A 111,675-nucleotide genomic window follows, 5' to 3' on the forward strand; every position below is an offset into this window, starting at 1 on the left:
GCTAGCGGCCGTCCCGCGGGGGATCGTCCCATCCGATCGGCTCCCGGGGCACCCTTCCCTGTCACCTGTCACCGTCTTTTTCCAACGCCTCGATCGTCCAACCGACGCCACCGATCGCAGCCTCCGGATGGTCGCGGTGAATCCGCCCCTCGATCTCCGGCACCCGCTCCATCGGCTGGTCCACCATCAGTACGATCTCGCCGTGGGCGATGGCGCCGCTCATCTGGCCGATGCGCGCGGTGGGCAGCCTGATGTCGAGCAAGCCGAGCACGAAGGTGGTGATCATCACCGCCACCATCGCGATCATCCAGCCGGCCGAGCCGTAGTAGGCGGCGAACAGCGCTGCGGTGAAGGCGCCCCAGAAGAGCACTTGGTTGGCGTTCCACGCCCACCGCTCCAGGCGGCGGACCCGGTCGCTCGCCTGGGCCGCGGTGGCGCGGGGCAGTTGGCCGAGGTCGATGTCCGGTCGTGCCACGGCGTGGATCCGTCGATGCTCCACGCCCGCCTGCTCCAGCTCCTGGACGGCCGTCTCGGCGTGGTGGTGGTCGGGGAAGAGAAAGAACATGCGTCGTATCATGGCCCTCACCTCTGGATAAAAGTTTACTGAAACGATAGGGTATTCAGACTCTAGTACAGACCGCCTGGAGGGCAAGCGGGAGAGAGGTGGGGAGGGGGAGCAAGGGGGAGGGAAAACGAAAAACGCGGGCCGGGGCCCGCGTTTTTCGTTTCGAGAATATGGCGTCCCGTAGGGGAATCGAACCCCTGTCAACGGCGTGAGAGGCCGCTATCCTGACCGCTAGACGAACGGGACGCTGATTGACGTTTCGGACCATGGCCCGCCGCGTCAGCGGGGTGTATTATACGCAGATGTTTGGATTGCTCAAGTCATTTACTCGCCGTCTGACCGCCGTCAGGGAAGATGCCCCCTCCGCCGTTTCCAGTCCCCCCGTGGAGGGCCCGTTGATCATTCCCCGCGCCGACCACTGCATCTCCCGGGCGAACATCAGCGAGAACGCCCTGAAGGTGCTCTACCGTCTGAGTCAGGCCGGTTTCGAGGCCTATCTGGTGGGCGGCGGGGTGCGCGACCTGCTGCTCGGGCGTGAACCGAAGGATTTCGACGTGGTGACCAACGCGCGGCCCGACGAGATCCGCGGCGTCTTCCGCAACTGCCGGCTGATCGGCCGCCGTTTCCGTCTCGCCCACATCCACTTCGGTCGCGAGATCATCGAGACCGCCACCTTCCGCCGCCTTCACGAGGAGGAGGAGGGGGAGGGCGATCGGGTGGTGGAGAACGGCCAGATCCTGCGCGACAACGTCTACGGCGACAGCCTGGAAGAGGATGCGCTGCGCCGCGACTTCACCATCAACGCGCTCTATTACGACATCCGCGACTTCTCGGTGGTGGACTTCGCCGGCGGCATGGCCGATATCGAGGCGGGCCACCTGCGCCTGATGGGCGATCCGGAACACCGCTACAAGGAGGACCCGGTGCGCATGCTGCGGGCGGTGCGCTTTGCGGTGAAGCTCGGTTTCCGCATCGAAGAGCAGACCGAGCGGCCGCTGTTCGAGCTGGGCCACCTGCTGGAGGGGATCCCCTCCGCGCGACTCTACGAGGAGGTGCTGAAGCTGCTCCATGGCGGCCTGGCCCTGGAGAGCTTCGAGATGCTGCGCCACTACGGGCTGTTCGGTCACCTCTTTCCGGAGGTGGAGGCGGTGCTCGCCGAGGAGGACGAAGGGTTTCCCCATACCTTTATAATGAAGGCGCTGGAGAACACCGATCGGCGGGTCGCCGAGGACCGGCCGGTGGCCCCCTTCTTCCTCTTCGCCGCGCTGCTGTGGGAGCCGGTGCGGCGGCTTACCGAGGAGAACGTGGCCGCCGGCATGCCGGACATCCCGGCGCTCCACGCCGCCTCCTCCGAGGTGCTCGACAACCAGCGCGCGGTGGTGGCGATCCCCAAGCGGATGAAGCTGCCGATCCTCGATATCTGGTTCATGCAGCCGCGTTTCCGCCAGCGGGGCGGCGGTCGCCCTTACAAACTGCTGGAGCACCCGAAGTTCCGCGCCGGCTATGACTTCCTGCTGCTGCGCGGCGAGTCGGGGGAAGAGGTGGACGACCTCCCCGAGTGGTGGACCCGCTTCCAGGAGGTGGAAGGAGGTGAGCGTCGCGAGATGACCGCGGCGGCCGTCGGCGGCGAGAAGCGTCCCCGTTCCCGCCGCCGCCGCCGTCGCGCGAAAAAGCCCGCGACGGAGGGGTGAGTGAGCTTGCTCCATCTGGTGCGATGGACGCTGTACTGACCTTCATCGGCATGGGTGGCAATCTGGGCGACGTTCCCGCCCGCTTCGAGCGGGCCTTTCAGGCCCTAGACGCCTTGCCCGGCAGCCGTCTGGCCGGCCGCTCCGCCCTCTATCGCAATGCGCCCCTCGGTCCTCCCGGCCAGCCCGACTACATCAACGCGGTGGCCGCCCTCGAGACCCTCCTCGAACCTCACGCACTGCTCCTCGAACTTCAGCGGATCGAAGCGGTCGAGGGGCGGGTGCGGGAGACCCGCTGGGGGCCCCGCACCCTCGACCTGGACCTGCTGCTCTACGGTGACCGGCGGATCGACGACCCGCAGCTCACCGTCCCCCACCGCGGGCTGCCTGAACGGGCGTTTGTCCTGTATCCGCTGCGGGATGTCGCCCCGGAGCTGGTGATCCCCGGCCTGGGCGCGCTGCAACGACTGATCGAGCGCTGTCCATCATGGCGGATCGAGCGGCTGGAGGGGGGTGGCAATGGATGATCACGAGTTTCGCGACATCGTGGTGGAAGGCCCTGTCGGCGTGGGCAAGACCTCCCGGCCGAGCGGGGGATCGAGAGCGTCTTCCTGAGCCGACGTTTCCGTGACGAGAACGGCGGTGCGCACTTCCCTTTCTCCTTTCACCTTTTGCCTTTAACCTTCCCCCCTTTATCCATCTCTGGAGACGTTGCGTGAAAACCGTCCACACGGTCGACGAACTGCGGGAGCAGGTGGGCGCATGGAGACGCGAAGGCGCGCGGGTGGCGCTGGTGCCGACCATGGGCAACCTGCACGCCGGCCATATCGCGCTGGTGACGCGGGCCCGCGAGCTGGCCGACCGGGTGGTGGCGAGCATCTTCGTCAATCCGACCCAATTCGGTGAAGGGGAGGACTTCGAGGCCTATCCGCGCACCCTGGCGACCGACCGGACGAAGCTGACCGAGGCCGGTCTCGACCTGCTGTTCGCCCCGTCGGAAAGCGAGGTCTACCCCGACGGACGGGCTGCGCTCGCCACGGTATCCGTGCCGGGGATCTCCGAGATCCTTTGTGGTGCCTCGCGCCCCGGACACTTCACCGGGGTTGCCACGGTAGTCGCCAAACTCTTCAACATGGTGCTGCCGGACGTGGCGCTGTTCGGTGAGAAGGACTTTCAGCAACTGATGGTGCTGCGGCGCATGGCGCGGGACCTCGACTTTCCGGTGGAGATCGTCGGCCACCCCATCGTGCGCGAGGCCGACGGCCTCGCCATGAGCTCGCGCAACGGCTACCTCAGCGCCGGGGAGCGGGTTATCGCTCCCGAGCTGCAACGCACCTTGCGCGCTGCCGCCGAGCGCCTGTTGGCAGGGGAGGAGACATACGCCGCCATCGCCACCGAAGCGGAGCGGCGGCTGGTCGTCGCCGGTTTCCGCCCCGATTATTTCGAGGTCCGCCGCGCCGCGGACCTGGGCCGGCCGGCCGCCGACGAGCGCGAACTGGTGATCCTCGCCGCCGCCCACCTCGGCCGCGCCCGCCTCATCGACAACGTGGTAGTGCGGCGCCCGTGAGGTGCTCGCTGCGGCGCCGAACCCATAGCGATTGGTTGGCGTTGCGGCGTTCTCGCCGGTAGGAGCGGCCCTTAGGCCGCGATGATTCGGAGTCCTGGTTTTCCGTAGTTCGCGGAGGTTGGTGGATAGGGCGCCATCGTGGCCTAAGGGCCGCTCCTACAAGGAGAGGTGCGGCGCCGATGATGTTTATCCAGGTATCGCCTGGAAATTCCTGTTTCCGATTAAGTAGTTATACTTAGTGGTATGTTGAAGTACGGCGAGAAATCGTCGATAATCCCCACCCTTGCGGATCCGGAAGCGGCCCGATCGGCCGAGGAGAGATGTTCGTCATGCAGGTAACCATGCTCAAGTGCAAGCTCCATCGTGGGCGGGTCACCCACTCCGAGCTGGATTACGAGGGCTCCTGCGCCATCGACGCCGAGTTGATGGAGCTGGCGGGTATCCACGAGTACGAGCAGATCCAGATCTACAACGTCACCAACGGCGAGCGCTTCACCACCTACGCGATCCGCGCCGAGGCCGGCTCACGCGTCATTTCGGTCAACGGCGCCGCCGCCCACAAGGCCGACCCCGGCGACATCGTCATCATCGCCGCCTACGCCGTGATCAATCAGCAGGAACTCGCCTCCTTCAAGCCCTCGCTGGTCTACCTCGACGAAGAGAATCGGGTCACCCATACCAGCCACTCCATCCCCGTCCAGGCCGCCTGAGCCGTATCGAAACTTTCCGCTCTCGCAGATTTGCAAAATCCGTAAAAACGCGCTTTTGTTTTTCACGAATTGCGTGCTAGGCTTCCTTCACATCGGCCGTCCTGCTTTCTATTTTCGAATGGGGCACGCGGTGCTTCATCGAAGTTCTGAGCGGGGCGGCTTTGCTGTTTTGGGGGTGTGATGCGGATCTGGGTTGACGCCGACGCCTGTCCCGGCGCGGTCAAGGAGATCCTCTTCCGGGCGGCCCAGCGGGTGGGAGTCGAACTCATCCTGGTGGCCAATCAACCGCTGCGCACCCCGCCGTCGAAGCTGATCAAGGCGGTCCAGGTGGCCCCCGGCTTCGACGTGGCGGACAACCACATCGTCAAACATGTGGCGGCGGGTGATCTGGTGGTCACCGCCGATATCCCGCTGGCTGCCGAGGTGATCGACCAGGGCGGCGACGCGCTCAACCCGCGGGGTGAGCGCTATACCAGGGAGAACATCCGCCAACGTCTGACCATGCGGGATTTCATGGATCAGATGCGCGCCTCCGGCGTGATGACCGGCGGACCCCCACCTTTGGGGCCGAGGGATCGAAAGGCCTTCGCCGACGAGCTGGACCGGCTCCTGGCGAAGGCGATGAATTAGCCGCATGTCCGGCTTTTCGTCGGCGAGTAATTTGTAGGTTGGTTACTCGCCGGTGCTATTACGAACAACCTGCGGCATCACTAGAGAAGCGACTATGAATATTTATGTTGGGAATCTGCCTTACAGCGTGACCGAGGATGACCTGCGTAACGCCTTCGAAGCCTATGGCTCCGTCTCCAGCGCCGCCGTCATCAGCGACAAGTTCTCCGGGCAGTCCAAGGGATTCGGGTTCGTCGAAATGCCCGACAAGGGCGAGGCTGAGGCCGCCATCGAGGCGCTCAACGGCGCCGATATGAAGGGTCGTGGCTTACGCGTCAACGAGGCCCGTCCCCGCGAGCCGAGACCTCCGCGCGGTCCGCGCTACTAAGCGCAAACCTGACGAGAGAGAACGGCCGCCGATCCCTTAGGGGATCGGCGGCCGTTTTTTATTTTGTGATGGTGGACTGGTGTGGGCCGAAGGCTTCTTTTTGGCGGTGTTGTTGACTAGCTGTCCTGGTGGCTCCCGCGTTTGTTATTGCCGTTATCGTTGGAAGGTTTTCTGATTTTTGAAATGCCGTCGAAAATAACCTGAATTAATTCAACTACCAACTTTCCTAAAGGGTATGGGTTTCTGCCTGAAAATACGCCGGCGGCCAGCATTGCCAAAGGTAGAATCCACATCATTCCGGCGACTATAGGTCCATTGCCTTCGAGTGACGCCATCGAGTTGTCGTAGATGCCAAAAAGAACGATACACAATAGTACAAAGACTCCCCAAAGAAGGGTTTTTGAGCTGGGAGGCCAATCAGATTCATGCCCAGATATTTTCGTATTGTTTGGTTGGGAGCGTTCGCTTGTTTTAGGCGAATGTTCTTGTTTCTCGGTTTCGCCGTTTTTTTCAATAGTGTTGTCGTATTTTTTCTGGATAATGTTTGTGTCCGGGGTGCTTTCGGTGGATTGTTCGTTGGCTTGAGCTTCGATTCGATCTGCGTTCTCATTTTCTAATTCGCCATATTTTTCTCGGAATATCATCTCTTCGCGTTTGCCTGTAACGACTCGCTGAAGGGCGTACATACGGTCCCGCTTGGCGCGAATTTGAGCTCTTAATTTTTCTAAATCCTTTGGGTCATTTATTTCAAGTGTTGAGATAAAATCAATTCGTCCGCTCGTCGGCTGGCTCTCTGGATGTCTTTTTTGATCGGATATTCTATCTGCGATTCTAGCTAGTTCACGTGCTAAATTCTCATGGACTCGCTGAATATTGACGTATTCCGTTTGGAGGCGATCAAACTCCGTTTCAGCCGCCTCTGCTTCCATAGAGGTGGCCGCCACTCCCGCTGATTTGTCACCCCCGTCTCGGTACATCGGAGTAAGCTCCAGGGTTTGTTCCAACTAGGTTTTTCTAGCTGAAAAATTATTTTCATGACAATGAGTTGTGTTTGTTTGTGTATCTATAGCTGGATTTCTTTGGCTCGCAGCCGAAACCCATGAATGCATCGCCCGGTGATTAGGGGGACTATTACAGCGCTCGCGAAAGGCTCCTCATGATTGCCATTCTTTTTGGGATACGGATATACGACTTGGGTTATTCGGTTGAATCGTAAGTAACGTATGTTTGCGCTATTGCTATTCCATTTGACCAAATACCAGCCGTCGATGATGTCCGTTCCATTCTTCTGGTTTTCTGGATATCCGATCTCAAATATGAGAACCGTTCCTCTTTTAAATCCCGCCAAGTTCTCCGAGGCCAACGCTATAAGAGATGATCGGTCTGCGCCAACGGAATCACATAACTTGTCAATTTCTAGATGTTGATCGTATGTGTTGATGTCAACATATGATGCACCCAATACCTGGTAGGAAAGTGATATGGCATGGGATGCATCGTCGTCATGAGATTTGTGTTGGCCTTGAGGGCTTGGGGGTGTCTCCGGCACTGGTGGTGCTTCGGTGATGGAGGTCCTCCCGATATTTCTTTCCGGAGCCGCTTCTCCCGTAATCAAATAGTGCAGGTCCGACTGGGGAAATCGGCTGTGCAGCGCAGCCAGCCGCTTTACGTCCATGGCTGCAGATGCCGAACTTTCCCAACGAACTACCGAGCTTCTCGATGTGCCGATTACTGAGCCAAACTCCTCTTGGTCGAGTTCGGCTCGTTCTCGGATAGCTCTCAGTCGGGCCCCCCAATCCGATAGTGGATCTCGTGCGTCTATAGACACGTGGATGCCCTACTGCTGAATAAAAAGACATTATTGGTACTTGGCGGTGTCGCAATTTTGAGTCAGTCCGGCCATTTTCAATTCATCGTTATCCATTTTTAACACACGCTTTGTCAGTCAAGCAACTATCGTGATGCGGATAATCCTGATGAATGGTCCGTAAATAGGCCGAAAAACATGTATTAATAATCACTATTGTCGCCTAATTGACTAAATTTACGGAACAAATATCGGGCTGTCGGTGTGTCAATTTTGATTCATTATGGGCTGGTTTATTTTGACGATTGTTGAATGTCCTAGGTGGCGGATTTTTTTGATGCGTTTTCGACGATCGTCAGAAGCTATTGATATGATCTGATTAATTCATTTTACGCAATGTCTCTGCGGGCCTAAGGTTCTCTCCAAGGGGGACTCCGTTCCCCAGCGCAGTGGAGGAACGTCCCATGAGCACGGCCATTCTCTCGGTTCGTCGCAGATTCGACCGGATCGGTATGCCGTTCGATCCCGCCCGTGCCGGGCAGGCGTTGGCGGTGGTCGCGCTGGCCTCGGTGGTGGCGTTCGACCCCGAGGTGGGGCAGATCGCGGTCCGCGCGGTGAGCGACGCCTATCTCCAGGTGAGCGTCTTCGTTGCCGCCACCCTTGCCCTCTTTTACGCCGCCGAGCGCTGGTTCCAGGTCGATACCGCCGCCTGGATGGAGGCGCACCGCCGCTGGCAGGTGCCGGCGGCGGCGCTGCTCGGGGCGTTGCCCGGCTGCGGCGGGGCGGTGGTGGTGACCACTCAGTACGTGCGCGGGCAGGTGGGTTTCGGCGCCATGGTGGCGGTGCTTACCGCCACCATGGGCGACGCCGCCTTCCTGCTGATCGCCCGTGAGCCGCTCACCGCGGTGGGGGTGATCTCCCTCGGCCTGGTGATCGGCATCGTCAGCGGCTACGTGGTGGAGGCGTTGCACGGGCCCGGTTTCATGCGTCAACCCCTCTCCGCTGAGTCCGGGGCGAACTGCGCGGTGGCCTCCAGGCCGGCCAGCCGACTCCTCGGGCCGTGGGTGGCGTTGATGGTCCCCGGTGCGGTGCTCGGGATGGCGTTGGCCTTCCAGGTGGACGTGGACGGCTGGATCGATCGCCGGTTCTCCTTCGCTGCCGGCTTGCAGCCGACCCTCTGGTTCGGCTTTCTCGGCGGCCTGCTCTCGTTGGCGATGTGGGCGCGCCAGCCGGCGGGGGGCGAAGGGTGTGCCGTTGCCGACGATCCGGCGATCGCATCGAAGGTGGCGGCGGACACCAACTTCGTCACCGTCTGGGTGGTGGCGGCCTACCTCCTTTTCGAATTGAGCGTCCACTTCAGCGGGGTGGACTTCGGCCAGCTGTTCAAGGTGTGGGCGCCGGCGATGCCGTTGATGGGCGTGGTGGCCGGCCTGATCCCCGGCTGCGGGCCGCAGATCGTGGTCACCTCCCTCTACCTCGCGGGCGCCGTGCCGCTCTCGACCCAGTTGGGCAACGCCATCAGCAACGACGGCGACGCGCTCTTCCCGGCGCTGGCCATCGCCCCGCGGGCGGCGATGATGGCGACCCTCTACAGCTCCATTCCCGCCCTGATGGTGGGGTACGGGTGGTACTGGATCTTCGAGTGATGGAGGGACGGCGATGCCCGGGATGGTGAATCTACACCGGGCGGGCCCCGCCGATCTGGAGGCGATCAACCGGGTGGTGGAGGGGGCGGTGATGAGCTGGCAGCTGCCGGAGCGGGTAAAGCGGCTGTCGCTGCCCAGTTAGCGCTACCACGTCTATGACTCCGTGACTATCCGCACCGCTTCTGGTTGCCCACTCTACCTTCGCAGGCCGGCGGAAATGCGTGAGAGCACGGTGCAGAGGGCGGCGAAGGCGGCGAGGATCAGGGCCATGGGTAGCGCGCTGTCGGCGTCGCTGGCGCCCATGGCGGCGGAGGCGATGGCGCCCAGGGCGAACTGGAGGGCGCCGATCAGGGCCGCGGCGGAGCCGGCGTTGGCGGCGTAGGGGGCCATGGTCAGGGCCATGTTGTTGGGCAGTACGAAACCCACCGCCGCGACGTAGAAAAAGAGCGGGACGATCAGCCCGGCAAGGCTGCTGCTTCCCGATGCGGCGAAGGCGGCGACCATCAGGCCGAAGGCCAGCTGGAAGTGGGCGCCCCAGCGCAACAGCCGTTCCATGCCGAAGCGGCCGATCAGCCGACGATTGACCTGGGCGGCGATCACCATGCCCAGGGCACAGCTGCCGAAAATCAGGCCGTAGGTCTGGGGCGAGACCCCCATCAGTTCGATCAGCACGAACGGCGAGCCGGAGATGTAGGCGAACAGCCCGGCCATGCCGGCGCCGCCGGTGAGTGCCGGAACGAGGAAGTACGGATCGCCGAGCAGCCGCCGGTAGGTGGCCAGGGCGCCCAGCGGGGTGATCGTGCCCCGGGGCTTGCGCACCCCGGTCTCGGGGAGGCGAAACAAGGTGGCCAGGGCGACCGCCGCGCCGCAGCCGCCCAGCGTCCAGAAGATCGAGGCCCACCCCAGATGGATCAGCAGCTGCCCGCCGGCCAACGGCGCCAGCATCGGGGCGAGGCCGGTGACCAGCATCAGCGCCGAGAACATCCGCGCCGCGTCGTCGGCCTCGAACAGGTCGCGGACGATGGCCCGCGCCACCACCACTCCGGCGCAGGCCCCCAGTCCCTGGACGAAGCGGGCGGTGGCCAGCAGCCCCACCGTGGGGGCCACCGCGCAGGCCACGGAGGCGAGGACGAACAGCACCAGACCGCCGTAGAGCGGCGGCTTGCGCCCGAGGGAGTCGGCCAGCGGACCGTACAGCAGCTGGCCGAGGGCGAAGGCGACGAAGAACGCCGAGAGGGTCCACTGCACACCGGCGGCGTCGGCCCCGAGGGCCTCGCCGATGGCCGGGAAGGCGGGCAGGTACATGTCGATCGAGAGCGGCGCGAAGGCGGTCAAGGTACCGAGGATGACCGTCAGTTCGAGCCGCCGGGCGGGCGAGGCGGAGTGGTACATGGCGAGGTGATCGGTGGGTAAGGGACGGGAAAGAATAAATTACCCCAAATTGCGCCGGATCGTGGTTCGTCTTCACGGCGCGGCAAGGGGCGCATAGCCCGGCTATGTAGCCCCCGTTCGCGTCGGCGCAGTAGCGCCGACCTCCGCACCGTCGCGAGGGCCGGGGGCACTCGTCAGAGCAGGGCGCCGACCAGGGTCTGTACCGAGCGTTGGGCGACGGTCTGCGCCAGGGCGCCGACCAGGGCGCGGGTGAACACCCCTCCGCCCGGCGCGCTCTCCGTCCCCCGGTAACGGCCGGGGCCGACGCAACCGGCCTGTTGCAGAATCTCCAGCAGCCGCGGCTGGCCGAGTTTCGCCGGGTCGTAGTGGACGGTGATGCTGGTGGCCCGCCGGTTGAAGGTGACCTCGCGGACCCCCTCCAGGTCGTTGAGGCGGCGTAGCGCCTCCAGGGCGTGGTCGCCGGGACAGCGCAGCTGGTTCGATTTGATGCGCAGGCGTCCCGGCACATGGTGGATGTAGTGGTTCATGACGGGGTCTCCTCAGGGATGGCATCCGGGACGGAGGTTGTCGCCGGTTCGGCCCCGCGCAGCGCGCGCAGCAGGATGCCGATGGTGGTGCCGTTGTGCAGCAGGGCGCTGGCCACCGGCGAGAGCACGCCGAAGATGGCCCCGGCAAGGATCGCGCTGTTGACCCCCACTGCCACGTTGAAGTTGCTGCGGATCAGCGCCATGGTGCGACGGGCGACGCGATGGGCGTCGGCCACCGCGTGCAGGCGGTCGTCGAGCAGCACGATGTCGGCGGTGGCCCGCGCGATGTCGGCGCCCCGCGGCATGCTCATGCCCACCTCGGCGGCGGCCAGCGCCGGGCCGTCGTTGACCCCGTCGCCGATGAAGGCGACCTTGCGCCCGCCACGTTGCAGCGCTTCGATCACGCCGGCCTTCTCCTCCGGGCGCATCTCGGCGTGGACCTCGTCGAGGCCCAGCTCGGCGGCCAGCGCCTCGGCCTTCGGGCGGCGGTCGCCGGTGATCATGATCAGCCGTTCGATACCCTGTTCGCGCAGTTGCCGGAGGGCCGCCGCGGCCTCCTCGCGCAGGGTGTCGCGCAGCGCCACCAGCCCCACCGGGCCGGCCTCGTTGCCGACGTAGAGCAGCGCCTTGCCCGCCGCCTCCAGCCGCTCGATCAGCGCCCGGTGGGGGGCGAAGTCGATCCCTTCGTGCTCCTCCAGATAGTGGCGGCTGCCGATCACCACCCGCCCGCCGGCCACCTCGGCGGTCATCCCGTGGGCCACCAGATAGTCCACCTCGCCGTGGCTGATGTGCTGCAGGTCGCGTTCGCGGGCCGCCTCCACCACCGCGCGGGCCACCGGGTGGCTGGCGTGCTCCTCCACCGAGGCGACCAGCGCGAGCAGCGCCTCGGCGGTGCAGCCCTCCTCCCCGTTGAGCACTTCGACATCGGTGACCAGCAGCTCGCTGTGGGTGAGGGTGCCGGTCTTGTCGAAGACCACCGTGTCCACCGCGGCGAGCTGCTCGATGGCGCCGCCGCCCTTCATCAGCACGCCGTGGGTGGCGGCATGGTGGATCCCCGACTTGAAGGCCACCGGGGTGCCCAGCTTGAGGGCGCAGGAGTAGTCCACCAGGAACACCGACTCCAGCCGGGTGAGATCGCGGGTCAGGGCGTAGACCAGCCCGCCGGTGACCAGGGTGAAGTAGACCCGCCGGTCGGCCAGTTCGTCGGCCAGCCGCTGGGTATCGGAGCGTCGCCCGAGGGAGTCGCGGATGAAGCGGGCGACCCGCGCGGTGGTGGTCTCCTCGCCGACCCGCGTGGCGCGCACCCGCAGCCGTCCCTCCACCAGCACGGAGCCGGCCACCACCCGCTTCGGCGCCTCCTTGCGCACCGGCAGCTCCTCGCCGGTGACCGCCGCCTGGTTGACCAGGGCGAGGCCCTCCACCACCCGGCCGTCCACCGGCACGGTCTCGCCGACGCCGACGACGACGATCTCCTCCTCGCGAACCTGATCGCCGGGGATCTGCACCAGCTCGCCGTCGCGCTCCACCCAGGCGGTGGCCGGGTCCGGTTGCAGCAGCTTGCGCAGCAGCCGGTCGGAGTGGTGCTCGGTGCGCCGCTCCAGGTACTCGCCGAGGGAGAGCAGCAGGTCGGTGAGGTTGGCGGTATAGACCTCGCCGCGGGCGGCGGCCAGCCCTACCGCGAGGGCGTCGAGCACCTCCATTTTGATCCCGCGGGTGATCAGGGTGTCGGCGCCTTTCGCCAGGGTCGAGCCGACGTTGATGAAGGTCAGCAGCCGCTGCATCGGCGGGGTGAGGATGGGGAGGGTGGCGAGGCTGGCGACGGTGGTGACCATCGGCGCCAGCTCCGCCTCGCGGGGATCGGCGGAGGGGCCCGCGGCAGGCTCGCGGGTGAACGACTCCAGGCGCCGCAGCACCGCCGCGCGGGCCTCCTCGCCGCCGTCGTATTCGACGATCAGCGAGCGGGAGCGGCGGTTGGTGTGGACGTTCTCCACCGCGCCGAGGCCCTCCATCCACGACTCCAGGTGAACGGGGTCGAACGCCGGCTCGGCGAGCAGCGGCAACTTGATGCGCAGCCGTCCCGGCAACTGGTGGGCGAGGTGGTAGTCGGCGACGGCCATCGGGTCCTCAAGCGTTGGAAAATTTCGATTCAGGACGCGTCGATGGCGACTCGCGCCATCGACGGCGCCTTAGAGGGGGTTCGGTAAATTGCGGTCGTTCGACACGCCGGCCGCGGGCCGCCCCATAGGGCGCGCCGCGCGCGCCGCGGTGATCGAGGCTCGCACCGTTGGTGGTTCCTTCCGGCCTGTTGGCGAAGTGCCTTCGTTCGGCACGGCGGTCACGGGCTGCCCTATGGCGGGTGCCGCTCTCCCAGCCCGAGCCGGCGGCCGAGCCAGTAGAACAGCACCAACCCGGAGAGCACCCCCACCAACAGCCGGTCGCGCTTGGCGCGGTGCTCCTCGTCGTGGCGGCGCTCGCTCACTTTTCGCTCTCGGCGGCACGGATCTCCGCCTCGGCGTCGCGGAAGCGCTCCTTCATCTCCTCCACGCCGCCCTGGACCATTGACCACGCCTTCACCGCGCCGTGGATGGTGGCGCGCTGGACGCCCTCGTTGGTCAGCAGATAGGTGGCTGCGGCGCCGATCAACAACCCCTTGAGGAAGCGGTCGTTGGTGAAGCCGAGCAGCGACGACGCGCCGGAGGGCGTGCTGCTGCCGGCCTGGCCGGCGGTACCGACGCCGTAGCCGCCGTAACCGCTGGCGCCGCTAATCGGTGCCGCCGCGTAGTAGTAGCCACCCTGACTCTGGCCGTAGGGGTAGACGGCCTGGTCCTGGCCGTGGGACACGCCCCCCTGCATCGGGGTGCCGTAAGGGTTCTGGTAGTGTTCGTTCATCGCTCTGATCCTGGAATTGAAGGAAGACTCATGCTTGGTCGCGGACCGTCCATCACGCGGGGGTGCCGTCCGTGACGTCGGCGGCGCGCCCCTTGGCGGGGCTTTTCGGGGGCTTCCCGTCGTCGCCGTTCGAATCGGCCGGCAGCGACGGAGAGGTCGCCATCGGCGCGGAGCGGCCGCGGAGCAGGCGGGCCACCGCCAGCACCACGGCAGCGCCGACCACCACGCCGCCGATCCCCTCCACCCACTTCTTGGTCACGCCGTGACGCTGGCGCTGCGGGCCGCTAAGACTCATCGCCGCCGCCCTCCATCCGCCGGCCGAGGCCGTACATCACCGCGGTGCCGGCGGCGAACATCATCCCCAGGCGCACCACTCCCTGCTCGGCCACCACCCCGGCGGCGGCGCCGCCGACCGCACTGGCCACCGCGGTGGCCAGTGCGGTGCGGGCGGTATCGATCACCGCCTGACCGGCCTCGACGCGTTCGGCGCGCAGCGCGCGGAGGTTGCTGGCGGCCGCTGCGGCACCGCCGACCACCGCGCCGAGGGTGGCCAGCCGGACCAGGGTGGAGCACTGGTTCTCCTCCGACGGATAGGTCGGCGCGGCGGGATAGGTATAAAAGGCGATCTCACTCATCGGTGGCCTCCCCGGGGGGCGCGCTGGCCGTGGCCAGATTCTGTTTCACCTTGTCGACGCCGCTCTGGGCCGCCTGTTTGGCCTTGGCGCCGGTCTTGAACAGTGCCTGCTGGACCGAGTCGTTGGTCAGCAGCAGCACCGCGGCGGCGCCGACCAGTGCCCCCTTCCAGGAGTCGTGGTCGTCCAGGTCGAGCATCCGGGTGAGTCCCGCCAGGCCGCTGCCGCCGCCGGCGATCTCCTCGACCAGTTCGGCCATGCCCGGACCGCGCGGGCCACCGCCCTGGCCCGCCATGCCGGGGTGTCCGGCCATCTGCGGGTGCCCCGTCGTGGGGTGGCCCGTCTGCATACCCATCGGTGGAAAGGGCATCTGCGGATGAAACTGCGGATGAAACATCTGGGGCTGGAACATTTGGGGATGTCCCATTTGGGGCTGTCCCATTGGGGGGTGCCCCATTGGAGGTTGGACCATCTGGGGTTGGACCATCTGGGGTTGGACCATCTGGGGTTGGCTCATGTGCGGGCCGGGCATGCCGTAGCCGTACCCCGCTCCCGCGGTATTGCCGGGGAAGGGCGTATGCGGTTGGACGGCCTGGCCGTCGGCGGCTACGGCGGAAAAACCGTTGGCCGACTGCGGGCCACCGGAGGCGCCCCCTCCGGGGCCACCCTCACCGGCGCTGCCGCCGGCGGGCTGTCCCTGGCCGGCCCCGTAGGCAGGCCAGGGGGCGGACGGGTTCCGTGCCGTGTCGAAACCCGTGTTGGCGGCCGGCTCCTGGCCCGGGTGTCGTTGCTCGGTCATGGTGGATGCTCCTGATTGGGAGAAGGAAGGGAGGAAAACGGATGGGCGGTGCGCCGGTCAGCGCGGCAGCCTGTCGGACTTAGGATGAATCGGCCGCGAAAGCGGGATGATGGCCCCACTTCCGCAGCTCGATCCCCCTAAGCCCGACCTAGGAGCGAACGGGCGGTCGCCTTGGCGTCGCGGTCGTCCCCCTCGATCAGCCGGTTCCAACTCTCCGGCGGCACTTGGCGGGGGTCGTATTCGATTACCACCGAGGCGGCCGCCGGATTGAACCGCACGTCGAGGATGCCGGGGAGCCGCCCGAGCCAGCCCTCCGGCGAGGCGCCGTTGAAGCGCGGCAGCAGCCGCACCAGGCCGAAACCGAGGCGCAGGCGGATGCGCCCCGGTACGTGGTGCAGCGGGGTCAGTTCGCGGCGCAGCTCCAGTAGGGTCTCGATCGTCGTGGCGTCATCGCCGGAGAGGGGAGAGGGGGTTGCAAGGCATGCGGGATCGGACATCGTTCTGGTCAACCGTCGGTGTGGGAGAGGCCGGCTGGCGGGAGGAGGTCAGGCGGCGGCGCTGGTCGGCATCGGTGCCGAGGTTCGGGTTGCTACTTGGGCCGGGACCTGGGCCGGGACCTGGGCCGGGATTTGCGCCGTCGCCTCGTCCAGTACCCCCTTGGCGCAGCGGCCGCAGCGGCCGCACTGCGAGCAGACCCCGAGGGTCTGGTTCAGCTGGCGCATCGAGCGGCTACCCTGGCGAACCGCCTCATGGATGTGGCGGTCGGTGACTCCCTTGCAAAGACAGACGTACATGGCACACCTCGTTGAATCCTGTATGGGCCTACCTTATTCGTAAATGAGAATGATTGTCAATAGTGTTTTGTTTCCGAATTCGGGGTCTGGGATGGGGCGCTTTCCGATATCCATGTGTGGCGTTTCGGCGAAGTGCCCCCGTTCGGCTATTCCCCGTCCCAGTACCCGCGGGCATCCTCCTCACGCCCAAAATATCCGAACCTGCGGGCTTCGCCTCCGGGGTCCGTCCATTCGTTGATGAAGCCGAATTTCCCCGAGTCGGGATACTCGCAGAGCTCGGGCAGTTGAGCGGTGCTCACCGCGAGGTACCTCAACTCTTCGGTTCCCGTGTTGGTGATCTGGTGGGCCGCCTCCCGGCCGCCCGGCGGGCAGGCGATCACGTCGCCGCTGCGCACCGGGTAACGCGCCTCGCCGATGCGCAACTCCCCGCTCCCCTGCAGGATGAAGAACATCTCCTCGTTCACGTGGTGGTTGTGGCGGGGAAACGCGCGTTTCCCCGGCGGCACCGCGGTGAGGTTGTAGCCGAGCTTGCGGGCGCCGATGCGCGAGCCGATCGGTCCGATGCGGGCGTCGAAACGCTCCGCCGCGGGTCCCGAAGGGGCGAAGGTCGCGGGGCGCGGATTCAGTTCGACTTCGTCGATGTTGATGAACGGCTTGGTCATGGCTCCTCTCCTGTCGTTGTGGTGAACGCACAGCATGGCATGGGAGGCCTTCCGCCGGTGTCGTTCAGCGCGCCGCGACACGTTTCTCCTGCGCGCGGAGCAGCGGCTCGTAACGCTGGTCGGTGAGCGTCTTCAGGAAGGCGACCAGGGCGTCGATCTTGCGTTCGGTCAGCGCCTGTCCCTTCAGCTCCTCCCTGGCGACGGTGGCCGGTACTTCGGGATCGCGCCACGGTTTGCCGCTCTCCGGATTGAGCCCCCGTTCGGGGTTGTTGTAGTGGTCGTAGAAGGCCACCACCGTGCGCAGGTCGCGGAAGACGCCGTTGTGCATGTAGGGACCGGTGACCGCCACGTTGCGCAGGGTGGGATTCTTGAAGCGGCCGTCGTATTGCGGGTCGTCCACCGCCAGGTTCTCCAGCAGGCCGTGGTCGACGTAGTCCGCCGGCAACTGGCCGAGGGCCAGCAGGGCCGGGTTGGCGGGGACGCCGATGTTGCGGTACTGGTGGTTGGTGAAGGGTTCCTGCGGGGCGTCTTCGCGCTTCTGTTTGTGGCAGGTGGCGCAGTTGACGTTGTCGTTGGAGAAGAACAGGGTGCGGCCCAGGTCTTCGAGCACGGTCAGTTCGTATTCGCCTTTGAGGAAGCGGTCGTATTTGCTGTCGTAGGTCGAGAAGGCGTCGGTCCGCTCGAATGCCTGGATCGCCTGGCCGAAGGCGGCGTAGGCCGGTGGTGTGGCGTCGGGGTTCGGCGGGAGGTCGAAGATCCCTTCGCCGTAGAGGCGGGTGAAGGCCTCCGTGTAGAGGGGGTTGGCCTTCAGGCGTTCTACCGCCTCCGCGGCGTTCGGCAACGCCATCTCCAGGGGATTGAGCGGCGGCCCGATGGCCTGGTCGGCCAGGGTTGCGGCGCGGCCGTCGAGGAACTGGCCGCCGACGTATTCGCCGAGCTTCTCGTCGAAGTGGAATTTCGGCGAGGTGGCGGCGTAGGCCGCCGTCGGCGCGTTGCGGTTGCCGGTGGAGTGGCCGTCGTCGCCGAGGGAGACCACGCCGCCGTCCACCTTGCGGCGCTGGTCGCTGAAGCCGCTCTGCGGGTCGTGGCAGGTGGCGCAGGCCATGCTGCGGTTGATGGAGAACGCCGGGTCGAAGAAGAGCAGCCGGCCCAGCTGCGCCTCCGAGAGGGGCGTGGCGGCTGCGGCCGGGCCGGCGAAGAGGGCCGCCGTGAGGAGTGGAACGATCGATCGCTTCATGGCTGTTCTCCGGTTTTCAGCCGCAGGTTTCGCGGATGGGTGCAGATTTTCGAAGGTTCCGATCTGCGTCCATCGGCGAGATCTGCGGTTCGTTTGCGCTGAATGGTTGCGTGGATTTCGACAAAGGGGTGGAGGAGGAGCTTGATCACCCCGCCGTCACGCGGCCAGCTTCCGGCTCCGAGTCCGCAGCGGGGCGCTCCCGCCACTTCGTGGGGATGCCGGAGCGTGCCGAACAGCCAGTCCCACAGGGCGAGGACGCTGCCGAAATTGCGCTGCAGGTGGCGCGGGTCGTGGTGGATCTGGTGCTGGGCGGGGGAGATCAGCAGGTGTTCCAGCCAGCGGCCGTAGCCGAGGTGGATATGGCTGTGGCGCAAGTTGCTGGTGAAGGCGGAGAGGGCGACGACGAACAGGTTGCTGCCGAAGATCGTATACAGATCGAGGCGGGCGCCGAAGCCGAAGATGAAGCCGCCGGTAATGAGGCCGGCGACCAGCGCGTGGCGCAGGGCGAACAGGCCGTTCTCCAGCGGGTGCAGGCGGTAGAAGGTGAGCGGGTTGAGCGCCTCGGCGCTGTGGTGGACCTTGTGGAAGGCCCACAGCCAGCGGTTGTGGTGCATCCAGCGGTGCAGCCAGTAGCGGCTGAGGTCGCCGGCGACGAACAGCGCCACGGTGTAGGCGAGCACGATGTGGCGGTAGCGCCACGGCAGGAACGGCGGCTCGGCGATGGTGTTGAGCTGCTCCAGGGTCCACAGCGCGACGCTCTGCGCGGAGAGCAGCAGGGGCGCGATCAGCAGGCCCTTGATCAGCCAGTTGACCAGGAAGTAACGCAGGTCGAGCCGGGCGTCCGCGCTCCAGAAATAGGCCTTCAGCCGCGCGGCGCCGATCGGCTCGCGCCGGAGCAGCGTGAGCACCAGGGCGATCAGCGCGGCGGCCAGCAGGTAGGCCCAGAAGATCCGCTCGCGTCCGTCGGTCAGCAGTTGCAGCGGAGTCGGCATCAGTCGCCGTCCGCGTCGATGATCGCGGCGGTGACCCCGAGGCGGCCGACCAGTTGGCGGTAGAACGCCTTCTGCATGTCCAGCAGCCCCTGGAAGATCGGGATCATCTCGCGGGTGCCGAAGTGGTGATCCGGCGGTGTGTCGCGGTAGGCCTGTTCCGTTGCCCGCAGCGCCGCCTGGATCGTGGCGAGCCCTGCGTCGGCCTGCTGGCGGTGGGCGATGGTGGCGAGGTTGGGCTGTCGGTCTTCGGCGAGGAGCTGGCGGTGGGTGGCGATGATCGCGCCGATGGCCGCCCACGACGCCTCGCTGTAGGGGTACTGCTGGTGGTGCGGTTCGGGTTTGCCGAGGGTCTGCTTGGTCAGGCCGCTGATCTGGGCGATGCGCCAGTCCCGCGTCTTGTAGAGGTTCTCGATCTCGGCGTTGATCAGCAGGGAGAGGGCCTTTTTCGGGTCTTCCAGGTAGTCGGCGCGGTGCGCCCGGTAACCGTCGCGGATGCGCGTGAGGTTGCGGCAGACGGTGGCGGCGATCACCTCCGCCAGCGCCTCGCGCCGGGGGGACCAGGGGCCGCTGAACAGCACGTCGTCGAGCGCGCCGATGGTCTTGTAGGAGTTTTTGTAGAGGGCGCGGGCGGGCGGCGCGTCGCCCTCGATCAGGCGCGCCAGGGTTGCGTGGACGTCCTCCTTGCCCAGGTGGAAGTAGTCGACCATCAGCGGGTAGTCCATGGCGTCCATGTCGTAGCCGCCGAGGATGTAGCTGGCCTCGACGCGGGCCCATGCTTGGGCCAGCGCCACGAAGGCGTCGTGGCGCCGCTCGGCGGAGGGCTCGCCCAGCCGCTGTTGCAGGTCGGTGCAGCGCTCCACGGCGCGGTCGGCGTTGGCCTGCAGGACGTCGTCGTAGATCGCCACGTAGGGGTCCCGCCCGGCCGCGGCGGCGGTCTGGAAGGCGCCGATCAGGCAGGTGAGGGCGAGGATGAAGAACGGTTTCATAGTTGCTCCAGGAAATGTAGAAGCGACGCGCGCTGCGCCCGTTCGAGTTCGGTGAATCGCCGTTGCGAGGCCGCCGCCTCGCCGCCGTGCCAGAGGATCGCCTCCTCCGGTGTCGCGGCGCGGGCGTCGTGCAGGAGGCGTTCGCCGGCGCGTAGCCGGCCGCCGAGTCCCCACAGGGGGGCGGTGCGGTATTCGCGTTCGCTGGCGAGGAACTCCGGGCGCCCGTCCTTCAGGTCCTCGCCCATGTCGTGGAGCAGGAGATCGCTGTAGGGGTGGAAGGCGACGTCCTCGTCGGTGGTCAGGGTCTCGCGGTGGCAGCCGGTGCAGCCCAGTTCCCCGAACAGCGTCTTTCCCGCGGCTGCCCGCGCATCCAGCCGCACGGGTTGCGGTGCCTTGTGGCCGCTGACGTAGGCGGCGATGGCGTGCAGGCGCAGCTCGGGGAGGTCGAGGTCGCCCTGCGGCGTTGCCCGGCCGCGCGGCGCGCGCAGGCAGTCGGCCTGCGCCGGCTGGCACTGCTCCCGCGGGTAGAGCGGGTTGGTCAGGCCGATGTCGTGGGCCGCGGCGTTGGCGGTCTGGCCGACCACGGTGGCCTCGCTCGCCTTCCAGTTGTAGCGCCCCAGGGTGGTGGATTGCCCATCGGGCGGGCCGAGCCGGTTGGGGCGCCCGCTGATCCCGTCGCCGTCTTCGTCCTGCGGGTCGGCCCAGGCGAGGATCTCGCGGTCGGGAACCCGTTCGATCAACCCCAGGCCAATCAGGGCCGGCGGCTGGCGTAGGGAGAGGGTGGTCCCCTCGGCCAGCGGGCCGTAGGCCAGCCGTTCCAGAACGGGTTGCAAGGTCGTCAGGGTCACCCGCTCGCCGTCGGGATAGGTGAAGGGGCGCTCCTCGATGCGCAGCCGGGGCAGCGCCTCGGGCTGCACCTTGAGGTTGCCGTTGATGGCGATCTGCACCCCGTAGACCGGGTCCGGCACGCTGTCGTGGAACGGGGTCTCGACGTTGTCGATTCCGCCGCGTTGGGCGTGGCGCGCCGGTTGGGTGAGCTTGAACACCAGGGTGCGCAGCGGCTGGTCGTGTTCATCGAGGGTCTGGCCGCCGCCGTTGTCGACATGGCAACTGGCGCAGGTGTTGGCGTTGAAGTGGGGGCCCAGTCCGTCCCGCGCGGTGGTCGCGCTGGGGGCCTCGACCCAGGGGATGGAGAAGAAGGAGCGGCCGAGGATGAAGCGGTCGTAGGCCGCGTCGTCCATCGCGATCGGCTGGGCGAAGGGGCGGGGACCGGCGGCGTCGGTGAACCAGGTGGACGGTTCGTCGGCGGCGGCGTGGCTCAACACGAGCCAGGCGAGGGCGCCGCATAACCACGTCTTGTGGGAACCGGGGTGGATGCGTTTCATCGGGTGCCTTGCTGGGGTAGGGTGCGCGCCCGTTGCCGGGGGCGTCCGTGGCCTCGCGGGCGAAGCGGGAACGGGGACCTTCTCGCAACGGTGGTGGATCGTGATGTATCGGGCGGGCCGTGCCCGCCGCGGCGCCGAACCCCGGTATACGGGCCGGTGCCGGCGGAGAGGCCGCGGCGGGCACGGCCCGCCCTATAACGCTACCCGCCGACCCGGGTCTCCTCGGGATCGGTCACATCGTCGGTGGTCAGCGAGATGCCGTAGGCCTCGGCCACCGCGATCATCCGGTCGCCCAGTTTGCGCAGCCGGTTCTTGAGGCTGACGATGTTCTGCACGCTCGCCTCGTTCTCCGGGTGGATCTGGTAGTCGAAGTGCATCTTGGTGGTCGCCAGCTCGTTGACCCGGGCGATGCGCGTTTCGATGTCGGCCATCAGCGCCTTCAGCTTCTCCTGCTCGGCGGCGGGCAGCCGGTCGAAGAAGGAGGGGCCCACCTTCTTGCCGTGGTATTCACCCAGCAGGACGTTCTTGATGCCCTGGTAGTTGAGCGCAATGTCGCGGTGGGTGTTGTCGGAGAAGCAGGAGTGCTCGTCCTCTTCGCTGGGGGTGAGCACCGCCACGGCGATGCGCTCGTTGGCCAGCTCCGACTTCGCGAACACGCCCATGCCGGCGAAGATCTGCTTGAGGGCCTGAACGTGGGGGATGTTCTTGTCCTGCTCGGCGCCTTTGAGCTGCTCCAGCAGGGCGGCGCGGTAGAGGCCGTGGGTGCCGTCGACCTTGTCGTCCCAGGCGCTGCTGACCACCGCCAGGTCATCGACCAGTTTGTCCGCCGCGGCGACCAGGTACTGGAGACGGCGCTCGGCCAGCTTGTCGCGGGTGAAGTCGGAGAGCGGGCGCTCGCCGGCGGTCAGCGGGCCGTGGGTGACCTTGTCGTCGAGCAGGTTGGCGTAGTCCTGGTCCTGGCCCCAGAGCAGGAACTCGATGGCGTGGAAGCCGCTGCTGACGTTGGCCTCGCCGCCGTTCTCGTTGAGCGCGCCGAGCGCCGCGGGGGTGATGGTGGTGACGTCCACCGGCTGCGGGTTCTCGCCGCCCGGGGTGAACGTTCCCTTGGTGTCGATGATGTTGCCGTGGGTGCGCCGGTAGTGGGCGTCGATGGTGTAGTCGATCAGGTTCTCGTCGAGGGGCCAGGCGTTGATCTCCCCCTCATGGGCGCCGTAGGCCTCCGCTACCCAGCCCTCCTCGGCGTCGATCGGCCCGTTGGCGAGGCGGAAGATCTCGGTGGTGCCGTAGCTTTCGCGGGAGGCGAGCCACGCCGCCTTGGCGGCCTTCAGGGTCTCCGCGCTCGGCTTCGCGGCCAGCGCATGCACCGCCGATTGCAGCGCCTGCGCGTCCTGCAGGGCATCGCGGTAGTTGGCGCCGGCGATCTCGGCGTAGGTGGTCAGGGCCGCTGCCGGGGTGGCCTGAGGCGCTGCGGCCATGCCGTTCGACGAGAGGGTCAGCGCGATGCCGGCGACGAGGGGCTTGAGGGTCATTCTCATCAATGTCAGCTCCCGATGGGGTTGGGTTGAAAGGGGATTGAAGGGGGAGGGGGCGTGCGCGCTCAGTTGCCTTCCGCGGCTGCCTGCACCATCGCCGCCCGCCGCTCCTGCAAGTGGCCCTGCCAGCGGAACAGCAGCAGCACCGTCACCCAGTAGCTGCCGAGCACCAGCAGGTCCCAGCCGATGGGCTGCGAGCGGTAGGCGAACAGCGAGGCCAGCAGATTGCCGAACACGGAGCCGTCGCTGAGCAGCGGCGAGGTGTCCCAGGCGGTGGCGTAGATCCAGCCGGGCAGGTCCACCACCGCCAGCGGGCCGTTCAGCAGCTTCTCCGAGGCGCTCAGCAGCAGCGCCGAGCCGAGGAACAGCAGCAGGATTTCGGTGATCCGGAAGAACCATTTCCAGGAGACGAAGCGGTTGCCCAGCTGGAGCAGGTAGAACAGCACCAGGGCGAGGGCGAGACCGATACCGGCGGCGGCAAAGAAGCCCAGGTAGGCGGTCAGCGAGTCGAGCTGGATGAACGAGCCGTAGAGGAACATCACCGTCTCCGAGCCCTCGCGGCCGACGGCGATGGCGACCAGGAAGAAGGCGCCCCACCAGCTGGCGGTGCGCGCGCTGCGCTCCAGCGCGCCCTCCATCTCGCGCTTGATGGTGCGCCCGTGGGTGCGCATCCACATCACCATCTGAACGATCAGCGCGCTGGCGAAGGTGAGCAGGAAGATCTCGAAGTGGTCTCGTGCCGCGCCGCCGAGGAAGTGGGTGACGCCGACCAGGGTCAGCGCCAGCACGGTGGCCAGCCCCAGTCCGGCCACCACGCCCGCCAGGATCCAGCGCTTGCCCGTGCGCTCGTCCTCGCGGCCGCTCATCCAGGCGTAGAGGATGCCGATGATCAGCAGCGCCTCGACGCTCTCCCGGCAGACGACGAAGATGACCTGACCCATGGGCTACTCCTTCGCCTTGGCGACGATTTTTCCGTGCACGGCCGGCGCGAAGTCGTCGAAGTAGTCGTAGCTGCCGGCATCCAGCGGGGTGATCACCAAGGTCGCCTCGGCGCCCATGAACAGCACCTTCTCCTGGCGCAACTGGTTGCTCTCGAACTCCGCCGGCTTGTCGCCGACGTTGCGCACCACCAGGCGGAACTTGGTCTTCGCCGGGACGACCAGTTCCGCCGGCAGCAGCGCGCCGTCCTTCATCTCGATCAGATAGGTGGGGAGGCGGGTGTAGCGCGGGTCGTCGAACGTGCGGCTGAAGCCGTCGGCGCCCGTCGGCTGGCCGGCAGCGGCCGCTTCGGCGCCCGCCTGGGGCGACGTCAGCAGGCAAAGCAGGGAGAGGAACAACACGCGGGTCGAATTCATCATGCGGATACTCGGTTTCGGGTGGGGAGGCGACGGCACTGCCGGCTCCGCCGGAGGTGTGCGCTTATATGCAAATGCGAATTAATACTATTTGCGTCTAATATCCCGGTTCGATTGGCGCTTGTCAAGGGGGAGCGGAGTGGCGAGGGGGGGCCGTAGGTTTGCTCGGCAACCCACACAGGGTTGCTGCCATCAGAACCTCAAGGAGATGGCGCGCAAGGAGGGAATCCCCGTACCGGTACGCCTCTTGTCGTCGCACACCCTACCTGACGTTCACTCTTCGGGTTTCTGCTGTTTGGCGATGTCGCCCCGGCTGGGATAGGCTTCGCCGTATCCATCCACTAACCGGATATGGGCCACCATGGGTTACGTCCACGCCACCATCGAGCTGAAAAACCCGAGATTGCCGGAATTGAAGTCGCTGCTCGTGAAGGCAATGGTGGATACCGGTGCCTTGACACTCTGCATCCCCGAGCATGTCGCCGCCCAGCTGAAGCTCGAAGAGAACTCCAAGCGCGAGGTCACCTCCGCCGACGGCCGCAGCCATCTCGTCTCCTACGTCGGTCCGGTCGAGGTGGTCTTCGAAAACCGCTCCTGTTTCGCCGGCGCCCTGGTGATGGGCGATGAGGTCCTCCTGGGTGCCGTCCCCATGGAGGACATGGACCTCCTGGTGTCGCCGGCCCATCGCAAGCTGGTCGTCAACCCGGACAGCCCGAATTTCCCCCACGCCCTGGTCAAGTGAGGCGGAGGTTCCGCTCCGGAGAACCAAACGGGATACCGGCTCCGCCGCCCAGCCGATCAATGCGCGCTGGAATCAGCAGATCCGAGCGACAAACGCTCTTTTTCGGAGATCGAAACCATGCACAACGAGTTCACCGCAATTATCGAGCAGGATGGCGACGGCTTCATCTCCTACAGCCCGGAGATGCCTGGCGCGAATGGCCAAGGTCGGACGGTCGAGGAGGCAAAACGGAGCTTGGTCGAGGCGATCGCCTTGATTCTTGAAGATCGACGGGAAGATGGGCTTCGAGGCGTGCCTGAGGATGCCATCCGGGATCGGATTGCGGTGGCGTGAAGCGTTCAGCTCTCCTTCGGCACCTCAGACGATATGGTTGCACTCTGAAAAGGGAGGGAAGCAGTCATTTCGCTATGGATGAATCCAGCCACGGGAGTCGTAGAGACCGTTCCTCGTCATAACGAAATTGGGGATCGGCTCGGATCGAAAATCTGTCGTGGATTGGGAGTGCCGGATATCAAAGGGTGATGGTTCATACCTGATCACCATGCCGACATCCATCGGCATGGGGAACCCATTCCAACGCCCCAACTGCAACGTCGCGCTCTTGGCGCGCCAGTTCGACGAAGGCACTCAGGTAGTCGATCCCGGCCTCCGCCTTGCGGAAGCCGAGGAAGATCTGTTTGGCGATGCCCTCTTTTCCCAGGCTGACCGGAACGACGGCGAGCCGCTCGGCGTACTCCTCCACCAGCCAGCGCGGCAGCGCCGCCACCCCGCGGCCGGCGGCGACCATCTGCAGCATGATGTCGGCGCTCTCGATCACCTTGTGGCGCCGCGGCGCGATGCCGGCGGGGTGGAGGAAGCGGCTGTAGACGTCCAGGCGGTCGCTCTCCACCGGGTAGGTGATCAGTACCTCGTCGGTCAGCTGCTCCGGCTCCACATGGCGGGCCGTCGCCAACGGATGATCGCGGTTTACCACCAGCACCTGCTCGTAGTCGAACACCGGCTCGAAGTGCAGGCCCGGCCGGTGCAGCGGGTCGGGGGTGACCAGCAGGTCGATCTCGTGGGCGAACAGCGCGCCGATGCCGCCGAACCGGAAGCGCTGCTTCACATCCACGTCCACCTCGGGCCAGCGCTCAAGATAGGGGGCGACCACCTTGAGCAGCCAGCGGTAGCAGGGGTGGCACTCGATGCCGATGCGCAGGGTGCCGCGCTCGCCGCGGGCGTATTGGCGCAACTGCTCCTCTGCCCGCTCCAACTGCGGCAGCAGCCGTTCGGCGACGCCCAGCAGGTAGTCGCCCGCCGGGGTCGGGTGGAGGCGGCGCCCCTCGCGCCGCCAGATCGCGGTCCCCAGCCCCTGTTCCAGCTTCTTCATGGTGTGGCTGAGGGCGGATTGGGTCACGCACAGCGCCTCGGCCGCGGCGGTCAGGGAGCCCTGTCGCGCCACCTCGCGGACGATGGCCAGATGGGTTCGTTCAAGCATGGTCGCTCATGAGTATTGATCATCGGTTCGTGAAATAAGATCATTTTATTTCATCGATGCCGCTGCCTACCATCCCTCCGGCTTTTCATTCATCCGGAGCAGAGGTAGGCAGCATGGTCACTACGCACAACCTGGGTTTTCCGCGCATCGGCGCGAAGCGTGAGCTGAAGTTCGCCCTGGAGTCCTATTGGCGGGGGGAGACTTCCCGCGGCGAGCTGAAGGCGCTGGGGGCCGGGCTGCGCCGTCGCCACTGGGAGGATCAGGCCGCGCTGGATCTCGTGCCGGTGGGCGACTTCGCCTTCTACGACCAGGTGCTGGAGATGAGCTTCACCCTGGGCCACCTGCCCGAGCGGGTGCGCGGCTTCGCGGGCGACCCGTTGGACAACTACTTCCGCGTGGCGCGTGGACGCTCCGCCCCCGGTGTCGCCGAGGACGGCGGCGTGGCGGCGGGTGAGATGACCAAGTGGTTCGACACCAACTACCACTACATCGTCCCCGAGTTCACCGCCACCACGGAGTTCGCGCTCGACGCCTCCCGTCTGCTGGAGCAACTGGCCGAGGCCGGGGCGCTGGGCGTGCGGGCCAAGCCGGTGATCATCGGTCCGGTCACCTACCTGGCCCTCGGCAAGGCCAAGGACGGCGTTGACCGGTTGGCACTGCTGCCGCGCCTGCTGGCGGTCTACGCCGAGCTGCTGGAGGCCCTGGCCGGGGCGGGGGCGGAGTGGGTGCAGATCGACGAGCCGCTGCTGGTCACCGAATTGGAGGCGCCGTGGCGCCACGCCTTCAACCTCGCCTATCACGACCTCAAGGCGAGCCGGGTCAAACTGCTGCTCGCCACCTATTTCGGTTCGTTGCGGGAGAACCTGCAACTGGCCGTCGAGCTGCCGGTGGCGGGCCTCCACCTGGATGCGGTCAACGCCCGCGAGGAGGTGGTACCACTGCTCGGCTACCTGTCGGGGCACAAGGTGCTGTCGCTCGGCGTGGTCGACGGCCGCAACATCTGGAAGAGCGATCTCGACGGGATGCTCGATTGGCTGGAGCCGCTCGCCGCGCGGCTCGGTGAGCGGCTGTGGCTGGCGCCTTCGTGTTCGCTGCTCCACGTGCCGGTGGATCTCGATAGTGAGGATCGGCTCGACGGTGAGATCCGCTCGTGGCTCGCCTTCGCCAAGCAGAAACTCGACGAGCTGCAGGTGCTCGCCACCGCCTTGAACCGCGGTCGCGACGCGGTGAACGAGGCGCTGGTGGCCAACCGCGCCGCCTGCGCGGCGCGCCGCTCCTCGCCGCGGGTGAGCGACCCGGCGGTGCGTGCCGCCCTCTCCGCGATCGACGCCGACATGGGACGACGCCGCAGCCCCTACGCCGAACGCGCGGCGAAGCAGGCGGCGCTGCTCGACCTGCCGCGGTTTCCCACCACCACCATCGGCTCCTTCCCGCAGACCGCGGAGATCCGCCGGACGCGCCGCCGCTTCAAGGCCGGCGAGCTGGACGAGGCGGCCTACCAGGCGGCCATGGAGGCGGAGATCGAGCGCTGCGTGCGCGAGCAGGAGGCGCTGGGGCTGGACGTGCTGGTGCATGGCGAGGCCGAGCGCAACGACATGGTGGAGTACTTCGGCGAGCAGCTCGAGGGCTACGCCTTCAGCCGCTTCGGCTGGGTCCAGTCCTACGGCTCGCGCTGCGTCAAGCCGCCGATCCTGTTCGGTGACATCCACCGTCCGCGGGCGATGACCGTGGCGTGGATCCGCTACGCCCAGTCGCTCACCGACAAGCCGATGAAGGGGATGCTGACCGGGCCGGTGACGATCCTCAACTGGTCCTTCGTGCGCGACGACCAGCCGCGTGCGGCCTCCTGCCGGCAGCTCGCCCTGGCGATCCGCGAGGAGGTGCTGGACCTGGAGCGGGCCGGGGTGCAGGTGATCCAGATCGACGAGGCGGCGCTGCGCGAGGGGTTGCCGCTGCGCCGCGCGCAATGGCCGGGGTATCTCGATTGGGCGGTGGAGGCGTTTCGCATCGCCGCCAACGGGGTGGCCGATGAGACCCAGGTCCATACCCACATGTGCTATTCGGAGTTCAACGACATCATCGAATCGATCGCCGCGATGGACGCCGACGTGATCACCATCGAGACCTCACGCTCCGACATGGAGCTGCTCGATGCCTTCGACGACTTCGACTACCCCAACGGGATCGGCCCCGGCGTCTACGACATCCACTCGCCCAACATCCCGACCGAGGCGCAGATCGTCGAGCTGATGGACAAGGCCGCCGAGCGCATCCCGGCCGAGCGGCTGTGGGTCAATCCCGATTGCGGTCTGAAGACCCGCCGGTGGGAGGAGGTGATCCCGGCGTTGACCCACATGGTGGCGGCGGCGAAGCGCTTGCGCGCCACTCTTCGGAGGTGACCGTCAGTCCGGCTCACGGAGCCTGATCGTCTTCCCGAGCGGCATTCAGCGGTGACCTCCGCGGTTCATCCGGTGTTGGGGAACCGCCGCTTGTGTGGGGGGGGGGTTTATCCTATCTTGTGCTCGATCTTCGGTGCATCCACAACATATCGTGTTTGCGGTAACAGGGAATCCGGTGTGAATCCGGAACTGTCGCGCAGCGGTGTGGGGGAACGAAGGCCGCCGGGTGGAAGACACCAGGCACTGCCCTGACGGGGAGAACCTGGGGGGTGGGAAGCCGCGGCCGTAGGGGCCGGCGAGAGCCGGCGCGCCCCCGAGTCCGAATACCTGCCGGAGAGCGTCCCGCCGTCCCCCTCGGGTGACGGCGGGGTTTCCCGAGCCTTCGCGTCCAAGGCTTCGGGGGCGCTCCCCGCCCGTTGCGGACCCTCGCCCCTGATCTCGCGCGATGGCCCGACCGGACTCGACTGGGAGGCGCCATGCTGACTGAATCCATTCTCGCCGCCGGAGGCTCGGCCCCGGCTCCCATCCCTTTTCCCGTTACCGACCCCCCGGAACCCGCCGGCGGCGACGGCCGTTTCCAGGTGGTGCGCCGCAACGGCGCGGTGACCGCCTTCGCCCCGGCCAAGATCGCCGCCGCGGTGACCCGCGCCTTCCTCGCCGTGGAGGGGGCCGGGGCGACCGGCTCGCGGCGGGTCAACCAGGCGGTGAACGAGCTGACCGGGCAGGTGAGCGAGGCGCTGACCCGCCGGCTGCCCGGCGGCGGCACCCTGCACATCGAGGATATCCAGGATCAGGTGGAGCTGGCGCTGATGCGCGCGGGTCATCACAAGGTGGCCCGCGCCTATGTGCTCTATCGCGAGGAACACGCCCGCAAGCGCGCCGAAGGGGCGACGGTGCCCACCGAGGCGGTGCCCGCGCTCCACGTCACCCGCTTCGACGGTGGCCGCGTGCCGCTGGATCCCGCCCGGTTGGAGCGGCAGGTCGAGGCGGCCTGCGCGGGGCTCGCCGGGGCGGAGCCGGGGCCGGTGCTGGAGAACCTGCGTCGCAACCTGTTCGACGGCATCGGCGAAGGGGAGGTGGCGGAGGCGCTGGTGCTTGCCGCCCGCTCGCTGATCGAGCGCGATCCCGACTATGGCCGGGCGGCGGCGCGGCTGCTGCTCGACCGGCTGCGCAGCGAGGCACTGGGCTTTCTGGATCTGGCGCCGGTGGCGGAGGAGGGGGCGGAGTACGGCGACTATTTCCCGGCCTATCTCCAACGCGCCGCCGACCGCGGCCTGGCCGACCCGCGGCTGCTGCTCTTCGACCTGGAGCGGCTGGCCGCGGCGATCCGCCCCGAGCGGGATCTCGACTTCACCTACCTGGGCCTGCAGACCCTCTACGACCGTTACCTGCTGCACGCCGACGGGGTGCGCTTCGAGCGGCCCCAGGCGCTGTTCATGCGCGTCGCCATGGGCCTGGCGCTCAACGAGCTGGAGCGCGAGGCGCGGGCGATCGAGTTCTACGAGCTGCTCTCGCGCTTCGACTTCATGTCCAGCACCCCGACCCTGTTCAACGCCGGTACCCTGCGGCCGCAGCTTTCCTCGTGTTATCTCACCAGCGTCCCCGACCACCTGGAGGGGATCTTCGGCGCGATCCGCGACAACGCGCTGCTCTCCAAATTCGCCGGCGGACTGGGCAACGACTGGAGCCGGGTGCGCGGCCTCGGCGCCCACATCAAAGGCACCAACGGGGTCAGCCAGGGGGTGGTGCCGTTCCTCAAGGTGGCCAACGACACCGCGGTGGCGGTCAACCAGGGCGGCAAGCGCAAGGGGGCGGTGTGCGCCTATCTGGAGACTTGGCACATCGACATCGAGGAGTTTCTCGAACTGCGCAAGAACACCGGCGACGAGCGCCGCCGCACCCACGACATGAACAGCGCCAACTGGGTGCCGGACCTGTTCATGAAGCGGGTGGCGGAGGAGGGCGAATGGAGCCTCTTCTCGCCCGATGAGACGGCGGATCTGCACGAACTGACCGGTGAGGCGTTCGAGGCGGCCTACACCGCCTACGAGGAGAAGGCGGCCCGCGGCGAGCTGCGGGTCCATAAACGGCTGCCGGCGGTGACCCTGTGGCGCAAGATGCTCTCGATGCTGTTCGAGACCGGCCACCCGTGGATCGCCTTCAAGGATCCGTGCAACCTGCGCTACACCAACCACCACGTGGGCGTGGTGCACAGCTCCAACCTGTGCACCGAGATCACCCTGCACACCAACGACCGGGAGATCGCGGTGTGCAACCTGGGTTCGATCAACCTGGCCGCCCACGTCACCGCCGAGGGGATCGATCAGGCGAAGCTGGAACGCACGGTGAGCACTGCGCTGCGCATGCTCGACAACGTCATCGACATCAATTTCTACAGCGTGCCCCAGGCGCGCAACGCCAATCTGCGCCACCGCCCGGTGGGCCTCGGCATCATGGGCTTCCAGGACGCCCTGCACAAACTGGGCATCCCCTACGCCTCGGAGGAGGCGGTGGCCTTCGCCGATCAATCCATGGAAGCGGTGAGCTGGTACGCCATCCGCGCCTCCAGCGAGCTGGCCGCCGAGCGCGGCCGCTACCCCAGCTACGAGGGCTCGCTGTGGAGCGAGGGGGTGCTGCCGATCGACTCCATCGAACGGCTGAAGGCGGCGCGCGGCGACTACCTGCAGATGGACACCGCCACCACCCTCGACTGGGAGGCGCTGCGCCGCCGGGTGCTCACCCACGGCATGCGCAACGCCAACGTCCTGGCCATCGCCCCCACCGCCACCATCTCCAACATCTGCGGGGTGAGCCCGTCGATCGAGCCCACCTACCAGAACCTCTTCGTCAAATCGAACCTCTCCGGCGAGTTCACGGTGGTCAATCCCTATCTGGTGGCCGAACTGAAGGGGCTTGGGCTGTGGGACGAGGTGATGATCAACGACCTCAAGTACCACGACGGTCGCCTCAGCGCCATGGACCGGGTGCCGGACGAATTGAAGGCGCGCTACGCCACCGCCTTCGAGATCGACCCGCGCTGGCTGGTGGAGGCGGCGTCACGCCGCCAGAAGTGGCTCGATCAGGCGCAGAGCCTGAACCTCTATCTGGCCGAACCCTCCGGGCCGAAACTCGACAACCTCTACAAACTGGCCTGGGTGCGCGGGCTGAAGACCACCTATTACCTGCGCACCCTGGGCGCGACCCACATGGAGAAATCGGCCGAGGCGGCGGCACCCAAGGCGTGTGCCATCGACGATCCCGAGTGCGAGGCGTGCCAATAGCGTGGGCTTGCCGTAGGGCGGATTAGCGCCAGCGTAATCCGCCGGAACGGGGGCACCTTCGCCGAAGGCAGCTTCGATGTGGCGGATTACGCTGGCGCTAATCCGCCCTACGGGCCTTAGACATCGCCGAATTTTTCGAGACCGGACGAACCGCAAATTTTGCGGTCAATGGTTATCGATCAGGAGAACCACCATGTTCATGAATTGGGATGATCCCCTCATTCCCGCCCATCCGCCGGCCGTGCCGCCGGCCCAACCCGTCGCGTCTGCGGAGGGGCCTGACGTCCTGTCGCCCATCAACCCGCAGGACAAGCGGGTGGTCAACGGCCGCGCCGACATCAACCAACTGGCCCCCTTCAAATACCCGTGGGCCTGGGAGTACTTCCTCAACGCCAACAAGAACCACTGGACCCCGCTCGACATCAACCTCGCCCAGGACGTCCACGACTACCACCACAAGCTCACCCCGGAAGAGCGTCACCTCTACGAGAACGTGCTCGCCTATCTCACCACCTCCGACATCCTCGCCATGCGCAACATCGGCCTGGCGGTGATGGAGAAGATGTCCGCCCCGGAGTTGCAGATCTACCAGGCACGCCAGGTCTACGAGGAGTCGCTGCACACCTGGACCTACCAGCACTGCATCGAGACCCTCGGCCTCGATCAGGGCGAGATCTACAACCGCTACCGGGTGGTGCCGCAGATACACGGCAAGATCCGCATCGCCAACCGCCGCCTGCAGTCGATCCTGCGTTCCGACCTCGACCTCACCGAACCCGCCGCGCTGCACGACTTCCTCATGGCCTACCTGTTCTTCGCCGCGGTGTTCGAAGGGTGCTGGTTCTACAACGGCTTCACCCCGATCTTCGCCCTGCAGCGCCGCGGCTTGATGAAGGGCACCGCCGAGCAGCTCCAGTACATCCTGCGCGACGAGGTGCTCCACTGCGGTTTCGGCATCCGCGTGGTGCGCCAACTGATGAAGGAGGAGGGAATCGCCCCCGACCCCGCGGCGGTGGCGGCGATGTGGCGCGAGGCGGAGGCGGCGGAGGCGGCCTACGTCGGCTACCTGCTGCCGCGGCCGATGCTCGGCTACTCGGCCGGCGAGCACCTGGAGCAGTTCCGCCACGTGGCCAACCGCCGCGCCCGCCAGCTCGGCCTGGAGGAGCCCTTCCCGGGGGCGCGCAACGCCCTGCCGTGGCTCGACGAGCAGGCCAACCTGCGCAAGGAGAAGAACTTCTTCGAGACGCGGGTGACCGAGTATCAGAGCGGCGGACTGGCCTGGTAGGCGGGGAGGCCGTCCCGGTGACGGCGTCTGCATCCCGGCAGAAGGGCCGGCGGGATGCCGATCAGCTCATGAATGGCATCCGATGCCCGTCGGGCGCAGGTTCAGCTGATAAATCTTGTTGTCTACAAAGAAGCCCGGTTCCGGAGAACCGTCCTGCACCGCATCGATTCGCTGGGCATGCGCAAGCCGGATCTCGAAGTGTTCCGCGTACAGCGTGGTGATTTCACGGTCGATCTGGGTGGCGGACTGCCCGCTGTCCTTGGCGACGTCTTCCACCGAGAGCAGGAAAACCCCCGCCACGTCGTCGATCAGCGCCCGCAGTTGGGCGACATAGGGTTTGCGGACGGATTTCGGCAGGGCGGTCAACGCGGCCCGGTCGAATACGCTGTCGATGTGCCCCAGTCGATCTCTTTGCAGCGAGAAGAAATCGCCACACCAGATGACGATGGCACCCGACTGCCAGCGGGTGAACTTCCCGTTGCGCGTTTTCTTGACCTTCAACCGGTTTTCGTCGAAGAACGCCTTGACGGCGACCGGGCTGAGTTCGATGCCGATCACCCGGTACCCCTGCTCCGCCAGCCAGAGCATGTCCAGGCTCTTGCCACACAACGGGACCAGGATCCGGCTGCCTCTCTTCAGCTTCTGACCGTGCCAGTATCGCGCCAGCAGTGGATTGACCGTGGTCTGATGAAACTCCGCCGTGCGGTTGTCCCGCCACATCTTCAACCAGAGGGGATTGTCCTGTCGGTTGTCGGCATCGACGGACGGGGTTGCCGGCGTGCGACGGTTGGGGGCATGGGGCATAAGGGGCCTGTGTCATGAGGCGAACCGGCTCGGATTGGCGAGCCTGGTGGCGCGTGATGCGTGAACGGACCGGGGGAGTGGAAGGCGGTTCGGGAGGATGCCGGCAGCGCTTTCAAGCGGCCGTAGGTGGTCGTGGACGCGGGAGGCCCGGGCTGCACCTGGGAGGAAGTGGTGGGATTGGGGAAGTATACAGCGTATTGAGGCACGAAGTGGCTTTAGGCATCGATCTCTTTCTTCGCGGCATGGATGGTCAGCTCCAGCTCCTCGCCCACCATCCGAATCTCCGCTGCCGCCGTTTACGTCGACGGATCAAGGTAGATACAAATCATTCTCATTTGTGATATTCTTCCTCCCGTACGGTTTTTCACCGGCGCAGGCCGGTCAATGTGCGGAGGGCAGTGAGATGTCGCGTTGCATGGGTGATCTGGGGCCGGGTTGTCGCGGTCGCGTGGTCGGCTTCGGCCGGGGGGACCGGGGGTTTCGCAAGAAACTGCTGGCCATGGGAGTGACCGCGGGAACGGAATTCCATGTCGAACGGATCGCCCCCCTGGGCGACCCGGTGGAGATCCGCCTGCGCGGCTTCTCCCTCAGCCTGCGCCGCGGCGAGGCGGCCATCGTTCGGGTGGAGGAGCTGTAGCGATGAGCGACGACTTCACCATCGCCGTGGTCGGCAACCCCAACTGCGGCAAGAGCACCCTGTTCAACGCGCTGACCGGCGCCCGCCAGCGGGTCGGCAACTGGCCCGGCGTGACCGTCGACAAGAAGACCGGTGACTACCGCCACCGCGGTGAGCGGGTGGCGGTGGTCGACCTGCCGGGGGTCTACTCCATCGACCTGCCCCACGGCGACTCCTCGGTGGACGAGCGGATCGCCCGCGACTACGTCCTCGCCGGCGAGGCCGACCTGCTGGTCAACATCGTCGACGGCTCCAACCTGGAGCGCAACCTCTACCTCACCAGCCAGCTGCTGGAGATGCGGGTGCCGATGGTGGTGGCGGTGAACATGATGGACAAGGCGGAGAGGGCGGGGCTCACCCTCGACCTGACCGCGCTCGCCGACCGCCTCGGCTGCCCGGTGGTCGCCCTGGTCGCCTCCCGCGAGGACGGCGTCGACGGGCTCAAGGAGCTGATCGCCGAGGGGCCCCACCACCCGCCGGCCACCGCCCTCTCCTACGGCGAGGTGCTCGGCCCGGCGGTCGACCGGCTGGCCGCGGTGGTGGCGGAGAACGCCGCCGCCCACGGGGTCGACGCACACTGGCTGGCGCTCAAGCTGCTGGAGGAGGAGTACCTGGCGGAGCGGCTGGTGAGCGGCGAGGCGCGCGCGCTGGCCGCGAGACTTGCCGCGGAGATCGCCGCCGAGGGCGAGGACGACGTCGATATCCTGCTCACCGACGCCCGCTACGGCTTCGTCCACGACGTGGTCCAGGGCTGCCTGCGGGCGAAGGGGAAGATGGCGCGCAGCGTCACCGAGCGGATCGACCGGGTGGTGCTCAACCGCGCCCTGGGGATCCCGATCTTCCTCGCCGTGATGTACCTGATGTTCCTCTTCACCATCAACATCGGCGGCGCCTTCATCGACTTCTTCGACATCGCCGCCGGCGCGATCTTCGTCGATGGCCTGCGCGGCGTGCTGGAGTCCGCGGGCATCCCCGAATGGATCAACGTGGTGGTCGCCGACGGCCTCGGCGGCGGCATCCAGACCGTGGCCACCTTCATCCCGGTGGTCGGCTTCCTGTTCCTCTTCCTCTCGGTGCTCGAAGACTCCGGCTACATGACCCGCGCCGCCTTCGTCATGGACCGCATGATGCGCGCCGTGGGGCTCCCCGGAAAATCCTTCGTGCCGCTGATCGTCGGCTTCGGCTGCAACGTGCCGGCGATCATGGCCACCCGCACCCTGGAGAACCGCCGCGACCGGCTGCTCACCGTGTTCATGGCGCCGTTCATGTCCTGCGGCGCGCGGCTGCCGGTCTACGCCCTGTTCGCCGCCGCCTTCTTCCCCAGTGGCGGGCAGAACCTGGTGTTCGGCCTCTACCTGCTCGGCATCCTGGCGGCGGTGCTCACCGGGCTGCTGATGAAGAACACCGTGCTACGCGGCGAATCGGCGCCGTTCGTGATGGAGATGCCCACCTACCACGTGCCGACGGTGAAGGGGGTGGCGCTGCGCACCTGGGAGCGCACCCGCTCGTTCATCGTCAAGGCCGGAAGGATCATCGTGCCGATGGTGGCGGTGCTGGCGGTGCTCAACTCCACCGGCGTCGATGGCACCTTCGGCAACGAGGACAGCGACCGCTCGGTGCTCTCGGAGATCGGCCGCGGCCTCACCCCCGCCTTCGCCCCGATGGGCGTGGAAGAGGAGAACTGGCCCGCCACCGTCGGCATCTTCACCGGCATCCTGGCCAAGGAGGCGGTGGTCGGTACCCTCGACTCGATCTACGGCAGCCTGGCCGAGCAGGGCGCGGGCGGGACGGAGGAGGAGGAGCCCTTCTCGCTGAGCGCCGCGCTGGGCGAGGCGTTCGCCACGATCCCCGCCAACCTGCGCGACGTGGCGGGCGCGGTGGGCGACCCGCTGGGCCTCGACATCGGCGACGTCTCCGACGAGGCCGCCGCCGCCGAGGCCCAGGAGGTGGGGGTCGGCACCTTCGGTGCCATGCACGAGCGGTTCAATGGAGCCGTAGGGGCCTTCGCCTTCCTGCTTTTCATCCTGCTCTACACCCCATGCACCGCCGCCATCGCCGCGATCCACCGCGAGGTGGGCAACCGCTGGACGCTGTTCGTGGTGGGCTGGACCACCGGGCTGGCCTACTTCGGTGCCACCCTGGCCTACCAGATCGGCACCTTCACCGCCCATCCGGGGAGTTCCACCGCCTGGATCGTCGGCATTGTGTTGGGTTTTGCCCTGCTGGTGCGGGTGCTGCGGATCTACGGCGGGCCGCGCCCGCCGCGTGAGGTACACAACGGGCCGGTGATGGCCGGCGGGGAGGGTTGAGCGATGATCTTCTCGGAACTGCGCAGCTATCTGAAGGAGCACCACCGCGCCGCGGTGGTCGACCTGGCGACCCGCTTCGACAGCTCCCCCGCCGCGGTGCGGGGGATGCTGGAGGAGTGGGAGCGGCGGGGGAAGGTGCGGCGGTTGCCGCAGGGGACGGCTTGTGGGGGAGGGTGTTGTAAGTGTGCGCCGGATAGCATTGAGATTTATCAGTGGTGCGGGTGACCCGAAAAGGGTCTCCAGGTTTGAATATGAGTGCTGCATCGCTTGACGGAATGTTCTGCGAACGCAAAACGTCAATGACGCACACTCGCGTATCATCTGGGTGACTAGTGGATTATCTATTCGGTAAAACTATCTATGGTGGCACTCACTCTATCCATAGCGTCTTCCAAAATAGGTTTTGATTCCTTCCACGCGTTTTTGGTGGTGACTTGAGCGTCTGTATAGCCAGAAATAACAATGGGTCTGACTTCTTGGTATAAGCTGTCAATCTTCTTCTGCGCCTCAGAAGCGGCGGGTTTGATTCCAAATTTGTATATTGTTTCGAGATCTTTGCCAATGTCAGTCATGTCCTCCTTTTCTTCCTGCAGCATTTTTCCAACTACTTCTGATGCGATTTCCATATCGGTTTTTGATTCCGCGTTTTCTATCTCGCTAACCTTGGAATGGGCATCGGTTGAATAGGCGATGATGGTTATCGGTAAAGCAATCCTCTTCGCTATTTTTGGAATTCCTTTTTTTGCTACCCGTTCCGCAGACTGTCCGATAGTGTCTTTTTCGCTACATCCGCTTATCAGAAAAGAGGCCAATACGATTCCGTATACGATAAAAAGCTTCATTTATTGCTCTCCTCGCTTAACAAGATAAATCTCATTTTTGTCACCGTTGATTGTAATGTAAGAGCTATTTTCTCCTACGATAGTGTAGTTTCCCGCCTCCATCGGGATCCTGTTGTTGTCTTTGTCTGTAGCAAAAAAAGGGTAGTCGGTGGTCAGTACTCTTGAGTCCGTGTTGATGGACTGAGGTTTTATCGCGTCATATACAAATTTTGAGGCGACACCTATTGCTACTGCGGAAATGGCGGCTTTGGCAGACGCCTTTGCGCTGCCAACAACAGACAGCTTTTTCATGTCCTTGGCTTTTTTGGCCATTTCTTTGCTGAGCTTTTCCATTTTTGAAGACAGTTTTATAGTGTCGTCTGATAACATCTCAATTTGCTTGTTTTTTCCGTCAGAGCACGACGTTAGTAATAGTGCAAAAAGTGATATACAAGCTCGGCCGAAATGCTCTTTGTCAATAACCATCATTTTCTCGCGCTTTCTGTTTTGTCTAATTAATTCGTTAAAAACGTAATTTGGATTCAGAATATGCTGAAAGGGGCAGGGTGGGAAAGTGTTCTTTGTAATGTGTCATTCTTGGGTTCATAGTCAATGATTGACGGGGTTGCATAAGACGATCCGTAGAAATCTTACCTAGGCGTGATTTCTTGGGGGCCAGTCTCACCTTTTTGGAAGGATTGCGCTAACGCTAATCTGCCAATGAATTGCTCGAGATTCCCCGCTGATCTTTCATAATCCTTTCAAGTTCGGTGCCGTTATGAGCGTCGCGGTAGGGGCGGTCCGAGCTGGCAAAGAATCATTGATAACTGATTTCCATTCTACCAGCTCTCCCATGTTTCGCGATGTTTGGAGCGTGATCGCTGCCTTCCGATGTGACCAGAGCCCGTCGGGCGGATTAGCGCAGCGTAATCCGCCGGGAACGAAGGCACCTTCGCCGGAGGCAGCTCCGATTTGGCGGATTACGCTATCGCTAATCCGCCCTACGAACTACCCAGGGCTTCCCGCGGATCTTCCGTAGTCCTTGCAAACCCGGTGTGAACGGAAATGTCGCAGCGGGCACGACCCGCCCTACTTGGTCTGGATCTCCTCCATCGGCACATACTCGATCAACTCCCCCACCTCGCACTCGAAGTAGGCGCAGAGCCGGTCCAGGTTGTCCGTGCCGGTATTGTAGCCGCGGTGGTTGATCATCTTCGACAGGGTCATCCGGTGGATGCCGGTGGCGTCGGCGACCTCGCCGATGGTGATCCGCCGCCCTTCGGCGAACTCCTTCCTGGCGAGTATCTCTCGGATCTTGAAACGAATCATGAACACGTTACCCGGTATCGACTGTTTCCCAAATGATAAGCAAACGCATCAATTTCCGCTTGCATTATTTCGTGTAATCGATAATATCATGTTATGTGATTCGTCTGCGCTCTGTTTGAGTCTGACGCGCTGGTAAGGAGATCCGACAGAAATCTGTAACGAGAAGCCGGGGCGTTGTGGCGACGCCCCGGCCCTCTAACCACAACGACACCTGTCAAAGGAGGCGTCATCAATGGCTATCGACCATTCTACCAGCTTGCCCATGTTCCGCGACGTGGTGGACGACCTGCGGGACTATGTCTACGCCATCTCATACGTCGCGGAGATCGTGGAAACCACCCTTACGGACACCCTGCGGGAGGACGTCGCGCGAGGCCGAGTCCTGCCGGTCCGCCTACTCGCCCGAGGCATCTCTTCCCATGTCGATGTGCTGGAGCGTTTCGACGCGCTGATTGCCCCCTACCGACGCGATCAGGAGGCGCTGGAGATGGTGCTCGAGGCGGCAGCGGAAGCGGGAGTCTCCCCGTCGGAGCTGTTGCGCCACACCTTCGCCGAGCGGAAGGCAGCCGGCGACCCGCCCGTCGGTAACCCGTAGGGCGGATTAGCGCAGCGTAATCCGCCGGGAACGAGGGCACCCTCGCCGGAGGCAGCTCCGATTTGGCGGATTACGCTATCGCTAATCCGCCCTACGAACCAATGCCGTGCCGGGGTGCCCGCGTCTTCGGCGCGTCGACGATGTCGTGGTCGACGTTGCGCACAACCAGGGTGGCCACGGGTTTTATCCTCGCAATGGGGAGTGGTCACGCGGCGGGCTGAATGGTGATCTTCAGGCCGAGCGCCTTCGCCACCTTCGCGACCGTGGCGAAACTCGGGTTGCCGCCGGGAGAAAGGGCCTTGTACAGCCCGGCCCTGGTCAAGCCGACCTCTTTCGCCAACTGGGTCATGTTTCTCGCCCTGGCGATGTCGCCAAGCGCCGCGGCGACGAGCGAGGGGTCGCCGTCCTCCAGGCAGGCTTCGAGATAGAGGCGGATGTCTTCCTCCGTTTCGAGGTAGTCCGCGGTGTCATAGCGGCTGAATTTTTCGGCCATCGCTCAACCACTCCACTCCTGAGCAAGCGCCTTCGCCTTGGTGATGTCTTTCCGCTGTGTGTGCTTGTCGCCTCCGCACAGAAGAATTACCAGAATCGTGCCCTGCTGCATGAAATACACCCGGTAGCCGGGACCATAGTCGATCCTCATCTCGCTCAATCCGTCGCCGATCGGCTCCACATCTCCCGCATTGCCCAGCTCCAGACGACGAATCCGCATCTCGATCCGTGCCTTTGCCCGGCGATCCCGAAGCTTTCTCAGCCACCGATCGAAAGTATCGGTCTTGATGATCTCGATCATGCGTCAACTATAGTTGACATCAGTGGCGGCATCAATCGAGGGGAATGAGGAGTAGGGTGAGCTGAAGCAACCCAGCAAAGTGGAGATAAAAGAGGTTTCACTCCGCTCCGGGTTTCGCGAAATGAATGACGTACGCCAGGCGATGGCCGAAGAAGGCCCGTTCGCGCAGGCCCGTTGCCACGGCGAGGTCGGTGACGGTTCTGCGGGTCTGGAAGTGGGGGTCGAAGATCACCTCGACCACCGCGAGGAGGCCGCCGGGCTTGAGCGCGGAGGACAGCTCGGCGAACGCCGCTGCGCGATCCGGGATCTCGCCGAGGACGGTGACCAGCACCGCGCGGTCGAAGCGTTCGGTGGGGAGCGTGTTCCCGCCGAGCGGGGCGGCGACGAATTCGACGTTGGCGCAGCCGGCGGCCTCCGTCTTGGTCTTGGCGCGGGCGAGCATCCCCGGCTGGAGGTCGAGCGCCACCACCCGGCCGGCCGGGCCGACGCCGTGGGCCAGGGGGACGGTCATGCGTCCCGGTCCGCAGCCGGCGTCCAGCACCGTCATGCCTTCGGCGAGTTCGAGCGTTTCGACGATGAAGCGGGCACGGTTCGTTCGGGTGAACGGGTTGTCCAGCTCCACCAGCCAGCGCAACCAGACCGGACAGGGGAGGCTCTGGCGGCGGGAGGCGAGGCGCCAGATCGTGGCCATGAGGACGATGGCGAGGAGGGAGAGGGCGAGGGTGGCGGATAGGGTCATGGGGTTGGTGAGGGCGCCGAAAGTGCCCATTACCTCGTCATTGGTGGCTCTGCGATACTCTTGGGAATCCGCAGCATCCTAGTTCGGGGAGACCCCATGTACCACAAAAACAAAATCGAAAGCCTCTACGACCTGGTCACCGGCGACGAGGATGCGCGGGTCTGCAAGGAGATCCCGGAGCAGGCGTGCAACGATCAGCCGCACAACTTCTTCGCCTATCTGATCGCTAATCTGCTCGGCAAGGTGGCCGATGAGATCGCCAGTGCCAAGCTGGTGCTGCCGTGGCTGTTCGGGGCGCTCGGGGTGCCGGCGCTGTTCGTCGGTTTCCTGGTGCCGATCCGCGAGTCGGGGGTGCTGTTGCCGCAGCTGGCGGTGGCGGCGATGGTGCGCAAATTGGCGGTCCGCAAGTGGGTGTGGGTCACCGGGGCGGCGCTCTCGGCACTGTCGCTGGCGGCGATGGGGCTCACCGGCCTGTCGCTCTCCGGCACCGCGGCCGGCTGGGCGCTGCTCGCCGCCCTGGTGGTGTTCAGTCTCTCCCGCGGGCTCTGCTCGGTGTCGGCCAAGGATGTGCTGGGCAAGACGGTGTCGAAGAGCCGCCGCGGCCGGTTGATGGGGCTCGCCTCGGGGATCGCCGGCAGCGTGACGCTGTTCATCGGTCTGGGGATCGAGACCCTCGGCCGCGATGCGGGGCCGGCGCTGCTGGCGGGGCTGTTTCTGGTGGGCGGGGCGATCTGGTTGCCGGCGATCCTTTCCTTCGCCTCGATCCGCGAGCAACCCGGTGCTACCGAGGGGGGCGGTAATGCGCTGGAGACGGCGCTGGCGAGTCTGGCGCTGTTGCGGGATCCCGCGTTCCGCCGTTTCGTCCTCACCCGCTCGCTGCTCCTCGGGGTGGCGCTGGCGCCACCGTTCTACGTGCTGTTGGCGCAGCAGTGGAGCAGCGGGTTGGCCGGGCTGGGGATGCTGGTGATCGCCGCGGGGCTGGCCGACAGCCTGAGCGCGCCGCTGTGGGGGCGGATGGGGGACCGCTCCAGTCGCACGGTGATGACCCTGGCCTCGGGGTTGGCGGGACTGCTCGGGGTGGGGATGTGGGCGCTGGCCGGCAGCGGTTCGTCGCTGTTGGAGTCGCCCTGGTTCCACGCGCTGGCCTACCTGCTGCTGGTCACCGCCCACAGCGGGGTGCGGCTGGGGCGCAAGGTCTATCTGGTGGACATGGCCGACCAGCAGAACCGTGCGGCGATGGTGGCGGTGAGCAATACGGTGATCGGGGTGGTGATGCTGGCCGGCGGGCTGGTCGGTCTGCTCGGCGACTGGATGGGGACGGCGGAGGTGATCCTGTTGCTGGCGGGGGTTTCGCTGGTGGCGGCGTTTTATGCGTGGCGGTTGCCGGAGGTCTCCGGTTAGTCGAGCGAGGACACACCGCAGAGGGGACGGAGCGGGCCGTCGACGAGGTAGGCTCCGGCCATTGCCCCTCGTTCCCACGCTCTGCGTGGGAACGTCTTCTTTAGATGCTCTGCGTGGGAACGTCTTCTTCGATGCTCTGCGTGGGAACGTCTTCTTCGACGCTCTGCGTCTCGCGGGGCGGAGTTGCGGCTTTTCCGGGCCGTGTCACCTCCTGGACGCAGAGCGTCCAAGTGGCCGGTTACGACGCGGAGCGTCGCAACCAGGGCGGACGGAGCGGTGCTGATGGACATCCAGATGCTGGAGCGGGTCGAGCGCTATTCCGCGATCGCCAATTGAGCGACGCTTCGATCCGTCGCGGGCTTTCGACATCAAGGGTATGTCGGCTCGGGGAAGGGGCCACTCCCGGTGTGGTTGAGGGGGCTCTCCGAATCTGCCTTAATGGGCCCAATTCCCCTATCCGAGTGAGGCGAGACCCATGGAACCATTGACCGACGCGGCGCTGGACACCCTCTTCCGCGAGGCGCGCAGCTTCTCCTACTGGCTCGATCGGCCGGTGGGCGACGACCAGCTGCGGGCGATCTACGAGCTGACCAAGTGGGGCCCCACCGCGGCCAACGCCTGCCCGATGCGGCTGCTCTTCATCCGCTCGCCGGAGGGCAAGGCACGGCTCAAGCCGGTCCTCGCCGAGGGCAACGTCGACAAGTGCATGAGCGCGCCGGTGGTGGCGGTGATCGCCATGGACATGGCGTTCTACGAGGCGCTGCCGCGGCTCTTCCCCCACACCGACGCCCGCTCCTGGTACGCCGGCAAGCCGGAGGCGATCCACAATGCGGCGTTCCGCAACTCGACGCTCCAGGGGGCCTACTTCATGCTCGCCGCCCGCGCCCTTGGCCTCGACTGCGGGCCGATGTCCGGGTTCGACGGCGAGGCGTTGAATGGGGAGTTCTTCCCCGACGGCCGGTGGAAGGCCAATTTCATCTGCGCCATCGGCTACGGCGATCGCGATCGGCTCCACCCCCGCGGCCCGCGCCTCGATTTCGACGAGGCCTGTTCCCTGCTTTGACTGCTATATTGATTTGCGGCGTGGCAGGGCGTCGCGCCGTAATCCAATGCGGTTGAGGGGGAGGTTGGCATGAGCGACGATCCGAGAGATCGGCAACGGATGTTGATGGAGGTCGATCGCCTGCGGCGGTTGGTCAACCGGGCGGAGATCAATCCGCGGGTGCGCGAGCTGCGCATTGAGGACATCGATCCGATCGTGAGCTGCATGGCGCGGGCGCGGGCCGCCTACATCGAACACCTCTTCGAGGTGGCCAACGGGATCGGCGATCAGGATCCGAAGCTGGAGGACGTCACCCGCCTGCGCGAGCTGGGGAGCATCTACGAGGAGCTGTTGAAGGCGACCAAGGCGCTGGAGCTGGCGATCGAACGGGGCTACCTCGACGTCACCGAATATCACCCGAAAGGACGGCCGCAGAGCGCGGAGTGAGTTCCGACTCCCCCGCGAATTCTGGGTGGAAATGGGCGATGCCCTCCAGCACCCCCGCCGCGTAGTAGCCGTTCATGCCGTCGAAGCCGCCATGGGCGAGGTAGAGCCGGCTCCGGTCGGGGGCGGCCCGTAGCGCCTCGTCGCGCACCTCGTCGGCGGCGTTGCGCACCAGGATCGCCGGCAGCCCGCTGGTGAGGGCGGCCAGATCGTTGCCGCTGTCGCCGCTGAACAGGGTCCGCTCCTCGGGGAGTCCCAGGCGGCGGATGAGGAAGCGGATGGCGTGGAGCTTGTCGGCGGAGGCCGGCAGGAGGTCCAGCAGGCCGACGTTCTCCGCCTCGTCGATGCTCCAGATGAGGTTGGCGCGCACCCCCAGGGCGTCGAGGCGGCGTGCCACCTCGTCGAGCAGCGGCCGGTGGTCGGTGTCGAGTGGCAGGTAGTAGCTCAGTTTGAAGCGGTTCTGCTTCTCCTCTTCCTGCAGGCGCAGGCCGGGAAGGTCGGCGAGGCGGTTGGCCAGGTCGCCGCCGCTGTGGCCGGCCCAGTCGGGGGCGATCTCCTCCTCCCACGCCGTCCACGGCACCCACTCGTTTTCCTGGATCCGATAGATGGTGGTACCGACGTCGCCGATGGCGAAGTCGGGAATGGGCAGCGCCCACTCCTCGATCGCCTGTTGGATCAGTGCCCGGTGGCGGCCGCTGACGTAGGCGATGAGCGTGTCGGGCCGGGCGGCAAAGGCGCGCAGGCGCGGGCGCGCCTCGGGGGATTCGGGCTGCGGGCCGTTGGGGATCAGGGTGCGATCGAGATCGGAGCAGAGCAGCAGGGGAGTGTCTGGCATCGGTTGCTCCCGGTTTTGGGATGGGGGGCCTATACCATGATGGGAAGGCAAAGAAGAACCAAGGGCGTGAAGGGTAGGGATTCCCTCTTCACGTAGGTCGTCGCTACCACGGCGACGGGAACGGGGGCAGCGGCGGTGAACCTCGCGCAGCATCTTTCCGGATGGTAGTGCTCGGTCAGGGAGTCTCAGTCCCAATTTCCGCTGCTTCCGTTCGCGTCGCCGCAGTAGCGACGACCTACAGGTAGGGTGTGCCGAGGTACGAGGCGCACCAGTGTCCGAAGGTGGTGCGCCTCGTGCCTCGGCACACCCTACGCTCTAAGCCACCTCCCCCTTCATGGTCAAAACGGCCGTGCGTCACGGTCGCCATGCGTCGCTTAGGTAATCACCGTCGGCCCGTCGCGGCGGGTGCGTTTCTTCACCTCGCCCAGCTGGTCGGCTAGCTCGATCAGCTCGGCCAGCGCCTCCTGCGGGTCGTGGTCCTGGCGCTCGGGATCGGCCTCGAAGGACTCGATGTAGATGCGCAGGGTGGCCCCGCGGGTGCCGGTGCCGGAGAGGCGGAAGACGATCCGCGAGCCGTCCTCGAAGCCGATGCGGATCCCCTGGTTGGTGGAGACCGAGCCATCGATCGGGTCGTGGTAGGCGAAGTCGTCGGCGTAGCTCACCTCGCGCCCCGCCAGGGGCTGCCCCGAGAGCCGCTCGAGCTGGCCGCGCAGGTATTCCATCACCCCCTTGGCCGCCTCGCTATCCACCTCCTCGTAGTCGTGGCGCGAGTAGTAGTTGCGGCCGTACTCGCGCCAGTGGGCACGGACGATGTCGGCTACCGACTCGCGCCGCTCGGCGAGCAGGTTGAGCCAGAACAGCACCGCCCACAGCCCGTCTTTCTCGCGCACGTGGTTGGCGCTGGTGCCGAAGCTCTCCTCGCCGCACAGGGTGACGCGGCCGGCATCCAGCAGGTTGCCGAAGAACTTCCAGCCGGTGGGGGTCTCGAAGCTCTCCAGCCCGAGCTTCTTGGCGACCCGGTCGGCCGCCTGGCTGGTCGGCATCGAGCGGGCGACGCCGGCGATCCCCTCCTTGAAGGCGGGGATCAGGCGGGCATTGGCCGCCAGCACCGCCAGCGAGTCGGAAGGGGTGACGAAGAAGTTGCGCCCGAGGATCATGTTGCGGTCGCCATCGCCGTCGGAGGCGGCGCCGAAGTCGGGGCCGTCGTCGCGGAACAGCTCCTCGACCAGCTCCTTCGCATGGGCCAGGTTCGGGTCGGGATGGTGGCCGCCGAAGTCCTCCTTCGGCTCACCGTTGATCACCGTGCCGGCCGGGGCGCCGAGGCGTCCTTCGAGGATCTCGCGGGCATAGGGACCGGTCACCGCGTGCATCGCATCGAAGCGCATGCGGAAGCCCGAGGCGAACAGCGCGCGGACCGCGTCGAAGTCGAACAGCCGCTCCATCAGCGCGGCGTAGTCCGCCACCGGGTCGATCACGCGGATGGTGACGTCGTCGAAGGTGTGCTCGCCGTCGGCGTCCAGCGGGATCTCCGGCAGGTCGGCGATGCGGTACTCGGGGATGACCTTGCTCGAGGCGTAGACCGCCTCGGTGAGCTTCTCCGGGGCGGGGCCGCCGTTCTCGCCGTTGTACTTGATGCCGAAGTCGCCGTCGGGACCGCCGGGGTTGTGGCTGGCCGAGAGGATGATGCCGCCGAAGCAGTTGCGCTCGCGGATCACGCAGGACATCGCCGGCGTCGAGAGGATGCCGCCGCGCCCCACCAGGATCTCCTTGAAGCCGTTGGCCGCGGCCATGCGGATGATGGTCTGGATCGCGGTGCGGTTGTGGTAGCGGCCGTCACCGCCGATGGCGAGCCGTTTGCCCTTGCGGTCGGGCAGATTGTCGAAGATGGACTGGACGAAGTTCTCCAGATAGCGGGGGGTGGCGAAGACCTTCACCTTCTTGCGCAGGCCGGAGGTGCCGGGGCGCTGGTCGTCGAACGGGGTGGTGGCGACGCTCTCGATCTTCATGGGGGCTCCTTACGGACGGCGCGACATGCCGATGCCACGGCAGGGTGACGTCGGATAAAAAGAGGGGGAATTCTAACCCGGAATCGGCGCGGAACGAACGGTCCGCGCAGTATCGTCGCCGGATGTTGCGCGGCGGTGACGGGGGACGCCACCGCCGGCGCAGCGCGCCGGGAGCCTGTCGGACTAAGGGGGATCAAGCTGCGGGAGGGCAGGAGGGCGGCCCCAATTTTTCGAAAATTCTGAGGAGAATAGCGCGCTGTTTGGCGAGGATTTTCGGAAAAGGGCAGGGCCGTCATCCCGCTTTCGCGGCCGATTCATCCGAAGCCCGACAGGCTCCTAGTGGTCGCGCTCGCGGATGATGGTCTCGCGCTCAGGGTCCTTGAGGCGGATCTGGAAGCCGGTGAGGGTGCGCATGTTGACCACCAGGGGGCAGGAGGCGTTGGCGCGCACGTTGTCGCGCAGTACCGGGTCGATCTCCTCGTTGGCGCTGTTCTCGTCGGGCTTGTAGAGCAGCATGAAGACCGCGGCCTCCCCGGTCTCGTGCAGGCCGATGAAGGCGGCCTGCTCCTCGGTGATGGCGAACTCGTAGAAGATGTTGAAGGCGGAGGGGTCGACCACCGAGAAGGTGAGGTCGGGGTCGTCCAGGGACTGCAGCCACTGGATCAGCGGCTTGCCCTCCTCGTGGAGCAGCTTGTAGCGGGTGCAGTGCTCGAAACCGGGAATACCGTCGGGAAAGGTGATGACGGTATCGGGGTCGATCTCAATCTCGCCGAAACGGGTGGTGCTGATCTGCATGGTAGCCCCTTTTATTGTCGTCGTCCGCGTTATCAACTTGGTGGGCCCTAAGCCACTGTCCTTCAAGCAACTTGTTCGAATGGTAGGGGTATCGATCCAGTGTGGTCAAGGTTTTGTCCACAACCCTTCTTGAAATGGCCGGAGACCGCACCCACTTAGGGGGAATCCGCTGGCCGGAGCACCACGATAACCATTTGATCTGAGGAGATTTGGAGAGATGAGCGTCGAGGCCCACAAGGAAACGCTGGAGTTTCAAACCGAAGTCAGTCAGCTGCTCAAGCTGATGATCCATTCGCTCTACAGCAACAAGGAGATCTTCCTGCGCGAGCTGATCTCCAACGCGTCCGATGCGTGCGACAAGCTGCGCTTCGAGGGACTCACCGACGACGCGCTGTTCGAGGGCGACCCGGAGCTGCGCGTCGAGGTGGCCTTCGACAAGGAGGCGCGCACCGTCACCGTCCGCGACAACGGCATCGGCATGAACCGCCAGGAGGTGATGGACAACATCGGCACCATCGCCAAGTCCGGCACCCGCCAGTTCTTCGAGTCGCTGACCGGCGATCAGGCCAAGGATGCGCAGCTGATCGGCCAGTTCGGCGTCGGCTTCTACTCCGCCTTCATCGTTGCAGACAAGGTGACCCTCACCACCCGCCGCGCCGGCCTCGCCGCCGAGCACGGCGTGCGCTGGGAGTCGGCCGGCGAGGGGAGCTATTCGCTGGAGACGGTGGACATGCCGAGCCGCGGCACCGAGGTGGTGCTGCACCTGCGCGAGGACGCCACCGAGTTCGCCGAGGACTACCGCCTGCGCTCGATCATCCGCAAGTACTCCGACCACATCTCCATCCCGGTGCAGATGATGTCTCACCCGATGCCGCCGGCGGAGGGCGAGGAGGCCGAGGAGCCCAAGCTCGAAACCGTCAACAGCGCCTCCGCGCTGTGGGCGCGGCCGAAGGGCGAGATCAGCGACGACGAGTACAAGGAGTTCTACAAGCACGTCGGCCACGACTTCGACGACCCGCTGCTGTGGCTGCACAACCGGGTCGAGGGCAAGCAGGAGTACACCTCCTTGCTCTATCTGCCGAAGCGCGCGCCGTTCGATCTGTTCGACCGTGAGCGCCGCCACGGCATCAAGCTCTACGTCAAGCGCGTCTTCATCATGGATGACGCCGAGCAGCTGATGCCCGCCTACCTGCGCTTCGTGCGCGGCGTGATCGACTCCGACGACCTGCCGCTCAACGTCTCGCGCGAGATCCTCCAGCACAACAAGCTGATCGATGGCATGCGCTCGGCCTCGGTGAAGCGCGTCCTCGACGCCCTGGAGAAGATGGCCAAGGACGACGCCGAGCAGTACCAGAGTTTCTGGAACGAGTTCGGCAAGGTGCTGAAAGAGGGCCCCGCCGAGGACCACGGCAACCGCGAGCGGATCGCCAAGCTGCTGCGTTTCCACTCCACCAATGCCGAGATCGGCGCCGACTCCGGCGATGCCACGGTGGGCCTCGACAGCTACATCGAGCGCATGAAGGAGGGTCAGGAGAAGATCTACTACGTCACCGCCGATTCGCTGGCCGCGGCGAAGAGCAGCCCCCACCTGGAGGTGTTCAAGAAGAAGGGCATCGAGGTGCTGCTGCTCACCGACCGGGTGGACGAGTGGATGGTCTCCTACCTCACCGAGTACGAGGGCAAGTCGCTGGTCTCGGTGGCCAAGGGCGGCCTGGATCTCGGCGAGCTGGAGGATGAGGAGGAGAAGAAGGCCGCCGAGGAGGCCGCCGAGGAGTCGAAGGACATCCTCGAGCGGATGAAGACGGTGCTCGACGGCCGGGTCAAGGAGGTGCGCGCCAGCCACCGCCTCACCGACTCCCCGGCCTGCGTGGTGCTGGAGGCCCACGAGATGGCGATGCACATGCAGCGCCTGCTCAAGGAGGCGGGCCACGAGATGCCCTCCAGCCTGCCGATCCTCGAGGTCAACCCGCGCCACCCGCTGGTCGAGCGGATGAAGAGCGAGCAGGACGAGGACCGCTTCGCCGACTGGAGCCACATCCTGTTCGACCAGGCGATGCTCGCCGAGGGCGGCCAGTTGGAGGACCCGATGGCCTTCGTCAAGCGGGTCAACGCGGCGCTCACCGCCGGCTGATCGCGGCCCACCGCAGCGACGGATGAAGGGCGGCCTGCGGGCCGCCTTTTTTTGCGCCGACGGCTGTAGGTCGGCGCTACCGCGCCGACACGAACGAAGGCAGCGGGCTCACGGCGGTGATGGCCGTTCCGAATGGAACGTCTCATTCGAAAAGCTTCGTCGATGGTGAAAGCGCGGTGCCTCCGTTCTTTGTAGGAGCGGCCCCAAGGCCGCGATGGCGCCGCTTCGGTTTGCCCCCGCCGCGTGATCGAAGCACCGCGCTCCGCACTCATCGCGGCCTTGGGGCCGCTCCTACAGGGGGGCGTCTTTCATTCGTACCCTTGGCGGGTGAAGGACAATGCACGGATACGGCGGCGAAACCCACGATTCCATGGTGGCAAGGGGAGCTATGGCCGCCGAGAGTCGAACGTTCGGGCAACGGAAGGGCGTGCGGCCGGATCGTGCCACCGGTAGGCTTGGCGCCACACAAAAACGATAACTCTTCCGCCGATGACCCAGCCCGACAAGGATTTCCCGGTAGCGCACATCCGCCGTGCCGACGACGGCAAGCTCCACTTCCACCCGCTGATCGACCACCTCGCCGGCACCGCCGAGCGGGCGGCGGCCCACGCCGCCCCCTTCGGCGGGGCCGAGTGGGCGTGGCTCGCCGCCCTGTGGCACGACCTGGGCAAGTTCCAACCCGAATTCCAGGCCTACATCCGCGCGGCCAACGACCTCGATGCCCACATCGAGGGGGGCGCCCCGCGGCGGGTGGAGCACTCCATCGCCGGGGCGCTGCTCGCACAGCAGCGGCTCGACCCGCAGCGGGCGCGTTGGCTGGGGCTGTTGATCGCCGGCCACCACGCCGGTTTACCGGACCTCCATGCGGGCGATGGCGGCGCGGCGGCGTTGCAGCCGCGTCTTGACCGGGGGCACGGGGCGGGGCTGCTCGAAGCGTCGCTCTGCGCCGCGCCGCTGGAGCTGGTGGCGCGCGAGGCGCCGACCACCCCGCCGCCGGGGCACGACCGGGCGGAGCGCAGCGAGGGGCTGCACCTCTGGCTGCGGATGCTCTTCTCCGCGCTGGTCGATGCCGACTTCCTCCACACCGAGGGGTTCATGGACCCCGCGCGGGGCGGGCTGCGCGGCGGCTATCCCGATATCGCCACCCTCGGCGTCCACCTCGACCGCCGCTTGGCGGAACTGACCGCGGCGGCCGAGCCGACCCCGGTCAACCGTCTGCGTGCCGAGATCCTCGGCCACTGCCGCGCCGCCGCCACCGAGCCCGCCGGGCTCTTCTCGCTCACCGTCCCCACCGGCGGCGGCAAGACCCTCTCCTCGCTCGCCTTCGCCCTCGACCACGCCCGCGCCCACGGCAAGCGGCGGGTGGTCTACGTGATCCCCTACACCAGCATCATCGAGCAGACCGCCGAGGTGTTCCGCCGCGCCTTCGAAGGGTTGGGTGAGGTGGTGGTGGAGCACCACAGCAACCTGGAGGCGGACCCGCTGAAGGAGACGCCGCGCACCCGCCTGGCCAGCGAGAACTGGGATGCACCGGTCATCGTCACCACCAGCGTGCAGTTCTTCGAGTCGCTGTTCGCCGCCCGCACCGGCCGCACCCGCAAGCTGCACAACCTGGCCGACAGCGTGGTGGTGCTGGATGAGGCGCAACTGCTGCCGCCGGAGTTCCGCGAGCCGATCCTGGCGGTGCTGCGCCAGCTCACCGACCACTACGGCGTCACCCTGCTGCTCTCCACCGCCACCCAGCCGATGCTGGGGACGGTGGAGAGCTTCGACGGCGGTTACCGCGGGCTGTCGGCGCCGCGGGAGATCATCCCGCGGCCCGCGCAGCTTCATGAGTTGTTGCGCCGTACCCGAGTGGAGTGGCCCGACGATCTTCAAACCCCGGTGGAGTGGGAGGCCCTGGCCGAGGAGCTGGCCGGCCACCCGTCGGTGCTCTGCATCGTCAATCTGCGCGACGACTGCCGCCGGCTCCACGCGCTGATGCCCCCGGGGACGATCCACCTCTCGGCGCTGATGTGCGGCCAGCACCGGGCCGAGGTGATCGCCGGTATCAAGGCGCGGCTGAAGGCGGGCGAGCCGGTGCGGGTGATCTCCACCCAGCTGGTGGAGGCGGGGGTCGATATCGACTTCCCGGTGGTCTACCGGGCGCTCGCCGGCCTCGACTCCATCGCCCAGGCGGCGGGACGCTGCAACCGCGAGGGGCGGCTCGACGGGTTGGGCCGGGTGAAGGTGTTCGTGCCGCCGAGCGGAAATTACGGCCTCATCGAAAAGGCGGTGGGGGCGACCCGCGAACTGCTCCACGGCTTGCAGGGCGACGCCCTGGAGCCGGAGCGGTTCGCGCGCTTCTTTCACCTCTTCTACGCCAAGATCGATTCGGACCGGGCCGGGATCAATGAACTGCTGAAGCCGGACGTGCTCGCCCTGCGCACGGTGGCGGAGCGGTTTCGCCTGATCGACGACGGCTATCAGCGGCCGGTGTTCATCGATTACGACGAAAAGGCATCCCGGCTGATTGCCCAACTCCGCGACCCCGCCACCGGTCCCGATCGCTGGGTGATGCGCGGGTTGCAGCGTTACGCGGTCAATCTCACGCTCAAGGATCACAAGCGGTTGGTGGACGACGGCTTCATCGAGGAGCTGTACGACGGAATCTGGGTGCAGAGCGCGCCGGAGCTGTATGACCGGGAGTTGGGTGTGGTGCTGGAGCCGGTAACAGACGCCGGTTCATTGGTGTGCTGAGATCGCCGTGTCGGAAAAACGGCACCTCGTAGGTCGGCGCTACTGCGCCGACGCAAACGGGGGCAGCGGGGGATGGGTGACCGGAGATCTATCCGAATTCGGCCTTCCGCTCGGAGGACGAGGAGGGTGCTCGAACGGCGGTGCCTTCGTTCTGATAGAAGAAATGGACAGGATTAACAGGATTAACAGGATTAACAGGTTTTTTCGTGGCCTGGGCGAAGGATGGAGGTCACCTGCATGTTCGGAGTTCTGCCGTTTTCGCGTAGCGCGGCGTTCAGTCGACCTTCGTATCAAACCTGTTAATCCTGAAAATCCTGTTAATCCTGTCCAATTCTTCTCTTCCGGGCGGAGTGTCGCCGCATCGAAGCTGCCGTCGGCGGAGGTGCCCTCGTTCTGGCGGATTACGCTGCGCTAATCCGCCCTACCCGGAGGGGGGAGTGGAAATCTGAGCCTCCGTCTTACGGGAACAGAAGCAAAAGGCGCTACAATCATTTTTGTGGCCCGTGTAGGCCACGTTCAAGGAGATCCAGTATGACACCCTCCCCCAAGACCGAAGTGGTGCGGGCGCGCATCGACGGCGTGATCAAGCACGACGCGGAAGAGATTCTCGCCGCGCTCGGCATGAACATGTCGGACGCGATTCGCATCTTTCTCCATCAGTTGGTCGTTCGTCACGAATTTCCCGTGGAACTGAAGGCCCCCAACGCAACCACCCGGCAAGCCATGAACGCCCCTGGCGAAGGGTCTTTCGAGTCGGTGGACGAACTCTTCGACGACGCGCTGAAGTGATGTTCACTCTCCGTCGAACGGGACAGTTCAAACGGGATCTGAAGCGAGCCGCCAAGGACCCGAAGAGAGATCTCGGCAAGCTCAAACAGGTGATCGAAACCCTGCTCCGCGGAGAGCCTTTGCCGCCACGCCACCAGGACCACCTATTGGCCGGGAACTGGAAACCTCACCGGGAGTGCCACATTCAGCCCGATTTTCTGCTGATCTATCGGGTTGAGAAGGAGAAAGAGCTGATTCTCGTTCGTTGCGGGAGCCACAACGAGCTTTTTGGATGATGGGAAATAGCCCCGCTCCATGGGCAAAAAAAGCGCGCCCGCGGGCGCGCTTGCATATTACCAAAACGGCAACGGGGGCGCGGTTTTGGGGGGCGCTGGGATTGCTTTGGATTAACGCGCTCGGGAAGGCCGTGTGGGGTTGGCGAAGGTGATGGTCTGCTTGGTAGGTCGGCGCTACCGCGCCGACGCAAACGGGGGCAGCGGGGGATGGGAGGCTGGATACCTTCCCGAATAGGCCTTCTGCTCGGAAGGTGTGGAGGGCGCTCAAACCGTGGTGCCTTCGCTCACGTCGGCGAAGCATCGCCGACCTACGCCGGATTGGAATGAATGTGGACCGAAAGGTGGGAGGCCTTTACGCATGAAGCGATTCGTACTGGAGGTGAGCGGCGATTTCGCCTGCTTCACCCGGCCGGAGATGAAGGTGGAGCGGGTCTCCTACGAGGTGATCACCCCCTCGGCGGCCCGCGCGGTGTTCGAGGCGATCCTGTGGAAGCCGGTGGTGCGCTGGCACGTGCGGCGCATCGAGGTGCTCGAACCGGTCAAGTGGATCAACCTGCGGCGCAACGAGGTGGGCGCGCGTATCTCCACCCGCAACGTCACCGCCGCGATGAACGGCGGCGGCCCGCTGGCCCTCCACGTCGAGGACGAACGCCAGCAGCGCGCAGGCCTCTTCCTGCGCGACGTGGCCTACCGGCTCCACGCCGACCTGGAGGTGGTGAGCGAGCGCGAGGGGCCGGCGGTCAAATACTTCGAGATGTTCGAACGGCGCGCCGCCAAGGGGCAGTGCGTCAACCAGCCCTACCTCGGTTGCCGCGAGTTCGCCGCCGACTTCCGGCTGGCGACCGAAGAGGGCAAGCCGCCGATCCCCGAGGACCGCGAGCTGGGCTGGATGCTCTACGACCTCGACTACAGCGACCGCGCCAACCCCGCGCCGCGCTTCTTCAACGCCGCCCTGCGCGGCGGCGTGGTCGAGGTGCCGGAGTGGGAGAGCGGGGAGGTGCGCGGATGATCCTCCAGGCGCTCAACGACTACTACCAGCGCAAGGCCGAGGAGCCGGATAGCGGCATCGCCCCCTACGGCTTCGAGCGCAAGGGGATCGAGTTCGTGGTGGTGATCGACCGCGACGGCGCGCTGGTGGACCTCGCACCCAACCGCGAGACCCAAGGCAAGAAGGCGGTGGCGCGCCAGCACCTGGTGCCGCAAGGGGTGAAGAAGACCTCCGGCGTCGCCGCCAATCTGCTGTGGGACAACATCGAGTACGTCCTCGGCGTGGTCACCAAGGGCAAGCCGGAGCGCACCCGCCAGGCCCACGAGGCCTTCGTCGGCCGCATCCGCGACGAACTGGGCGAGCTGGGCGACCAAGGGGTCGACGCGGTGCTCGTCTTTCTCGACCGCCTCGACCTGTCCGAGCTGGAGCACCACGAACAGTGGGAGGCGGTGAAGGCGACCACCGGCAACCTCACCTTCCGCCTGCAAGGCGAGACCGAACTGGTCTGCCAACGCCCGGCAGTGCGTGCGGCCTTCCTGGAACGGCTGACCGCGGCGGAGGGCGGCGAACGGCGGCTCTGCGCGGTGACCGGCACCCTCGACACCCCGCAGCGGCTCCACCCCGCGATCAAGGGGGTGTGGGGGGCACAGAGTTCCGGAGCCAACATCGTCTCCTTCAACCTCGACGCCTTCAGCTCCTACGGCAAGCAGCAGGGGCTCAACGCCCCGGTGGGCGAGCGCGGCGCCTTTGCCTACACCACCGCGCTGAATCACCTGCTGCGCCGGGAGTCGCGCCAGCGGTTGCAGGTGGGGGATGCCTCCACCGTCTTCTGGTCGAGCGCCCCCTCCATCCTGGAGGAGACCTTCCCCGACCTGCTCGGCGAGCCCGACAAAGAGGACCCTGAGGCCTACACCGAGCAGGTGCGCGACCTGTTCCGGGCGGTGGAGCGGGGTGGCTACACCGCGGACGACTCCACCAACCGCTTCCACGTCCTCGGCCTCGCCCCCAACGCCGCGCGCATCGCGGTGCGCTTCTGGCACACCGGCACGGTGGCGGAGATCGGCCGCCGGATCGCCGACCACTTCCGCGACCTGGAGATCGTCCACGGCCCCCGCGACCGGCCCTACCCCTCGCTGTTCCGCCTGCTGGCGCACACCGCGGTGCAGGGCAAGGCCGACAACATCCCGCCCAACCTGGGCGGCGAGCTGATGCGCGCGGTGATCGGCGGCGGCCCCTACCCCTACACCCTGTTGCAGGCGGCGGTGGCCCGTAACCGCGCCGAGCGCAACGTCGACTACTACCGCGCCGCCCTGATCAAGGCGGTGCTGCGACGACGACCCACACAATCCAACGAGAAGGAGATCAACGTGGCACTGGACCCGGAAAACCCCAACGTCGGCTACCGGCTGGGCCGGCTGTTCGCCGTGCTGGAGCGCATCCAGCAGCTGGCCCAGGGGGACATCAACGCGACCATCCGCGACAAGTTCTACGGCGCGGCCAGCGCCAATCCGCTGTCGGTCTTCGCCAACCTGCTGAAGCTGAAGAACCACCACCTGGCGAAGCTCAACGACAAGGGGCGGGTGACCTGGGCGGAGACCCTGATCGGCCAGATCCTCGGTGGAGTGACCGAATTTCCAGCACAGCTGGCGCTGCCCGATCAGGGGCAGTTCGCCATCGGCTACTACCAGCAACGCCAGGATTTCTTCCGGCCGAAAGAGCCGGGACCCGATCCGGCGGTGGTGGAAAATCTGGTCAAGCGCCTGGGCGCCAATGGAAAGAAGAGTGACAAGGGGAACGAGAAATGAGCAACGCCATTCAGAACCGCTACGACTTCGTGCTGCTGTTCGACGTCCGCGACGGCAACCCCAACGGTGACCCGGACGCCGGCAACCTGCCGCGGATCGACGCCGAGACCGGCCGCGGGCTGGTCACCGACGTGGCGCTGAAGCGCAAGGTGCGCAACTTCGTCGGACTGGTGAAGGAGGAGCAGCCGCCCTACGACATCTACATCAAGGAGAAGGCGATCCTCAACCGCACCCACGAGCGCGCCTACGTCGCGGTGGGAGCCGAGGAGGAGCTGAAGAGCGACAAGAAGCGCAAGGGGAGCGGCGACACCGTGATCAAGGCGCGCGACTGGATCTGCGCCAACTTCTTCGACGTGCGCACCTTCGGCGCGGTGATGTCCACCGGGGTCAACTGCGGCCAGGTGCGCGGCCCGGTGCAGCTCACCTTCGCCCGCTCGATCGACCCGGTGATCGCCCAGGAGCACGCCATCACCCGCATGGCGGTGGCCACCGAAGCGGAGGCCGAGAAGCAGCAGGGGGACAACCGCACCATGGGGCGCAAGTTCACCATCCCCTACGGCCTCTACCGCGCCCACGGCTTCATCTCCGCCCACCTCGCCGGCCAGACCGGCTTCTCCGCCGAGGACCTCGAGCTGCTCACCCAATCGCTGGTGAACATGTTCGAATACGACCGCTCCGCCGCCCGCGGCGAGATGGCCTGCCGCGGGCTCTATCTGTTCAAGCACGAGGGCAAGCTGGGCAACGCCCCGGCCCACACCCTGTTCGAACGGATCGCGCCGAAGCTGAAGGAGGAGGGGAAGCCGCCGCGCGCCTTCGACGACTACGCGGTGGCGGTGGACGACGGCGACCTGCCCGCCGGGGTCGAACTGATCCGGGTGGTCGGCTGAGGGCGATGACGGCGGCGGGACCCGCCCGGACGATGAATCCCGGGTAGGGTGTGCCGACGACAGGAGGCGCACCGGTTTCCACGAAAGGCAGTGCGCCTCGTCCCCTGGGACACCCTACGGTCTCGCCTGTTTTTCTGCGTCGCTTCACGGTAATCGCGTCCGGCTCTCCGGCCACTCTTCTATCGCACCAGCGGGCAGGAGGCACGTCGCGAAGGGGGGGGCGGGAGGCGTCGAGCGCTCGACCGGCGGACTGCGCGAACCCGAAGTGCCCACGAAATCCCCGGGAGGTTCGCGGAAGACCTCAACCGATTGATAAAACGGGATGGACCCTTGAATCGGTGGAATGGTCCGCGCCGTTCGCAAGGGAACGGCCACGCGTGTCGGAGAGGTTCGCGGAACATGGCGTTGAATCCCTTTCGGCTTCAGGGTTACAGAGGCCGGTGTCGCCCCCTTCGCGGGGGCGTGGATTGAAACTCCGCGACGGTGTTCTTTTCCATCAGCCGCGCAAGGTCGCCCCCTTCGCGGTAGCGTGGATTGAAACCGAATGTTCAGGAACCGTAGGTTGGCGCTACTGCGCCGACGTAAACGAAGGCAGCGGGTTTGCGGTTACGATGTCGGTTCCGAGCGGAACGTACCATCCGGGAAGTGCGGCGGATGTCGGGAGGGCGGTGCCTCCGTTCGCGTCGGCGCGGTAGCGCCAACCTACGGTCACCCTTGGGGGCGTGGATTGAAACTCGGTGGAGATGCACGACGTTCCCCGCAGGCAACAGGTCGCCCCCTTCGTGGGGCGCGCAACACACTCGCCGCGAGCTCTTTTCGTAGCTTGGGTAGCGGTTGAATGGTGGGTCTTCCCGTCGTCGCCGGGGAGGGATAAACCATCGCTCGTCGCCGGGAATCGCCAACCACCGCCGCGCTATATCAACGGATAACTCCATCGCAAGGAGGCAAGGGATGTACCCCGAGGACCAACTGCTCGCCCTCTCCGGCCTGCAACACCTCGCCTACTGTCCGCGGCAGTGGGCGCTGATCCACCTGGAGCAGCAGTGGGGCGAGAACCGCTTCACCGCCGAGGGCGAGCTGCTCCACGCCCGCGCCCACGGCGATGAGGTGGAGAGCCGCGGCCCGCTGCGCATCGCCCGCGGTCTGCGTCTCCACTCCCACCGCCTGGGGCTCAACGGCATCGCCGACGTGGTGGAGTTCCACCGCGACCCGGCGGGGGCGCCGCTGCCCGGCAGCAAAGGGCGTTGGCGACCCTTTCCGGTGGAGTACAAGCGGGGCCGCGCCAAGAAGGGCGATTGCGACCGCGTCCAGCTCTGCGCCCAGGCCCTCTGCCTGGAGGAGATGCTGGCGGTGACGATCCCCGAGGGTGCCCTCTACTATGGCAAGAACCGCCGTCGCCAAGTGGTCCGCCTCGATCAATCGCTGCGCGAACGCACCGAGGCGCTGGCCGCCGAACTCCACCGACTATGGGAGGCGGGCCGCACCCCGCCCGCCGAGCCCGGTCCCAAGTGCGACCACTGTTCGCTGCGCGAGCGCTGCCTGCCGGAGCTGCGCGGCGGCCATACGGTGCGCGATTACCTGCAACGGATGTTGGAGACGCCATGAAACGACTGCTCAACACCCTTTACGTCACCACCCAGGGGGCCTACCTGGCGAAGGAGGGCGAAACGGTGGTGGTGCGGGTGGAGCGGGAGACCCGCCTGCGGGTGCCGATCCACACCCTGGGGGCGATCGTCGCCTTCGGCCAGGTCTCCGCCAGCCCGTCGTTGATGGGGTTGTGCGGCGAGCGCGACGTGGCGCTCAGCTTCATGAGCGAGCGGGGCCGCTTCCTGGCGCGGGTGCAGGGGCCGGTCAACGGCAACGTGCTGCTGCGCCGCGAGCAGTACCGCCGCGCCGAACAGGTGGAGGCGGGCGCCGAGGTGGCCCGCGTGATCGTCGCCGCCAAGGTGGCCAACGGCCGTTCGGTGTTGCAGCGGGCTCTGCGCGACCGGCGGGGGCACGACGGCGCGACGGCGTTGGAGGGGGTGGTCAAACACCTCGGTCACCTGCTCCGGGAGCTCAAAAAGGAGGGTTCGCCGCTGGATCGGGTGCGCGGCTGGGAGGGGGAGGCGGCGCGCGCCTATTTCGGCTGCTTCGACCACCTGATCACCGGCGACAAGGCGGCCTTCTTCTTCCGCGGGCGCAGCCGCCGGCCGCCGCTGGACAATGTCAACGCGCTGCTCTCGTTCCTCTACACGCTGATCGCCCACGACGTCACCGCGGCGCTCGAAGGGGTCGGCCTCGACCCGGCGGTGGGTTGGCTCCATCGCGACCGTCCCGGCCGGCCGGGGCTGGCGCTGGACCTGATGGAGGAGCTGCGCCCGCTGCTCGGCGACCGTCTGGCGCTGTCACTGATCAATCGCCGCCAGCTCAAGGGCAAGGGCTTCACCGTCTCGGAGAGCGGCGCGGTGAGCATGGACGAGGCGACCCGCAAGGCGGTGCTAGTACTCCGTCCACCTGATAATTAGGGATGCAGAGCCCCCCAAATGTGCTCAGGCAAGGCGCCGTCCGCAGGCCATGGTGATCCCTGGTCAAGGATGGCAACGCCGCATGAGCGCATTTGGGGGGCTCCCTGCGGGCGGGCCGGGAAGGGGCCATCCGCCGCGTTGCGTCTCTTGGCAAGGGCTCGCCATTGCCCGCGAGACGCGCCTTGCGCCTGGCCCCTTCCCGGCCCGCTGCATCCCTAATTATCAGGTGGACGGAGTACTAGGCCTATCAGGAGCGCAAGCGTGAGGAGATCACCCACCCGTTTCTCGGTGAGAAGATCGAGGTCGGCCTGCTGCCCCATGTCCAGGCGATGCTGCTCGCCCGCCACCTGCGCGGCGATCTCGACGGCTATCCGCCGTTCATCTGGAAATAGGGGAGGGGAGCGATGCTGGTACTGATCACCTACGACGTGAAGACCGACGGGGTGGAGGGGCAGCGGCGGCTGCGCCGGGTGGCGAAGGTGTGTCGCGACTACGGCCAGCGGGTGCAGTACTCGGTGTTCGAGTGCCTGGTGGATCCCGCCCAATGGACGCTGCTGCGCGCTCGGCTGGTGGAGGAGATCGATCCGGCCCACGACAGCCTGCGGTTCTACTTTCTCGGGGCCAATTGGAAGCGGCGGGTGGAGCATGTCGGCGCCAAGGCGGCCTATGACCCGGAGGGGCCGTTGATCGTGTGAGCGGCGGGTTGCGCGAACCCGGAGTGGACAGAAAATCCCGGGGAGGTTCGCGGGGTGTTGTAGGTGTTTGATTTGGATTATGAAAAAGCTGGATCGGAGGGGCCGCTCGCGGCTTATTGCGGGGGACGTCGGCGTGTCAGAGGGAGGATCGCGGAAAAGGGGCTTGCAACCCTTGTGGCTTAAGGGGTACAGAAGGTGGCGTCGCCCCCCTCGCGGGGGCGTGGATTGAAACTCCGGGTGGTCCCCTGATGCCCTGTTCTTCGGCGGTCGCCCCCCTCGCGGGGGCGTGGATTGAAACGCCTCGTCGATGGTATCCGCTATCCAGCACGACCTGGTCGCCCCCCTCGCGGGGGCGTGGATTGAAACTCGGTAACGCAAACACCCGCCAAAACACCGGGTAGTCGCCCCCCTCGCGGGGGCGTGGATTGAAACGGGTCTCCGCTTGGCGCCTCCCGCCGCGCTCGGTGTCGCCCCCCTCGCGGGGGCGTGGATTGAAACGAGAACATCCAGCCGACGCCGAGCTACAACGTTGAAGTCGCCCCCCTCGCGGGGGCGTGGATTGAAACATGAAGACGTCGTCGTTCTCGGTGGAGGTCTGCGGTCGTCCCCCTCGCGGGGGCGTGGATTGAAACCCGCGACGTAGGCCTCGGCCGTTGTGCGCACCGCGTCGCCCCCCTCGCGGGGGCGTGGATTGAAACATGGTGGATCGCATGCAGGATGTCGGGGCGGAGGCGTCGCCCCCCTCGCGGGGGCGTGGATTGAAACCCTGTCATCCACGACGCTCGATTGCGGAGACACACGTCGCCCCCCTCGCGGGGGCGTGGATTGAAACCCAGGCGTGTCGCCGAAGAACAGGGCATCAGGGGGTCGCCCCCCTCGCGGGGGCGTGGATTGAAACAGTGTGACCATCAGCAAGGAGGGCGATGGTCACGGTCGCCCCCCCTCGCGGGGGCGTGGATTGAAGCCGCCGGGAAGCTCGGCGGCGGGGTCGCCGAGTTGGTTGCCCCCTTCGCGGGGGGATTGAAACCGGACCATCGACGACGTAGGCGAATTGTTGGCCCCGGTGTCCGAACCGTTTGTAGGGGCGGCCCCTTAGGGCTCGCGAAAGAATAACTTCCTGTTTTGGGACGCCGATCTGCCTCCTCTCCAGCGGCGTTGCGCAAAGGGTTGCCTACAGGGAAGTAGGTATGCGGCGTGAGCAGGACGCGGAAGCCGCGGCATACAACGAGTATGCGCCCCTTTGCGCGCCTTGTTGGAGCGGCGTCTCGACGCCCCAAAACAGGAAGTTATTCTTTCGCGAGCCCTTAGGCCGCGATGACGCCGGTTCGGTAACCCCCGCCGTGAGATCGGACTACGGCACTTCGTCCCGATCGCGGCCTTGGGGCCGCTCCTACGGGGGAGGCATGGGTTGAACGATCGTCGGGCTTCGCTGCGCTCAACCCGACCTACATGGCGGTTTCCCTGTTGCCGCGTGCTTTCGCGGTGAGGGCGGGGGCTCGCGGTCTTTGCCGGAGGCCCCGATCGGATCGATCGCTTCCGTTCCTCCGCGGTGGTGCGTTCGCTCGGCACGGCGTGCACGGCACGCCCTATAGGGCGATGCCCATGGATGTCCCGAGGTTTCATAAGGAATCGGTATGTCGCGATAAAGCAGAATTGGTGGCACTCGCGGGGGCATATCCTTTATTTTCTTGGGCTCGCCCGGCCGGGGGAACGGCTAGCGTCGGGCAGTCCGCATTCAAGATCGTCCCGCCGTCCGCAGGCGGGCGCCAAAATAACCGCAGGAGAATTCACGCATGATCAAGCCTCATGGGTCCGATACCCTGAACCCGCTCTTCGTCTACGACTCCCAGAAGCACCACGAGCTGACCCACGAGGCGGAGAACCTGCCTTCGATGATGCTCACCTCGGCCGCCGCGGCCAATGCGGTGATGCTCGGCGCCGGTTACTTCAACCCCCTGACCGGCTATATGAATCTGGCCGACGCCATCTCGGTGGCCGAGACCATGCACACCACCGACGGCCTGTTCTGGCCCACCCCGGTGCTCAACCTCACCGACGACGTCACCGGCATCCAGGGCCACAAGCGCATCGCCCTGAAGGACCCCAACGTCGAGGGCCACCCGATCCTCGCGGTGATGGACGTGGAGGCGATCGAGGAGGCCTCCGACGACGAGCTCAACACCATGGCCGAGAAGGTCTACGGCACCACCGATTCCGAGCACCCCGGTGTCGCCACCTTCATGGCCCAGGGCCGCTACGTGGTCTCCGGCACCATCCAGGTGCTGAGCCTCTCCTACTTCCAGAGCGACTTCCCCGACACCTTCCGCACCGCCGTCGAGATCCGCAACGAGATCGCCGAGCGCGGTTGGAAGAAGGTGGTCGCCTTCCAGACCCGCAACCCGATGCACCTCGCCCACGAGGAGCTGTGCCACATGGCGATGGACCGCCTGGGCTGCGACGGCCTGGTGATCCACATGCTGCTCGGCAAGCTGAAGAAGGGCGACATCCCGGCCCCGGTGCGCGACGCCGCGATCCGCAAGATGGTCGAGCTCTACTTCCCGCCGAACTCCGCGATGGTTACCGGCTACGGCTTCGACATGCTCTACGCCGGTCCCCGCGAGGCGGTGCTGCACGCGGTGTTCCGTCAGAACATGGGCGCCACCCACTTCATCATCGGCCGCGACCACGCCGGCGTGGGCGACTACTACGGCGCCTTCGAGGCCCAGGAGATCTTCGACACCATCCCCGAGGGGACGCTCCAGATCGAGATCTTCCGCGCCGACCACACCGCCTACTCGAAGAAGCTCAACAAGGTGGTGATGATGTGCGAGGCCCCCGACCACGAGAAGGACGACTTCGTGCTGCTCTCCGGCACCAAGGTGCGCGAGATGCTCGGCAACGGCATCGCCCCGCCGAAGGAGTTCTCCCGTCCCGAGGTGGCGCAGATCCTGATGGACTACTACCAGAGCCTCAAGTAAGCGCCCGGTAGTCCGCGAGGACTGTTGAAGACGCCGGGCGGCCTGCGGGCCGCCCGGCGTTTTTTTTGTCGGATGTTTGCAGAAGGAGGGGCGCCGCGATGCTCGGGCCGCTTGTCGCCCGGGGGTTGGGGCGGAGGTTTCGTTCGATGCCGCTTTTACTGTGAAAGTATGGGGAGATGTGGACGTAACCGTAGGGTGTGCCGAGGTACGAGGCGCACCAATCTCCGACTGGTGCGCCTCCTATCGTCGGCACACCCTACCCGGTGAAGCGGGCGAGCGGCTCGATCTTTCCAAGGTGTTCGGCCTTGCGCAGATAGCGCAGGTCGGCGGTGAACAGCGTGGTGTCGGAGTGGTTCAACGCGACGGCGTGGTAGAGGGTGTCGAAGAGGTGGTGGTCGAGTTGTCGGGCGAGGTCGGAGGCAAGTGTGTAGCTTTCCATCGATTGCTCCACCGGGAGCTCCAGGGCGTGGAGGAGGGTGATTGCCTCCAGCGCCCGTTCGGGGACGAGTCGGCTGAGCACGGCGGCCACCTCGGCCAGCCAATGCGGTGGTTGAATCAGTTGGAGATCGCCTTGGTGGATGGCATGGAGCAGCGTGAGTGCCTGGGGTCGGTGCTCCTCTCCCGCAGAATCGGGAATGAACCACTTCACGGCGATGCTGGCATCCACCACCACCCGTGTCACGGTCGGCCCTCCTCCCGCGCGGCGCGAACGGTCTCCGCCGACAGGGGTTCGATCTGCTCACGCAGTTCGAGGATGGCGTCGATGGCTGCGGCGCGCCGCTGCCGGGTCCGCTCCTCCTCGACCGCGCGGATCATCAGTTCGGCGATCACGGCGCTCTTGTTGCGTCCCTGGAAGGTGGTGTTGAAGGCCTGTTTCACCTCTTCGGGTACGCTGAAATTGACGGTGGACATGGGGGCTTTCCGGTTAATGAAATCTTCAACAATTATCGTCGATCATGCCGGATTCGCAAACCGTCGAAATGGCACTCCGCATTGGCACGGCGCGCACGGCACGCCCTATCGGTCGCGCCATTCGGGAAACCCAATTCTTCTTCATGGCCTTCGTCCCTCTTCCTGTCCTTCGTGGTAAAAGGCTTCGGTGCTCCGCTCTCTTGAAGTGCCGCCCCTCGCCCCCATTTCCCTACTCAGCCACAGTGTTTCTACCCGGAGTACCCCTTTCATGCGAATGGAGAAGCTCACCGCCAAGTTCCAGCAGGCCCTGGCCGATGCCCAGAGCCTCGCCGTCGGCCGCGACCACCCGTTCATCGAGCCGCTCCACGTGATGACCTCGATGCTCGACCAGGATGGGGCCGGGGTGCGCATGCTGCTCAACATGGCGGGGCTCAACGCCAACCGGCTGCGCTCGCAGCTCGGCGACGCCCTCGACCACCTGCCCACCATCGAGGGCTCGCGCGGCGACGTCTACCCCTCCAACGAGCTGGTGCGGCTGCTCAATCTCAGCGACAAGGAGGCACAGAAGCGCAAGGACGAGTATGTCTCCAGCGAGTTGTTCGTGCTTGCCGCCACCGGCGACGACGGCGAGCTGGGCCGCCTGTTGAAGGGGGCGGGGGCGACCCGCGAGAAGCTGGAGGAGTCGATCGAGGAGCTGCGCGGCGGCAAGCGGGTGGACGACCCCAACGCCGAGGAGCAGCGCCAGGCGCTGGAGAAGTACACCATCGACCTGACCGAGCGCGCCGAGCAGGGCAAGCTCGATCCGGTGATTGGCCGCGACGACGAGATCCGCCGCACCATCCAGGTGTTGCAGCGCCGCACCAAGAACAACCCGGTGCTGATCGGTGAGCCCGGCGTCGGCAAGACCGCCATCGTCGAGGGGCTGGCCCAGCGCATCGTCAACGGCGAGGTGCCCGAGGGGATCAAGCGCAAGCGGCTGCTCTCGCTCGATCTCGGCGCGCTGATCGCCGGGGCCAAGTTCCGCGGCGAGTTCGAGGAGCGGCTGAAGGCGGTGTTGAACGATCTGGCCAAGCAGGAGGGGCAGATCATCCTGTTCATCGACGAGCTGCACACCATGGTCGGCGCGGGCAAGGCCGAGGGGGCGATGGATGCGGGCAACATGCTCAAGCCCGCGCTCGCCCGCGGCGAGCTGCACTGCGTCGGTGCCACCACGCTGGACGAGTACCGCAAGTACGTGGAGAAGGACGCGGCGCTGGAGCGGCGCTTTCAGAAGGTGCTGGTGGAGGAGCCCAACGAGGAGGACACCATCGCCATCCTGCGCGGGCTGAAGGAGAAGTACGAGGTCCACCACGGGGTGGTGATCACCGACCCGGCGATCGTCTCGGCGGCGATCCTCTCGCACCGCTACATCAGTGACCGACAGCTCCCCGACAAGGCGATCGACCTGATCGACGAGGCCGCCTCGCGCATCCGCATGGAGATCGACTCCATGCCCGAGGAGATGGACCGCCTCGACCGCCGGCTGATCCAGCTGAAGATCGAGCGCGAGGCGCTGGGCAAGGAGAAGGACGAGGCCTCGCGCAAGCGCCTCGGCATCCTCCAGGAGGAGATCCTCAAGCTGGAGACCGACTACGGCGAGCTGGAGAAGGTGTGGCGCCGCGAGAAGCAGGCGCTCTCCGGTGCGCAGCACATCAAGGAGGAGCTGGAGCGCGCCCGTCAGGAGCTGGATACGGCGCGCCGCGCGCAGGACCTGGCGCGCATGTCCGAATTGCAATACGGGCGCATCCCCGACCTGGAGAAGTCGCTGGAGATGGCCGCCCAGGCGGAGCTGCAGGCGACCCGGCTGCTGCGCAACCGGGTCACCGAGGAGGAGATCGCCGAGGTGGTCTCGAAGTGGACCGGCATCCCGGTGGCGAAGATGCTCGAGGGCGAGCGTGAGAAACTGCTCGCCATGGAGGAGAACCTGCACCGGCGGGTGGTGGGCCAGGACGAGGCGCTACGCGCGGTGGCCGACGCGATCCGCCGCTCGCGAGCCGGGCTCTCCGACCCCAACCGGCCCAACGGCTCGTTCCTCTTCCTCGGCCCCACCGGCGTCGGCAAGACCGAGCTGTGCAAGGCGCTCGCGGAATTCCTCTTCGACACCGAGGAGGCGATGGTGCGCATCGACATGTCGGAGTTCATGGAGAAGCACTCGGTGGCGCGGTTGATCGGCGCGCCGCCCGGCTACGTCGGCTACGAGGAGGGGGGCTATCTCACCGAGGCGGTGCGCCGCCGGCCCTATTCGGTGATCCTCCTCGACGAGGTGGAGAAGGCCCACGGCGACGTTTTCAACGTGCTCCTTCAGGTGCTCGACGACGGACGCCTCACCGATGGTCAGGGGCGTACCGTGGACTTCCGCAACACGGTGGTGGTGATGACCTCCAACCTGGGGTCGGATGTGATCCAGACCATCGTAGGTGAGGACGACGCACAGGGAGGTGCTAGTGTCGCGGGAGGCAGGACGCCGGGAGCGACGCGGTATGACGAGATGAAGGCGGCGGTGATGGAGGTGGTCGGCGGCCACTTCCGCCCGGAGTTCATCAACCGGGTGGACGAGGTGGTGGTGTTCCACCCGCTGGCCCGCGAGCAGATCCGCGCCATCGCCACCCTGCAGATCGAGCTGCTGCGCCGGCGCATGGCCGATCGCGACCTGTCGCTGGAGGTGACCGAGGCGGCGCTGGACAAGCTGGGCGAAGCGGGCTTCGATCCGGTTTACGGCGCCCGCCCGCTGAAACGGGCGATCCAGACCCAGTTGGAGAACCCGCTGGCGCAGCTGATCCTCGCCGGCAAGTTCGATCCTTGCGACACCGTATATGTGGATGCCGGTGAACGTCGCCTGACCTTCAACAAGGGATAGGTCGGCGTACCACGCCGCCCCGGGGGCGGCGTTTCTCCTTCTTGCCCCTGCATTCCCTGCGGATTACATTGAACATCCGTTCAACTGCACGGAGGCACTCCGATGGCCCCTTCCTTCAGCGATCCCTTGACCCAGCGTATCGTGGATTTCATCGACTCCGTCGGCTTGGAGGTGCGTAAGGAGCCTCTTCCGGAGGATACCTTCCTGCCCGGCATCCGGATCTTCGAAGGGGCGATCGTGGTGGACGAGGAGCGGCTCGCCTTTCCCGGCGACTTGCTCCACGAGGCGGGCCACCTGGCGGTGATGCCGGCGGAGGTCCGCGCCCGGCTCTCGGACAACGTGAGGGAGACCCATCCGCAGGGCGACGGCGGTGAGCCGGAGAGCATCGCCTGGTCCTATGCGGCGGCGCTGGCGGCCGGGGTCGACCCGGCGGTGGTGTTTCATCCCGAGGGATATCGTGGCAAGGCGGCCGGAATATTGAACAACTTCCGGCTGGGGATGACGGTGGGCATCACCCCGCTGATCAAGGCGGGAATGACCGATTCCCCCTACAACCCGGTCAGCGAGGACATTCCCCGTTTCCCCGCGATGGGTCGCTGGCTGCGCTGAAATCACCCAATGCCGGTTTTCCGGCCGGCCAGCGAAAAACGGGGCATTCGCCCCGTTTTTCGTTGGCCGGCCGGAAAACCGGTATCAGGCGGATTTGGCCATCGGCTGCCCCGACTCGATCTTGCGCACCAGCGGATAGAGCTCCTCGCTCTCCGCCTGGATGCGCTCCCAGACCAGATCGAACATCTCGTTGGTCTCGTCGATGAAGCGCTGGTGGTCGGCGACCATCAGGCCCTTGTTGCACCACTTCTTGATGTAGCCGCGGAAGATCTTCTTGATCTCCTTGCCGCCCTCCAGGAACTTGTTGGCGGTCGCGTTGGTGGAGCGGTCGGGGTGGTTGAGCAGGATGGAGTAGACGTACTTCTCGTTGAACTCCATGTGGGCGCTCACCCCGTCGCTGTAGCGGTCGAACAGCTCGCAGGCGATTTCGGTGTCGCACAGCTCGCGGTCCAGGATCAGGGTCGACAGGACTTTGCTGGTCTCGGCGATCTTGTGGTTTTGTACATTCAGTTCGTCAAACGGCACCATGGCGGCGTCCCTCTCTCAAGTTTTCGTTTCGGTGGTTCAAGTTGTTCACACCACACCTACTTAATCGCTCACCGAGGGTGGTTGTCAAGGGGAGTGGCGGCGTGGAAAAAATGAAGCATTTGCTAATGCACTGATGGACCTGCGGCGGCTTGCGGGGGGCGCCGTCGGCAGGCATTTTACACGGGGAAATTCAGTCGCTGATGATCGGGAACGGGACGCCGCTGAGACGCGCCTTGGCCTGCTCCAGCTCCTCGATCTTCTTCTCGGCGAGGATCAGGAAACGGCCCCACTCCTGGCGCATGAACAGGTTGTCGATGTTCTGCTGGAGCTGGACGGCGAACTTCTCCAGGGTCTCCCGGTCCTGTTCGCTGTAGTTGGCGCCCCAGCGCTTGTTGAGCACCTCGACCGCGCCGGTCACCTTGGTGCCGTCGGCGCTGAAGATCGGCACGCAGAGGATGTTGGAGGTGGTGAACTCGGTCTGCTTGTCCACCTTCTCGTGGACGCCGATCTTGTTGTCGAGCCCCATGCGCATGACCGGCTCGCGGCTGGCGATCACCTCGCCGACCAGCGAATCCTTGGTCGGCACCTCGATCTCCCGCTCGCCGACGCCGGTGCCGCACTGCACCCACACCGATTCGTTGGCCGGGTCGTGGATGAAGATCGAGCAGCGCTCGGTGTCGACCAGCCGTGGGATGATCTCGACGAAGAAGGCGAGCAGTCCCTTGTTGCCGGTGTTGCGCCACGCCTCGTCCACTTTCTTGTAGCGGGCGCGCAGCTCCTCCAGCTGTTTTTCGATGTTCTCGATGGTCTGCGCCATGGTGCCGAGGCTCCTTGTCGTTATCCGGGTTGCACATTTGCCGATTGCCGGGATGTTTCAGCGATTCCCAAAGGGTAATCCCCAATCACCCGAGCTACAAACCGTTGTCGGGTGTTTCAGCGCTTCGGCGACAGCAGATTGGGGGCGGCCGGATCGACGTGGCACAGCGTGTTGTCCATCGCCGGCAGCCCCTTGCCGAGGCCGTAGCGCAGCGGCAGCCGGCGGCGGTCGGGGGTGAGCATGGCGAAGATCACCCGCTCCATCCCTACCCCGCGGAAGATTCCCTCCACGGCAATGGAGAGGGGGTGGCTGAGGTCGCCCTCGCCCGAAAGATCGGCGGTAGGAATCCCGTGGCCGGTGACCGGGGGGCGTAGGAGCGGTCCCAGGCCGCGATGGTGCCCGGTCCGCCAGCCTCCGCCGCCAGCCTCCGCCAGCCGCGGAAGGTTCGGCACTTCGCACCATCGCGGCCTGGGGGCCGCTCCTACAGGGGGGGAGTGGGCATCGTCTAGCGGGTGAGTTCGTCGGTCAAGCATCCCGCGCTTTCCCAACCTTCCTCGGCGTGGATCGCCAGCATCCGCCGCGCCGCCTCCGTCCAGTGGGCCTCGCTCCCCTCCAGCGCCTTGGCGATGGCGGTGAGATCACCCCCCTCGGTGAAGCGCCGGTAGCCCTCCACGAGGCGGGGGTGGAGGGCCTTGCGCATGCCGCCGAGGTTGGCGAAGTAGAAGTGGATGGAGGCGATCGCTTCGTCCTCCAGCAGGCGGGGCAGGGTGGTGAGGCTGTCGGCCAGGTTGTCGCGCACGGCGCGGGCGATGATCTCGTTGCGGCTGGAGGCGATCGCCAGCAGCATCGCCTCCCATTCGGGGCCGAGCCGCCGTCCGGCCAGTCCCTCGCCCAGTTCGTGGGCGATGGCGTACTCCAGCTCCCGTTCGGTCATCTCCGCGAGGGCCCGCCGGGGATTTTCGTCGAATCGCGCGAAGGCCATGGCGCGGCGGATTGGGTGCTCCGCGCGGCCGCCGTTCTCCTCGATCTTCTCCCAGATGGCGCGGGCCAGGGAGGCGCGGCGGACGTAGATGGTCTCCCCCTGGAGCATCGCCGGCGGGGCGGCCAGGTCGCGGGCGTACTCCTCGCCGGCCACCCGCACCCGGAATCCGTCGATCCGCTCGCTGCGCTCCTGGCGGCCGAGGAAGAAGGAGGGCTTGGCGTGGCGGCCGAGGCCGGCGCTGTAGACCAGCCCGCGTTCGGCCAGCGCCTCGTTGATCGGTTCCGCCTCGAAGGGGTCGTAGGCGGTGCCGTCGATCTCGATGGGGGCGAAGTCGTTCTCCTCCACCGTCTCCCACAGCTGCTCCCGCTCGACGATCCAGTCGCCGATCTCCTCCTTCGGCAGCCGCTCGCCGAAGCCGAAGCCGCGCTCCCAGCGGAAAAACTCGCGCATCTTCAGCAGGTAGATGCACAGCGTGTCCTGGCGGCCGTAGCGGGCGTCGGAGATGTGGCAGTTGTGCTGCACCGCGGCGCGGATCGGTTCGAACTCGTTCATCGTGGAGGGCGCTTTTCTTTCTTCCAACGGTCGTTCGGGGTATCATGTCGATAAAGTTGACATGAACGGTTGGTAATTCCAACTTAGCATAGTCGCCGGCCCCCTGCCAACGGCGCGGAGGAGGGGGCATCGACGCTATAATTCCCGCTTGCCCTGCTGATTGAACCGCAGATTTCCGCAGATGAGCGCTCGGCCCGATCTGCGGAAATCTGCGTTGATCTGCGGTTGAGTCGCTTGAAGGGGTGAGCCGTTACCCCCGTTATTCAGTTTCCCGAGGTACCCATGCGCGTCAAATCCCGCTGGCACAAAAAGGACAAGGAGCGCGCGCCCAAGGAGACGGGCAGCACGCTGGCCTTCATCACCTGGAAGACCACCCTGAACTCCATGAACAACATGCAGGACTGGGGGTTCGAGATCGGCTCCATGGCCCATCACTTCCAGGTGGCCTACGAGTTCGCCGCGTTCCTGTTGCAGGCGGTGGACCGCTACGCCTACGGGCGGATGGACGAGGAGGAGCGGGGGGCGGTGGTCAATGCCACCGCCAGGCGGCTGGTCGAGATCATCGCCGAGAATCAGTACGAGATGCTGGGGCCGGGGGATTACGCCAATCAGCTGGTCGAGCATCTCAACGGCCGGTTGGCCGACTATGCCGACTTCACCTACACCGACGAGGGGCCCGGCTACAGCGCGCTGCGCTACTTCGCCGACCGGGTGGTGGCGGGACTGCCGGAGGAGAACCGCCGCTGGATCACCGAGCAGATCGTCGAGGTGGAGGCGCCGGATACGATCAAGAACCTGTTCAAGGGGTTGCGCGATCAGATTCCGGATGTGGAAGAGTAGGTGTCGGGTGTCGGGTGTCGGGTGTCAGGTCGGGAGGGGGTCGTGCTGAAGGGGGACGACTTCCCTCCTGGTGACGACGCTCTGCGTCGTCACCGGTGACGTTGGACGCTCTGCGTCCCGTTGCGGCGCGGCGGTGCCCCTTCGCGGCGCCGACGCGGAGCGTCCGGGGAGGCTCCTCTGCCGGCGTGTAGGACCGGGTTACCACGCGGAGCGTGGTAACCCGAGGTGGATTCGTTCGGCGCTGAATTGAGTTTTCTTTCGTTACCATTTTTCGGTCACCTGCCACCTGTTACCTGTCACGTTCTTCCGATGCCCTGGTCTCCCTCCGCTTCCCTCGAAACCCTCCGCCTGCGGGCCGACCTGCTCGCCCGCATCCGCGCCTTTTTTGCCTCGCGCGGGGTGCTGGAGGTGGAGACCCCGGCGCTCTCCCACGGGGCGACCGTGGATCCGGCCATCGACAGCTTCGCCGTCGACTACCACGGCCCCGGCGCCGGCCGGCTGTGGCTGCACACCTCGCCGGAGTTCCCCATGAAGCGGCTGCTCGCCGCCGGCAGCGGCGACATCTACCAGCTCTGCAAGGTGTTCCGCGACGGCGAGGCGGGACGCTTCCACAATCCGGAGTTCACCCTGCTGGAGTGGTACCGCCTCGGTTTCGACCACCATCGCCTGATGGACGAGGTGGAGGCGCTGCTGGCGGCGCTGTTTGCCGGCCGGCGGCGGCTCCCCGCGGCCCGCCGCTACCGCTACGGCGAGGCGTTCCAGGAGCATGCCGGGATCGATCCACACCGCGCTTCGGGCGAGGCGCTGGCCGCCTGCGCGGCCCGTTGCGGGGTGGTGGCACCCGATTCGCTGGGGCTGGCGGAGCGCGACGGCTGGCTGGATCTGCTCCTCACCCGGGTGGTGGAGCCGCGGCTGGAGCGGGATCGGCCGGTCTTCCTCTACGACTACCCCGCCTCCCGGGCGGCGCTGGCGCGGGTGCGGCCCGGGGGGGCGCCGGGGGAGCCGCCGGTGGCGGAGCGCTTCGAACTCTATCTGGACGGGGTCGAGCTGGCCAACGGCTTCCACGAGTTGGCCGACGGGGCGGAGCAGCGGCGCCGCTTCAGCGACGATCAGGCGCGCCGCCGCCGGGAGGGGCGGTCGGTGCCACCCATGGACGAGCGCTTCATCGCGGCCCTGGAAGCGGGCTTTCCCCCCTGCGCCGGGGTGGCGCTGGGGGTCGACCGGCTGGTGATGGCGGTGGCGGGTGCCGCGCGCATCGACGAGGTGGTCGCCTTTCCGGTGGATCGGGCGTAGCGCTATCCGCCGGTCACCTGCCGCAACCGCTCGATCTCCTCCATCACGCCGTCGACCCGCTGGGCGACGAGCGCCTCGTCGTCGACCGGCGGGTCGGCGACGCAGGCCTCTTCGAGCAGGCCGGCAGCGGCGTTGAGGGCGTTGGCGGCGCAGCTGCTGGCGCTGCCGCGCAGTTTGTGGGCGGCGTGGCGGAGGCGGCCGAGGTCGTTCTCCCGGTGGGCCTCGCGCAGGCTCTCCCCGGCGCCGGGGAGGGCGGCGAGGAGGTGGTCGAGGACGGTGGCGGCCAGCGCCTCGTCGCCGCCGGCGATGGCCACCGCGGCGTCGCGGTCGTAGGCCGGCAGTTCCCCCGGCGGCGGGGTGTCGTCGACGCTCGGGTGGGGGAGGGCGCCGCCGGCGTGAAGCCAGCGCTCCATCACCGAGTAGAGCTTCTCCGGGGTGAACGGCTTGGTCAGGCAGTCGCTCATGCCGGCGTCGAAGAACTCCTGGCGCTGGTTGGGGAAGGCGTGGGCGGTCAGCGCGATGATCGGCGGCAGCCCCCGCTCGCCGTTCTGCTCGCTCAGCCGGCGGGTGGTCTCGATGCCGCTCATGTCGGGCATCTGCACGTCCATCAGTACCAGGTCGATGCGCTGCTCGGCGAAACGCTGCAAGGCGCTGCGGCCGCTGTCGGCCTCCACCACCTCGGCGCCGCTCTGGCGCAGCAGGGTGGCGGCGAGCATCAGGTTGATCGGGTTGTCGTCCACCACCAGCACCCGCAGCCCCTCGAAGTGGTGTTCGGGGTGGGGCAGCGGGCGGCCGCTGCGTTCACCGGGCCCGCCGTCCCGCGCGCCCACCTCGAGAAGGTGTTCCAGCTCGGCGAGCAGGCTGCGGGCGGGCTCCACCTTGGTCAGCACCAGGCTCGCCCCCTGGCGTTGGAGGCGGCGGTGGATTTCGGGGTCGGTGCTGCCGACCAGGACGAGCAGCGGGGTGGCGGGGGCGGTGGGCAGCCGCTCCAGCAGCTCGGCGAAGGGGGCCTCTTCGCGCTCCTCGCGGTCGAGGCCGCAGAGGATCAGGTCCCAGGGGCCGGAGGCCGGATCGCCGTCATTGTCGGTGGTGCTCTCCGCGCCCCACGCCGCCAGCTCCTGGCAGAGCTGGCGGCGCGCGAGCGGGTGGCGCTCGTGGACCAGCACCCGCCGCCCGGCCAGCGGCAGTGCGCCGGCGGGGGCGCTGCCGGGCTCGGGGTCGAGGCGGATGCGCAGGGTGAAGCGGGTCCCTTCCCCCTCCTCGCTCTCCACCCGGATCTCGCCCTCCATCAGCTCCACCAGATGTTTGGCGATCACCAGGCCGAGGCCGGTGCCGCCGAAGCGGCGGGTGATCGAGCTGTCGGCCTGGCTGAAGGCCAGAAACAGCCGCTGCTGCTGCGGGCGGGAGATGCCGATGCCGGTGTCGGCGACGACGATCTGCAGGTCGATGCGAGCGTCATCCCCCACGCTCCCGTCGACCTCGAGCTGCACGCTGCCCGCCTCGGTGAATTTGACCGCGTTGCCGAGCAGGTTGAGCAGCACCTGACGGATGCGCACCGGGTCGCCCACCAGCCTGGCCGGCAGCGCCGGGTCGATCCGCTTGATCAGCTCCAGCCCCTTGCCGTAGGCCTGGGGGGCGAGGAGCATCAGCACGTCGTCGAACAGCTCGGTCAGCGCGAAGGGGATGTGCTCCAGGGTGAGCCGTTCGGACTCCAGTTTGGAGAAGTCGAGGATGTCGTCGATGATCGACAGCAGGTTCTTGGCCGAGACGCCGATGGTGCGCGCGTAGTTGGTCTGGGTCTCGTCAAGGCGGCTCTTGGCGAGCAGATCGGTGAAGCCGATGATGCCGTTCATCGGGGTGCGGATCTCGTGGCTCATGCTGGAGAGGAATTCGCTCTTCGCCCGGTTGGCCGCCTCGGCGTGCTCCTTGGCCCGCTCCAGGTCGAGCTGCACCCGCTTCAGGTCGGTGATGTCGGTGGCGATCTCCAGCCGCACCAGGCGTCCGTCGTCCCACGGGATGGCGCGGTCGCGCAGGGCGTACCAGCGCCCGCTGACGCTGTTCTGGAACTCCCAGGCGTAGACCCCACCGGGCTGGCCGTCGGTGTCGAGCAGGTGGTCGTTGGTGCAGAAGGGGCAGGGGCCGTTGCGGTAGGGGTGGAGCACCTGCCAGCAGATCTGCCCCTCCACCTCGCCGTGGAGCGCCTTGCCGGCGCGGTTGAGGAAGAGCAACTCGTGGCTCTCCATGTCGGCGACGTAGATCACCGCGTCCATCGAGTTGAGCACGGTGGAGAAGCGCGCGGTGGAGGCGGCCAGCTCGCCGGTGCGCTGCTCGACCAGCTCCTCCAGGTGGCGACGGTGGCCGTCCAGCTCCCGGTCGCGCTCCTGGATCTGGGCGAGCATGTGGTTGAAGCGGTCGATCAGCGCGCCCACCTCGTCGTCGCCGTTGCGCCGTGCGCGCAGCGAGAAGTCGGAGCGCTTCGCCACCGACTCCATGGTGGTGAGCAGCTCGAACACCGGCCCGGTGATGATCCGCTGCAGCCGCGAGGAGAGGAAGAAGGCGATCAGCAGCGAGAAGGCGAGCAGCAGCAGGGCGCTCACCAGGTAGCGTTCCAGGCGGTGGCTCAGCTCGCGGGTGTTGCCGATGATGTGGATGGTGCCGAGCGCACTGCGGTCGTCGAAGCGGATCGGCTGGACCAGATGCACATGCTGTTCGTCGGCCCAGGTGAAGTACTCGCCGGGATCGCCCCCGCGGGTGTAGCGCTGGAGCGCCTCGGCCGGGGCGGGATAGGCCTCGGGGGGGCGGGCGAGCGTGCTCCGGGGGGAGACGTAGCGGGCGAAGGGGGTGCCGTCGCGGGTACGGATCAGGGCGGCGTCCACCTGGGGCTCGGTCTTCAGGGTGGCGAGCACCTCGGTGGCCGATTCGGGGTCCTTGAAGTGGAGCGCGGCGGTGCTGTTGGCGCCGAGGATGGCGGCGGTGGAGTGGAGCCGCTCCTCCAGGGTGGTGCGCGAGGAGATCACCTCGTTGGTGATGTAGACCGCGGCATCGAGGGCGAGCACGATGCCGGCGGTGAGCAGGATGATGGCGGTCAGTTTGTGGGTGATGGAGAGATTGCGCGACGGCCGCATGGGGTCACTCCGGGAGGTCGGCGGGGTCGACGATCCTGGCCAGATTGAGCAGGCGGGAGCTGATCCGCAGGCCTGCGGCACGGGCGGCGTGCAGGTTGACCGCGAAGCGGATCTTCTTCTCCTCGTGGAACAGGCTGATCACCCCGCCGCGCTCGGCGAAGTGGGGGATGTCGCTGATGGTGAGCATGGGACGGTCGCCGACGGCCTGCAGGCGCTGTTGCAGGCGTGGCTGTTCGGAGACGCCGACGAAGAGGATGTCGCACTCGTCGCTCGGTTCGTCGTCGGGCAGCGGCAGGATCTCCACGTCCGCCCCATGCACCCGCTCGCCCTGCAGCCGACGCAGGGAGGAGAAGATCTCGTCGTGGCCGATCAGGCAGAGGTGCAGGGTACCGCTACGGGTGGAGCGTTCGGGCCAATGGACGTATTTGGCGAAGTTGTAGACGAAGGCCGCCTTCAGCAGATTGGCCTCGTCCGAGGGATCCGCCGCCCTTGCCGGCAGCGGTGTGGCCAGCGGCGGCCAGGCGACGAGCAGGAGCAGGGCCGGGATCAGAATTCCACTGTGCCTCCGCCACGCTTCGGGGAAGCGCGCGCGAAGCTCCCGCGTCCTGCTCACACCCCTCCCCTTCGTCCCGCCAGGGGACGACGCCGCGGAAGCCCCGCCGGCAGTTCGCCCGCAAGGCACTGCCGTTGCCGGTATTCAGGCGCGGGCATATTCGGTGCGGGCGTGCTGGGCAAGGGGCGTCAACTCCATGCTGATTCGCGGACGGGTCGGGTTCTCGGGGCGGCCAGCATAACCCACCGCAGGGCGGAGTCTAAAGGAAAGATCGGGCGCGGTTAGAGCGGGCTTGGAAGGGGGTAAAAGGGCGGAAAAAAGGGGGTGGTTTTCCTGTCTTTTTTTGCGCGGAGAGCGGTTTGCGGGAGACTCTCCCGCCCCGATTTCCACCGAGGCACCCGAAGACGACCAAGGGTTTTTACCTCTATCCCGCAATTCCTCGCTGTTTCACACTGCAACGGGAACGACGGATCGCCCCCACCGTCCTTCCCGGGCCGGTGGGTGGCGGTGAGAACGACAACCGATAGCCCCTTTGGAGGTGGAGATGATGAAGAACCGAGCGATCGCGCTGCTGGCGCTGCTGTTCACCCTGGTCGGTTTCGCCATGCCGGCGGCGGCCGGCGACTACGGCAAGCAGAAGGTGGTCTACCACATCAACTACGACGACCCCCAGCGCCAGGCCGGCGCCCTGCGCAACATCCAGAACCACGTCAACGCGGTGGGCGCTGCCAATCTCGACCTGCGGGTGGTGCTCCACGGCAATGGCCTGACCCTGCTGCTCGACCCCGACGCGGTGGGCAATACCAAGCTGAAGCGGGGCAACGCCAACGAGACCATGCAGGCGAAGATCTCCGGGCTGAAGCAGCAGGGGGTGAAGTTCAAGATCTGCGCGAATACCCTGCGTGGCAAGCACGTGGATCTGGAGAACGATCTCTATGACGCCAGCCAGGAGGACGTGGTGCCGAGCGGCGTCGCCGAGCTGGCCCACCTCCAGCAGCAGGGCTTCGCCTACATCCGTCCCTGACCTCCCCGTCCCTACCGCGGAGAACGCCCCCTGATCGTGAGGGGGGCGGTCCCGCGTCTCCGAGGCCGGATGAAGGCGGTTCCCCCCGCGGTCGGGCCCATCCTCCTGCGGAGGCGTGTTCACTCCACCGCGCCACACCACGCTTCCGGAAACCGCCTCCGTTCGCGCACCGCCGGGTCGAGTTGACGGCAATCGGCCAGAACCGCGTCATCCCGCAAGGGCTTTTTCAAACGAGGTGGAATGCGGCATGATCTCGGCGTCCAACGGCCACCCGAGGAATACGCCATGAAGATCACCGACTACGCGAAGCGCCGCTACACCACCAAGGCCTTCGACCCCTCCCGCAAGATCGCCCCGGAGATCGTCGAGGAGCTGCTCACGCTGCTGCGCTACACCCCCTCTTCCACCAACTCGCAGCCCTGGCATTTCCTGCTCGTCGAGAGCGAGGAGGCGAAGCAGCGCGTCGCCAAGGCGACCAGCGGCCCCTACGCGTTCAATCTGCCGCGGGTGACCGACGCCTCCCACATCGTGGTGCTCTGCGCCAAGGTGGGTCTCGACGAGGAGCACCTGCGCAACCTGCTGGAGCAGGAGGCGCGGGACGGACGCTTCCCCGGCGTGCAGGTCAAGCCGGGGGTGGAGGACGGGGGGCGGCGCTACTTCACCGACCTGCACCGCTTCGTCTACAAGGACCTGCAGCACTGGATGGAGAAGCAGCTCTACATCGCCCTCGGCTTCCTGCTCCTCGGGGCGGCGAGCCTGGAGGTGGACGCCTGCCCCATCGAGGGCTTCGACGCCCGCGTGCTCGACGAGGCGTTCGATCTGCACCGCCAGGGGTTGACCGGCGTGGTGATGGTCTCGCTGGGCTACCGTTCCGCCGACGATCCCAATGCCAGGTTGCCCAAGTCGCGGTTGGCGGAGGAGGCGGTCATCACCCGCCTCTGACGTACGCGGTGCGACCCCTCGGGATAGAGGCAACGGCGCACCTCCAGCGGCCGGCGGCGCCGCGGCAGCCGTCATCTGAGGTGTGTGACGGCAGAGGCGGTCGCCATGAGTCAGCCGAGATCGAGCTGATAGCCGATGCCGTAGACCGCCCGGATCGGGTCGCGGTCGCCGACCAGCGGGCGGAGCTTGCGGCGCAGGTTCTTCACGTGGGCGTCCAGCGTGCGGGGACCGACGACGCGGTGGTCTGCATACAGCAACCCGAGCAGGTGGGGGCGCGATTGGGGGCGCCCCGACTCCGCGGCGAGCGTGCTCAGCAGGCGGTATTCGGTGGGGGTGAGTTCGAGCGGCTGGCCGTTGAACCTCGCCTGGTACTGTCGTCGGTCCAGTTGCAGGCCGTTGGTAGCGGAAGGTGACGATGTCATGTGGTGGTATCTCCACGAACCGCCATGGCATCCATCCGGGGCGGGGGGTATGCCCCGCTTTCCCGAGAGGGTGAGGCCGGTTGCGGTTATTGGGGTTGTTCGAATATCGGTCTACCGGATGCAGTACGGGTGCCAAACATGATTTTTATATTGAATACAATTGATTATCGATTTTCAGGGAAACGCTCCGATCGTTTTCCATGAGTGTTATAGGCGCCTATAGGAAAATCTATAGGCGTTATAGGCGTATATCCCTTATTGCGACCGGCCGCCGTGTGTCCACCCTCTGTGCGACGCTCATCGGCGGCGGCCGGTGCATAGAAGCTGTCACGGCTTTGTGGAAGAATGGCGCCCGCCCCGTGCCGTTTCCCCAACCCCGTTACCCGCCCCGATAGCCGACAGGTGCCGCCCCGTGTCCTCCGAGCGCTTCGAACACATCCTGCGTCAGGTCAACGAGTTGCTCGACAAGCAGGAGCTGGAGCAGGAGCTGGTCCACCATCAGCAGGGGCCGCAGCAGGCGGTGGTGGAGAATCTGGTGGCGCGTCAGCACCAGGCGAAGCTCGATGCCCGGCTGAGCGATCTCCATGTCGCCGACGTGGCGCGGGTGATGGAGATGCTGCCGCTGGAGCGGCGGCGGCGGGTGTGGCGGCGGGTGTGGTCGCGGATGGGCGGTGACCTGCTGCTCGAGCTGGGCGACTCGGTGCGCCGCCAGGTGATCGAGGAGTGCGACGAGGACACCCTCTCGGCGGTGCTCGCCCAGCTCGATGGGGACGACCTGGTCTACCTCGCCGCCGATCTGCCGCCGGCGCTGCTGGAGCGGCGCCTCGCCACCCTCTCCGCCGACGAGCGGGTGTGGCTCGCCGCCGGGCGCAACTACCCGGAGGACAGCGTCGGCTTCCTGATGACCAACGAGATGGTGGTGGTGCGCGAGGAGCAGCGCCTCGGCGAGGTGCTGGAGGGGCTGCGCGGGCGCGCCGAGCTGCCCGAGCAGAACGACAAGCTGATGGTGGTCGACCGCCGCGGCCACCTGAGTGGCGTCCTCCCCTGGCAGACCCTGCTGCTCACCCCGCCGGAGCGCGCCGTGGGGGCGTGCATGGCCCGCGACGTGGTCACCTTCCACCCCGAGGAGGGGGCGGGCAAGGCGGCCCAGGCCTTCGACCGCTACGACCTGATCTCCGCCCCGGTGGTCAACGACCGCGGCAAGCCGATCGGCCGGCTCACCATCGACGTGGTGATGGAATTCGTCAGCGACCGCGCCGCCGAGGACGCCCTGCGCCCGAGCGGTGTGCGCGAGGAGGAGGATCTCTTCGCGCCGATCTGGAACAGCGCCCGCAACCGCTGGGCGTGGATCTCGCTCAGCCTGCTCACTGCCTTCTTCTCCGCCAAGGTGATCGGCCTGTTCGAGGAGGCGATCGCCCACGTGGTGGCGCTGGCCGCGCTGATGCCGATCGTCACCGCGGTGGGCGGCAACACCGGCAACCAGACCACCGCCCTGGTGCTGCGCGGACTGGCCCTCGAACAGGTGCACCGCGACAACCTCGGCCACCTGGTGCGCAAGGAGCTCGGCCTCAGCCTGGTCAGCGGCGGGGTGTGGGGGAGCGTGGTGGGGCTGTTCGCGCTGCTCTCCTATGGCGACATCCATCTCGCCGGGGTGATCGGCGTGTCGATGGTCTTCACCCTGCTCGTCTCCGTGCTGCTGGCGCTGGGCATCCCGCTGGGGCTCCACGCCATGGGGCGCGACCCGGCGCTCGGCTCCAGCGTGCTGGTCACCGCGCTCACCGATGCCATCGGCTTCTTCATCTTCCTCGGGCTGGCGACGATCTGGCTGTTGTGACGTCGGGCCACCGGAGCTGAAGAGTTCCGATCGTTCCCCTTCGTGCCCTTCGTGGTAAATAACACCGTCCGGCCGAAGTGCCGTCGCGAACGGCCATGGATATGGGTTGGATACCAGTACCAGCGAAAAGAGGAGAAATGCATGCGACTTGGAATCTATATCGGCTGCCTGATCCTGAGCCTGTCGTTCACCGCCCGTTCGGCGTATGCCGATGAGGTTACGCTGCCGTACGGAAGCCTCACGCTCAACGGCAATCTGGAGCTGGCCGAAGGCAAGACGCTCGCCGACGGGGTGATCTTGATCACCCACGGCGGGCTGATGTACCGCGGCATGGAGCTCTACGTCTACCTCCAGCGGCTGTTCAAGGGGCTCGGCTACAGCACGCTGGCGATCAATCTCAGCCTGGGCGTCGACGACCGCCACGGCCGCTACGACTGCAAGGCGACCCACCGCCACCGCTATACCGACGCGCCCGGCGAGATCGGCGCCTGGGTCGGCTGGCTGAAGGCCGAGGGCGCACGGGCAGTGGTTCTGCTCGGCCACTCGCGGGGCGGGGCGGAGACGGCGCTGTTCGCCGCCGAGCATGACGACCCGGTGATCCGCTCGGTGGTTCTGCTGGCGCCGGATACCCGCGAGACCAACGATGCCGCCGCCTATGAGAAGCGCTACCACAAGCCGCTGGAGCCGCTGCTGGAGCGGGCCCGCGAGCTGATCGAGGAGGGCAGGGGCGACACGGTGCTGCAGCCCATCGACTTCCTCTACTGCGCCGATACCTCGGCGACGGCGGATTGCTTCGTCTCCTACTACGGCGCCGATCCCCGCCTGGATACCGCCTATCTGATTCCGCAGATCACCAAGCCGTTGCTGGTGCTGCTCGCGGGGGACGACGAGATCGTCGTCAATGATCAGAAGTTCCCGCCGCTCGCCGAGCGTGAAAACGTCGAGGTGAAGTGGGTCGAAGGCGCCGGACACTTCTTCCGCGATCTCAATGCCGACGACGCGGTCGAGGCGATCGATGCCTTTCTGAGAAAGGGGCAAGAGAGGAACTCGTTACGCCCCATTGACCACTGACGAGGACGGCCGCCGAAGGGGGGCGGATGGTCTGCAAGGGGCCTATTGAGTGGCGCGCCCGGCGGGCGGATACTTGCCTGCGGCAAGCGCCTCCACGGGACCGGAGGCGGTCGGTCGATCCCATTTCGGGGTGCCCGCCCCAACGGATTAGCAGTGTCATGATCAACAGCAGTATCGTCGTCAAGACCGCGCTCGTCGTCGGCGTCATCCTCGCCTTGTCGCTGGGCGCCACCGGGGCGTGGCTGTTCCAGTCGGAAAAGCAGATCGTCGGAGCGATCAAGGAGCGTCACCGCAGTGACGTGATGGCCGCGGTGGAGAGCCTGGAGCAGGCCCAGCGCGAGGCGCTGGAGCGCAACATGGGGTTCGTCTCCCGTCTCATCGGGCAGATCGCCGAGCAGTACCTCTACGACGTCAACTGGGAGGGGCTGGAGCCGGTGCTGCGCTCGTTCATGGACTATCCGGAACTGCTGGCGATCGATGTCGACGAGCCCGGTGGCAAGCCGTTCGCTTCGCTGTGGCGCGAGGGGGGCGGGCTGCGCTTCGCCCGGGACCTGCCCGCCGGCGTCGTCGGCGGGGAAGGGAGTCAGTCGGTGACGGTGGCCCGCGGCAAGGAGACGCTGGGGACGGTGCGCATCCACTACAGCGATCGGGCGATCGCCGAGAAGAGTGCGCAGCTGAAGGCGGCGCGGCTGAGCGAACTGAGCGGCTACGAGGCCGGGGTGGATGGGGAGCTGACCGATTCCAGTCGCGGGCAGATGGCCGGTTTCGTGATGGTCACCGTGCTCCTGGTGGTGAGTGTGGTGGTGCTCCTGCGGACCATGCTGCGCGCCCCCCTGGAGCGCTTCATGCGGGAGTTGGAGGGGGTCGGCTCCGATCTCACCCGGCGTCTCTCGGTGAGCGGCAGCGACGAGGTGGGGCGCATCGCCGGCAACGTCAACGGCTTCATCGGCGAACTGCAAGGGGTGGTCTCCGAGGTCAAGTGCGGCTCCGAGGAGGTGGCCACCGGAAACCTCCAGCTCGCCGCCAACGTGCAGCAACTGCTGGTCAGCTTCGAGCAGGGGCACGCGCAGATCCGCCAACTGGTGGAGGCGATGGGGAAGATGGACCGCCTGGCGGAGCAGGTCTCGACCGGCGTCGACGAGGTGGTGGCGACCACCGGCGAGGCCCACGCCCGCACCGATGGCGGTCGGGTCAAGCTGGTCGAGGCGGTCAACGGCATGGCGGCGATCGAGTCCGGGGTGGCCAAGCTCGGCGCGACCATCGAGCGGGTCGCCCACTCCTCCGGCCGGATCGGCTCGATCCTGGTGGCGATCAACGAGCTGACCGAGCAGACCAATCTGCTCGCCCTCAACGCCGCGATCGAGGCGGCGCGCGCCGGCGAGGCGGGCCGCGGCTTCGCGGTGGTGGCCGGCGAGGTACGCACCCTGGCCGAGCGGACGCGCGCCTCCACCGCCGAGATCCGCGGCATCATCGAGGGATTGAACAGCGAGACCGAGACCCTGGGGAGCGACATGCAGGCGGCCGAGGGGAGTATCGCCCGCGGCGTCGCGGCGATCCGCGCCGCGGACGCGACCTTCGGGGAGATCTTCTCGGCGGTGCAGGCGATCGACGATGCGAACACCCACATCGGCCGGGCGGCGGCCGATCAGGCCGCCGAGTCGGCGCGGGTCTACACCAGCGCGCAGCATCTCGCCCGGGGGTTGACCGAGAGCGGGGCCGCGGTCACCCAGGTGCGCGCGACCCTCGACAATCAGGACCAGCGGGTCGAGGGGCTGCGCGCCCAGGTGGCGCAGTTCCGGGTGTAGGTCGGCGCTACCGCGCCGACGTGAGCGAAAGCAGCGGGCTTGCGGCCATGAGGGCCCGTCCGAACAGAACACCCCGTTCGGACGGGCCGGCGGAGACGACGCCCCAGTTCGCGGCGGCCCGGGGGGCCGCCGGGCGGGGCGGTCACTGCCAGTCGCTGAGACCGTACTTGGCGAGGATCTGTTGCAGTTCGCCGCTGGCGCGCATCGCGGCCACCCCCGTGGCGAGCAGCTCGGCGTACTCGCCGGCCTTCGGCGCCTTCGGCGAGAAGGCGATGTAGATCGGGTCCGGCGAGTCGTCGGCGCCAGCCAGGTGGATCGAGTCGTTCAGGCCGAGGCGGGTGAGGGTGTAGGTGAGCACGTATTGGCCGTCCACCACCGTATCCAGCCGCCCCTTCTGCAGCTTGCGCAGGTTGACCTCCAGGGCGTTGTCGCCGGAGGCGATCTGCACCCGCTCGGCGTCGTTCTTGTGCGCCTCCACGTAGCCGTCCACCGCGTCGTTGTAGGAGTAGTCGCGGACCACCCCGAGCTTGCGGTTCTCCAGCGAGGCGATGCCGGTGTAGCTCCACGGGTCGTCTTTGCGCGCGACGAAGGCGTTGACGCTCTTGCCCAGCACCTCGGCCGGGAAGACGAAGTCCTCCGCGTCGCCGCGTGCCGCACCGACGATGGCGGTGTACTTGCCGGCGCGCGTCTCCTCGATCGCCCGCGCCCAGTTGAGCAACTGATAGTCGACCTGGTGACCGGCCCCCTCGAAGACCCGCTTGGCGATCTCCACCAGATAGCCCGGCTTGTCACTGTCCGGCGCGCAGTTGTAGGGGCACCACTCGTCCGCGCGCAGGGTGATGAGGTCGGCGCTCGCCGGTGCGCTTGCGCCGGCGGCGAGACCGACCAGCAGCAGACCCAGGGTTTGGCGGAAACGGCTCTTCATGTTGGCGGCTCCATACGGGGGTAAAAGGTGGGCAAGTATAGGGTCCGGTGGGCGGTCGATGGCAAGGGGGATCTGCCGGGCGCCGCTCCCTCGTGCGGTCTCGGCTGCAGGCGGCTACTCCGCCGCGGTCGCCGGCTCGCGCGGGTAGCCGAGCAGTGCCCGGTCGGCGGGGTCCGGCGGCTGGCCGCGGTAGCGTTCGGCGGCGCGGGTCATCCGCTGGAGGCGCAGGATGTACCAGCCCCAGCGCAGCTGGGCGATGGCGAACTCGACGCCGCGGCGCAGGTAGAAGGGGAGGGCCGCCTCGCGTTCGTCCCGGCGCTTGATGCGGAACAGCCCCGTATCGAAGGGGTGGACCTTTTCGATGCCGTAGATGGCGCCCACCCCGAGGATGAATTCGGCCAGCGCGTCCATGTCGCCGCCGAGGGTAGCCTAGTGGCGCAGCATGCGCGCGACGTGTTCGGTGCTGTAGAAGACCTTCCAGGTCTCGGCGAACAGCGCCTCCAGTTCGGCGCCGCTCATGGTCGGGTGGGGCGTGGTGGTGAGGTGTCTGCATGGGGTCGCGTTGTCGGCATCTACGATAGGATGACCCATGGGGCGAGATCCCCTCGACGCGCCCGGCGCTCATCATTTCGCTAGTCCCGCTCCTCCCCTCGCCCACCGATATTGTCAACGAACCACTTTTGTACGAAGTCCGGCAAAAACGAAATATCTGCATCCAGATCGTGGTAGGCCGCGTAAAGCTCCGCGAAAAACTCGGCCGGCGACATGGCGGCATAGGCGTCAGGCAGTTTGCCAAGCAGGGTGATCGTATCGGAGTTAACCACCATCAGGGTTTTGTAGTAGAAATTGAACGAAAAAGCCCTGTTCCCGTGTTGATACCAGTGCGCATGGTTTTCCCACCAGTACCTTCCGTCTTTGATGCTGCCTTCGAAAGCCCGGCGAGGACCGAAATCCGCGGTGTTCCAGATGTGATCTTCAGGGAGGACGATCGGGTTTCCATTCCACTTGCCATCACCCAATCCGTATCGAATGATCCTGCGTACAAGTTGTTGGTCTGATGGGCTGAGCGATCCCCATCCACCCATTAGACCGACCCATTCGTCTATGCCCGAGTTGCTCTTGTCAAAGACCTGCCAGCCGAATTGGGACTTAAGAAAGTCATCTATCAGCTCACCCCGTTGGTCATGAACTGCGTGGCCTACCTCATGTCGTACGACCTTGTCGAATTCTTCCCCGCGAGGAAGTTCGCTTTCCCCAATGCCGATCTCATGGGTGCGCGGGTCGTACCACCCCCCGGATTTTTGATTGTCCACCAGTATCTCGGCAATTGAGGTGTTTCCTTCCACATTGGAATCCGGCAGGTCCTTTAACAGATCCCATAGCGTATCGATGTCGTCGGGGTCGTCGTTACTCGCCCAGTCGTCTTCAAGCTGGAATTTGAAGCGAATCTCGAACAAGGCGTCCTCGATATCAGAGCGGGCTTTTCCTTTCGCATATCGCTGCACTATTCGTAGTTGACGCTTCGCCCGGCTGGGAAGTTGATTGCCGCGCGGCAGATATTTTAGAGCTAGTTGAAAATCGCGGCTTGCGAAGTCGATCTGCCCGCCTGCTTCGAGTTTTTCGGCGAATGAGTCAAGAAGCTGCAAGGCGCGGGTTGCGGGCGCCCAGCGACGGAAATTGACCCAATAATCGCCGCTTTCCGGCAAGGTAAACAGGTTGTCGCTGTGTCGCGTGTCCGCCCAGCTCTTCGCCGTGTCGATATCGATGTCCGTGACGCTTTCCCAGCGAAGGCGTGCGAAAAAACGGGAGTCGTCGTGGTCAAACACGGCAACGAAACCAATCTCGTCCTCGTTGGCGTAGTCAACGAACAGATTCATTCGAGGTCGTTGCAGAAGAAATGGATGGTCATTCAGCACCAGAACCTTGAGGTACTCGGTGTACGCATCATCCAGCCCGGCGTCTTGGAGTATCAGCTTCTCTCGAAGTTCGTCCAAACCGAAAACTACCCGTGGATTCACTCCCGAGTCGAGGGTTCCCTTGGGGAACAGATCCAAACCCGCTTGCAGTCGTGTGGACCAGTATTTCCATCGATATCGTTCGTGTCTGGGCAGGACATACATCACACTCTTGCGCGGCTGGTCCATGTAGAAGAACGGTCGAACGCTGCGATGGCGTGACTCATCGCTACGCTGAAACGTACCTTCGATGATCTGCTGCCGTGCCTGTGGCGTGCGCTCCACATTTAGATTTCGCGCCAAGTATTCTTGATAGATCGTGCCGGACTTGTCGGTCACGGAAAATCGACGAAATACGGACATGAGGTACTCCTTTCCGGAATCTCTAAATTACGCTATACGGACCATGACTCGAGTTTCGCTATTTCATGAATCAAAACCCTGGCTTATAACTTGGAACGGGAGAAACTATTAAGCCGGCTTTTCCAAACTCTTTTGTGGCAGGGTTGTACTCGATGGATATTCCTCGCATGCCGATCGCAATCGGCCGGTCAAATACCCGGCGCAGGCCAATGGACCGGTCGCTGTAGTTTACCAGCTGTACCGAACCGCCGGGTACAGCCTGGGTTGTTCCAATCCTGCTTTTCAGCCTGGCCAAGAGTGCGGCGGAAGCGGCCGTGTCCAGGTGATCCATATCAAGTGTGGCAGGCGTCATTGCAGGTATATTCGAGGATTCATCTGCTGTGGTTTGGGCGCCGATTAGCGTGGTAGGGGATGCCAGCTGCGTTCTCATGCCAAAACTGTCGGACGAGAACAGCGCAATATCCAGCGCTCGCGCATAGAACACCTCGGTTACGATTCGTAAGTGGACATACTCCGGCTTGCCAGCGATGGTGCATGCTCCACGGTTGGCCACCGCATCAACGAAGGGTAGGTGGGATGCGAGCGGAGATCCTGGTTTCGATTTCCAGGTTGGTGAGGTGTTCTGGGGGTTGGTCGAATACACCGGACTGTTGAATAAGGTGGACATGACCGTTGCCGCAGAAAGCGAATATGACTCAGCGGCTGGCACCTTGACGCTGACTCGATCGATGCTGCTCCTGCTGATGTTTATCCCGAGTCCCATGGCTTCGATTGGAATTAGCGCGGAAAGATCGCCTTGCGAGAAACTTACGGTGGCAAATTCCGGGAAACCAACCAGTCGCATTCGATTGTTCCTCGAACCAAATGTGTCGTCCGGCTTCGATGGCAACGCAGCCACCTCGATATCATTCAGGAATATGGAATATTTATCATCACGTGGTTGGGGCTGAAGCAGTCCGGCGCCGGCTTTGGCTATTGCGTCGCGCACGGATTTTGCGCTTTCTACAGCGGCCTTTGCTGCGGTGATTTTGTCTGGTGATTCGGTCGATAGTTTTGTAGCTGCCGCGGTTGCGAGTGTCAGTTCATGGGTTTTCTGCACAAGAGCGCGATCCAGGTCGGCTTTCGTTTTCTTTGCGGCGTTCAGCGCCTCCTGTTCTGCACTAACGTCACGCGGCGCCGTTTGCTTCTTAGTCAATGCAGCCTGTGCGCGTTCTTTCGCTATCATCGCATCTTCCAAATCGCGGGTCGCTTGGGTGACGGCCCGTTGTGCTCTTGATTTTTGTTCGTCAGGAGCATCTTCGGCGATATCCTCCTCGGCTCTCGTTGCCTCTTTTTTTGCATCCGTCTTGCTGAGGATTTCGCCGTCTAGGCGGTCGACTTCCGCTTGCTCCGCCGATACATCAACGAGGGCTTCTTTGGCGGTATTCAGTGCCGTTTCCGCCATTGTTACCTCTGATGAGGCCTTTTCAACCTGCCAGGTCAGTTGCTGTTTTTCAGCGGTTATTCTTTCTACGTTATTATTGGCGTCGGAAACCGTCTTCATCAATTTGTCGAGTGCTTCCTGCTTCGACTTCACCTTCTGGTCCGCGGCTCCCCATGCGGGATTGCCTACGATGTTGTCGTAGCTGGAAGGTGTCTTGGGTGCGGAGATGGTTTTTGAATACTCATTATCGATTTTTGAACTGAAATCATCTCCTAGTCGGGCGAGACGGGGGCTCATTCCCATAATGCGGCGGCACACCCTCTGTTCTTCACTCAAACTATCCCATGGGTTGAGGAAAATGTCCTCGATTTCTTGGCTTGCGGGATCGTATCCGTATGCATATACATCTCCGACGAAAACATCCTCTCGTGGCGGAAATAATGGAATGATCCCCAGCTCACGAAGTGATTTCGACCACTCGCGTTGTACATAATATCTGTCGTCAATGGTTCCGCATCCGGATAATGTGGCGATGGCAATTGAGGCAAAAGCCAGCATTTTTATGCTATTTTTCATCACTCTTCTCCCTATTATAATGCGACGATTTTCGTTGGTCCGTATGTCGGTAGTGCACTGTTTCCTTTGCCATGTATAAAAAGCCGTCGTTCTTCTTGGCGATGGAAGGGGGCACGTGTTGCGTTTCCGGTGTTTGTATGGCCGCCAAGCGGCACTGCATCAACTATGCAGTCTGTGGAGCATCGTTCAGTATTATTTATTTATAATATTTGAAATTTCTTTGGCGATTTCTCCTTAGGCAATCGGTGAGTTTCTTGTCAGCGAAATCGTTTATAAAGTTATACCGTTATTTTTCGGTACATCAACTGCTATTTCTACTGAAGTCACGCTGCTTCTTTCCGGAAATGGCGTAGGGATTCCGGTGTGACAGTCGATTCTTGGTTTTCCCTTCCGTAGGAGGCGCCACCAATTCGAGCGTAGAGCCCAAATTGGGGGGCCGGCTATTTCGGGATGTGGTCGTAGCCGAGCAGCGCCTTGTCGTCAGGGTCCGGCGGCTGGCCGCGGTGGCGCTCGGCGGCGCGGGTCATCCGCTGGAGGCGCAGGATGTGCCAGCCCCAGCGCAGCTGGGCGACGGTGAATTCGACGCCGCGGCGCAGGTAGAAGGGGAGGGCCGCCTCGCGCGGTTTCGCCGGATCGCGTTCGTCCCGGCGCTTGATGCGGAACAGCCCCGTCTCGAAGGGGTGGACCTTTTCGATGCCGTAGGTGGCGCCCACCCCGAGGATGAATTCGGCCAGCGCGTCCATGTCGCCGCCGAGGGTGGCCTGGCGGCGCAGCATGCGCGCGACGTGTTCGGTGCTGTAGAAGATCTTCCAGGTCTCGGCGAACAGCGCCTCCAGTTCGGCGCCGCTCATGGTCGGGTGGGGCTGGGTGGCGTGGCAGGAGGTGTAGCGCGAGAGGTTGGGGTCGAGTGGCACCCCCTGGTTCCACAGCGCGGCGTGGTCGGCGGAGCCGGGCAGCGGGGTGAGGATGAAGGGGTAGAGGATGTCGACCGCGAGTTCGTCCTGGATCAGCTTGAGGTCGCGGCGCACGCTCTGCGGGGTGTCGTTGGGGAAGCCGATGATGTAGCCGGCCATGGTCACCACGCCGTGGCGCTTCCATTCGAGGAAGAAGCGCTGGTAGCGCTTCACCGCGTTGTGCTTCTTGCCCACCAGCTCCAGGGCGTCGGGGTTGACGCTCTCCATGCCGACGAACACCTGCACGGCGCCGGCGCGCACCGCCATCGGGATGAAGTCGGGGTCGTTGTCGCTCTGGGTGTCGACCGACAGCGCCATGGTGAACGCCAGCCCCTCCTCCTCGCGCAGCCGCGCCAGCGCGGTGAAAATCTCGCGCCAGTTCTTGTTGCGCGAGAGGTTGTCGTCGGTGAAGAAAAAGCGCTTGCGTCCGCGTTGCACGGCGTGGCGGATCACCGCCGCCATGGTCTCGCCGGAGCGCATCCGCGGCTTGCGCCCGTGGACGTTGATCACGGTGCAGAAGGTGCACTTGAAGGGGCAGCCGCGGCCCGCCTCGATCGGGTCGATGGGGTTGAGCGAGTGGGCGAGCTTGCGCTCGACCTGCTCCGGCAGGTGGGTGGCGGGAGGGGCGGCGGCGAGGTCGACCAGATCGTCGAGGTGGTTGTAGAGCGGCGGCAGGGAGCCGGCGTGGGCGTCTTTCAGCAACTGCTCGAAGCGTCCTTCCGCCTCGCCGGCGAAGAGGGTCACGCCGAGGTCGAGCATCTCCTGCAGCTCCGGGGTCGGCTCGGGGAGCATGGCCAGCACGCCGGAGACGTGGAAGCCGCCCATGGCCACCGGGATGTCGGCGGCGCGGAAGCGGCGGGCGAGGTCGGCGGCGCGCGGAAACTGGGCGGTATGGATGCCGACGAAGCAGGCCAGCGCCCCCGCCCGCGCCGCCTTCATGCGCGCCGCGAACTGCTCCACCGAGGGCATCGCGCACTGGTCGTCGTAGGCCTCGACGACGATCTCGACCCCCTCGCCGAGCACCCGGCGCTCGGCGCACTCCTCGGCCAGCGCGTTGACTACGGTCAGCGCGTTGGAGGGGTAGACCGAGCGGTGCCACTGCACCACGTAGCCGTCGTCGTCGTAGCGCGAGGGCTTGATCAGGATGAGGAGGAAGCGATCGGCCATGTTGGGGAGTTCCGCATAATCTGCGCCGCACCATCGGATTGCGGCGGGGAGAAGTCAATCTTTTCTACTCCGGGTTGATGCCACCGGCGCGGGCAGGGCGTTCCGGGAGATTCTTTCGCGAGCCCTTGGGCGGTGCTTGCCTACTTGGCGTAAGCAGGATGTGGAGGCCGGGCGCTCCATCTGTTGACCCCCGCCGCCATCGGCAGGCCGCGGCACTCCGTAGCATCGCGGCCTCGGGGCCGCTCCTACAGGGAACCGAGACGCGGCTATCGATCGCGACACACCGTTCTTTTACACGGTTTGAGTCAGCAAGTGGGTGAAGAATGCAGGCTAGAATCGAAAGGGATGTTTCTGCCGGTCCGCTCCGGGCGATTCGGCGCCTGCCCATGGGAGTCCCCCTTGTCCAGCTTTCGACTGCTCGTTCTCGGTATCGGCAACACCCTGCTCAGCGACGAAGGGGTGGGCGTCCACGTGGTCGACGCCCTCTCCGGGCAACTGGGCGGACGGGATGACGTCACCCTGTTGGACGGCGGCACCCTCAGCTTCACCCTGGCCGAGGAGATCGCCGGTCACACCCACTTGATCGTGGTGGATGCCACCCGCGCCGGCGGTGCGCCGGGGGCGGTGGTGCTGTTCGAGAACGAGGCGATGGAGCGCCATCTGCGCGGCAACCGCCGGAGCGTCCACGAGGTGGGGCTGAGCGATCTGCTCGACATCGCACGTCTTTCCGATACCCTTCCTCCGTTCCGCGCGCTGGTCGGCGTGGAACCGGCGGTGATCGATTGGGGCGAGCAGCCGAGCCCCGCGGTGCGCGAGGCCATTCCCCTCGCCTGCGAAACGGTGATGACGCTCGCCGAGCGGTGGTATCGGCTGGCGTCCCCATCCTGAATCGGCGTCCGCCGATCCCCTACCTGTGGAGGTACTCGGCCATGTCGGCATTGGACCGGATTGCGATTCAGGTGGCGCCGCCGCCGCAGTCGACCCACAACGCGCTCCCGCTGCTGCACGAGGTGCGTCACGCCCTGACCCGGCTGGCCGCCTCGGCGGAAACCACGACCATCGACCTGCGCGCCGTTCCGTTCGCGCCCGGTGAGGTCGAGGGGCTGTTGGGCTTCCTGGGAAAAGGGGAGATTTACGCTACGCTAACGGCTATGGGCGAGACGCGGATCTGGGAGAGCCGCTTTCCCGGGGTCTGGATCGTCGACCATCGCGACGTCGACGATCAATCGATCGCCCTGCAGATCGAGGTCTGCGAGATCCCTTCACTGCTGCGCACACCCACCGAGGACGTGCACGACAGCGTTTTACGCCTTCAGGAGGAACTGGCGCAATCACCGCGTTCCTGAGCGGCGTGTCCGCTCCGGATCGGGAGGGTTGAGCATGGTGGATGACATCACCTTGGGCGAAAGCCTGCGTCGCGCGGGGGTTTCGCGCCGCGGCTTTCTGAAGTTCTGCGCCGCCACCGCCTCGCTGATGGCGCTGCCGCCGAGCATGGTGCCGGCGATCGCCGCGGCGCTGGAGCGGGCGCGGCGTCCTTCGGTGATCTGGCTCTCCTTCCAGGAGTGCACCGGCTGCACCGAGTCCCTCACCCGCAGCCACTCGCCGAGCGTCGAGGGGCTGATCTTCGACCACATCTCGCTGGACTACCACCACACCCTGCAGGCGGCGGCCGGCGCCGGGGCGGAGGCGGCCCGCGAGGCGGCGATGCACGAGAACGCCGGCCGCTACCTGCTGGTGGTGGACGGCTCGATCCCGCTGGGCAATCCCGGTTTCTCCACCATCGCCGGCATCAGCAACCTGGACATGCTCGAAGAGAGCGCGAAGGGGGCCGCGGCGATCATCGCGGTGGGCAGCTGCGCCGCCTTCGGCGGTCTGCCACAGGCCGCGCCCAACCCCACCGGCGCGGTGTCGGTGGGCGAGATCATCAAGGACAAGCCGATCATCAACGTACCGGGCTGCCCGCCGATCCCGGTGGTGATCACCGGTGTGCTCGCCCACTACCTGACCTTCGGCGCCATCCCGGAGCTGGATCACCTCGGGCGTCCGAAGTCCTTCTACGGCCAGAGCATCCACGACCGCTGCTACCGTCGTCCCTTCTACGAGCGCGGCCAGTTCGCCGAGAGCTTCGACGACGAGGGGGCGAAGGCCGGCTGGTGCCTGTTCAAGCTGGGCTGCAAGGGACCCACCACCTACAACGCCTGCGCCACCGTCAAGTGGAACCAGGGGACCAGCTTCCCGATCGAATCGGGCCACGGCTGCCTGGGTTGCTCCGAGCCCGACTTCTGGGACGCCGGCAGCTTCTACGCCGCCCTCTCGCAGCCCATCGACCGTGCCGGCGGCACGCTGCTCGCCGCGGCGGCGGCCGGCGTTGCGGCGGGCGCCGCGGTGGGGCTCGACAACCGCCGGCGCAAGGCCGAACACCAGGCCGCCCACGAACCGATGGCGGTCGCCGATCTGGCGCAGGAGTCCAAGTCGTGAACGCCACCGAACTGTTGCTGTGGGCGCGTGGGCCGGGCTTCGACATCGCGCTGACCGTGGCCGTCGCCGGCACGCTGCTGCGCCTGTTCGAGATCCTCAGCCTGGGGCGCAAGGCGGACCTCTCCGAGCGGCGGGGCAGCGGCCCGGCCGGTGCGTTGAGGACCATCGTCGGCCGCTCCCTGCCGCGCCGCTCGGTGTTCGCCCGCGAGCCGCTGCGCATCGTCAACGGCTACGTGCTGCACCTCGGCCTGTTCGTGGTGATCTTCCTGTTCGGTCCGCACATCGCGCTGATCGAGCAGGCACTGGGCGTCGGCTGGACCGCGCTGCCCTCCGGCATGGTCGACGCGGCCGCCGCCGTCACCCTGCTCTCGCTGGTCGCCGCCTTCGTCTTCCGCCAGGTCAACCCGGTGCTGCGCCAGATCTCGACGGTGGACGACTACGTCGCCTGGGCGGTCACCCTGTTGCCGGTGCTCACCGGCTATCTGGCGTTCAACCACCTGCTGCTGCCCTACACCCTGATGCTGGCGCTGCACATCCTCAGCGTGGAGCTGCTGCTGATCGTGGCGCCGTTCACCAAGTTGACCCACATCTTCAGTTTCCTGCTGGCCCGTGGGTATCAGGGGTATCAGGCCGGCCACCGGGGAGTCGAGTCATGAGCGCGCCATCGGTCGAGAAGGGCATCCGCTTCATCAAAGAGCAGATCGACGCGCCGGTGGCCAGCTTCTTCAGCGCCTGCGTCCGCTGCGGCCTGTGTGCCGAGGCGTGCCTGTTCTACACCGAGACCGGCGACCCGCGCTATACGCCGATCCACAAGGTGGAGCCGATGCGCCGCGTCTGGGAGCGGGAGTACACCCTGTGGGGCAAGCTGAAGGCCGCGGTCGGCCTCGCCAAGCCGGTCACCGAGGAGGTCTTCGCCCAGTGGGAGACCCTGGTCTACGACGGTTGCTCGCTGTGTGGTCGCTGCTCGCTGGTCTGTCCGGTGGGCAACGACATCTCCGGCATGATCCGTAAGCTGCGCGAGGGCTTCGCCGCCGCCGGCCACGCCCCGGAGGGGCTGATCGGCGCCACCACCCGCGCCATCGAGATCGGCAGCCCGATGGGGGTGAAGCTGCCGGCGTTGAAGGCGCAGATCGGCCATGTGGAGAAGGAGACCGGGCTGGAGATCCCGCTGGACCGCGCCGGTGTCGAGTACATGGTGCTGCTCTCCTCCATGGAGATCATGAACTTCCCGGAGTACCTGGAGGCGATCGCCAAGATCATGCACCAAGCGGGCAAGCGCTGGACCATCGCCTCGAAGGCCTTCGAGGCGACCAACAGCGGCATTCAGATCGGCGTGTCGGACCTGGCGCGGGTGCTGGTGCGGCGGGTGGTCGATGCCGCCGAGGAGCTCGGCGTGCAGACGGTGATCAGCCCCGAGTGCGGCCACGCCTACACCGCGATCCGCTTCGAAGGGCCCAACCTGATCGGGCGGCCCTACAACTTCAAGGTGCGCCATGTGCTCGAAGTGCTCGACGCGTTCCGCCGCCAGGGGTTGCTCAAGACGGAGGGGGTGGAGGAGGCGCGGCTCACCTACCACGATCCCTGCCAGATCGCCCGTAAGGGGGGCGTGGTGGAGCAGCCGCGCGATCTGCTGAACGGGGTGGCGAGCCGCTTCGTCGAGATGGAGGATCGCGGGGCCATGAATTGGTGCTGCAGCGGCGGCGGCGGGGTGAGCGCCAACGAGCGCGCCGACGAGGTGAAGTTCAAGGCGTTCCAGCGCAAGAAGCGGCAGCTGCTGGAGACGGGGGCGGAGGTGGTGGTCACCGCCTGCGCCAACTGCCGCATCACCCTGGAGGAGGGGCTGGAGGAGAACAACATGGATCTCCCCGTGGTCGGCCTGACCGAACTGATCGCCGAGCATCTGGTGGAGGATCGTGCGGAGAAGGGGGCTTCCGATGAAACCGATCGATAACGACCAGGCGTTCCACGCGGTGCTCGACGGGATGGAGGCGGCACGCCAGCGTCAGGTGGCGGCGCGTTTCGTCGAGCACGTCCTCGATCTCGCCGACGACGAGCGGGTGCGGGTGGCGGTGGCGGCGGCGAAGAACCCGGCGACCACCCCCGAGATGCTGGAGGCCGCCTTCAAGGGGACCAAGCAGTCCGTCCTGGAGCACCACGCCCGCTGCGGCGCGGACTGCCACTGGTCGGTCCAGGCCGGCTACTTCGTGGCGCGGGCGGCCATCGCCTGCGTCGAGCCGAAGGCGCCGACCCGCGGCAAGGGGCTCGCCTGGCAGGCGGCGATGAACGGCCGCATGGCGCGCACCTGCCAGCTCATCGAGGCCGGCGAGGAGTCGCCGGACGGCGAGCGCGAGGCGCAGTACCGCATCCTGGCGGATTTCCTGGATTGCTGAGAGAACGAGCATGAGCGAACGAATCGTCGTCGATCCCGTCACCCGCATCGAGGGGCACCTGCGCATCGAGGCGCAGATGGAAGGGCAGCGGATCGCCCGGGCCTACTCCTCCGGCACCATGGTGCGCGGCATCGAACTGATCCTGCGCGGACGCGATCCGCGCGACGGCTGGGCCTACGCCCAGCGCATCTGCGGCGTCTGCACCCTGGTCCACGGCCTCGCCTCGGTGCGTTCGGTGGAGAACGCGCTGGACTACCGCATCCCGCACAACGCCGAGCTGATCCGCAACCTGATGATCGGCGCCCAGTACATCCACGACCACGTGATGCACTTCTACCACCTGCACGCGCTGGATTGGGTGGACGTGGTCTCCGCGCTGGAGGCCGACCCCAAGGCCACCTCCGAACTGGCCCAGTCGATCTCGGCGTGGCCCAAGTCCTCCCCCGGCTACTTCGCGGAAATGAAGAAGAAGCTGAAGGGGTTCGTCGAGGGGGGGCAGCTGGGGATCTTCGCCAACGCCTACTGGGGGCACCCGGCCTACAAGCTGCCGCCGGAGGCCAACCTGATGGCGGTCTCCCACTACCTGGAGGCGCTCGGCTGGCAGCGCGACGTGGCCAAGCTGCACGCCATCTTCGGCGGCAAGAATCCGCACCCCAACTTCCTGGTCGGCGGGGTGGCCTGCCCCATCGACCTCAACTCCGACTCGGCGATCAATGCCAAGCGGCTCTCCCAGGTGCAGGACGTCATCAGCCAGATGCGTACCTTCGTCGATCAGGTCTATCTGCCGGACACCCTGGCGGTGGCCGGTTTCTACAAGGATTGGGCGACCCGCGGCGAGGGGCTCGGCAACTTCATGGTCTACGGCGACCTGCCGGCCACCCACATCGGAGACACCGACCACTACTTCTTCAAGCCCGGCGTGATCCTCGGCCGCGATCTCTCCACCGTCCATCCGGTGGATCTGGATGCGGAAGGGGAGATCGAGGAGTTCGTCGCCCACAGCTGGTACGACTACGCCGGCGGCAAGGCGCAGGGGCTCCACCCCTATGACGGCGAGACCAAACCCAACTACACCGGCCCGACGCTGCCGTTCCGGCAGCTGGACGTGGAGAACGCCTACTCCTGGATGAAGGCGCCGCGCTGGAAGGGCAAGCCGATGGAGGTGGGGCCGTTGGCGCGGGTGTTGATGCTCCATGCCCAGGGCCACGAGCCCACCCGGGAGCTGGTCGGCATGACGCTCCGCCAGCTCGACCTGCCGGTGGAGGGGCTCTTCTCCACCCTCGGGCGCACCGCCGCCCGCACCCTGGAGACCAAGCTGCTGGCCGACGCCATGCAGGGGTGGTACGACCAGCTGGTGGCCAACATCCGCGCCGGAGACACCAAGACCTTCAACGACGCCCTGTGGGAACCCTCCAGCTGGCCGCGCGAGGCGCGCGGGGTGGGGGTGATGGAGGCGCCGCGCGGCGGGCTCGCCCACTGGATCGTCATCAAGGAGGGGCGGATCGACAACTATCAGGCGGTGGTCCCCTCCACCTGGAACGCCGGTCCGCGCGATCCGCACAACCAACCCGGCGCCTACGAGGCGGCGTTGCAGGACAACCACGAGATGCACGACGTCCATCAGCCGTTGGAGATCCTGCGCACCATCCACAGCTTCGATCCCTGCATCGCCTGCGCGGTGCATCTCACCGACGAGAATGGCGAGGAGATGTTGCGGGTGAAGGTGGCTTGAGGGGCGTCGGGTACGGAGTGAGCGTCAACGAAAGGCCCGGGGGGCGCAGTGGGGCATCTTGGATGCGACGATAATTGATTGTCGTGGTGTATTGAAAAATTGGGCCAGGTCAAACGAATTCGAACCTGGCCCCATTTCACTTTACGATTGCCTTTCCATTACTACATAGAAGAAGGCGATTCCAATGGGTGAGCCTGCGGCGACGAATCCCGCATCTACCATTTTGGCTGAGATGTTGCCGGGGAATTTGGCTCGCAACTGTTTGACCGCGGAGCTGATTGCCTTGTTTATGTCGGTAGAGTTCGGGGCATACCCAACCGCCTGATTGTCGTTAGAGTGTGCTGCTGCCAACGTCGCGGGGGTGTGTTCCACTCTTGGCTCCTGGATGTCCAGCCTGATGGTTCCCTGAGCGGTTTCGAAATAGACGTAATCCACGCCAGGGTACGAAAAAAATTCTGCAATGTCATATTCTTCCGAGCCGATTGCCCCGCAGTTGTCCTGCGTCACCTGGTAGATCGGTGGGGCGATTTCGTTGTGAATGGGCCTGATCTCAAGGCCTCTGCAAAGGTTGGCAGTATGGCCTTTGGCAACAATGATAATCATCGAGGTGCCCTCAATACGGTACGCGGCGACGTTGTCCGCAGCCGGACGGAGTATGACGTAGTCTTTCATTTTGAATGCTCCAAATGAGGTTGAATTTGTCTTTGGGGTCGGCTCAGAAAATCAACGGATGTTGGTGTTATGGATGTCGGTTGGCAACGCTATAAATATGTCTGATCCAGTTTTGCTTTCGAAACTATCCGAGGCTCGTTGAATTTGCTGAACGCAGGTGGACTCTATTGATATATAGAATTGGAAGCCATTACGGTTGATTACATCCGGTTCCAATCTATTGCATTGGCATTGTCGTTCCCAAGCATGCCGGAAACTGGCGAGCGCCTGCTCCGTTACGCCGCGACGGGCGGTGAGCGGACGGGAACGGTGCGGTTCGCAGCCGTTCGTTGGGGTGGATTTCCGCCGCCGATATGTCGTGACGACAAAATGTGTGGCGTGTCGATCGGCGAAATGGATGCGGTTCCATGAAGTGTTCGGGATTGTCCCCGCGCGACCCTTCGCGCAACCGGATGAAATATCCCGCGCGGCGATTTTGTTCTATCCTGAGCCGCGTTTTTTCCTCCAACCAACCAATAAGGAGATTGTTGTGGAACCCCGCACCGAAGAAATCACCCGTCTGCTCGACAGCGTCGATCGTCTCACCCGCCTCGCCGAGGGCAGCGAGCAGCGTATGCGCCGTCTGGAGCGCTGGAACCGCAGCCTGGTCGGTTCGCTGTTCGCGCTGGTCGGGCTCGGCCTCTATGTGGGGGTCGGCCTCTCCGGGCCGTCGGCGGTCGCCGCGGAGGGTGAGGTGGCCCGGGTGGAGCAGAGTCTGGCCGGCGATGCGAAGCGCCTGGAGAGTGACGCCGACCAGATGGCGGCGACGGCCAAGTTCGACGCCGAGGCGGACGCCCAGCGGATCGACGCGAAGATGGCGGCGATTCGCCACGACGTCGCCAGCGGCAAGAGCATCGATCCGTTGAAGGGGATCATGGCGATGCTGCACGAGGTGCAGAAGGCGCTGCAGGCGATGCCGCGGATGGCCGACGACATGGATCAGATGACCCTGGCGATGAACCAGATGAACGCCAAGATGAGCGCGATGCCGGCGATGGCGGTCGACATGCACGAGATGAACGGCAAGATGGGGATCATGGCCCACGACGTGAACCGCACCATGGGCAAGATGGGGAGCTGGATGCCGATGCCGTGGGGGCCGTGAGGGGCGCCGCACTTTCCGTTAGATCGATCGGGCCCTGCATTCGCGGGGCCTTTTCTTTTCGGGGAGGCGGGCGCAATGGGCTCGTTCGTCGCGAGGGCGGGGGTTCCTCCGTAGGTCGGCGCTACCGCGCCGACGCGAACGAAGGCAGCGGGCTTACGGCCGTGATGATCTTCGCGAACGGAACGCCCCGTTCGGGAAATGTGGCGGTGACGACAAGGAAATGGTGCCCCCGTTCCGGTCGGCGCAGTAGCGCCGACCTACGGCGTTATCCGACGGAACAACGGAGGGGTTATCGATAGCCGCCGACCAGCTCCAGGCGGAGTTCTTCGGTCAGCTGTTCCCGCTTGCGCAGTTCGGTGAAGCGGTGGAGGAGGTCGCTCTCGGTGAGGCGCCGCTTCTCGTCGGCGTCGAGCTCCTCGACGATTTGTCCGTGGTGCATCATCAGGGTGCGGTTACCGAGGGTCAGCGCCTGCTCCATGCTGTGGGTGACCATCAGCGTGGTCAGGCCGGCGGCCTCGACGAAGGCGCGGGTGAGGCGGATCACCTGGGCGGCGGACTTGGGGTCGAGGGCGGCGGTGTGTTCGTCGAGCAGCAGCACCTTCGGTTCGCGCAGCACCGCCATCAGCAGGGTCAGCGCCTGGCGCTGGCCGCCGGAGAGGCTGCCGATGAGGTTGTCGAGACGCTCCTCCAGGCCCATCTCCAGGCTGCGCACCCGTTCGCTGAGCTGCTCGCGAAGTTTCGCGTCGAGGCTGGTGCGTGGGCGGCGCGGGCGGCCGCGCAGGTGGGCGAGCAGCAGGTTCTCGGCGATGCTCATGTTCGGCGCGCTGCCGGTGAAGGGGTTCTGGAAGACCCGCGCGACCCGGTGGGCGCGGCGGAAGTCGGGCTTGCGGGTCATCTCCTCGCCGGCGATGTGGATCGAGCCTTGGTCGGGCAGGAAGCTGCCGGCGACGGCGTTGAGCAGGGTCGACTTGCCCGAGCCGTTGGTGCCGATGACGGTGAGGAAGTCGCCGGGGGCCAGCGTCAGGTCGATGCCGCGCAGGGCGTAGACAGCGTTGACCGTGCCGGGGTTGAAGGTCTTGTGCAGGCCGGCGATGCGGATCATCGGGGGCAGATTACTGGGCATCGCGGGGCTCCTTGGATACGACCCGGTCGGCGAACTGGACCACGCCGATGGTGGTGAGGCGGCGCAGGTCCTTGAGTTTGCCGTTCTTCACCACCAGCTCGGCGCGTTTCATCACCTCGTCCGGTATCGCGATCTTCAGCTCCTTCGCCTTGTCCAGGTTCACCCCCCAGTGGAGGCCGGTGTACTGCTGGAAGGGGATGTCGTTGGGCTTCTCGCCCTTGGCCAGGATGCGGTAGGCGAGATGCGCCGCCTGGATGCCGCTGGCGTGGTAGTCGAAGCCCACCGCGCCGACGATGCCGGCCTGAATGCGCGCGATTTCGGAGAGGAAGATCGGGATGTGGAACTGGTTGGCGGCCTTCTCCACCGCCTCGATGGCGGAGAAGACGGTGTTGTCCGGGGGCAGCACGAAGGCGTCGATCCCCTGGTTGCCGAGTGCCAGTGCCTGGTCGTAGACCTCGGCGGAGCTGCCGACGATGCCGGCCTTCATCTCGATCTGCGGATAGTCGGCGGCGAGCACCTTGCGCAGCTCGCCGACGCTGTAGACGGCGTTGGCCTGGCCTTCGTTCCACATCACGCCGATGCGCTTCATCCCCGGTAGGATCGCCGTGCTCATCGCCATGAACTGGTCCATCGGCACGCTGCCGTAGACCCCGGTGACGTTGGGCAGGTGGTGGCTGTCATCGGTGCCGGCGTCGATCACGAAGGGGTTGGAGACGGTGGCGAAGAGCACCGGGCGGTCGTGGATGCGGCTGATCGCCGCCTGGGTCGCCGGGGTCGAAATCGAGAGCACCAGGTCGGCGTCCCGCTGGACGAAGCTGTCGAGCAGGGTGGGCAGGGTGGCGATGTCGCCGTGGGCGTTGGCGAGGAGGAACTCGGTGTTGCGCCCCTCGACGTAGCCCAGTTCGGCCAGCTCGCGGATGAACGCCTCGCGGGTGTCGTCCAGCACCTGGTGCTCGACGATCTGGATGATGCCGATGCGGTAGTGGCCCGGTTGCAGCTTGACGTCCTTGCCGAGGGCGGCGGTGGGTGTCGGGTTCTGCTGTTCCAGTTGCGGCAGGCCGAAGAGCAGCGCGCCGCCGGCCAGCGCGACGGCGCCGCCGATCGCGGCTCCGCGAGCGGAGGGGAGCAGGCGGCCGGCGGCGACCCGCCGCGAGAGGATCAGAGTGGCGAGGACGAACAGCGCGGTGATCAGCTTGAGGTCGATCGGGTTGAGTCCCACCGAGAGGGCCAACGCGACCATCAGGCGGAACACCACCGAGCCTACGATCACCCCGATCACCATCGCCCACAGCGAGCGGCCGCGCAGCAGCGACTCGCCGATGATCACCGAGGCGAGACCGAAGACGATCACGCCGATGCCCATGCCGATGTCGACGAAGCCCTGGTACTGGGCGGCGAGCGCGCCGGAGAGCGCCACCAGGGCGTTGGCGAAGGCGATCCCCAGCAGCTTCATCCAGTCGACGTCGACGCCGTTGGCGGCGACCATCGCCGGGTTGTCGCCGGTGGCGCGCATGGTCACGCCCAGATCGGTGCGCAGGAACCAGGTGACCGCGGCGGCGAACAGCGCCATCACCGCCAGCAGCACCAGCAGCAGCCACGCCTCGCCGGGCAGACCGGGGTTGAAGCCGGCGAGCCAGGAGAAGAGGGTCTCCTCCTTGAGCAGCGGGATGTTGGCCCGCCCCATGATGTGCAGGTTGACCGAGTAGAGCGCGGTCATCACCAGGATGCCGGCGAGCAGGCCGTTGACCTTCAGCTTGGTGTGGATCAGCGCGGTGGCTGTGCCTGCCACCGCGCCGGCGGCGAAGGCTGCGGGCAGTGCGAGCAGCGGGTGGACGCCGGCCACCAGCAGTATCGCGGCGACCGCCGCGCCGGTGGTGAGACTGCCGTCGACGGTGATGTCGGGGAAGTCGTAGATGCGGAAACTGACGTAGACCCCCATCGCCATGAAGGCGTAGATGAGGCCGAGGTTGACGGCGCCGATCCAGAGTTCCACGGGGGCAATCCTGTTGTTGGTTGAGTCAGCGGCCTGTCGGGCCGGGTAGGGTGTGCCGACGATAGGAGACGCACCGGTCGGAGCGGGCAGGGCGTCTCCCGGGACTTCTCCGGCGTGACGATATAGGGCGTGCCGTGCGCGCCTTGTCGAACGAGGGCACCGTCCTGAACGGGAGGTGGAAACCGGTCCGTTCGCCGGCTCCGTTGAGCACGGCGTGCACGGCACGCCCTATAGGTACCGTGACCATGGCTACTTCGCGCCTTCCAGCTTGATCAGCCCCACCAGTCCCGCGCGCAGGGTGGTGGTAGGCAGCAGGTGGCAGACCTGCTCCGGCGACTGGTGGGCGATCAGCCGCTCCAGTTCCCGTTCGAGGTCGCCTACCCGGTGGCTGAGGTGCCCCTTCCCGGTGATCAGGGCGTGGAGGTGCAGGGCGCTCTCCTGCGGCAGCAGCTCCGCCAGCGCCGCCGGCAGCCGGCCGGGTTCCCGCGCCATGATCCCGGTGGCGGCCAGCAGCAGGCCGCTCTCGCCATCCTCCACCGGGAAGTCGAACCAGTCGGCGAAGCGTTCGGCGTCGAAGATGCTCCCGTCCCCCTCCGTCAGTGCGCCGGCCAAGGGGGGGCGGCGCAGCGCCATGCCGCGGTGGCCACGGCTCTCGGCGACCAGCACCACCCCGAGAAGATCTGCGTCGCTGACCCGGAACAGCACCCGGCGCAGGCGCTCCAGGTCGATGGGCTGTTCGCGGTCCTCGAACTGGACGCGGTGGCGGAACTCGCCGCCGAAGCTGAAGCCGTGCAGGAAACGCAGTTTGCCCAGCTCGCCGGACCACTCGCGCAGTACGTAATCGACCCGCGGGTTGGGCACCGCCGGTTGGACGAAGAAGTTGCCGTCGATCACCACCGCCTCGCCGAACAGGCGGGAGTACTCAGCGAAGCGCTCGCCGGCCGCGGCCAGACCCGCGGCGTAGGTGCCGGTCTTCAGGGATTCGGCGTGGACGTCCTGCTCGCGGTAGCCGGCACGGGCCAGCGGGCGGTGGTCGCCGATGGGACGCAGCTCGCCGGGGGCGGCCTCGCGCGTCTCCACGCGCAGGGAGATCCCTTCGGCGGTGGTGGCGCCCGGTGTCGCGTCGTTCTCCTCCGTCTGCCTGGCGATCAGCTCATCGGGCGCGGCGATCAGGGTGAACAGCCGGGTCATCCCGGCGGTCTGCAGCACGTCGCGGATCAGCTCCCCCGCACCGAGCAGGATCAGCTCGCCACCGGCGCGATGGAGCTCCTTGTGGACGATCAGCAGCGAACGGATGCCGGCGCTGCTGAGGAAGGCGATGGTGGAGAGGTCGACCAGGATCCTGCGCTCCCCCTCGTCGACCAGGGCCATCAGCGCATCCTGCACGCTGCCGGCGGAGAGGGCGTCGAGGCGGCCGTCGAGGCGGATGCGGCACAGGCCGGTGGTGGGTTCGAGGTCGGTGGGGTAGGGGGTGGACACGCGGGGTCTCTGCTTTGGGTTCGGGAGGGTTGATCCGTAAGGGTGGCCGTTGGTTTTCGCGAAGGGCTCGACCTGTAGGAGCGGCCCTAAGGGCCGCTCCTACAGGTTGCGGCGGTGCCGACGTTATCTACGTTCACGGTAAAGGTTTGACCGGAGGGTGTCGACCGCTACCCGGGGGTGTTGTGTTCCACCCAGCGCTCGCCACCTTCCAGCGTCTCCTTTTTCCAGAAAGGGGCCTTGCTCTTCAACTCTTCCATCAACCAGCGGCACGCCTCGAACGCCTCGCGGCGGTGGGCGCTCCACACCGCGACCAGCACGATCGGCTCGTCCGGTTGCAGCGGGCCGACCCGGTGGAGGATCAGCGATTCGATTACTCCCCAGCGTTCGGTGGCCTCGGTGGCGATCTTCTCCAGGTACTTTTCGGTCATCCCCGGATAGTGTTCCAGGGTCATGCCGGTCACCTCGCTCCCCTCGTTGAACTCGCGCATGGTGCCGACGAACAGCGCGGTGGCGCCGTGCTTGCCGGCGATCTCCGGACGTGACGCCTGATAGGTGCTCGCCTCGGCGTAGGGGTCGAAGGGGGTGGTGCGGATCTCGATCGTCATGTTTCACCGTGGCCGGGGAGATGCGGTTGTCTGCTCATCGGCGCAGGGCCATTCTAGCGATCCGGTGGCCTGCCGAAACGGCCAAAAATCACAAATGCGGCAGATTCGCGTGTCAGCCGCCGGTGACCGGGGGAAAGAAGGCCACCTCGTCGCCGTCGCGGACCGGTGTGTCGAGGTCGCAATACTCCTGGTTGACCGCGGTCAGCGTATTGGCCGGCAGCGGCTGGCCGGGTTCGGCCCGCGCCCACACCTCCGCCACGGTCAGTCCCTCGGCGGCCTCCAACTCGCAGCCGTCGCGCCCCAGCCGCTCGCGCAGACTGGCGAAGAATCGCACCTGGATGGTCATCGCGTTCACCGTGCAAAAGGGTCGGTTACTATGACAACATAGCCTCCCTCCGGCAAACCGGCGAAATATCCGCGAGAATCATGAATGAATTGACCCACTTCAACGCCCGGGGTGAGGCCCATATGGTCGACGTCGGCGACAAGCAGGTCACCGGGCGGGTGGCGGTGGCCGAGGGGCGGATCACGATGGAGCCGGCGACCCTGGCGCGGATCGTCGCCGGCGATCATAAGAAGGGCGACGTGCTCGGCATCGCCCGGGTCGCCGGCATCATGGGGGCGAAGCGCACCGCCGAGCTGATCCCGCTCTGCCACCCGCTGGCGCTGACCAGGGTGGAGATCGAACTGGAGCCGCGGGAGGCGGACTCCGCCGTCCACTGCCGCGCCACGGTGAAGACCCGCGGCCGGACCGGGGTGGAGATGGAGGCGTTGACCGCGGTGCAGGTGGCGCTGCTCACCGTCTACGACATGTGCAAGGCGGTGGACCGGGGGATGACGGTCGAAGGGGTGCGGTTGTTGGAGAAGGCGGGCGGCAAGTCGGGCCATTGGGTTCGCGAGCGGTGAACGTCCGTCCGGCAGATCAGGTGGAAGAGGGTGACGAGGGCGTGGGTCGCCTCTGTCTGGACCCGTGGAAGTATGTGGAGATCTCCGCGAACGGGGAGGTCCGGCCCTGCTGTAATTTCCCTGCGTTGGGGCGCCTGGGGGAGGAGAGTTCGGAGCTCGGTGAGTCGTTGAATCAAGAGCCTTTCCGGGAACTGAGAGCGTCGTTACTGAGCGGTCGTCTGCAGGAACCCTGTCGGAGATGCCATATTCGCAGGATGGAGCCGTTGAGCACCCTGCGGGCAGCGGTCGAGGAGGAGGCGCGAGCCGCCCACATCGGCGATCCGTTGCGGCAGATGCGCATTTCCGAAATCCGCATCGACATCAACGAGCGATGCAATCTGCGCTGTGACTACTGCGCGGTATCCGCGCCCTCCTACCACGGTGTCGAGATGCCGGCTTCGGTTTTCGACCGCGTTCTGCCCCTGCTCCAGCGGGAGAAGGATGCCGCGGTCTATGTGAACGGACACGGGGAGACGACCTACCACCGCGACTGGCAGGCGTGGTGCCGGCGGATCCTCGATGCCGGTCACCGCCCGATCATCACCACCAACCTCGCCAAGCCGTTCAGCGACGACGAGATCGCCTTGCTGGCTCGGTTCCGGACCATCCAGGTCAGCCTGGACAGTCATGATGCCGGGATGATGAAGCGCGTCCGCAAGGCGGTCGATGTCGACAAGGTCTTCGCGACGATGGAGCGAATCCGCGAAGCGGCCGCGCGTGGCGGTTCGCCCGATGTGCCGGAGTTCAGCATGAGCGTCGGCGTCTACGACCCGTCGGTGTGGACGCTCGAAGCGTTCGTCGAGCGCCTCATCGCGATCAACGTGGCGGCGATAACCTTCTGGAACCTTGTTGAAAAACCACACCAGGTCCAGGTGAAGGCGTTGTGCCGGCTGGAGGAGCCCATGCGTCAGCGCGCCCGCGAGATCCTGTCGAACGTCCGCTCACGGCTGGAGAGGGAGGCGATTCCCCACGAATTCGCCGGTGATTTCGACGCGATGCTCCCCCTTCGGTGACCTGCGACGACGGGGCTCTCCGCGGGATGGATCGCGGCGCGGCGGGCGTTGGGCCATTGGTTTCGTGAGCCACCGCCCCCATGAAATGGATATTGTTTTTCCCCCTCTTTTTTCGTGGATCAATCAAAGCATGGCCGGCGATACCCCCCAAACCATCCACCTCAAGGATTACACCCCCCCGCCATTCCTGATCGAGCAGGTCGACCTCCGTTTCCAGCTCGACGAGACGGCGACCAAGGTCCACTCCACCCTGGTGGTACGCCGCAACCCCGCGGGGCAGCCGGTCGCCCACCTGCGCCTCGACGGCCAGGCGTTGAGGCTGCTGGCGGTGGCCCTCGACGGCCACGATCTGGGGCCCAACGATTATCGCCTCGACGACGAGTCGCTGACCTTGCTGGACGTCCCCGACGCCTTCACCCTGGAGGTCGACACCGAGATCAACCCCAAGGGGAACACCGCCCTGGAGGGGCTCTACCTCTCCTCGGGCAACTTCTGCACCCAGTGCGAGGCGGAGGGGTTCCGGCGGATCACCTACTACCTGGATCGCCCCGACGCCATGGCCCGTTTCACCACCCGGGTGGAGGCCGATAAGGCGCGTTATCCGCTGCTGCTCTCCAACGGCAACCCGGTGGCGTCCGGTGAGCTGGAGAACGGCCGCCATTTCGTCACCTGGGAGGACCCCTTCCCCAAGCCCTGCTATCTCTTCGCCCTGGTCGCCGGCGATCTGGCGCTGCACGAGGACACCTTCACCACCATGAGCGGTCGCGAGGTGGCCCTGCGCCTCTACGTCGAGCACCGCAACATCGACCAGTGCGCCCACGCCATGCGCTCGCTGAAGCGGGCGATGAAGTGGGACGAGGAGACCTTCGGCCGCGAGTACGATCTCGACATCTACATGATCGTCGCGGTCAGCGACTTCAACATGGGGGCGATGGAGAACAAGGGGCTCAACGTCTTCAACGCCAAGTACGTGCTGGCCCGTCCGGAGACCGCCACCGACCACGAGTACCAGTGGATCGAGGGGGTGATCGGCCACGAGTACTTCCACAACTGGAGCGGCAACCGGGTCACCTGCCGCGACTGGTTCCAGCTCTCGCTGAAGGAGGGCTTCACCGTCTTCCGCGACCAGGAGTTCTCCGCCGACATGGGTTCGCGGGCGGTCAAGCGGATCCAGGACGTGCGCGACCTGCGCGCCCGCCAGTTCCCCGAGGACGGCGGACCGATGGCCCACCCGGTGCGCCCCGAGTCCTACATCGAGATCAACAACTTCTACACCGCCACGGTCTACGAGAAGGGGGCCGAGGTGGTGCGCATGCTGCACACCCTGCTCGGCGGCGAGGCCTTCCGCAAGGGCTCCGATCTCTACTTCGAGCGCCACGACGGCCAGGCGGTGACGGTGGAGGATTTCGTCGCCGCCATGGAGCGCGCAAGCGGCCGCGATCTGGCCTCCTTCCGCCGCTGGTACAGCCAGGCCGGCACCCCGGTGGTGAGCGCGGAGCGCCACTACGACGCCGCGGCGCAGCGTTTCACCCTCACCCTGCGCCAGCACACCCCGCCCACCCCCGGCCAGCCCGAGAAGGGGCCGCTGGTGATCCCGCTGGCGATGGGGTTGATCGGTGCCGACGACGGTCGCCCGCTGCCGCTGCAACTGGAGGGGGAGGCGGCCCCGGTGGGCGACCACCGGGTGCTGGAGTTCAGCGCGGCGGAGCAGACTTTCACCTTCGTCGGGGTGACGCAGGCGCCGATCCCTTCGCTACTGCGCGGTTTCTCCGCCCCGGTGAAGCTGGAGGCGGGCTACAGCGATCCGGAGCTGGCCTTCCTGATGGCCTTCGACGGCGACGAATTCAATCGCTGGGAGGCGGGCCAGCAGCTCGCCGCCAAGGTGATCCTCGGGCTGGTGGCCGACCATCAGGCGGGCCGCTCGCTGGGCCTCGACGAGACCCTCTCCACCGCGTTCGGTGAGCTGCTGGCCGACCGCGAGGTCGATCCGGCGCTGCTCGCCGAGGCCCTCGCCCTGCCCGACGAGGGCTACCTCGCCGAGCTGATGACGGTGGTCGACCCCGACGCCCTGTTCGCCGCCCGGCAGCACCTGCGCCGCACCCTCGCCGCGGCCCACCGCGAGCGGCTCACCGCCCTCTACCGTGAACTCTCCGGCGACGCCTTCTCCATCGAGGGCGAGGCGATGGGGCGGCGGGCGCTGAAGAACGTCGCCCTCGGCTACCTCGGCGAACTGGCCGACGAGGAGACCGTGGCCCTTTGCGCCGCACAGTTCCGCCGCGCGGACAACATGACCGACTCGATGGCCGCGCTGCGCGCGCTGAGCCATCTCGATCGACCCGAACGGGAGGTGGCGCTGGCCGCCTTCTACGAACGCTGGCAGGAGGACCCGCTGGTCCTCGACAAGTGGTTCAGCCTGCAGGCCGTCTCGCGGCTGCCCGGAACCCTCGACGAAGTGAAACGGCTGATGGGGCACCCGGCCTTCTCGATCCGCAACCCGAACAAGGTGCGATCCTTGATCGGCGCCTTCTGCGCCGCCAATCCGGTGCGTTTCCACGCCGCCGCCGGCGAGGGTTACCGCTTCCTCGCCGACCGGGTGATCGAATTGAACGCGCTGAACCCCCAGGTGGCCGCCCGCCTGCTCACCCCGCTGACCCGCTGGCGACGCTTCGACGCCGCCCGCCAGGGCAAGATGCGCGACGAACTGATGCGTATCCGCGACAGCGGTGGCCTCGCCAAGGATGTCTACGAGGTGGTGAGCAAGAGCCTTGAGGGGTGATTGGAGGCTCTGGAAGGGAACGCGGAGGGCGCAGAGACGCAGAGAACGCAGAGAAGAGAGGTGGGGCGGGTGTAGGGTGGATAAGCGGAGCGCATCCACCAAAACGGAACCGCTGAAGGTCAGGGATTTCCGATCGCCGATGATGCGCGGGTAGAGGCGGGAGAGATGCGGCCCGAATCGGTGGATGCGCTGCGCTTATCCACCCTACGCCGCTCCTGCCGTCGTGGTAGATACGGCCCGCCCTCTGCGCTCTTCTCTGCGTTCTCTGCGTCTTTGCGTCCTCTGCGTTGATCTGATCATGCTTAATAAAGAACGACCGATGGATACCCTGAAACTGAACTGGAGCGGCGAGCCGCTCACCTTCGAGCGGGCCAAGCGGCTGGCCGACGCCATCGCCGAGGAGATGCTCGGCGGCGCGGTGAACCTCTCGTTCTGGGACCGCGACCGTAACCTGGAGGCGCCGGGGCATGTCAGCGAGTGCAAGAGCGAGACCTGCAACCGCCCCGGCTGGCTCGAATACGCCGAGTATCGCGACGGCAAGCTGGTGGTCGACTACGACGATGGCCGCTTCGTCTTCTGCTACCGCGACCTCGGGGAGTTCGCCTGAACGGGGATTGGCCACGGAGGCACGGAGAACACGGAGTCGAGTTAAGATATTTGGTTTGTTCGTCATGGAGGTTCGAGAGCCGGAGCAACGATTTTTCTCCGTGTCCTCTGTGCCTCCGTGGCTCTCTTTGAAATGCCAGGAGAAATGAGATGACCGACAACGCCGGCCTGCGGGCCATCATGGAGACCGACAAGGGCACCATCCGTATCGACCTCTACGCCGAGCAGGTCCCCTATACCGTGGCCAACTTCGTCAACCTGGCCCGCCGCGGCTACTACGACGGCCTCAATTTTCACCGGGTGATCGACGACTTCATGATCCAGGGCGGTTGCCCCAGCGGTACCGGCACCGGCGGCCCCGGCTACCAGTTCGCCGACGAGATCGACCCCTCCCTGCGCCATACCGGCCCCGGCATGCTCTCCATGGCCAATGCCGGCCCCGGCACCAACGGCTCGCAGTTCTTCATCACCCACGTGCCGTGCCCGTGGCTCGACGGCAAGCACGCGGTGTTCGGCAAGGTGGTCGAGGAGGCGGACCAGCAGGTGGTCAACGCCATTCGCCAGGGCGACGTGATGACCAAGGTGACCATCGAGGGTGACGTCGCGGCGCTGATGGAGCAGACCAAGGACGCCGTCGACCAGTGGAATGCCGCCCTCGACAGCGCCTTCCCCAACCTCGCCCCGGCCGAATAATCGACGGCGTCGTTCAACGCGGAGAACGCAGAGACGCCGAGGACGCAGAGGACGCAGAGGACGCAGAGGACGCAGAGTTCGTGCCCGCCGGACGGCTGGAGACGCCACCGCTCCAGCGGGTACGATCCGCCATGCAAATCCTTCTCTGCGATCTCTGCGTCTCTGCGTCCTCCGCGTTTTCTCTCAGAGCCTCGAAGCGAAGTGATCGAAGACGAACAGTGGATGCGCCGTGCCCTGGAATTGGCGCGGCGGGCGGCGGAGGCCGGGGAGGTGCCGGTGGGCGCGCTGCTGGTGCGCGACGGCGAGGTGGTGGGGGAGGGGTGGAACCGGCCGATTCTCAGCCATGATCCCACCGCCCACGCCGAGGTGACCGCGCTACGTGAGGCAGGGCAGCGGGTCGGCAACTATCGCTTGGTGGAGACCACCCTCTACGTCTCTTTGGAGCCCTGCCCGATGTGTGCCGGCGCGCTGGTCCACGCGCGGGTGGCGCGGGTGGTGTTCGGCGCCTTCGATCCCAAGACCGGTGCCGCCGGCAGCGTCTTCGACCTGCTCCAGTCGCCGCTGCACAACCATCGGGTGGAGTGCGAGGGTGGGGTGCTCGCCGAGGAGTGCGGTCAACTGCTCCGCGACTTCTTCCGTGAACGGCGGAAGAAGAGGGGGGACGGCGGATCGGCAATCTTCGGGTAGGGTGGCCGAGGTACGACGCGCACCGGTCGGAGCAGGGCGGGTT

Annotated in this window: 106 protein-coding genes, 1 tRNA gene, 2 pseudogenes, 1 CRISPR repeat array and 1 riboswitch; of the genes and pseudogenes, 55 read left to right on the top strand and 54 right to left on the bottom strand. The window is 66.0% G+C overall.

Annotated features, from left to right (window positions below):
- Positions 1–61: 61 nt before the first annotated feature.
- Both ACYQ2W_RS01325 and ACYQ2W_RS01330 read right to left on the bottom strand, forming a co-directional pair.
- Complete coding sequence (locus tag ACYQ2W_RS01325; RefSeq protein ID WP_459862641.1) at positions 62–577, bottom strand: hypothetical protein; 516 nt, start codon at positions 575–577, stop codon at positions 62–64.
- A 159-nt stretch (positions 578–736) separates the two neighbouring features.
- Positions 737–811 (bottom strand) — tRNA-Glu (locus ACYQ2W_RS01330).
- 149 nt (positions 812–960) lie between these two features.
- Between ACYQ2W_RS01330 and pcnB the strand changes: the two genes are divergently transcribed.
- The 6 genes from pcnB to rbp all read left to right on the top strand — a co-directional run bounded on the left by pcnB (position 961) and on the right by rbp (position 5,527).
- Positions 961–2,256 carry a polynucleotide adenylyltransferase PcnB gene (pcnB, locus tag ACYQ2W_RS01335; RefSeq protein ID WP_459862643.1) on the top strand — a complete coding sequence of 432 codons (1,296 nt, stop codon included), beginning with the start codon at positions 961–963 and terminating at the stop codon, positions 2,254–2,256.
- A gap of 23 nt (positions 2,257–2,279) precedes the next feature.
- On the top strand, positions 2,280–2,780 hold the full coding sequence (gene folK / locus ACYQ2W_RS01340) for a 2-amino-4-hydroxy-6-hydroxymethyldihydropteridine diphosphokinase (RefSeq protein WP_459862645.1): 501 nt from the start codon (positions 2,280–2,282) through the stop codon (positions 2,778–2,780).
- A gap of 188 nt (positions 2,781–2,968) precedes the next feature.
- Positions 2,969–3,820: a pantoate--beta-alanine ligase gene (panC, locus tag ACYQ2W_RS01345; protein ID WP_459862647.1), complete on the top strand. Its 852-nt coding sequence runs from the start codon at positions 2,969–2,971 to the stop codon at positions 3,818–3,820.
- A gap of 329 nt (positions 3,821–4,149) precedes the next feature.
- Positions 4,150–4,530, top strand: a complete 381-nt coding sequence (panD, locus tag ACYQ2W_RS01350; protein WP_459862649.1) for an aspartate 1-decarboxylase — start codon at positions 4,150–4,152, stop codon at positions 4,528–4,530.
- A 180-nt stretch (positions 4,531–4,710) separates the two neighbouring features.
- On the top strand, positions 4,711–5,160 hold the full coding sequence (locus tag ACYQ2W_RS01355; RefSeq protein WP_459862651.1) for a YaiI/YqxD family protein: 450 nt from the start codon (positions 4,711–4,713) through the stop codon (positions 5,158–5,160).
- Between the two features lie 94 nt (positions 5,161–5,254).
- A complete protein-coding gene (gene rbp / locus ACYQ2W_RS01360) occupies positions 5,255–5,527 on the top strand; it encodes an RNA-binding regulator (protein ID WP_459862653.1) in 273 nt (90 codons plus the stop codon).
- A 116-nt stretch (positions 5,528–5,643) separates the two neighbouring features.
- Here the strand turns inward: rbp and ACYQ2W_RS01365 are convergent, their stop codons facing one another.
- Together ACYQ2W_RS01365 and ACYQ2W_RS01370 are read right to left on the bottom strand one after the other, a co-directional pair.
- Positions 5,644–6,531 (bottom strand): hypothetical protein, encoded by an 888-nt coding sequence (locus ACYQ2W_RS01365; RefSeq protein ID WP_459862655.1) that lies wholly within the window; start codon positions 6,529–6,531, stop codon positions 5,644–5,646.
- A 59-nt stretch (positions 6,532–6,590) separates the two neighbouring features.
- Positions 6,591–7,355 (bottom strand): helix-turn-helix domain-containing protein, encoded by a 765-nt coding sequence (locus ACYQ2W_RS01370; protein ID WP_459862657.1) that lies wholly within the window; start codon positions 7,353–7,355, stop codon positions 6,591–6,593.
- 443 nt (positions 7,356–7,798) lie between these two features.
- Between ACYQ2W_RS01370 and ACYQ2W_RS01375 the strand changes: the two genes are divergently transcribed.
- Positions 7,799–8,980 (top strand): putative manganese transporter, encoded by a 1,182-nt coding sequence (locus tag ACYQ2W_RS01375; RefSeq protein ID WP_459862659.1) that lies wholly within the window; start codon positions 7,799–7,801, stop codon positions 8,978–8,980.
- 13 nt (positions 8,981–8,993) lie between these two features.
- On the top strand, positions 8,994–9,122 hold the full coding sequence (locus tag ACYQ2W_RS01380) for a hypothetical protein (RefSeq protein WP_459862661.1): 129 nt from the start codon (positions 8,994–8,996) through the stop codon (positions 9,120–9,122).
- A 53-nt stretch (positions 9,123–9,175) separates the two neighbouring features.
- On the opposite strand, the gene ACYQ2W_RS01385 is transcribed toward ACYQ2W_RS01380, so the two are convergent.
- The 18 genes from ACYQ2W_RS01385 to ACYQ2W_RS01470 form a co-directional block, all read right to left on the bottom strand.
- On the bottom strand, positions 9,176–10,372 hold the full coding sequence (locus ACYQ2W_RS01385) for a Bcr/CflA family multidrug efflux MFS transporter (protein WP_459862663.1): 1,197 nt from the start codon (positions 10,370–10,372) through the stop codon (positions 9,176–9,178).
- Positions 10,373–10,545: 173 nt separating this feature from the next.
- Positions 10,546–10,899 carry an HMA2 domain-containing protein gene (locus ACYQ2W_RS01390; RefSeq protein WP_459862665.1) on the bottom strand — a complete coding sequence of 118 codons (354 nt, stop codon included), beginning with the start codon at positions 10,897–10,899 and terminating at the stop codon, positions 10,546–10,548.
- On the bottom strand, positions 10,896–13,016 hold the full coding sequence (locus ACYQ2W_RS01395; protein ID WP_459862667.1) for a heavy metal translocating P-type ATPase: 2,121 nt from the start codon (positions 13,014–13,016) through the stop codon (positions 10,896–10,898). Before ACYQ2W_RS01395 ends, ACYQ2W_RS01390 begins: the two co-directional genes overlap by 4 nt.
- Positions 13,017–13,246: 230 nt before the next feature.
- Positions 13,247–13,378, bottom strand: coding sequence for a hypothetical protein (locus tag ACYQ2W_RS01400; protein ID WP_459862669.1), 132 nt, complete (start codon positions 13,376–13,378; stop codon positions 13,247–13,249).
- On the bottom strand, positions 13,375–13,788 hold the full coding sequence (locus ACYQ2W_RS01405; protein WP_459862671.1) for a hypothetical protein: 414 nt from the start codon (positions 13,786–13,788) through the stop codon (positions 13,375–13,377). The genes ACYQ2W_RS01400 and ACYQ2W_RS01405 overlap by 4 nt, the downstream gene beginning before the upstream one ends.
- A 52-nt stretch (positions 13,789–13,840) precedes the next feature.
- Positions 13,841–14,083, bottom strand: a complete 243-nt coding sequence (locus tag ACYQ2W_RS01410; protein WP_459862672.1) for a carbon monoxide dehydrogenase — start codon at positions 14,081–14,083, stop codon at positions 13,841–13,843.
- A complete protein-coding gene (locus ACYQ2W_RS01415; protein ID WP_459862674.1) occupies positions 14,073–14,423 on the bottom strand; it encodes a magnetosome protein MamC family protein in 351 nt (116 codons plus the stop codon). Before ACYQ2W_RS01415 ends, ACYQ2W_RS01410 begins: the two co-directional genes overlap by 11 nt.
- Positions 14,416–14,832, bottom strand: a complete 417-nt coding sequence (locus tag ACYQ2W_RS01420; protein WP_459862676.1) for an SDR family oxidoreductase — start codon at positions 14,830–14,832, stop codon at positions 14,416–14,418. The genes ACYQ2W_RS01415 and ACYQ2W_RS01420 overlap by 8 nt, the downstream gene beginning before the upstream one ends.
- Positions 14,833–15,356: 524 nt before the next feature.
- A complete protein-coding gene (locus tag ACYQ2W_RS01425; RefSeq protein ID WP_459862678.1) occupies positions 15,357–15,716 on the bottom strand; it encodes a hypothetical protein in 360 nt (119 codons plus the stop codon).
- 48 nt (positions 15,717–15,764) lie between these two features.
- Positions 15,765–16,013, bottom strand: a complete 249-nt coding sequence (locus ACYQ2W_RS01430; RefSeq protein WP_459862679.1) for a bacterioferritin-associated ferredoxin — start codon at positions 16,011–16,013, stop codon at positions 15,765–15,767.
- Between the two features lie 146 nt (positions 16,014–16,159).
- A complete protein-coding gene (locus tag ACYQ2W_RS01435; RefSeq protein ID WP_459862681.1) occupies positions 16,160–16,675 on the bottom strand; it encodes a cupin domain-containing protein in 516 nt (171 codons plus the stop codon).
- 64 nt (positions 16,676–16,739) lie between these two features.
- A complete protein-coding gene (locus ACYQ2W_RS01440; RefSeq protein WP_459862683.1) occupies positions 16,740–17,912 on the bottom strand; it encodes a cytochrome-c peroxidase in 1,173 nt (390 codons plus the stop codon).
- Positions 17,909–18,904: a sterol desaturase family protein gene (locus tag ACYQ2W_RS01445; RefSeq protein ID WP_459862685.1), complete on the bottom strand. Its 996-nt coding sequence runs from the start codon at positions 18,902–18,904 to the stop codon at positions 17,909–17,911. The genes ACYQ2W_RS01440 and ACYQ2W_RS01445 overlap by 4 nt, the downstream gene beginning before the upstream one ends.
- On the bottom strand, positions 18,904–19,890 hold the full coding sequence (locus ACYQ2W_RS01450) for an imelysin family protein (RefSeq protein ID WP_459862687.1): 987 nt from the start codon (positions 19,888–19,890) through the stop codon (positions 18,904–18,906). Before ACYQ2W_RS01450 ends, ACYQ2W_RS01445 begins: the two co-directional genes overlap by 1 nt.
- Positions 19,887–21,275 (bottom strand): di-heme oxidoredictase family protein, encoded by a 1,389-nt coding sequence (locus ACYQ2W_RS01455; RefSeq protein WP_459862689.1) that lies wholly within the window; start codon positions 21,273–21,275, stop codon positions 19,887–19,889. The genes ACYQ2W_RS01450 and ACYQ2W_RS01455 overlap by 4 nt, the downstream gene beginning before the upstream one ends.
- A gap of 200 nt (positions 21,276–21,475) precedes the next feature.
- On the bottom strand, positions 21,476–22,810 hold the full coding sequence (locus ACYQ2W_RS01460; RefSeq protein WP_459862691.1) for an imelysin family protein: 1,335 nt from the start codon (positions 22,808–22,810) through the stop codon (positions 21,476–21,478).
- Positions 22,811–22,872: 62 nt separating this feature from the next.
- Positions 22,873–23,748, bottom strand: coding sequence for an FTR1 family iron permease (locus ACYQ2W_RS01465; RefSeq protein ID WP_459862693.1), 876 nt, complete (start codon positions 23,746–23,748; stop codon positions 22,873–22,875).
- Positions 23,749–23,751: 3 nt separating this feature from the next.
- A complete protein-coding gene (locus tag ACYQ2W_RS01470; protein WP_459862695.1) occupies positions 23,752–24,162 on the bottom strand; it encodes a cupredoxin domain-containing protein in 411 nt (136 codons plus the stop codon).
- Positions 24,163–24,523: 361 nt separating this feature from the next.
- Between ACYQ2W_RS01470 and ACYQ2W_RS01475 the strand changes: the two genes are divergently transcribed.
- On the top strand, positions 24,524–24,904 hold the full coding sequence (locus ACYQ2W_RS01475) for a clan AA aspartic protease (RefSeq protein ID WP_459862697.1): 381 nt from the start codon (positions 24,524–24,526) through the stop codon (positions 24,902–24,904).
- A gap of 117 nt (positions 24,905–25,021) precedes the next feature.
- Positions 25,022–25,237 (top strand): type II toxin-antitoxin system HicB family antitoxin, encoded by a 216-nt coding sequence (locus ACYQ2W_RS01480; protein ID WP_459862699.1) that lies wholly within the window; start codon positions 25,022–25,024, stop codon positions 25,235–25,237.
- Positions 25,238–25,430: 193 nt separating this feature from the next.
- Here the strand turns inward: ACYQ2W_RS01480 and ACYQ2W_RS01485 are convergent, their stop codons facing one another.
- Positions 25,431–26,381: a LysR family transcriptional regulator gene (locus ACYQ2W_RS01485; protein ID WP_459862701.1), complete on the bottom strand. Its 951-nt coding sequence runs from the start codon at positions 26,379–26,381 to the stop codon at positions 25,431–25,433.
- Positions 26,382–26,494: 113 nt separating this feature from the next.
- Here ACYQ2W_RS01485 and metE point away from each other — a divergent pair, with 113 nt between their 5' ends.
- The 3 genes from metE to ACYQ2W_RS01500 all read left to right on the top strand — a co-directional run bounded on the left by metE (position 26,495) and on the right by ACYQ2W_RS01500 (position 33,346).
- The gene (metE, locus tag ACYQ2W_RS01490) at positions 26,495–28,780 is read left to right on the top strand and encodes a 5-methyltetrahydropteroyltriglutamate--homocysteine S-methyltransferase (RefSeq protein WP_459862703.1); all 2,286 of its coding nucleotides are present in this window, start codon (positions 26,495–26,497) and stop codon (positions 28,778–28,780) included.
- 114 nt (positions 28,781–28,894) lie between these two features.
- Positions 28,895–29,129: riboswitch (cobalamin riboswitch) on the top strand.
- A 127-nt stretch (positions 29,130–29,256) separates the two neighbouring features.
- Positions 29,257–32,061, top strand: coding sequence for a ribonucleoside-diphosphate reductase subunit alpha (locus tag ACYQ2W_RS01495; RefSeq protein WP_459862705.1), 2,805 nt, complete (start codon positions 29,257–29,259; stop codon positions 32,059–32,061).
- A 193-nt stretch (positions 32,062–32,254) separates the two neighbouring features.
- On the top strand, positions 32,255–33,346 hold the full coding sequence (locus ACYQ2W_RS01500; protein WP_459862707.1) for a ribonucleotide-diphosphate reductase subunit beta: 1,092 nt from the start codon (positions 32,255–32,257) through the stop codon (positions 33,344–33,346).
- A gap of 66 nt (positions 33,347–33,412) precedes the next feature.
- Here ACYQ2W_RS01500 and ACYQ2W_RS01505 read toward each other — a convergent pair whose 3' ends face one another.
- Positions 33,413–34,150 carry a thiopurine S-methyltransferase gene (locus tag ACYQ2W_RS01505; protein ID WP_459862709.1) on the bottom strand — a complete coding sequence of 246 codons (738 nt, stop codon included), beginning with the start codon at positions 34,148–34,150 and terminating at the stop codon, positions 33,413–33,415.
- Positions 34,151–34,553: 403 nt separating this feature from the next.
- Between ACYQ2W_RS01505 and ACYQ2W_RS01510 the strand changes: the two genes are divergently transcribed.
- From ACYQ2W_RS01510 to ACYQ2W_RS01520, 3 genes are read left to right on the top strand one after another with little or no spacing between them, the layout of a single operon-like run.
- A complete protein-coding gene (locus ACYQ2W_RS01510) occupies positions 34,554–34,787 on the top strand; it encodes a FeoA family protein (protein ID WP_459862711.1) in 234 nt (77 codons plus the stop codon).
- Positions 34,788–34,789: 2 nt separating this feature from the next.
- Positions 34,790–37,135 (top strand): Fe(2+) transporter permease subunit FeoB, encoded by a 2,346-nt coding sequence (feoB, locus tag ACYQ2W_RS01515; protein ID WP_459862713.1) that lies wholly within the window; start codon positions 34,790–34,792, stop codon positions 37,133–37,135.
- A 3-nt stretch (positions 37,136–37,138) separates the two neighbouring features.
- Positions 37,139–37,360, top strand: coding sequence for a FeoC-like transcriptional regulator (locus ACYQ2W_RS01520; RefSeq protein WP_459862715.1), 222 nt, complete (start codon positions 37,139–37,141; stop codon positions 37,358–37,360).
- A gap of 116 nt (positions 37,361–37,476) precedes the next feature.
- Here ACYQ2W_RS01520 and ACYQ2W_RS01525 read toward each other — a convergent pair whose 3' ends face one another.
- The 3 genes from ACYQ2W_RS01525 to ACYQ2W_RS01535 form a co-directional block, all read right to left on the bottom strand.
- Positions 37,477–37,977 carry a hypothetical protein gene (locus ACYQ2W_RS01525; RefSeq protein ID WP_459862716.1) on the bottom strand — a complete coding sequence of 167 codons (501 nt, stop codon included), beginning with the start codon at positions 37,975–37,977 and terminating at the stop codon, positions 37,477–37,479.
- The gene (locus ACYQ2W_RS01530) at positions 37,978–38,445 is read right to left on the bottom strand and encodes a hypothetical protein (RefSeq protein WP_459862718.1); all 468 of its coding nucleotides are present in this window, start codon (positions 38,443–38,445) and stop codon (positions 37,978–37,980) included.
- A gap of 600 nt (positions 38,446–39,045) precedes the next feature.
- Positions 39,046–39,285 carry a helix-turn-helix domain-containing protein gene (locus tag ACYQ2W_RS01535; RefSeq protein ID WP_459862720.1) on the bottom strand — a complete coding sequence of 80 codons (240 nt, stop codon included), beginning with the start codon at positions 39,283–39,285 and terminating at the stop codon, positions 39,046–39,048.
- A gap of 232 nt (positions 39,286–39,517) precedes the next feature.
- Between ACYQ2W_RS01535 and ACYQ2W_RS01540 the strand changes: the two genes are divergently transcribed.
- Complete coding sequence (locus tag ACYQ2W_RS01540) at positions 39,518–39,880, top strand: hypothetical protein (RefSeq protein ID WP_459862722.1); 363 nt, start codon at positions 39,518–39,520, stop codon at positions 39,878–39,880.
- A gap of 205 nt (positions 39,881–40,085) precedes the next feature.
- On the opposite strand, the gene ACYQ2W_RS01545 is transcribed toward ACYQ2W_RS01540, so the two are convergent.
- The 3 genes from ACYQ2W_RS01545 to ACYQ2W_RS01555 all read right to left on the bottom strand — a co-directional run bounded on the left by ACYQ2W_RS01545 (position 40,086) and on the right by ACYQ2W_RS01555 (position 41,442).
- Positions 40,086–40,373 (bottom strand): addiction module antidote protein, encoded by a 288-nt coding sequence (locus ACYQ2W_RS01545; protein WP_459862724.1) that lies wholly within the window; start codon positions 40,371–40,373, stop codon positions 40,086–40,088.
- A gap of 3 nt (positions 40,374–40,376) precedes the next feature.
- A complete protein-coding gene (locus ACYQ2W_RS01550) occupies positions 40,377–40,673 on the bottom strand; it encodes a type II toxin-antitoxin system RelE/ParE family toxin (protein ID WP_459862726.1) in 297 nt (98 codons plus the stop codon).
- A gap of 97 nt (positions 40,674–40,770) precedes the next feature.
- Positions 40,771–41,442 (bottom strand): class I SAM-dependent methyltransferase, encoded by a 672-nt coding sequence (locus tag ACYQ2W_RS01555; RefSeq protein WP_459862728.1) that lies wholly within the window; start codon positions 41,440–41,442, stop codon positions 40,771–40,773.
- A 66-nt stretch (positions 41,443–41,508) separates the two neighbouring features.
- On the opposite strand from ACYQ2W_RS01555, the gene ACYQ2W_RS01560 reads away from it, so the two are divergent.
- The 3 genes from ACYQ2W_RS01560 to ACYQ2W_RS01570 all read left to right on the top strand — a co-directional run bounded on the left by ACYQ2W_RS01560 (position 41,509) and on the right by ACYQ2W_RS01570 (position 44,302).
- Positions 41,509–42,813: an MFS transporter gene (locus ACYQ2W_RS01560; protein ID WP_459862730.1), complete on the top strand. Its 1,305-nt coding sequence runs from the start codon at positions 41,509–41,511 to the stop codon at positions 42,811–42,813.
- A gap of 475 nt (positions 42,814–43,288) precedes the next feature.
- Entirely contained in the window at positions 43,289–43,876 is a 588-nt protein-coding gene (locus ACYQ2W_RS01565; RefSeq protein WP_459862732.1) for a malonic semialdehyde reductase, read from the top strand.
- Between the two features lie 69 nt (positions 43,877–43,945).
- Positions 43,946–44,302, top strand: a complete 357-nt coding sequence (locus ACYQ2W_RS01570) for a hypothetical protein (protein ID WP_459862733.1) — start codon at positions 43,946–43,948, stop codon at positions 44,300–44,302.
- A gap of 19 nt (positions 44,303–44,321) precedes the next feature.
- Here ACYQ2W_RS01570 and ACYQ2W_RS01575 read toward each other — a convergent pair.
- From ACYQ2W_RS01575 to fliW, 3 genes and pseudogenes are all read right to left on the bottom strand, one after another.
- Positions 44,322–45,134, bottom strand: a pseudogene (locus ACYQ2W_RS01575) (HAD-IIB family hydrolase); the annotation flags it as partial.
- A gap of 374 nt (positions 45,135–45,508) precedes the next feature.
- Positions 45,509–47,140, bottom strand: coding sequence for an alpha-D-glucose phosphate-specific phosphoglucomutase (locus tag ACYQ2W_RS01580; protein ID WP_459862735.1), 1,632 nt, complete (start codon positions 47,138–47,140; stop codon positions 45,509–45,511).
- A 336-nt stretch (positions 47,141–47,476) separates the two neighbouring features.
- Entirely contained in the window at positions 47,477–47,935 is a 459-nt protein-coding gene (gene fliW / locus ACYQ2W_RS01585; protein WP_459862737.1) for a flagellar assembly protein FliW, read from the bottom strand.
- Between the two features lie 217 nt (positions 47,936–48,152).
- Between fliW and htpG the strand changes: the two genes are divergently transcribed.
- The 11 genes from htpG to sat all read left to right on the top strand — a co-directional run bounded on the left by htpG (position 48,153) and on the right by sat (position 63,729).
- On the top strand, positions 48,153–50,066 hold the full coding sequence (htpG, locus tag ACYQ2W_RS01590) for a molecular chaperone HtpG (RefSeq protein ID WP_459862739.1): 1,914 nt from the start codon (positions 48,153–48,155) through the stop codon (positions 50,064–50,066).
- A 489-nt stretch (positions 50,067–50,555) separates the two neighbouring features.
- The gene (locus ACYQ2W_RS01595) at positions 50,556–52,805 is read left to right on the top strand and encodes a CRISPR-associated endonuclease Cas3'' (protein WP_459862741.1); all 2,250 of its coding nucleotides are present in this window, start codon (positions 50,556–50,558) and stop codon (positions 52,803–52,805) included.
- Positions 52,806–53,336: 531 nt separating this feature from the next.
- A complete protein-coding gene (locus tag ACYQ2W_RS01600) occupies positions 53,337–53,594 on the top strand; it encodes a type II toxin-antitoxin system RelB/DinJ family antitoxin (RefSeq protein ID WP_459862743.1) in 258 nt (85 codons plus the stop codon).
- Positions 53,594–53,869 carry a type II toxin-antitoxin system YafQ family toxin gene (locus ACYQ2W_RS01605; protein ID WP_459862834.1) on the top strand — a complete coding sequence of 92 codons (276 nt, stop codon included), beginning with the start codon at positions 53,594–53,596 and terminating at the stop codon, positions 53,867–53,869. The genes ACYQ2W_RS01600 and ACYQ2W_RS01605 overlap by 1 nt, the downstream gene beginning before the upstream one ends.
- 358 nt (positions 53,870–54,227) lie before the next feature.
- The gene (gene cas5c / locus ACYQ2W_RS01610; RefSeq protein WP_459862745.1) at positions 54,228–54,878 is read left to right on the top strand and encodes a type I-C CRISPR-associated protein Cas5c; all 651 of its coding nucleotides are present in this window, start codon (positions 54,228–54,230) and stop codon (positions 54,876–54,878) included.
- Complete coding sequence (gene cas8c, locus ACYQ2W_RS01615; RefSeq protein WP_459862747.1) at positions 54,875–56,662, top strand: type I-C CRISPR-associated protein Cas8c/Csd1; 1,788 nt, start codon at positions 54,875–54,877, stop codon at positions 56,660–56,662. The genes cas5c and cas8c overlap by 4 nt, the downstream gene beginning before the upstream one ends.
- On the top strand, positions 56,659–57,549 hold the full coding sequence (gene cas7c, locus ACYQ2W_RS01620; protein WP_459862749.1) for a type I-C CRISPR-associated protein Cas7/Csd2: 891 nt from the start codon (positions 56,659–56,661) through the stop codon (positions 57,547–57,549). The genes cas8c and cas7c overlap by 4 nt, the downstream gene beginning before the upstream one ends.
- A gap of 951 nt (positions 57,550–58,500) precedes the next feature.
- Positions 58,501–59,154 (top strand): CRISPR-associated protein Cas4, encoded by a 654-nt coding sequence (gene cas4, locus ACYQ2W_RS01625; RefSeq protein WP_459862751.1) that lies wholly within the window; start codon positions 58,501–58,503, stop codon positions 59,152–59,154.
- Entirely contained in the window at positions 59,151–60,056 is a 906-nt protein-coding gene (gene cas1c, locus ACYQ2W_RS01630; RefSeq protein WP_459862753.1) for a type I-C CRISPR-associated endonuclease Cas1c, read from the top strand. The genes cas4 and cas1c overlap by 4 nt, the downstream gene beginning before the upstream one ends.
- A gap of 404 nt (positions 60,057–60,460) precedes the next feature.
- On the top strand, positions 60,461–60,751 hold the full coding sequence (gene cas2, locus ACYQ2W_RS01635) for a CRISPR-associated endonuclease Cas2 (protein WP_459862754.1): 291 nt from the start codon (positions 60,461–60,463) through the stop codon (positions 60,749–60,751).
- A gap of 200 nt (positions 60,752–60,951) precedes the next feature.
- Positions 60,952–61,716: a CRISPR direct-repeat array (repeat unit 32 nt; unit sequence GTCGCCCCCCTCGCGGGGGCGTGGATTGAAAC).
- 828 nt (positions 61,717–62,544) lie between these two features.
- Positions 62,545–63,729 (top strand): sulfate adenylyltransferase, encoded by a 1,185-nt coding sequence (gene sat / locus ACYQ2W_RS01640; RefSeq protein ID WP_459862756.1) that lies wholly within the window; start codon positions 62,545–62,547, stop codon positions 63,727–63,729.
- 256 nt (positions 63,730–63,985) lie between these two features.
- On the opposite strand, the gene ACYQ2W_RS01645 is transcribed toward sat, so the two are convergent.
- Together ACYQ2W_RS01645 and ACYQ2W_RS01650 are read right to left on the bottom strand one after the other, a co-directional pair.
- On the bottom strand, positions 63,986–64,411 hold the full coding sequence (locus ACYQ2W_RS01645; RefSeq protein WP_459862758.1) for a type II toxin-antitoxin system VapC family toxin: 426 nt from the start codon (positions 64,409–64,411) through the stop codon (positions 63,986–63,988).
- On the bottom strand, positions 64,408–64,641 hold the full coding sequence (locus ACYQ2W_RS01650; RefSeq protein WP_459862760.1) for a hypothetical protein: 234 nt from the start codon (positions 64,639–64,641) through the stop codon (positions 64,408–64,410). Before ACYQ2W_RS01650 ends, ACYQ2W_RS01645 begins: the two co-directional genes overlap by 4 nt.
- 268 nt (positions 64,642–64,909) lie before the next feature.
- On the opposite strand from ACYQ2W_RS01650, the gene clpB reads away from it, so the two are divergent.
- Positions 64,910–67,537 carry an ATP-dependent chaperone ClpB gene (gene clpB / locus ACYQ2W_RS01655; RefSeq protein ID WP_459862762.1) on the top strand — a complete coding sequence of 876 codons (2,628 nt, stop codon included), beginning with the start codon at positions 64,910–64,912 and terminating at the stop codon, positions 67,535–67,537.
- A 102-nt stretch (positions 67,538–67,639) separates the two neighbouring features.
- Positions 67,640–68,146: a hypothetical protein gene (locus ACYQ2W_RS01660; protein ID WP_459862764.1), complete on the top strand. Its 507-nt coding sequence runs from the start codon at positions 67,640–67,642 to the stop codon at positions 68,144–68,146.
- An 84-nt stretch (positions 68,147–68,230) separates the two neighbouring features.
- On the opposite strand, the gene ACYQ2W_RS01665 is transcribed toward ACYQ2W_RS01660, so the two are convergent.
- The 4 genes from ACYQ2W_RS01665 to ACYQ2W_RS01680 all read right to left on the bottom strand — a co-directional run bounded on the left by ACYQ2W_RS01665 (position 68,231) and on the right by ACYQ2W_RS01680 (position 71,025).
- On the bottom strand, positions 68,231–68,674 hold the full coding sequence (locus ACYQ2W_RS01665; RefSeq protein ID WP_459862766.1) for a hemerythrin domain-containing protein: 444 nt from the start codon (positions 68,672–68,674) through the stop codon (positions 68,231–68,233).
- A 190-nt stretch (positions 68,675–68,864) separates the two neighbouring features.
- The gene (locus tag ACYQ2W_RS01670; RefSeq protein WP_459862768.1) at positions 68,865–69,491 is read right to left on the bottom strand and encodes a GAF domain-containing protein; all 627 of its coding nucleotides are present in this window, start codon (positions 69,489–69,491) and stop codon (positions 68,865–68,867) included.
- 116 nt (positions 69,492–69,607) lie between these two features.
- Positions 69,608–69,943, bottom strand: a complete 336-nt coding sequence (locus ACYQ2W_RS01675) for a hypothetical protein (RefSeq protein WP_459862769.1) — start codon at positions 69,941–69,943, stop codon at positions 69,608–69,610.
- A gap of 53 nt (positions 69,944–69,996) precedes the next feature.
- The gene (locus ACYQ2W_RS01680) at positions 69,997–71,025 is read right to left on the bottom strand and encodes an Sfum_1244 family protein (RefSeq protein WP_459862771.1); all 1,029 of its coding nucleotides are present in this window, start codon (positions 71,023–71,025) and stop codon (positions 69,997–69,999) included.
- Between the two features lie 282 nt (positions 71,026–71,307).
- On the opposite strand from ACYQ2W_RS01680, the gene ACYQ2W_RS01685 reads away from it, so the two are divergent.
- Entirely contained in the window at positions 71,308–71,865 is a 558-nt protein-coding gene (locus tag ACYQ2W_RS01685) for a hypothetical protein (RefSeq protein ID WP_459862773.1), read from the top strand.
- A 309-nt stretch (positions 71,866–72,174) separates the two neighbouring features.
- Entirely contained in the window at positions 72,175–73,158 is a 984-nt protein-coding gene (epmA, locus tag ACYQ2W_RS01690; protein WP_459862775.1) for an EF-P lysine aminoacylase EpmA, read from the top strand.
- Positions 73,159–73,160: 2 nt separating this feature from the next.
- Here the strand turns inward: epmA and ACYQ2W_RS01695 are convergent, their stop codons facing one another.
- Both ACYQ2W_RS01695 and ACYQ2W_RS01700 read right to left on the bottom strand, forming a co-directional pair.
- Complete coding sequence (locus tag ACYQ2W_RS01695; RefSeq protein WP_459862776.1) at positions 73,161–76,283, bottom strand: response regulator; 3,123 nt, start codon at positions 76,281–76,283, stop codon at positions 73,161–73,163.
- 4 nt (positions 76,284–76,287) lie between these two features.
- Positions 76,288–76,896, bottom strand: a complete 609-nt coding sequence (locus ACYQ2W_RS01700) for a YfiR family protein (RefSeq protein WP_459862777.1) — start codon at positions 76,894–76,896, stop codon at positions 76,288–76,290.
- Positions 76,897–77,383: 487 nt separating this feature from the next.
- On the opposite strand from ACYQ2W_RS01700, the gene ACYQ2W_RS01705 reads away from it, so the two are divergent.
- Entirely contained in the window at positions 77,384–77,860 is a 477-nt protein-coding gene (locus tag ACYQ2W_RS01705) for a DsrE family protein (protein ID WP_459862836.1), read from the top strand.
- Between the two features lie 285 nt (positions 77,861–78,145).
- Entirely contained in the window at positions 78,146–78,802 is a 657-nt protein-coding gene (nfsB, locus tag ACYQ2W_RS01710; protein ID WP_459862778.1) for an oxygen-insensitive NAD(P)H nitroreductase, read from the top strand.
- A 110-nt stretch (positions 78,803–78,912) separates the two neighbouring features.
- On the opposite strand, the gene ACYQ2W_RS01715 is transcribed toward nfsB, so the two are convergent.
- The gene (locus ACYQ2W_RS01715; protein ID WP_459862780.1) at positions 78,913–79,224 is read right to left on the bottom strand and encodes a winged helix-turn-helix domain-containing protein; all 312 of its coding nucleotides are present in this window, start codon (positions 79,222–79,224) and stop codon (positions 78,913–78,915) included.
- A gap of 412 nt (positions 79,225–79,636) precedes the next feature.
- Here ACYQ2W_RS01715 and mgtE point away from each other — a divergent pair, with 412 nt between their 5' ends.
- From mgtE to ACYQ2W_RS01730, 3 genes are all read left to right on the top strand, one after another.
- A complete protein-coding gene (mgtE, locus tag ACYQ2W_RS01720) occupies positions 79,637–81,058 on the top strand; it encodes a magnesium transporter (protein ID WP_459862782.1) in 1,422 nt (473 codons plus the stop codon).
- A gap of 141 nt (positions 81,059–81,199) precedes the next feature.
- A complete protein-coding gene (locus ACYQ2W_RS01725; protein WP_459862784.1) occupies positions 81,200–82,129 on the top strand; it encodes an alpha/beta hydrolase in 930 nt (309 codons plus the stop codon).
- A 158-nt stretch (positions 82,130–82,287) separates the two neighbouring features.
- Positions 82,288–83,934 carry a methyl-accepting chemotaxis protein gene (locus ACYQ2W_RS01730; protein WP_459862786.1) on the top strand — a complete coding sequence of 549 codons (1,647 nt, stop codon included), beginning with the start codon at positions 82,288–82,290 and terminating at the stop codon, positions 83,932–83,934.
- Positions 83,935–84,076: 142 nt separating this feature from the next.
- Here the strand turns inward: ACYQ2W_RS01730 and ACYQ2W_RS01735 are convergent, their stop codons facing one another.
- The 6 genes from ACYQ2W_RS01735 to ACYQ2W_RS01760 all read right to left on the bottom strand — a co-directional run bounded on the left by ACYQ2W_RS01735 (position 84,077) and on the right by ACYQ2W_RS01760 (position 91,296).
- A complete protein-coding gene (locus tag ACYQ2W_RS01735) occupies positions 84,077–84,859 on the bottom strand; it encodes a substrate-binding periplasmic protein (protein WP_459862788.1) in 783 nt (260 codons plus the stop codon).
- A 114-nt stretch (positions 84,860–84,973) separates the two neighbouring features.
- Complete coding sequence (locus tag ACYQ2W_RS01740) at positions 84,974–85,270, bottom strand: hypothetical protein (protein ID WP_459862790.1); 297 nt, start codon at positions 85,268–85,270, stop codon at positions 84,974–84,976.
- 18 nt (positions 85,271–85,288) lie between these two features.
- Positions 85,289–85,450 carry a hypothetical protein gene (locus ACYQ2W_RS01745; RefSeq protein ID WP_459862792.1) on the bottom strand — a complete coding sequence of 54 codons (162 nt, stop codon included), beginning with the start codon at positions 85,448–85,450 and terminating at the stop codon, positions 85,289–85,291.
- A 41-nt stretch (positions 85,451–85,491) separates the two neighbouring features.
- A complete protein-coding gene (locus ACYQ2W_RS01750; RefSeq protein WP_459862794.1) occupies positions 85,492–87,177 on the bottom strand; it encodes a CpXC domain-containing protein in 1,686 nt (561 codons plus the stop codon).
- A 70-nt stretch (positions 87,178–87,247) separates the two neighbouring features.
- A complete protein-coding gene (locus ACYQ2W_RS01755; RefSeq protein ID WP_459862796.1) occupies positions 87,248–89,176 on the bottom strand; it encodes a hypothetical protein in 1,929 nt (642 codons plus the stop codon).
- Positions 89,177–89,616: 440 nt separating this feature from the next.
- Positions 89,617–91,296: a B12-binding domain-containing radical SAM protein gene (locus ACYQ2W_RS01760; protein WP_459862798.1), complete on the bottom strand. Its 1,680-nt coding sequence runs from the start codon at positions 91,294–91,296 to the stop codon at positions 89,617–89,619.
- A gap of 399 nt (positions 91,297–91,695) precedes the next feature.
- Between ACYQ2W_RS01760 and ACYQ2W_RS01765 the strand changes: the two genes are divergently transcribed.
- From ACYQ2W_RS01765 to ACYQ2W_RS01795, 7 genes are read left to right on the top strand one after another with little or no spacing between them, the layout of a single operon-like run.
- On the top strand, positions 91,696–92,184 hold the full coding sequence (locus tag ACYQ2W_RS01765) for a HyaD/HybD family hydrogenase maturation endopeptidase (protein WP_459862800.1): 489 nt from the start codon (positions 91,696–91,698) through the stop codon (positions 92,182–92,184).
- A gap of 41 nt (positions 92,185–92,225) precedes the next feature.
- Positions 92,226–92,642: a hydrogenase expression/formation C-terminal domain-containing protein gene (locus tag ACYQ2W_RS01770; RefSeq protein WP_459862801.1), complete on the top strand. Its 417-nt coding sequence runs from the start codon at positions 92,226–92,228 to the stop codon at positions 92,640–92,642.
- 34 nt (positions 92,643–92,676) lie between these two features.
- Entirely contained in the window at positions 92,677–93,774 is a 1,098-nt protein-coding gene (locus ACYQ2W_RS01775; protein WP_459862802.1) for a hydrogenase small subunit, read from the top strand.
- Positions 93,771–94,430 carry a hypothetical protein gene (locus tag ACYQ2W_RS01780; RefSeq protein WP_459862804.1) on the top strand — a complete coding sequence of 220 codons (660 nt, stop codon included), beginning with the start codon at positions 93,771–93,773 and terminating at the stop codon, positions 94,428–94,430. The genes ACYQ2W_RS01775 and ACYQ2W_RS01780 overlap by 4 nt, the downstream gene beginning before the upstream one ends.
- Complete coding sequence (locus ACYQ2W_RS01785; RefSeq protein ID WP_459862806.1) at positions 94,427–95,725, top strand: (Fe-S)-binding protein; 1,299 nt, start codon at positions 94,427–94,429, stop codon at positions 95,723–95,725. The genes ACYQ2W_RS01780 and ACYQ2W_RS01785 overlap by 4 nt, the downstream gene beginning before the upstream one ends.
- Complete coding sequence (locus tag ACYQ2W_RS01790) at positions 95,709–96,164, top strand: hypothetical protein (protein WP_459862808.1); 456 nt, start codon at positions 95,709–95,711, stop codon at positions 96,162–96,164. Before ACYQ2W_RS01785 ends, ACYQ2W_RS01790 begins: the two co-directional genes overlap by 17 nt.
- Before the next feature lie 10 nt (positions 96,165–96,174).
- Complete coding sequence (locus ACYQ2W_RS01795; protein WP_459862809.1) at positions 96,175–97,896, top strand: nickel-dependent hydrogenase large subunit; 1,722 nt, start codon at positions 96,175–96,177, stop codon at positions 97,894–97,896.
- Positions 97,897–98,037: 141 nt separating this feature from the next.
- Here the strand turns inward: ACYQ2W_RS01795 and ACYQ2W_RS01800 are convergent, their stop codons facing one another.
- On the bottom strand, positions 98,038–98,568 hold the full coding sequence (locus tag ACYQ2W_RS01800) for a hypothetical protein (RefSeq protein WP_459862811.1): 531 nt from the start codon (positions 98,566–98,568) through the stop codon (positions 98,038–98,040).
- A 529-nt stretch (positions 98,569–99,097) separates the two neighbouring features.
- Here ACYQ2W_RS01800 and ACYQ2W_RS01805 point away from each other — a divergent pair.
- Positions 99,098–99,712, top strand: coding sequence for a hypothetical protein (locus ACYQ2W_RS01805; protein ID WP_459862813.1), 615 nt, complete (start codon positions 99,098–99,100; stop codon positions 99,710–99,712).
- 289 nt (positions 99,713–100,001) lie between these two features.
- Here ACYQ2W_RS01805 and ACYQ2W_RS01810 read toward each other — a convergent pair whose 3' ends face one another.
- From ACYQ2W_RS01810 to ACYQ2W_RS01830, 5 genes are all read right to left on the bottom strand, one after another.
- Entirely contained in the window at positions 100,002–100,835 is an 834-nt protein-coding gene (locus ACYQ2W_RS01810; protein ID WP_459862815.1) for an ABC transporter ATP-binding protein, read from the bottom strand.
- A complete protein-coding gene (locus ACYQ2W_RS01815; RefSeq protein ID WP_459862817.1) occupies positions 100,825–102,828 on the bottom strand; it encodes an ABC transporter substrate binding protein in 2,004 nt (667 codons plus the stop codon). Before ACYQ2W_RS01815 ends, ACYQ2W_RS01810 begins: the two co-directional genes overlap by 11 nt.
- 249 nt (positions 102,829–103,077) lie before the next feature.
- Positions 103,078–104,307: an STAS domain-containing protein gene (locus ACYQ2W_RS01820; protein ID WP_459862819.1), complete on the bottom strand. Its 1,230-nt coding sequence runs from the start codon at positions 104,305–104,307 to the stop codon at positions 103,078–103,080.
- A gap of 167 nt (positions 104,308–104,474) precedes the next feature.
- Complete coding sequence (locus ACYQ2W_RS01825; RefSeq protein ID WP_459862821.1) at positions 104,475–104,912, bottom strand: molybdenum cofactor biosynthesis protein MoaE; 438 nt, start codon at positions 104,910–104,912, stop codon at positions 104,475–104,477.
- 112 nt (positions 104,913–105,024) lie between these two features.
- Positions 105,025–105,258 (bottom strand): MoaD/ThiS family protein, encoded by a 234-nt coding sequence (locus ACYQ2W_RS01830; RefSeq protein WP_459862823.1) that lies wholly within the window; start codon positions 105,256–105,258, stop codon positions 105,025–105,027.
- An 80-nt stretch (positions 105,259–105,338) separates the two neighbouring features.
- Between ACYQ2W_RS01830 and moaC the strand changes: the two genes are divergently transcribed.
- From moaC to tadA, 7 genes and pseudogenes are all read left to right on the top strand, one after another.
- On the top strand, positions 105,339–105,818 hold the full coding sequence (moaC, locus tag ACYQ2W_RS01835) for a cyclic pyranopterin monophosphate synthase MoaC (RefSeq protein WP_459862825.1): 480 nt from the start codon (positions 105,339–105,341) through the stop codon (positions 105,816–105,818).
- Positions 105,819–105,859: 41 nt separating this feature from the next.
- A pseudogene (locus ACYQ2W_RS01840) lies at positions 105,860–106,051 on the top strand (SPASM domain-containing protein); the annotation flags it as partial.
- Positions 106,052–106,081: 30 nt separating this feature from the next.
- Positions 106,082–106,870, top strand: coding sequence for a radical SAM protein (locus tag ACYQ2W_RS01845; RefSeq protein ID WP_459862838.1), 789 nt, complete (start codon positions 106,082–106,084; stop codon positions 106,868–106,870).
- Between the two features lie 130 nt (positions 106,871–107,000).
- On the top strand, positions 107,001–109,646 hold the full coding sequence (gene pepN, locus ACYQ2W_RS01850; protein WP_459862827.1) for an aminopeptidase N: 2,646 nt from the start codon (positions 107,001–107,003) through the stop codon (positions 109,644–109,646).
- A 319-nt stretch (positions 109,647–109,965) separates the two neighbouring features.
- A complete protein-coding gene (locus ACYQ2W_RS01855) occupies positions 109,966–110,253 on the top strand; it encodes an AF1514 family protein (protein WP_459862828.1) in 288 nt (95 codons plus the stop codon).
- A gap of 149 nt (positions 110,254–110,402) precedes the next feature.
- A complete protein-coding gene (locus ACYQ2W_RS01860; RefSeq protein ID WP_459862830.1) occupies positions 110,403–110,945 on the top strand; it encodes a peptidylprolyl isomerase in 543 nt (180 codons plus the stop codon).
- Between the two features lie 204 nt (positions 110,946–111,149).
- Positions 111,150–111,632, top strand: coding sequence for a tRNA adenosine(34) deaminase TadA (gene tadA, locus ACYQ2W_RS01865; protein ID WP_459862840.1), 483 nt, complete (start codon positions 111,150–111,152; stop codon positions 111,630–111,632).
- Positions 111,633–111,675 lie beyond the last annotated feature (43 nt).

It is taken from the genome of Endothiovibrio diazotrophicus, assembly GCF_054657215.1.

Coding starts and splice junctions, on each gene's coding strand:
- ACYQ2W_RS01325 (WP_459862641.1), bottom strand. CDS start 577: ATGATACGACGCATGTTCTTTCTCTTCCCCGACCACCACCACGCCGAG.
- folK (WP_459862645.1), top strand. CDS start 2,280: ATGGACGCTGTACTGACCTTCATCGGCATGGGTGGCAATCTGGGCGAC.
- panD (WP_459862649.1), top strand. CDS start 4,150: ATGCAGGTAACCATGCTCAAGTGCAAGCTCCATCGTGGGCGGGTCACC.
- ACYQ2W_RS01355 (WP_459862651.1), top strand. CDS start 4,711: ATGCGGATCTGGGTTGACGCCGACGCCTGTCCCGGCGCGGTCAAGGAG.
- rbp (WP_459862653.1), top strand. CDS start 5,255: ATGAATATTTATGTTGGGAATCTGCCTTACAGCGTGACCGAGGATGAC.
- ACYQ2W_RS01375 (WP_459862659.1), top strand. CDS start 7,799: ATGAGCACGGCCATTCTCTCGGTTCGTCGCAGATTCGACCGGATCGGT.
- ACYQ2W_RS01380 (WP_459862661.1), top strand. CDS start 8,994: ATGCCCGGGATGGTGAATCTACACCGGGCGGGCCCCGCCGATCTGGAG.
- ACYQ2W_RS01385 (WP_459862663.1), bottom strand. CDS start 10,372: ATGTACCACTCCGCCTCGCCCGCCCGGCGGCTCGAACTGACGGTCATC.
- ACYQ2W_RS01390 (WP_459862665.1), bottom strand. CDS start 10,899: ATGAACCACTACATCCACCATGTGCCGGGACGCCTGCGCATCAAATCG.
- ACYQ2W_RS01395 (WP_459862667.1), bottom strand. CDS start 13,016: ATGGCCGTCGCCGACTACCACCTCGCCCACCAGTTGCCGGGACGGCTG.
- ACYQ2W_RS01405 (WP_459862671.1), bottom strand. CDS start 13,788: ATGAACGAACACTACCAGAACCCTTACGGCACCCCGATGCAGGGGGGC.
- ACYQ2W_RS01410 (WP_459862672.1), bottom strand. CDS start 14,083: ATGAGTCTTAGCGGCCCGCAGCGCCAGCGTCACGGCGTGACCAAGAAG.
- ACYQ2W_RS01415 (WP_459862674.1), bottom strand. CDS start 14,423: ATGAGTGAGATCGCCTTTTATACCTATCCCGCCGCGCCGACCTATCCG.
- ACYQ2W_RS01420 (WP_459862676.1), bottom strand. CDS start 14,832: ATGTTCCAGCCCCAGATGTTTCATCCGCAGTTTCATCCGCAGATGCCC.
- ACYQ2W_RS01425 (WP_459862678.1), bottom strand. CDS start 15,716: ATGTCCGATCCCGCATGCCTTGCAACCCCCTCTCCCCTCTCCGGCGAT.
- ACYQ2W_RS01430 (WP_459862679.1), bottom strand. CDS start 16,013: ATGTACGTCTGTCTTTGCAAGGGAGTCACCGACCGCCACATCCATGAG.
- ACYQ2W_RS01435 (WP_459862681.1), bottom strand. CDS start 16,675: ATGACCAAGCCGTTCATCAACATCGACGAAGTCGAACTGAATCCGCGC.
- ACYQ2W_RS01440 (WP_459862683.1), bottom strand. CDS start 17,912: ATGAAGCGATCGATCGTTCCACTCCTCACGGCGGCCCTCTTCGCCGGC.
- ACYQ2W_RS01445 (WP_459862685.1), bottom strand. CDS start 18,904: ATGCCGACTCCGCTGCAACTGCTGACCGACGGACGCGAGCGGATCTTC.
- ACYQ2W_RS01450 (WP_459862687.1), bottom strand. CDS start 19,890: ATGAAACCGTTCTTCATCCTCGCCCTCACCTGCCTGATCGGCGCCTTC.
- ACYQ2W_RS01455 (WP_459862689.1), bottom strand. CDS start 21,275: ATGAAACGCATCCACCCCGGTTCCCACAAGACGTGGTTATGCGGCGCC.
- ACYQ2W_RS01460 (WP_459862691.1), bottom strand. CDS start 22,810: ATGAGAATGACCCTCAAGCCCCTCGTCGCCGGCATCGCGCTGACCCTC.
- ACYQ2W_RS01465 (WP_459862693.1), bottom strand. CDS start 23,748: ATGGGTCAGGTCATCTTCGTCGTCTGCCGGGAGAGCGTCGAGGCGCTG.
- ACYQ2W_RS01470 (WP_459862695.1), bottom strand. CDS start 24,162: ATGAATTCGACCCGCGTGTTGTTCCTCTCCCTGCTTTGCCTGCTGACG.
- ACYQ2W_RS01475 (WP_459862697.1), top strand. CDS start 24,524: ATGGGTTACGTCCACGCCACCATCGAGCTGAAAAACCCGAGATTGCCG.
- ACYQ2W_RS01480 (WP_459862699.1), top strand. CDS start 25,022: ATGCACAACGAGTTCACCGCAATTATCGAGCAGGATGGCGACGGCTTC.
- ACYQ2W_RS01485 (WP_459862701.1), bottom strand. CDS start 26,381: ATGCTTGAACGAACCCATCTGGCCATCGTCCGCGAGGTGGCGCGACAG.
- metE (WP_459862703.1), top strand. CDS start 26,495: ATGGTCACTACGCACAACCTGGGTTTTCCGCGCATCGGCGCGAAGCGT.
- ACYQ2W_RS01495 (WP_459862705.1), top strand. CDS start 29,257: ATGCTGACTGAATCCATTCTCGCCGCCGGAGGCTCGGCCCCGGCTCCC.
- ACYQ2W_RS01500 (WP_459862707.1), top strand. CDS start 32,255: ATGTTCATGAATTGGGATGATCCCCTCATTCCCGCCCATCCGCCGGCC.
- ACYQ2W_RS01505 (WP_459862709.1), bottom strand. CDS start 34,150: ATGCCCCATGCCCCCAACCGTCGCACGCCGGCAACCCCGTCCGTCGAT.
- ACYQ2W_RS01510 (WP_459862711.1), top strand. CDS start 34,554: ATGTCGCGTTGCATGGGTGATCTGGGGCCGGGTTGTCGCGGTCGCGTG.
- feoB (WP_459862713.1), top strand. CDS start 34,790: ATGAGCGACGACTTCACCATCGCCGTGGTCGGCAACCCCAACTGCGGC.
- ACYQ2W_RS01520 (WP_459862715.1), top strand. CDS start 37,139: ATGATCTTCTCGGAACTGCGCAGCTATCTGAAGGAGCACCACCGCGCC.
- ACYQ2W_RS01525 (WP_459862716.1), bottom strand. CDS start 37,977: ATGAAGCTTTTTATCGTATACGGAATCGTATTGGCCTCTTTTCTGATA.
- ACYQ2W_RS01530 (WP_459862718.1), bottom strand. CDS start 38,445: ATGATGGTTATTGACAAAGAGCATTTCGGCCGAGCTTGTATATCACTT.
- ACYQ2W_RS01535 (WP_459862720.1), bottom strand. CDS start 39,285: ATGATTCGTTTCAAGATCCGAGAGATACTCGCCAGGAAGGAGTTCGCC.
- ACYQ2W_RS01540 (WP_459862722.1), top strand. CDS start 39,518: ATGGCTATCGACCATTCTACCAGCTTGCCCATGTTCCGCGACGTGGTG.
- ACYQ2W_RS01545 (WP_459862724.1), bottom strand. CDS start 40,373: ATGGCCGAAAAATTCAGCCGCTATGACACCGCGGACTACCTCGAAACG.
- ACYQ2W_RS01550 (WP_459862726.1), bottom strand. CDS start 40,673: ATGATCGAGATCATCAAGACCGATACTTTCGATCGGTGGCTGAGAAAG.
- ACYQ2W_RS01555 (WP_459862728.1), bottom strand. CDS start 41,442: ATGGGCACTTTCGGCGCCCTCACCAACCCCATGACCCTATCCGCCACC.
- ACYQ2W_RS01560 (WP_459862730.1), top strand. CDS start 41,509: ATGTACCACAAAAACAAAATCGAAAGCCTCTACGACCTGGTCACCGGC.
- ACYQ2W_RS01565 (WP_459862732.1), top strand. CDS start 43,289: ATGGAACCATTGACCGACGCGGCGCTGGACACCCTCTTCCGCGAGGCG.
- ACYQ2W_RS01570 (WP_459862733.1), top strand. CDS start 43,946: ATGAGCGACGATCCGAGAGATCGGCAACGGATGTTGATGGAGGTCGAT.
- ACYQ2W_RS01580 (WP_459862735.1), bottom strand. CDS start 47,140: ATGAAGATCGAGAGCGTCGCCACCACCCCGTTCGACGACCAGCGCCCC.
- fliW (WP_459862737.1), bottom strand. CDS start 47,935: ATGCAGATCAGCACCACCCGTTTCGGCGAGATTGAGATCGACCCCGAT.
- htpG (WP_459862739.1), top strand. CDS start 48,153: ATGAGCGTCGAGGCCCACAAGGAAACGCTGGAGTTTCAAACCGAAGTC.
- ACYQ2W_RS01595 (WP_459862741.1), top strand. CDS start 50,556: ATGACCCAGCCCGACAAGGATTTCCCGGTAGCGCACATCCGCCGTGCC.
- ACYQ2W_RS01600 (WP_459862743.1), top strand. CDS start 53,337: ATGACACCCTCCCCCAAGACCGAAGTGGTGCGGGCGCGCATCGACGGC.
- ACYQ2W_RS01605 (WP_459862834.1), top strand. CDS start 53,594: ATGTTCACTCTCCGTCGAACGGGACAGTTCAAACGGGATCTGAAGCGA.
- cas5c (WP_459862745.1), top strand. CDS start 54,228: ATGAAGCGATTCGTACTGGAGGTGAGCGGCGATTTCGCCTGCTTCACC.
- cas8c (WP_459862747.1), top strand. CDS start 54,875: ATGATCCTCCAGGCGCTCAACGACTACTACCAGCGCAAGGCCGAGGAG.
- cas7c (WP_459862749.1), top strand. CDS start 56,659: ATGAGCAACGCCATTCAGAACCGCTACGACTTCGTGCTGCTGTTCGAC.
- cas4 (WP_459862751.1), top strand. CDS start 58,501: ATGTACCCCGAGGACCAACTGCTCGCCCTCTCCGGCCTGCAACACCTC.
- cas1c (WP_459862753.1), top strand. CDS start 59,151: ATGAAACGACTGCTCAACACCCTTTACGTCACCACCCAGGGGGCCTAC.
- cas2 (WP_459862754.1), top strand. CDS start 60,461: ATGCTGGTACTGATCACCTACGACGTGAAGACCGACGGGGTGGAGGGG.
- sat (WP_459862756.1), top strand. CDS start 62,545: ATGATCAAGCCTCATGGGTCCGATACCCTGAACCCGCTCTTCGTCTAC.
- ACYQ2W_RS01650 (WP_459862760.1), bottom strand. CDS start 64,641: ATGTCCACCGTCAATTTCAGCGTACCCGAAGAGGTGAAACAGGCCTTC.
- clpB (WP_459862762.1), top strand. CDS start 64,910: ATGCGAATGGAGAAGCTCACCGCCAAGTTCCAGCAGGCCCTGGCCGAT.
- ACYQ2W_RS01660 (WP_459862764.1), top strand. CDS start 67,640: ATGGCCCCTTCCTTCAGCGATCCCTTGACCCAGCGTATCGTGGATTTC.
- ACYQ2W_RS01665 (WP_459862766.1), bottom strand. CDS start 68,674: ATGGTGCCGTTTGACGAACTGAATGTACAAAACCACAAGATCGCCGAG.
- ACYQ2W_RS01670 (WP_459862768.1), bottom strand. CDS start 69,491: ATGGCGCAGACCATCGAGAACATCGAAAAACAGCTGGAGGAGCTGCGC.
- ACYQ2W_RS01680 (WP_459862771.1), bottom strand. CDS start 71,025: ATGAACGAGTTCGAACCGATCCGCGCCGCGGTGCAGCACAACTGCCAC.
- ACYQ2W_RS01685 (WP_459862773.1), top strand. CDS start 71,308: ATGCGCGTCAAATCCCGCTGGCACAAAAAGGACAAGGAGCGCGCGCCC.
- epmA (WP_459862775.1), top strand. CDS start 72,175: ATGCCCTGGTCTCCCTCCGCTTCCCTCGAAACCCTCCGCCTGCGGGCC.
- ACYQ2W_RS01695 (WP_459862776.1), bottom strand. CDS start 76,283: ATGCGGCCGTCGCGCAATCTCTCCATCACCCACAAACTGACCGCCATC.
- ACYQ2W_RS01705 (WP_459862836.1), top strand. CDS start 77,384: ATGAAGAACCGAGCGATCGCGCTGCTGGCGCTGCTGTTCACCCTGGTC.
- nfsB (WP_459862778.1), top strand. CDS start 78,146: ATGAAGATCACCGACTACGCGAAGCGCCGCTACACCACCAAGGCCTTC.
- ACYQ2W_RS01715 (WP_459862780.1), bottom strand. CDS start 79,224: ATGACATCGTCACCTTCCGCTACCAACGGCCTGCAACTGGACCGACGA.
- ACYQ2W_RS01725 (WP_459862784.1), top strand. CDS start 81,200: ATGCGACTTGGAATCTATATCGGCTGCCTGATCCTGAGCCTGTCGTTC.
- ACYQ2W_RS01730 (WP_459862786.1), top strand. CDS start 82,288: ATGATCAACAGCAGTATCGTCGTCAAGACCGCGCTCGTCGTCGGCGTC.
- ACYQ2W_RS01735 (WP_459862788.1), bottom strand. CDS start 84,859: ATGAAGAGCCGTTTCCGCCAAACCCTGGGTCTGCTGCTGGTCGGTCTC.
- ACYQ2W_RS01740 (WP_459862790.1), bottom strand. CDS start 85,270: ATGGACGCGCTGGCCGAATTCATCCTCGGGGTGGGCGCCATCTACGGC.
- ACYQ2W_RS01745 (WP_459862792.1), bottom strand. CDS start 85,450: ATGGGTCATCCTATCGTAGATGCCGACAACGCGACCCCATGCAGACAC.
- ACYQ2W_RS01750 (WP_459862794.1), bottom strand. CDS start 87,177: ATGTCCGTATTTCGTCGATTTTCCGTGACCGACAAGTCCGGCACGATC.
- ACYQ2W_RS01755 (WP_459862796.1), bottom strand. CDS start 89,176: ATGAAAAATAGCATAAAAATGCTGGCTTTTGCCTCAATTGCCATCGCC.
- ACYQ2W_RS01760 (WP_459862798.1), bottom strand. CDS start 91,296: ATGGCCGATCGCTTCCTCCTCATCCTGATCAAGCCCTCGCGCTACGAC.
- ACYQ2W_RS01770 (WP_459862801.1), top strand. CDS start 92,226: ATGTCGGCATTGGACCGGATTGCGATTCAGGTGGCGCCGCCGCCGCAG.
- ACYQ2W_RS01775 (WP_459862802.1), top strand. CDS start 92,677: ATGGTGGATGACATCACCTTGGGCGAAAGCCTGCGTCGCGCGGGGGTT.
- ACYQ2W_RS01785 (WP_459862806.1), top strand. CDS start 94,427: ATGAGCGCGCCATCGGTCGAGAAGGGCATCCGCTTCATCAAAGAGCAG.
- ACYQ2W_RS01790 (WP_459862808.1), top strand. CDS start 95,709: ATGAAACCGATCGATAACGACCAGGCGTTCCACGCGGTGCTCGACGGG.
- ACYQ2W_RS01795 (WP_459862809.1), top strand. CDS start 96,175: ATGAGCGAACGAATCGTCGTCGATCCCGTCACCCGCATCGAGGGGCAC.
- ACYQ2W_RS01800 (WP_459862811.1), bottom strand. CDS start 98,568: ATGAAAGACTACGTCATACTCCGTCCGGCTGCGGACAACGTCGCCGCG.
- ACYQ2W_RS01810 (WP_459862815.1), bottom strand. CDS start 100,835: ATGCCCAGTAATCTGCCCCCGATGATCCGCATCGCCGGCCTGCACAAG.
- ACYQ2W_RS01825 (WP_459862821.1), bottom strand. CDS start 104,912: ATGACGATCGAGATCCGCACCACCCCCTTCGACCCCTACGCCGAGGCG.
- ACYQ2W_RS01830 (WP_459862823.1), bottom strand. CDS start 105,258: ATGACCATCCAGGTGCGATTCTTCGCCAGTCTGCGCGAGCGGCTGGGG.
- moaC (WP_459862825.1), top strand. CDS start 105,339: ATGAATGAATTGACCCACTTCAACGCCCGGGGTGAGGCCCATATGGTC.
- pepN (WP_459862827.1), top strand. CDS start 107,001: ATGGCCGGCGATACCCCCCAAACCATCCACCTCAAGGATTACACCCCC.
- ACYQ2W_RS01855 (WP_459862828.1), top strand. CDS start 109,966: ATGGATACCCTGAAACTGAACTGGAGCGGCGAGCCGCTCACCTTCGAG.
- ACYQ2W_RS01860 (WP_459862830.1), top strand. CDS start 110,403: ATGACCGACAACGCCGGCCTGCGGGCCATCATGGAGACCGACAAGGGC.